This is a genomic window from Methanobrevibacter thaueri (genome assembly GCF_003111625.1).
Classification (GTDB): domain Archaea; phylum Methanobacteriota; class Methanobacteria; order Methanobacteriales; family Methanobacteriaceae; genus Methanocatella; species Methanocatella thaueri.
This window is the reverse complement of record NZ_MZGS01000027.1, coordinates 1-115,343: the sequence shown is the minus strand read 5'-3', so window position 1 is coordinate 115,343 and position 115,343 is coordinate 1. Positions and strand designations below refer to the sequence as shown.

Here is a 115,343-nt window from a genome sequence, read left to right as displayed (position 1 = left end):
AGTAATCCTACCGTAGTTTCTTTATCAGGCGCAAACGAAGGTATCAATTACTTGCCTATTCATTTTAAAATAATTTTCACAAATGATGTTCTGGGTCATTTGGCTGAAGACATCAGATTCTCCAGCGATAAACGTGGAAATTTCAGCATTACTGCAGTAAAAAGCAAGTCTTTTGAATTTGACTATACTCCTAATGGATCCGGTTCCCATAAGATTACCGTAAGGGTCAATTCTCAAGTTTTAACCCACACTATCAACGTTAAAAAAACCAGTGTCTATGGGGAGGATTTAGTCATGGTTTATGGAAGCGATAGTCTTTATTCAGCTGTATTTTTAGACTCTGAAGACAATTGTTTGCCTAACCAAACACCTGTCATCTTTAATGTCGACGGAATTAACCACACTGAGGGAATTCATGAAGACGGCAGGGCATATTTGCATCTCAATTTGGATATAGGCACTCATACTGTTGTGGCATATAATACAGCTACAGGCGAAACATTTAAAAATCAGATAACCGTACTTCCACAAACCAAAATTGCAACTTTCAACATTAACGACACTTATGTGACCAGATTCGCCATTGGAGAGGATGAATATGCCGACACAGGCATTGCCACTTTCACAATTAATGGAATGAATTACACATGCAATGTCACCGAATACGGTTGGGCTTTCTTCAAACTTAATGTTGCACCGGGAAATTATGTTGTCACTGTCAATTATCGCAATATCACAGTTAAGGACAACATTACAGTGCTCAATAAATATTCAAAGGTAGTCAATTATCTAAACGGTACCGGATTCGGTTCGTTAATGCCAATATATAACAATGAATCCTTTATTAATCTAGGAAATATTACATATAGTGTCATTGGTGAAAACACCTATCGTTATGTATACCCTTCCCTTGAATCATTTATATTATATAACGTGACAGTTTCCACCAGCAGCGAACTTACAGAGGTCTTGAGGAAAATGTCAAAAAGTGATTATCATGTTGATGTGACTGTTATAAACCTTAATAAGGGCACCTATAAAATCACTGAGAACTTCTGGAAGGACAGGGAATGGTATTATCTTATCCATCTGTCTCATGGTAGGCTGTTCATAAACGGTAATGGAGCTACAATTGAAGACGGGTATAAGCATAACTTTATTTATGGCAATCCTAATACTGCAATTTCAATTAATAATCTTACTTTAAAGAAATTTATTCGCTGTTTTGTAAACAATGGGGAATTATACTGTGCCAATTCAACATTCATAGAAAATGATCCTAGATATTTTGATACTGTAACTCCTGGTGGGGTGGTTTATAATTTAAACAAGGCAACATTTGACCGTTGTACTTTTTCCAATAATAGGAATTCAGAACCTTTCGTAGGCTGGCAAAGTGAAACCGGAACACAGGGTGGCGTTTTATATGGCGAAACCAATTCATTTACCAGTTTTATAGCCTGCAAATTCTTGTCTGAGCACGATAACATTTATGCATCCAATAAAAGTGCTGTCATTTTCTATGATGAAAACGATGATACTTTCGATTTCCAGATTAGACACAGTTTCTTTAGCGAATATTCATCTGTTTGTTCAAGGAATATCAATAGTTTAAATTCCAATGAATCCACTTTCCTGGTTTATTCCGATGCAAGATCTCTTCTCAATGTCCACAATGACATTAAGGCATTTGCCGATACATCATCAGGATATGTCATTGATTTGGAAAATAAGACATATGCCGTTAATGTAAATGATTTTGAAGAAATGATTAAGCAACGCAAGGAATGGCGTACAAAAATGCTTGATCCTAAAATATATTACATTGCACAGAATGACAAGGCGCTGTTGGACATGGACACCAGAGCCATTCTTGTAAACGGTCATGGTGCAACAATTCAGTTGAATGACAATGCTCAGAATAATGACTATCATTTTGCATATGTTCCTAAACACAGCAGTTTAACTTTAGTAAATTTGACTTTGAAAGGTTTCAACAGCGCTATTTTAAATTTTGGTACTGTTTATATTGTTAACTGCTCATTTGTAGACAATATATATCATACAGTTTTAGATTATGATTATGGTGGAGCTATACAGAATTATGGTGGAATATATTGTCGCAATTCATCATTTATTGGAAATAAGGCTTCAAAAGGATCAGCAATTTATAGTGAGGGCACTTCTGCACAGGTCGTGTTGATTGAATGTACTTTTGAAAACAATAAACTTGTATCTCTAAAATCAAAGTTTGCCCCTGATAAGGGCATTTTACATTTATCTCAAAATTCAATTGCAAAACTGGTTGACTGTACTGGAATTGCCGAATATTATATTGAGAGTGAAGATGAGGGATTGGCTTTATTTAGGGAAAGTTCAGAGGCTGCCGTCTATAATGTCGTTATTGATAGTGTCAGTTCCTTAATGAACCTTGCAAATTTAGTTAGCGACAATGATGAATATGATATTATAAACGTTAGATTTGTAAAGGGCAATTATTCAGTTTTCCCAGATTCCAAACTTTTATTTGAAATGGACTATGGTAAGTTGATTATTAACGGTTCAGGTTCTCGCATATTTGTTGAAAATCCAAAAAACAATGATGAGACCAGATTTTTAACCACAACAATCCGTTCATATGTTATAATAAATGATTTGATAATTGAAGGTTTCAATATTCCAATTCAAAATTCAGGGTATCTGTCAATATCCAATACCCATTTCAATAATAATAAGGTTGACTATACTGTTAAAGATGATTATGGTGGAGCCATTGTTAATGAGGGCACTTTGAAAATTTTCCATTCGTATTTCAATGGCAATTATGCTAAATATGGTGGTGCAATTTACAATAGAGGCAATCTCATGGTTTTAAATTCCACTTTTAGCAAGAATACAGGATATAACAGCAAGAGTGAAGTTGATATCTACACTCATGAAGGAAATATGGAAATCATTTCTATGGGAAGTAAAAATCCTAAGACCATCGAACACTTCCCTATGACACAAATACAGGAAGACATACTTCAATCAGCCATTTATGTCACAACTGCAATTGCTGTGTCAGGGGCAAGTTATACAATATCTACCAACGAGCTTAACCATTTGATTGCTACTGCTGTTGGTGGGGCCATTGGTGGAGCTTTCGGTGCTGTTCATGGTGCAATTTATTCTAATAGTCATCAGGACTACAGTACCTTCTGGACTAAAGTATTTGAGGGTGTTTCAAATGGTATGGAATTCGTTGACCTTGGTGAATATATCGATGACCCATCTTTTGACGATAAAATTGACGTATTTACCAGAGATGGATGGATAAATATTGTAAATAACCTTTTTGATGAATTTACTTCCAGAGTATGGGAATTGCTTTCAGACGCAATCGATGATGAGTTTCTTGCCGGTCCTCCGGATGAGGAAATTAACATAATTTATGTTCCAAAGATACTGTAGGGGTTTTTATGAAGTTTAAAGAAGTTTTTAAGTTGCTTATACTATTATGCTTTGTTGTTTCAATTGCAGGCGTGTCTGCTGTTGACTGCAATGATACGGGCATTGATGATTCTGATTTGTGCTCACAGAACATGATCGATGATACATCAAGTTCAAATATAGACGATTTTAAATTAAAGGATGATAAAGGCAATTTCTCTAATCTTGTAAGTGAAATAGGAAATGCCCGCCCCGGAGACGTAATCAGTTTGGATAATGACTATTATGTGGAAAATGAAACCTCTGGAATTATAATTAATTGCGATAATGTGACCATTGACGGTAGGGGATTCACATTTTATGGCGGTGAAGGTATCAAGGACTTCAGTTTGATTACTGTACATGGGTCCAATGTTGTTCTTCGAGATATTGTGTTCAATTCCTTCAGGTGTGGCGAATCTGGCCATTTGATTGATTGGTATGGAACTCAAGGAAATGTGTCCTCCTGCAGCTTTTACAATAATTTTGCGAATTATGGGGGAGTCATTGACTGGTCAGGTTCATCCGGGCATGTTGAATATTGTGAATTTTTGGATAATTTTGCATTCAACGATGGAGGAGCCATATATGCCATTGGTAACGGATTCAACCTATATATGACATATTTCGATAATAATTCTGCTGAGGTAGGCGGTGCCGTCTATGTGAATGGAAAAAACTATAGAATTGATTATTGTCAATTTATAAATAATTCTGCCAGCAACGGTGGAGCGGTTCATGGCTCTGAAATGGAAGGTATGATTGTTAATTGTTATTTTTACAATAATACTGCTGATATTGGTGGTGCTATTGAATGTATAAGTGACAATAGCCAAATACTGAACAGCACATTTGAAGATAACAATGCCAGTGAAGGTGGTGCCATATACCTTGAAGGTTCAGATGCCATCATATCCAACAATACATTCGTCAATAATGGCGCCAATTTAGGAGGAGCAATTGAAATCTCAAACAATAGGAATTCCACAATCAACGCTTCACGCTTTTATGACAATCATGCTGAAATCGGAGGTGCAATTTGCAGTGATGACGAAAATTGCATTTTAGATTGTCTTTTTGACGGCAACACTGCAAGTTTTGGTGGTGCTATCTATTCAGAAGTAGTAAGTATTGAAGATTCCATTTTTACAAATAATGAAGCTGATTCATACGGAGGAGCCGTATTTATTGGTGAAGTGGGAGAAATTTTCAAATCTGTGTTTAATAATAATTCTGCTGAAATTGCAGGTGCAATATTTTTCGAAGATTTTTTAAACATATCTGATTCTGAATTTGGGGACAATGTTGGAAAATTGTTTTCCTCAAATAATGTTATTTCAGATAGGGGAGTAATCATTTTAAACAATATAACTTCCGATAGCCCGATTTTTTTAAAATCAGTCGAAATTAACTTTGCAGGCATTGAAAACAATGTTTATGGCAGTATGCTGTCTATCAGTTTCAATGTAACAAATCAATCCGGCATATACGCAAACCCTAATGCTACAGTATTGCTTAAGATTAATGGAAATGTTTACTACGCCAATGCAAGCGACGGTAATGCGGTTTTCAAAATTTCCAATTTGGATGCGGGCGAATATAAATATGTTGCGGTTTATAAATGCCCTGATTTTGTCGAATATGAGTTATATGGCAATTTCACTGTTAATCCTTTAAAAGCAAGCATAACCGCCAAGACCGCCAGTTTTGTTATAAATTATGGCGGTAAATATAGCATCACTCTAAAGGATGAAAAAGGCAATTTTGTCCCGTCCCAAACAGTCACTTTCGTTTTGAATGGTAAAACTATAGGTTCTGCTAAAACCAATTCTAAGGGTGTTGCAACCATAAAACTAACTTCAATAGCTTTAAAAACTGCAAAAGCAGGTTCTAAAAAACTTGTTATTAAAGTCAAAGGCAAAAACTGTAAAGTTAGCGATAAGACGGTTAATGTAAAGATCAACAAGGAAAAAGTGAAAATCATTTCCAAAAAGAAATCCTTCAAAAGATCTCAAAAAACCAAAAAGTATGTTGTGACCTTGAAGAACACTAAAGGCAAAGCAATTAAAAAGGCTAAAGTCACTTTAAAAGTCAAAGGTAAAAAATACAAGGCCAAAACCAATTCAAAAGGTAAGGCCACATTTAAAGTAAAGAAATTGACTAAAAAAGGCAAATACAAAGCCACCATTAAATTTTCAGGCAACAAATACTATAAAAAGGCAAGCAAAAAGGTTAAAATCACTGTTAAAAAGTAGATATTAAGTTATCTACTCTTTTTTTAATTTTCATCGCGTTGATGTCGAATCGCATTGAAGATTTAAGCGCGATTTTTTTAAGATAAATTTATAAAAAAATGAATTCATAATTAAAAATATGATAACATTTATAACTGGTAACGAACATAAAGTTAAAGAAGCAGAGAATATTTTCAAGGATTATGACATTAAACTTGAGCATATTGATTTAGGTTACGAAGAGCCTCAGGGAACTCTTGAGGAAGTGGCCATATCAGGCGCAAAATATGCGAGTCGTAAACTTGGAAAACCTGTGATTGTTGAAGATGCTGGTTTATTCATTAAAGCTTTAAATGGATTTCCGGGAACATATTCACATTATGTTCAAGATACTATTGGAAATCAAGGAATTTTAAAGTTATTAACCGATGCTGATGACCGTTATGCCGAATTCAGGTCAGTTATTGGGTACTGTGCCCCCAATTCTGAGCCCAAGATCTTTTTAGGCAAGGTCAAAGGAGAAATCGCAGTTGAAGAAAGAGGGGATTTAGGATTCGCTTTTGATCCATTGTTTTATGTGCCTAGTTTAGGTAAGACATTCGGAGAACTTACAACTGATGAAAAAAACCAATTTTCACATAGAAAAAATTCTTTAGAACAGTTTATCAAATGGTATTCTACTAAAGAGTAAAAATAATTGGGCTTATTTAAGATTTAAAAAATTTAAAGAGGTTTATATTATGGCAAGACCAGAATGGGTAACTTATAGTGACGAAGAAATTGAAGAAATGATTTTAAAATTTAACAAAGAAGGTAAAAGTACCTCCGAAATTGGTATCATCTTAAGAGACCAATACGGAATTCCATCAGTTAAAGATGTGACTGGTGAAAGAATTACCCAAATTTTAAAAAGAAACGGTCAAGCTGGTGAATACCCAGAAGATTTAATGAACTTAATCAGAAGAGCAGTTAACATCAGAGACCACTTAGAAGAAAACCCTAAAGATTTACACTCTAAAAGAGGGTTAACAATCATCGAAGCTAGAATCAGAAGATTAGCATCTTACTACGTAAGTGAAGGTGCATTACCAGAAGGTTGGAGATATAATCCAAGAGAAGCAGCACTCCTTGTTAAATAGGGCTAGCGAAGCCACAAATATGCTTAAGGAGCATATTGAAAAGGATAGTGTTATCAGATTAATTTCTCATAACGACGCTGATGGAATTTCAGCGGCAGCAGTTATAGCTAATGCTCTAAAAGAGGAAGACGTTCAGTTCCACACAACAATAATTCCACGTCTCAAGGAAGATATGGTAAATCAGCTTCGAAGTGAAAAGTATGATTTGTTTATCTTCTCAGACATGGGAAGTCCGTTCATAAAGGAATTCAACACCTACAAGCATGATGTTATAGTTGCTGACCACCACCAGGTCAATGACACAGAAGCTGAGAGTAATGTGGTTCACATTAACCCTCACCTTTTCGGCATTGACGGAAGTAAGGATTTGTGTGGTGCAGGTTCAGCTTACCTGGCTGTTCGTGACTTGGACAAGAAACACTTGGCTCACTTTGCACTCATTGGTGCATTTGGGGATATGCAAGGTCAAGGCGGGTTCACTGGAGTTAACAGTACCATACTTGGCGATGCAATGGAAAGTGGAGTTGTTGAAATTCACGAAGGCTTAAAAATAGTTTCCAAGGCATCAGAACCTATTTTCAAATCCCTTGCTTACACTTTTTCACCACCATTGCCTGGAATCAGTGGAGATTTAGAGGGCGCACAGGAATTTCTGGAAAAGAGAGGCCTGTCCTACGGAATAAAGTTCACAGACCTTGAGGATGAGGAGAAGGATCTCTTGAAGGATGCGCTCATAGAAATAAACCCTGACATTTTCGGGGACTGCTATACAGTTCCTAAGGAAGTTCCGCTATTGCGCGACTTGGAAGAATATTCATACATTCTTGATGCGTGCGGCAAGAACAAGAAACAGGGTTTGGGTTTAAGCATCGCCCTTGGAGAAAAGGATCAGGCATTGGACGCTGCCTTAAGGCTGCAACGCCAATACCGTGACCAAATCGTCAGAGGACTTGAATGGATTAAACGTGAAGGTGCACAGCAATTGAATGCCATCCAATACCTGTACTCAGAAGACAAGGTATTGAAATCCGTGATGGGAACCATTGCAAGCATCGGACTGTCAGTCGAATTGCTGGACAATTCAAAACCTGTCATCGGTCTTTCACGTCTTCACAGAGACATCAAGATTTCAGGAAGAACCACCCGTGAGATGGTTGACCGTGGAGTGAACCTGGGCAAGGCCCTGCAGGACTCCTCAAACAACTTCAACGGTACTGGTGGAGGTCACGACATTGCTGCGGGCGCAATGATTCCATATGAGGCTAAAGACAACTTCTTACATTTAGTGGACGAAATGGTTGAATACCAATTAAATAATGATTAATATGTTTTTGACAAAAAAAGAACAGGAAATGTGTGATGGGGAATACGGGGAAACCATAAGAAAAAGTATGGACATCCTTGTCGCCTTGGGTGACATTTACGGAGCTTCCAAACTGGTTGACATTACCTCAGCACAAGTATCTGGTGTTTCTTATAAGACAATTGGAGATGCTGGTTTAGAATATCTTGAAGATTTGGCTCAAGACGACTCTGGAAAAGCGACAATCAACGCTTCACTAAATCCTCCGGGAACCGACTTGGACAATTGGGAGGAATTGGGATTTCCTGAGTATTTTGCAATCAAGCAAAACAAGATTGTGGACGCATATGCAAATCTTGGAATTGCAAAAACCTGTACTTGCACTCCTTATTTGGTTGGTAATGTTCCAAGATTCAGGGATCATGTTTCATGGTCCGAATCATCTGCTGTTGCTTATGTCAATTCCGTAATTGGAGCTCGTACCAATCGTGAAGGAGGTCCTGCGGCACTTGCAGCGGCCATTGTTGGTAAAACTCCTTTATATGGATTCCATCTGGAGCAAAACAGAAAGGCTAATCTTGTTGTTAATGTGTCTACCGAGTTAAAAGGCGCTGATTTCGGTGCTTTGGGTTACATTATCGGTAAAGCTGTCGGCAGTGGCGTACCATACTTCAAGCTACAGAACACTCCAAACAACAACGATTTAAAGACACTTGGTGCAGCGCTTGCATCCTCAGGTTCAGTGGCTCTCTATCATGTTGAGAACGTAACCCCTGAATTTGACATTGCCGGTGAGGCGGATGTTGAAGACTTGATGTTCATTGGCGAGAAGGAAATCAATGAAACCCGTCAAAAATTAACAACCACCGACAAGACACCTGATTTGATTTGTCTCGGATGTCCTCATGCATCACTTGAGGAAATTAAGCAAGTGGCAACTATCGTTCAAGGAAAAACCATTAAAAATAAATTATGGATTTGCACATCAGTCAGCGTCAAGGCAACAGCTGACAGAATGGGCTACACCCAGATAATCGAAAGCGCAGGCGGAAACGTTGTATGTGACACATGTATGGTTGTGGCTCCTATTGAAGAGATGGGCTTTGAAGTCATCGGTGTGAATTCAGCAAAGGCAGCAAACTATGTTCCGTCAATGTGCGGACTTGATGTTGTCTACAACGATGTAGAAAATCTTATTCAATTCGAATAGTTTTTCTATTATTTCTTTTTTTCAAAAATTAAACTTTAAATTTAATGAAAACTATATTATATTTAGGAATTGTTAGGAAGGCTTTTTTATGAATTATTTAGTTGTTGGTGCAGGAAATGCTAGTAGGCCTGTTGCAAGATTGCTTAATTATTTGGGCCATAGCGTTGTAATAACTGATTTAAAAGATATTTCAGAGTTCAAGATAGAGTTTCAAAGAAGTTTAATTGAAATGGAAAAGGAAGGCGTTAAGTTAGACATGGCCAATAAGGACCCTTCAGTTGAAGGGTTTGAAGCCGTTTACATGCCTCCTACTCTACCTGAAACCGCTCCAATCGCTCAAAAAATCAAGGATTCAGATTTAAAAGTCCTGACTAACGAGGAATTCTCCAAGATGGTTAACGATTTGATTCCTGTTGACATCATAGGCATCACAGGAACCATGGGAAAGACCACAACCACATTTATCACAACAAGCCTGTTCAAGCAGGCCGGATATAACGTATGGTCCTGCTCATCCCTGGTGAATAATTTGGTTTCAGAAGCAATCATTGATGGGATAGTTAAAGGAAAGGCACAGGATTGTGACATAGCTATTTTTGAACTTCCTCATGGAACAATCGGTCTTTTAAACAGACTGAACATTAAGATGGGCCTTTTAACAAATGTTGCTGAGGACCACCTGTCCGAATTCGGCGGTTCACTTGAATTGTACCAGCAACGCAAGCTTGTCCTTGAGGCCATGAGCGAGACATTCATCGCAAACAATTCATGTCGTGACATCATCGCTCCCAAAAGGGGTGATGCCCTGTATTACGCATTGGATGAGGATGTCGATTTCAAGGGCACTGTCGGCGACAAGTCATTGACCATTGAATATGAAGACGATTCCTTCACCACCCCGTTCCACATGATGAGCTACTTTTTCGAAAATTCAGTGGCGGCAAGTGCTGTGGCATTGACTTACGGGGTTAAAAAGGAAGATATTATTGACGCATTAACAGAGTTTAAGGGCTTGCCTGCACACATGGAGGATGTGGGCAACTATAATGGAAGAAAGGTAATCTTAGACTCAGCATTCTTATATGATGGAATGAAAATCACCCTTGACTACTTCAAGGACGAAAGTGTGGTTTTATTCCTTGACCATTTCGACACACTGTCCGTCAGAGACAAGGCGGAGGTTGGTGAACTGGTCAGCAACTATGACATCAAGACAGTAATTGCAAGCGGATTCAATGAGGTGACACAGGAAGTGGAGATGGAAGCGGCTCAGGAAATACTTGACGCCATAACAAATCCGAAAATCGAGAAGGTCGCTGTCGAAAACATTGAAATCGCCGCTGAAGAGACCTTCAAGTACTCCAAGCCTGGAGACATAATACTGCACATGGGTCCTCTTATAGCATACGACAGGCTAACCACAGTCGACAAGATCATGAAAGGGCTTGAAAAGGGGAGCAAAAAATATGAATAAAAATGACACCTTTGGGGTTATTGGAGTTTGCGGAGCAAACGGAAATTTAATAGCAAGGATACTGAAGCAAAGAGGATACAACGTAATAGGAACCGATTTGTCATTTAAAAAAGATTGCCGTTTCGCAAAATCCCTGGAAGGATATGACATAGACGTGTTCTATGGAAAGACTCCTGAAGCGTTCTTTAAAAAATCAGATTACATTATCCCACCGGCAAGCCTGCCAAAGGATTCTGACGTATTGAAAAACTGTGACAAGCCGATTTTAGAATTATATGATATTATTGAAATGATCAAGCCGGAAAAGCCGGTATTTGGAATTACAGGCACAAACGGCAAGACAACCTCAACAACATTGCTTAAAAAGATAGCCTACGACAATGGAATAAAGCCATGCGAACATGACCTTGAAGGCATGCAGGGCAATGCGGAGTTCATCCCAATCCTTCAATCCAGATTGGACGGTGATGTTGGAATATTGGAAGTCGGAACATTCGGCGTTCCCGGAACAGTCGGAAGGGTTGTCAAGAACACTTCCATGACCGGAGGGGTAATCACAAACATCACACCCGACCACCTGAACGACCTTGGAAGCTTCATGGATTATGCTAATGTTAAAGCCGAATTCATTAAGGAACTGGACGGCAAGACACTGATTGTAAACGGTCAGGACCCTACAATCATGGGATTGCTGCGTGAACTGGACTATAAGGGCGAGGTCATAACCTTCGGTGTCGATGAGTTGCCAGATTCAGTCGGAATGAAGGAATGTGTCTGCGGAAGGGAAATCGCCGTTAAGGAAATAATTTCAGGCTGCGGCTACTACTTCTGCCAATGTGGAATAACCACTCCGCAGGTGGACTATATTGCAACAAATGTGGATTTGAAAAACAGAACATTCGACTTGCACACTCCCGATGAGAAACTTACCGTGAAGATGGGCGTGGACGGTCTTCATAATGTTTACAATCTGATAGGTGTCATAATAGCGGCACACAAGTTTCTGGATTTGCCTTATGACAAGATTTTGCCTTCAGTTGCAAGCTTCACCGGCGTGAGCGGAAGAATGGAAGAGGTTGCAAAAGTGAAGGGCAAGGACATCTTTGTCGATTATGCCCATAATCCTGCAGGCGTTGAAACCGTATTGAAGGAATTCAAGAAGCTATTCGGAGACTTTACCACTGTCATTACTGTATCGTCCGAATCAGGCTATCCTGGAGATTTAGGCATATTCAACAGCGTCTTGAAGTTCTCAAAATTCATCGTCCCGGCATCAGTGGCGTCCCACAAGATTGCCATCGAGAAGCTGGAGGACAATCCTAAGCTGAACGACAGGATTTTCCTGAACCATATCAGCGACTTCAAGAAAACCGGAACATTGGGCGCTTCACAAGAGGAAGTTCGTGATGGTCTGATAAAGGCATTAAACTTGGATTGTGAAATGGTGATAGCCATTGGCGAAGCGGCCACCAAATTCAAATCAGTGATTTTTGAATTATAATCCATTTTCTATTTTTATTACTTTTCAAATGCTCTCTCTCAACATATTAATAAGACTTAAGTTTAATATTAAAATATAAAGTTTAAGGGTTTAGAATATGGCAAGCTACATTAATCATCCACTGTTGAAAAAGGATGCAATCGAATCAAGATTATATCAGCAGATTCTTGCGGGGGACGTCTTGAAGAAGGGAAACACCATGGTTGTTGCACCGACCGCTTTAGGTAAGACAATCGTGGCCATCCTTGTGGCTGCCGACAGATTGAATAAGGTAAAAAACTCAAAGGTGCTGGTTTTGGCTCCATCAAAGCCATTGGCAATACAGCATGAGGAAAGCTTTAAGGAATTCATAACCCTTCCCTGCACATCAATAACAGGTGCCGTCAAGACCGATGAGAGAATCAAGAGATGGGAAGAGTCAAGGATAATATCCGCCACTCCACAAACCGTGGAATCAGACTTGCTGAACGGCAGATATGATTTGAGCAACGTTTCCCTAATCGTTTTCGACGAATGCCATCACGGTGTCGGGTCCTATTCATATGTCTATCTGGCATCAAGATATGTTCAGGAATCCAATTTTAACTTAATTTTAGGTTTGACAGCTTCACCAGGTTCCGATAAGTATAAAATCAAGGAAGTGTGCGAAAACCTTTACATCCAAAACATTGTCGTCAAGACAGAGGACGATGTTGACGTGAAGCCATACTTCAACCCTGTTGAAATCGAATGGGTTAAGGTGAAGATGGGCACTGAACTTGCCAAAATCAAGGAATATATTGACAAATCACTGAAGGTAAGGCTCAAGGCCCTAAAGAATATGGGCGTCATCAAGACCGTTTCCGTAAATAAGGTTGATATACTGAAGGCAAGAGGCCGCATTCAAGGAGAGATTGCAAGGTCAACCAATCCGGATAAGGAGCTCTTCCATGCAATTTCCATCTTAACTGCAGTCATCAACATTCAGCATGCCCAGGAGCTGATTGAGACCCAGGGTGTCAATACATTCAACAGGTATGTCGGAAGGCTGCGCAAGAAACAGACCAAGGCCGCCAAGTCACTGATGCTTGATGATAATTTTGGACGAGCGGTCAAGCTGGCCAGAAAGGCCGAAAAGAGTGGTCTGGAACATCCTAAGCTACATGAGATTACTAAAATACTCAAACAGGAATTGGGTGATAATGGCCAAAGCAAGCTGACCACAGAACGTTTTGAAGATAAAAGCGACGAATCAGCATCCAAGATAATAGTCTTCACCCAATATAGGGACACCCTTGACATGATTCATCAAAAGCTCGAGAAGGAAGGAATAAAATCAGCGCAATTCTTTGGTCAGGCCGCTAAAGACGGTAAAAAAGGACTGACCCAAAAGCAACAGAAAGCCATTATCAAGTCATTTAGAATGGGCGAGTATGACGTGCTGTTATCCACAAGCGTTGCTGAAGAGGGCATAGACATCCCTGCCGTTGATTTGGTCGTGTTATATGAGCCTGTTCCTTCAGAAGTGAGAATGATTCAAAGGCGTGGCAGAACTGGTCGTAAAAGGACAGGTCGCGTAAAGGTTTTAATCACTGAAGGAACCCGAGACGAGGCTTATTACTGGTCAAGCATTAGAAAAGAGGACCGCATGAAAAACCAATTGATTGACCCTGTCGTTTTGGAGGAGTTGAATGCCTCAGCCATTGAAAGGATGGAAAATGAAAAGAGGGTCAAGGTTGTTGACAGGCCTAAAAAGGAAAATGACTTTCCGGTAGTCTATGCGGATTCACGTGAGGGAAACTCCAAGGTAATCAGGCATTTGACAGAAATGGAGATCGATGTACAGGTTCGCTCAATGGCCGTTGCCGATTATCAGGTAAGTGACGAGGTGGCTATTGAGAGGAAAACAGCCAAGGACTTCGTGGACTCAATCGTTGACAAGAGACTGTTCAAGCAGGCCAAGGAATTGTCCGAGGAGTTCAAGCATCCTATAATGATTCTTGAGGGGGATGATTTATACACCGGGATGATTAATCCGAATGCAATCAGGGGATCAATGGCTTCCATTGCAATAGACTTTGGCATAAGCATCATTCCAACCAGGAATTCACAGGACACCGCCGCAATGATTAAGAGAATTGCCGTTCGTGAGCAAAACGGTGAAAGGACTCCTATTCAAATCAGAACAGATAAGAAACCTGTCAGTCTAATGGAGCAGCAACTGTTCATTGTCGAGTCCCTGCCTAATATAGGTCCTGTTAATGCAAAGAATCTGCTCTTGCATTTCGGTACCGTAAGCAATATTCTCAATGCCAGTGAAAATGACTTGCAGGAAGTTGAGGGAATAGGTAAAAAAACAGCTAAGGATATCAGGAACGTCTTAGATTCAAAATACCTTTATTTTAAAAAAGAGATTAAGGAAAAGAAACTTCTCTAGAAGTTTTCCTTCATGTACTCATTACTTTTTTTGATGGAATCGTAATCATTTACTTCGAGTATGTAGATGCCATCATATTTTTTGCTTTCTAGATTGTTGACTACACGTTTTAAATCAATAGAGCCTTCACCTAATGGTAGGTGTGCGTCATCATCACCAAAATTATCATGCATATGTACGTGTTTAATGCAATCAAAAATCATGTCGTCTGCGGAATATCCCACATGGTTGGCATGGCCGACATCCAATGTCATGTATAGGTTGTTGTCGGTGAGGAATTCATTCAGCTCATCCATGTTTTCATAAATCATGCTTTCAAATGCGGGCATGTTCTCAAATGTGGTCAAGACACCCAAATCATCACCGTAAGCTCCAAGTTCAATCATGGATGCATTGGCAATTTCAAAAACCTCTTTCCTGAAATACTTGTTTGCCAAAAATGAAATCAGTCCCGGATGAATCACTACAGCCTCGGCATCTATTTTGTTTGCGAGGTCAATAGATGATTTCACCTGCTCGATTGAATTCAGACGGCTTTGATCTTGAGGGCTTGCGATATTTACGTCCATGAATGGTGCATGGATTGTGTATTTTAGGCTGTAACTTTCTAAAGTTTCCGGATTGATATGTTCTGTGGGAAATTGATGAACTATTTCGGCGTAATCAATGCCAAGACCTTCAATGAACTCAAGTGCATTTTCCAAACTGTCATCAATTCCGGCTAATGTTGAAGCTCCGATTTTCATGTTATCACATCTTTTGAACAGCAGTAATCTCCAATCCCATCTCAAGTGCTTCAATGATGAAATCGGATAACTCTATTCCTCTTTTAATCTTGATTTCTCCCTTTTTGGAGGTGGTTGCGGTTAACAGGTAATCGCCATTGATTAAAACATCAAAGTTCTTCCTTCCGTTGTCACGTCCAAGCTGAAGGATCAGCTGCTTGCGGGTGTGAAGTATGTCCACTTCAAATGGGGTCTTGCTTATAGGTTTATCCTCGATTACCTCAACCCCCAGGCTTATTCCAATGCTTTCCTCAATTTCAGCAATTCTCTTGCCGTTCTTGCCGATTATTTTTGGAACGAACTCTTCAGGAATGTATATATTTGCCCTTTCAGGGGAGATTACCTCCACATCGACTTTCGCCTTTTTAGGCAGAATCTTTTTGATTTTCCTTAAAATTTCCTTTTCGGCGATTATTTCCACGGAAGACTTGTGCCTGCCTTCGGATGAGCTTCCGTTTACCAGATTGATGTCCATAACAATGGTCTGCTCACCGTAGGTGTAGATTTCGTTTTTGAGTTCCCCGGTTTCAAAGTCAAGAACCTCAATGACAGGCCTTGCAAGGTCAGCCTCCTTCATTCCGGTCGGAACCTTCACGGTCATCTTGGTTTCATAGACGCTTGTGACCTTACCGTTTTCAATGTAGATGCTTGTATCGACGATTGATGGAATCACTCCAAGCTCCACCCTTGAGGCGATACGCTGGATAGCATCAATTGGGCGTGTCGCATGCACAACACCAATCATTCCGACACCTGCGAGCCTCATGTCTGCAAATATGTTGAAGTCGGTGTTTTTTCGCAATTCGTCATAGATTGTGTAATCCGGCCTTACAAGCAAAAGCACGTCAGCGGTATTTTCCATGCTGCCTTCCAATGGGGCGTATTGTGTAATCTCGTCAGGCAGCTGAAGGTCCCTTGGGGACTCCATTGTCTTGACGACCTTGTTTAGTTTGGTTGAGTAATATTTACCGATTGCCTGCACGAATGTGGATTTTCCCGCTCCGGGAGATCCTGAAATCAGTATTCCCTCAGCGTTTGTCCTGATTCGCTCAAGCAATTTCTTGGATAAGTGGTATTCGTCCAAATCAATGTTTGCCACAGGCCTCACTGCGGTGATTTCCAAGGCTTCGGAAAACGGTGGGTAAGCTATTGAAATACGGTATTCCCTTGACTGAACAACATAGGAACCTTCCTTGTCGGATTCCAGATATGTCTTAGGGTCGCTTTTTGCCTTGTCAAGTATTTCGTCAACTATCTCCTTGAGCTCCCCGTAACTTTGAGTCTTTTCGTTCAGCACATCAAATTGGATATGTCCAGGAATTCCTTTCTTGGCCATCGGAACGACATTTTCCTTCAGATGGATGGACATGGTGTTATCATCGAAGTATTTCTCGATTGACAACGGTTTCAGTTCAAATTCCTGTTTGTAATAGTAAACCGGTATTCCCTGCGCCTTTGCGGTTTCTGCCTGAACCTTGTCATTTGTCAGCAGGGTTCCCATTTCGCTTCTTGCCACGTCACGGATAATGCTGTCTATCTCTCCGCTTTTGGCATACTTGATGTCATAATTTGTTGGGCGATTTCCTTTAAAGCTAATTGCCAATTCGCCCTCATCCTGCATTTCCTGTAACTTTTGAAGTTCCTTAAGACCCTTATGGCCTTCTGAACGGTTGGCATTGGCCTGGTGTTCAAGTTCACAAACGACTGCTTCAGGCACAACGATTTCAGGGTAATCCAAGTCGCTTTCCTCTATGATTTTGCTCACTGCACCTATGATAACAGCGCTTGTGTCTGGTATAATACATTTCATTTTAATACACGTCATCTGGGTTAACAATTCTCTCTAAGATGATTTCCAAGTCATCATCGCTTAAATCATCAATATTAATCTTGTTTTCTGTTTTCAGTTTCCTGAAGAAGCATGATTGGTATCCTTCGTGGCATGCAGCTCCGGTTTGTGTGATCTTTAGGATAATGGCGTCCATGTCACAATCAACAAGGATTTCATGAACCTTCTGGAAGTGGCCTGAGGATTCTCCCTTTAGCCATAGCTTGTTTCTGGAAGTGCTCCAATAATGCGCTTTGCCGGTTTCTATTGTCTTTATTAATGCTTCCTTATTCATGTTGGCAAGCATCAATATTTCATTTGTCTCCTTATCCTGTGCAATGGCGGTAATCACTGGAATTCCATTGATTTCATGTCTAAAATTAATATTCATCTTTATTCCTCTTTTAGGTAGGTAACGATATTCTCGATGTCAACCAGTTCCTGGTCTCCGCTGACCATGTCCTTCACGGTCACTTTTCCTTCCTCAAGGTCCTTTGCGCCTACAATGATTATTTTAGGGACTTTTATATTGTTCGCATAGTTCATAAGCTTCTTGAACTTCTTAGCGTTCAGGTCAACATCTGTCTTTATTCCATTCTGTCTTAATGTCTGTGTGATTTCAAATGCGTCTGTTCTGACGTCCTTTGAGATTGGAGCCACATAAACGTCAAGGTGTGAAGGCAATTCCTCGGTTTCGGTCAGCTCCTCGATTGCGTTCATCAGCCTGTCAAATCCAAGGGCAAAACCGGTTGATTCAACTTCCTGTCCTCCGAACACTTTTACAAGACTGTATGATCCTCCGCCACAGATTTGCTTTTGGGCGCCAAGTTCAGGAACATAAATCTCAAACACAATTCCGGTATAATAGTCAAGGCCTCTTGCAACCCCGAGGTTTAGTGTGTAGTTTTCAACCTGGAAGGCTTCCAAAAGACTAATGAGCTCTTTCAATTCTTCCAGAGCCTCTTTCGGTTCATCATAAGGAGCAATCAATTCTTCAACTTCACTTATTATGGATTTGTCTCCAACAAGGTCGATGAGCTTCAATAAAATCTGATTCAATTCGTCATTGTCGATGACAGGCTCGTCTCCGCTTAGGGATTCGATTAGAAGGTCCTTGTCGCCCTTGTCGATGACCACCATGATTTCCCTTTGGGTTTCGGTGGAGATGTCGAAGTGCCTGAAGAGTCCCCTGATGATTCCCAAGTGGTTGATGTTAACATCGGCGGTGGTGATTCCTAAGGATTGTATTGCGTCTGAACACAATGCTATAACTTCAGCTTCACCTTGAGGGGTTTTGGCACCGATAAGTTCACATCCGAATTGCCAAAACTGTCTGAACCTTCCCTTTTGCGGCCTTTCATATCTGAAACAGCTTCCGTAATAATATAGCTTTATTGGCTTGACTGCTGTTTTTTCAAGCTCATTCAAATATAATCTTGCAACAGGAGCTGTTATTTCAGGCCTTAGAGTCAATTCCCTGTCGGATTTGTCTTTGAAATTATACAGTTGGTCTACAATTTCTTCTCCGGATTTTGTTGTAAATAAACTTAATTCCTCAAATAAGGGTGTTTTGATTTCTTGATAACCGTAACTTTCAAATACTTTTCTCAAGGTACCTTCCGCTTGTTTTCTTTGTCTCATCTCTTCAAATAAAAAATCTCTTGTACCTCTTGGTCTTGTAAATTCCATTTTTGTTCTCCTTATCTTGTGATATATTATAATTAAAATTTGTGTATACAAATTTATATAATGTTTGGTAATCAATTAAATAATATATGAATATTAAAGGTAGTACAAATATTGTAGGTCTGATAGGCCATCCTGTCGAACACAGTTTCTCACCGCCAATGCACAATGCGGCATTTGAGGCTTTGGGAATGGATTACGCTTATGTCGCCTTCGACGTCGACCCTTCAGATTTGAAATCAGCCATTGACGGTGCCAAATCACTGGACATCAAGGGATTCAATGTCACAATCCCACATAAGATTCAGGTGATGGATTATCTGGACGAGATTGATGAGGTCGCTGGTCTGATAGGGGCTGTCAACACAATCGATTTCAAGGAGATGAAAGGGTACAATACCGACGGCATTGGAGCTATCAAGGCGATTGAGGAAGTGACTTCAGTAAAAGATAAGAATGTTGTCATAGCGGGTGCTGGCGGAGCCTCAAGAGCAATATCATTTTATATTGCAAAATATGGTGCCGGATCCTTGACAATATTAAATAGAAACGTTCGGAAGGCCCAAAATCTGGCGGAGGACGTTTTGAATTCTGGTCTGATTGACAGTGTCAAGTCAGGTTCAATTTCCACCATTAACGATTGTCTGATTGATGCGGATATCCTGATAGACACCACTCCTGTGGGAATGCATCCTCACATTAATGACGAGCCGATTGCCCTTGCCGAGGATATGCATGAGGATCTTGTGGTTTTCGATGCGGTATACAATCCGAACGAGACAGTTCTTCTGAAAGAAGCCATTGAGGCCGGCGCAAAACCTATATACGGCATTAAGATGTTGCTCTATCAGGGGGCGGAAAGCTTTGAGATATGGACAGGCAAAAAAGCCCCAATAGACGTAATGGAAGAAGCCTTAAGAAAAACACTCAATTTAGAATGATAATATGGATTTAATGTTTAACATTTCTGGACTGGCGGAAACTGAAAAGGAGTTCACAACATCCAAAAGGGATGTGCTGAAGTATCTGAAACTAATAGGTGTGGATAGCAGATTCATTTCATACACTCCTGAAAAAATCTATATTAACAATTTGAGATTCTCAAAGTTCTCAAGAAAACGTGAAGCTACCTTTAACAAGCAATTTCCTGAAATAAAGGTTGTAAGAAACAAGCTGTTTCAGAAGATATGCGCAAAGTCATCAAAGCATATGGCACTTGAGATAAAGCCTAATTCAAGAATACTGATGCCTGAGGACAATTTCATGATTGAAATATTGATGGAGCCCTACACCAGAAAATATGGTGTGGAATTGGTTCATGATGGCGAGTACGACCTGAAGGTTAACCCAATCATCCTTGACGATGAGGTCAACAATATTTTTGAGTCAATATTTGAGGGTGATGGCCTGAACTTTAGGCGTGATGACAATGAGATTTATCCGTTGGCAAATGTTTCACTGGAATGGATAAACTCATTTTTGGAAATGGATGGTCAAAAAGGATTGGATTGTGAAAACAAAAACGAATTGGCCAATTCCTTTAGCGAATTCCTGGAGGATGTCGCACCGCAATATAAGGAAAATGTAGTGAAGGCATCCGAATACATTGAAAAAAAGTTAGAAGCTGAAAAGTGAAACTTGCTTGTCTGTTTTCTTTTTCTCTTTCTTTTCAGTTTTTTCTTCTTCAATTACTTCTTCTTCAACCGGTTCCTCTTCAACGCTTTCCTCTTTAACTTCACCGATTCCTGGAATTTCAAATGGCAATTCGTCGCCAGTTGAAGGTTCATCAACTTCCGGAATGACATTCATCATTTGATTCTTAAGCTCTTCAGCGCGTCTGTCACGTTCTTCGACTCTCATTTGAGCTCTTTGCTTTTCCATTTTGTCGACTACTTTTTTAGGAATCTTCTTTTTCCTGAAGCGTTTTATTTCCGTTTCATCAAGGTCTAGGAAGTAACTTATCTCCCATGCCAACTCATCATTCTTAAACATTATCTCAAGGTAAGGGAACATTGAGATTGCTATGCTGTGGGATATGTGCATTTTCTCTGACATCTTCTCGGCTATTCCGTCCCTGAGGTTTCTTTTTCCACGGTTGCGGCCCATTGTGGTGAATATTGTTGGGGTCTGGATTTTTGTGAATTTCTTGTAGGTCTCATGCTTGGAGATGCTTACTCCAATTCCCATGAAATCGCTTGCGTATTTCCAGTAACCGTAATTTCTGCTTCTGTTGGTCCTTCCAAAGAATATGTCCGCTTTTGAGATGTAATCGTAAGCCTTTTGGATTTCGTCCTTTTTCTTGTATTCCCTTGGTATGTTCTCGGCGATGTATTCCATTACAAGGGTAGGATCCTCTTCAATCCACATAGCCTCCTTTACGTGTGCTGGGGTTTTGCTTTTCAAGACTCCTGTGATTGCATTGAAGATGTCTGAACGGGTGTCCTTGGTAACCATGCCCTCAACGTCATCCACGTCCAGCACATGGTCCTTGTCGGCAAGTGCCTGCAGTGTGTTGATGGCTGATCTGACGTCCCCTTGGGATTTCACGGCAATTTCCTTCAATGCGGCAGGTTCCACTTCAACCCCTTCGGCTTGGGCAATTTTCCTTAAAAGCGCTGAGATGGAGTTCCATCTTGACTTTTTCATTTTGATTACAGTACATTTAGGTTTTATTGACTGCAGCCTTTTTGAATAGAAATCGTTGGCTATTAGAATCATCGGGTGCTGTGAGTTCTTTATTATCTCACCGATTGCTTTCACCCCTCCACGGTCATTGGTTCCATGGATTCCGTCAACCTCATCCAGAATAATCAGTTTGTATTCGTCGCCGAACAGTGACCTTGAGGATGAGGATTCGCCGATTGTGCTCTTGATTACGTCCTGTGAACGCTTGTCACTGGCGTTCAGCTCAATGGATTCTGAGAATTCCTTGGCTATGATCAGTGCCAGTGTGGTCTTTCCAATTCCCGGTGGACCTACCAAAAGCAATGGGATTTGGGGATTGCCCTGTTTCCATTGGTCTACCCAATCTGTGATTATCTTAATCTCTTTTTTGTTACCAACCACTTGGGATAGTTCCTGCGGTCGGTATTTGTCCGTCCATAACATTTTATACCTTATAAGAATTGGGTTAGGAGAGCTTCAAGCTGTATTCTTGGGTTTGCTCCTTCTCTTATTCTGAAATCGCATTCAGCTATTGCTTCAATTAAATCCATGTAAATGTTCGCATCCATTTTGCCGTCAAGAACCCTTTTAGAAACGTCCTGATAAATTTGGGTAACCATATCTTCGCCGCTGGTTCCCTGAAGCACCATGGTGTCCCTTAAGATGTTACGTGCGCCCATAAAGTCACCAATCAATGCCTTGTTGATCATGTTTCCGATGTCCTGCGGTTTTGCCTTGGACACTACCTCGTAAACTGCATCCTCGGTGATTGCCTCACCTTCTGAAGCTGCGGCCTGCAATACGTTGACCGCCTTTCTCATGTCCCCTTCAGCGAAGTACACGATTGTTTCAAGGCCTTTGTCGTCCGCTTCAAATCCTTCGTTTTCACAGATGAATTGTAAGCGTTCCTTTATTTCCTCCGCCTTTATTGGAGCGAATCTGAATATTGCACATCTTGATTGGATTGGGTCAATGATTTTTGATGAATAGTTACATGAAAGAATAAATGAGGCGGTTTTAGTGTACATTTCCATTTCACGTCTGAGTGCGTGCTGTGCATCCTTGGTCATGTTGTCGACTTCGTCCAGAAATATTATCCTGAATGGGGCGCCGACAGGTTTCAATCTGCAGAAGCTTTTAATGCGGTCTCTTACAGTATCGATTCCTCTTGCATCGGATGCATTCAATTCCAAAAAGTTTTGTCTCCAGTATTCTCCTAAGATGGATTTTACCAGTGCTAAGGCTGTGGTTGTTTTACCGACACCTGCAGGGCCTGTAAACATTAGATTCGGCATGCTTTCTTCGCCTACATATTTTTCTAATCTTGATACGATTTGCTTTTGTCCTACGATGTCTTCTAGTTTCTGTGGTCTGTATTTTTCTACCCATGGTCCGCTCATTTAATCACCATTTTTTTATAGTAACATTTATGTTTTAGGTTGTTAAACTATTTTTTGATATAACTTTTTTAATATATGAAATCAAACTAATATATAATTAAAGTGAGCATTTAAAAAGTAATATTTTCATAGGTGTTAAAAATGAGAGGTACATGGAAACTTAAATTAAGGATGATGTTAACTTCCATTATAATGTTTTCCCTTGTCTATTTCCTTATCATGATTGTAGGATGGTATCTGGGAATAAGCCATTGGCAGTTATACATGGTAATGAGTTTAGTAATTACATTTTTACAGTATTGGTTCGGACCAAGTCTGGTCAAACGTTCAATGAATGTTAGGCCGTTGTCAGAGGCTGAAGCCCCTCACATCCATCAGATGGTTCAGGAACTGGCAGATGAGGCAGGCGTTCCAAAGCCTGAGATAGGCCTTTCCGAAATCAACATTCCAAACGCTTTTGCATATGGAAGATCCAGCAGAAGCGGACATATCGCAATCACCCGTCCGATTTTAGGCTTGCTTGACAGGGATGAGCTAAGGGCAGTAATCGGACATGAGATGGGACACATCAAGCATAATGACATGCTTGTGACTGCTGCCGTAAGTGTAATTCCTATGATTTGCTATTACATCGCACTGTCATTCATGTTTTCCGGAGACAGCAGGAACGGTGGAGGAATCATCATCGGCATCTTGGGTTATGTGTTCTACCTGATTGGCCAATTGCTTGTGCTGTTCATTTCAAGAACTCGCGAATACTATGCAGATGAGGCAAGCGTCGAATTTGGAAACCGCCCTGCCGCTTTGGTATCAGCATTATATAAATTATCCTATGGCGCCGCAAGATGCAATGAGGAAACAATCAACGATTTGAATTCCAACCGTGCATTCTTCGTCAATGACATTAACAACGCAAAGCATGACATCACCGATTTCAGGCAGATAGATTTCGACGGTGACGGAAGAATATCAGATGAGGAGCTAAGAAGACTTGTCAGTGCAGATGTCAAAATCTCCTCAAAAAGCGGAATCATGGAATTGCTGTCCACTCACCCGGATTCATTGAAAAGGGTTAAAAGGTTAGCGGAGCTACAACAATGAAGATGATTTTAGATGAGCGTGGCAAGAAGTATGTCTTAAAGCCAGGTGAGGATTTTCAAAGCGATTTGGGAATCGTCAAGGCCGATGTTTTGGACAATGCCGAGGTCGGTGACAAGGTCAAGAGTCACCTTGACCACACATTCAAAATCATGAAACCGAACATCAATGATTTCATCGACATAATGGATAGGAGATGTTCAATACTGATTCAAAAGGACATCGGACAGGTTTTGGCCCATTCAGGTCTGGGTGCGGGCTGCCGTGTGGTCGATGCCGGAACAGGAGCAGGCGCCATTGCGCTTAACTTCGGAAATGTTGTCGGTCCCGAAGGGGACGTGTACACCTATGAGATTCGTGAGGACTTTGCGGAAGTGGCCCAAAGGAACATTGACAGGTTCGGAATCACAAACATCCATGTCAAAAACAAGAACATCAAGGATGGAATAGATGAGGATAATCTCGATTTGGTCTTTCTGGATTTGCCTAAGCCGTTTGAGATATTTGAGGAGGTCATGGAGTCCTTGAACGTTGGCGGATGGCTTTGCGTCTATGCACCATACATAGACCAGGCAGAAACATCCTACCGCGTTGCCAAAAAGCTTGGATTTTATGACATTGAGATATTTGAGACATTGGAACGTGGCCTGGAGGTCAGGACCCAAGGCGTAAGGCCCAAGACAAGAATGGTTGGCCATAGCGGATATCTGATGTTTGCAAGAAAATTATGATATAGAAAGTTTCATTAATTAAAATCATAAAAAAATATAATCGGAGAGTCGGATGCCACATAAAATTATCAAAAATACATATGATTATTGTACAGAAAACAAATTATTTTTAATTTTTATAATGGTATTTTTATTTTCATGTCATTATATTATCGATTTTTTCGATTCAATTCTAATAGGTCCGACTATATTTTCCATAATAATGATGGGTTATGGATTGCAGGTTACTAGGGACGTAATATATGGAGGTAGCAGATTACCTAAAATAATGCCTAAAAAACTCATTACTTTAGGTTTAAAAGGATTTTTCGTTTTTACCGTTTACACTGCAATTCAGGGTCTTCTTATGTGGTATTGTTCAACTTTCCTAAACTTTCCAGAATTTGAACTTGAAAGTCTGGTTTTTAACTATTATCAAACTTTACATTTGATCAGGGTTCATGATCCGGTCAGTTTCACAATATTTATCGTTTCCGGACTCATAATTCTCTATATTACCACATTCTTCATGGAATTGTCCCTTGCCAGGCTTGCCGATGGCGGAAGGTTTTTCAATTCATTCAATTTTGTCCGCATCAAACGTGCAATTGACATAATCGGTTGGAGAAGCTATGCAATGGGTTATACAAAAATTATAATTTCTATTCTCGTTTTGTCATGGTTAGTGGCTTATCATATTCCATTCACCATCATTGACAGCATTATTGATGCGGTTTTAAGCTTTTTTATATTTGTCATCGAATACATTGGGATAGGCTCAGTATATAAAGTGTATGTCGACAACAAGCCGGGTAATGTAAAAAAAATAGAAGTGGAATAAAGTTAATTATTCCATAAATATAGCTGGTTTGTAAGGCATAGCGTTTTTAGCCTTATTTTGTGGGTCGTATGAGTCATCGGTGTGAATGATAACCTCATTTCCACATTCCTCTTTAATGTAGTCAAGTGCATCGGTTAAGATTTGCTCTTCGTCAATTTTTCCGATGTAGCGGGTTTTGGTTATTTCCTTACCGATTTTTTTAGCCACCATAGCTATTTCCTTTTTGTCATCGTAAATGTTAGCGCCGATAGCCCTTCCCATGATTTGACCAATGTCAGGTTTTCCAACTTCATCAGCTATCTTGTACAGGTCCCATTTCCAGTCAGGGGCAAGGTAGATGTGGATTTTTTCCACTTCGTCTCCAACCATCTGCTTGATGTGGGCAATGTCCTTGATGATGTTTTCAACCAATTCCTCTGATTTTTCAATTTCAGGACTTATTGAAGTCTCATCCGCTTCAGGCCAAGCTGCTTCACTTACAAATCCTTCTCCACCATAAGTGCTCCATAACTCTTCAGAAGTGTGAGGAGTGAATGGTGCTAAAAGCCTGATCCATGCTTCCAATACTGTGGACAGGACGTAAATGATTGCAGGGTCCTGTGAGTCAAGCAAGTGTTTGACCCTGTATAGGTAGTGGTCAACATCCTTCTTGAGCAGGAACAAGGATTCCTGTAAAGCTTGTCTTGTTTGGAAGACCTCTAATGCTTCGGTTGATTTTTTGATGTGCTCGTTGAGCTGGCTCATCATCCATAAGTCGATTGTACGGGTTAATTCAACTTCCTCGATATTGCTTAAATCAAGTTTGGATCCTTTTATTTCTTCGATTCTGGCTGCAAATTCCCTGAACCATTCAAGTCTTCTTTTGGTTCCAAGCACTTCCTTTTCTCTCCAGTCGAAGTCTTGCCATGGTTCTGCTGATGCCATCAGGAAGAGCCTTACAACATCTGCGGTGTAGTCTCTGATTGCATCTCTTAGGAGAATTACATTACCTTTTGATGAGGACATTTTGTTTCCTTCTAAAAGACCCATTCCAAACACTACGGTTCCTTTTGGCCATTTTTCTTTTGGATAGATTGCGCTGTGGGCAAACATTAGGAAACTTAAGTGGTTACCTACAAGGTCTTTTGCAGATAATCTCCAATCCAATGGGTACCAGTAGTTGAATTCATCCTGAATTTCTTTAACTTTTTCTTCAGGAACTGTGATTTCCCCTGAATCCTTATTTAACAATACCTTATCGAAGAACGGTATTGTCAAGTCATCAGGGTTCATGTCACGTAAGTATTTGGCTATTGAATAGTAGGACATGTAGATTGTGGAGTCTGTCAATGGTTCGATAAGCCATTGGTTGTCCCAAGGGAGTCTTGTTCCAAGACCGACCTTTCTGGAACATGCCCAATCGTCTAGCCAGTTAATGTAATAATCAAAGTTGTTTTTAAGCTCTTTTGGAATGATTGTTTCGCCTTCAAGAACTTCCAAGGTTTTTTCGGTCCATTCCTCATCACTGTATTTCATGAACCATTGGTCATCCATTATTTTAACGACACAGTTGTTACCACATCTGCACACTACTGGCCTTTCAGCAAAGTCGTACATGATTGTGGCCATGTTTTCATTGATTAATTTCTCTTTTAACTCTTCACGAGCGAATCTGACTTTCATACCACCGAAATCAGGTATTGATTCAATGATTGTACCTTTACTGTGTTGCTGTTTGTATAGCTCATTGGTAGCTTCGCTTAATTTTTCATCGTTTTGGTCGGTGATGCCCAATCTTTCGATGATGTCTGCTGCAGGAATTTCACCGTATCCCTTAAGTGTACATACTGGAATAGGTTCCACATTTTCTATGATGCCTTCAAGATTGTATTTGGCGATTAACTCATCGTTTTTCTTCAGGTCTTGAAGTGCAATGTAGTCTGCCGGAGCGTCGGCAGGTTCTGAAAATACGACTCCGCTTCCGTAAGATGCACTTACAAAGCTAGCAGGGAAAACTGGTAATTCGTCTCCGGTAAATGGATTTTTAGCCATTTTACCAATTATATCATTAGGATCAATTTCTTCGATAATGTCCAAATCCTTGATTTGATTTGACAAGTTGTAGTGAGCTTCTTTTGTAATTACCCATTTTTCACCGTCAGCGTTAACAAGCACATACTCCACATCAGGGTTTAACCAAATGTTGGTTGCTCCAACGATTGTTTCAGGTCTTAAGGTTGCGGTAACGAGAATTTTATCCTCAATTGGGAATTTTAAAAGGGTCAATTCGTTGACTCCAACTCCTTCACCTTCAAGCAGGTCGTGGTCTCCAACAGGGTTGTCACAGTTAGGACAGTATTTGACAGGATGTTCACCTTTTTGAACCAAACCCTTTTCATGCAAGGTTGTGATTTGCCATTCGATGAATTTTCTGTATGTCGGGTCGATTGTTCTGAATTCCCTTCTCCAATCGATTGAATAACCCATTTCATCCATTACTTCATGGTATTCTGTGGAGAAGTATTTCACGATGTATTCTGGGTCTTCAAGTTTAGGCAAGGTTTCCTTTGGAACTCCGTGAACCCTGTGATACAAATCAAGTGTCCATGGGTCTTTCCTTTGGATCCTGTCCGCAATTCCGATAACAGGAGCACCGGTTACGTGCCATGCCATTGGGAATAAAACATTGTACCCTTCCATTCTTTTGAATCTAGCATAAACGTCTGGCACGGTGTATGTACGTCCGTGTCCGATATGCATTGCTCCACTTGGGTATGGGAAAGCTACTGTTATGAATAGTTTTTCTCTCTCATCTGGGTCTGATTCAAAAAGCTTTGCGTCAGCCCATTTTTTCTGCCATTTCTTTTCGATATTTTCGCTCACTAAATCACCATCATATTTTTTGTGGGTATTCCGGAACTTTACTCTTGTGTTCGCTCCTAATAATCTTATTAATAATCATATTAACATCATCAACTGAAATGTCTAGTTTTTCAGCTATTTCGGTTTCGCCCATATCTTTTTCACTGTAAAGATACAGTATCTTGTCGAGCAAATCATAGCCCATTCCAATTTCATCCTCATCGGTCTGGTTGGTCCAGAGGCCTGCTCTTGGAGGCTTGTCGATGATTTCCTTTTGGACATTCATGTATTCGCTCAATTTAAATACTTCAGTTTTGTATAAGTCTCCAATCGGCTCCATATCACATGCACCGTCTCCATGCTTTGTGAAATAGCCAATTAGGATTTCGCTTCTGTTACCTGTTCCGCTGACAAGGTAATTTTTAGCATTTGCATAATAATAAATGATTGACATTCTGATTCTGGCCTTAAGGTTGCCTATTGCCAGATTGTTTTCTTTAAGTTGGGTCATGGACAGGTATTCATTCAAGATACCGTCAATTGCAATCTCCTTGTATTCCATACCTAATCTCTGTGCAACTTCGATTCCATGAGCACTGTCTTCAGCCGGTGTTGTTGCAGAGGGCATGACAATTCCAAAGACCTTGTCTTTTCCAACCGCTTCACAAGCTAGATGGGCCACTAAAGTGGAATCTATTCCTCCGCTTAAACCGACAACGATTCCGTCGGTTTTGGAGTCGGACACTTTTGATTTGATGAATTCAACGATAGCATCCCTTGTCTTTTCGCAGTTCATTTCTGGAATTTCAAAGATAGTTTCACCAACTTCAAATCATTCATACATAAAATAATATGTATTTATTAATTTATATATTATATCATGGTAGATGTAGAATTACTTTGTGAGAAGTCATTTTCTGGAGCCGACCAGGAAATTGTTGACAAGTTTGTTGAGTTTCAGCAAGCGTTAATCGAGGCAAATGTTGATAAATTAAACGAGATTCTTTTGGATGATTTTATACTCACCCAATCTCCAAACAGGTCCCAAACCAAGGCAGAATTCATCTCTGATGTAAAGGAGGGGACTTTGGATTTTTCAAAATCCGATATTATGGATCCTACAATATTGTTTGATGATGATTCCTCTGCTTCAATGATATCTAAAGTCAGATTAACGGCCAAGGTCAACGGCAGGGAACTGAGATGGATTTCCAATACCGTGGCGAATTTCACAAGAGTCGATGGAATCTGGCATATCGTCGGATGGGACAATTAGTTTAATATTAATTGAACATATAAGTATAATATAGACAACAAAATTTGACATTATTGAACTGAATATTTGAGAGGTAAACTACATTATGAGCTTTAAAGAAAAAAACGAAACAATAAAGGAAAAGGTTAGAAAGGCATTTTCATTATCAGCGGATTCGGCATCACATGAGGAGATTCGTGAACGTCTCCTTGATGGAGGACAGGTAACAGGAACAAACATGTGTGTGCTTGTCTGTGCAATGGTAATTGCTTCTGTCGGACTCAACATGAGTTCAACTGCGGTAATCATAGGTGCAATGCTGATTTCACCTATTATGGGAAGCATACTCGCTTCAGCATATGGAAATGTAAGCGCAGATTATCCTCTATTCACCAACCATATGGTCGGCTTTGGATTGCAGATTGCAATCAGTGTTGCCGCAGCATCAATCTATTTCTTTTTATCTCCTGTAAAGGAGCCAACAGTGGAACTGATTGCAAGAACCGGACCAACATTCTATGACGTGCTCATCGCATTCTTCGGAGGACTTGCTGGAATCATAGGACAAACAAGACTGGACAAGACAAACACTGTTATTCCGGGTGTTGCAATTGCAACAGCTCTTATGCCGCCGTTATGTACCTGCGGATATGCTATTGCAAACGGAAGAGTTGATATGCTACTTGGAGCAGGATATCTGTTTATAATCAATGCGTATTTCATTTTCCTTGCAGCCAGCATAATATTGACTGTTTTGAAAATTCCAAAAGTCAAGGAACTGTCTGAAAAAGAGTGGAGAAGGCACCGTCTCAGGATGGTTCGAAATACTCTCATCGTTGCGATTCCAAGTATAGTTGCGGTCTATTATATGGTTATCTAATTAGACAGAGAGCTATTAAAAAAAGAAGGGGAGGATTTTTCATCTCCCTTTTAATTCCATCTTTACTATTTTTTAAAAAATTAATAATGGTTATTCCCTTTCTTTTTTAAGGGCTTCAATCATATCAATGTTTTTGAGCTGGTTTGCAAGCAACAGGTTAACGATTGCAGAAACGATTATTGTTATCACGAAACTTATTGCTATTGTAGTCAGCGAATAGTCTGTCGGATAATAAAGCTTGTCAGTATTGCTTCTGATGGCCTCCAGCACATAATATCCTGTTGGAATTCCAATTATAAATCCGACTATTGATATTCCCAGATATTGGGTTATGAAGAGTTTTCTCAAGTCACTTAATTGGAATCCTAAAACCTTCAATGTTGCCATATCCCGCTCAACTTCGGTAAATCCTAAAAGGCCCAAGCTGTACAGAACGACAAGCGCCAATATGACTGCAAATATTACCAATATTATGATGAGCAGATTTGCTGTTTGTGAGAGCTTGTCCCAACTGTTTGTCAAGTCCTTATGGGAGTTGTAGCTTCCGACACCATCCAATCCATCTGTTACATTTTTTTCCGTAACGATTTCTGTCGGCTTGAATGAAATGTTGTTCTTTTCAGCACAATCTTTGGTGATTGTAATTCCCTGAACTGAAGGATCACCATAAATTGCATCAACTGTGGAGTTTATCCAAGTCTCATTACCATAGAAGTGCCATTCTATTTTATCGCCAACCTTCAGGCCATATATTTCAGCGGTCTTTTCTGAAATGGATATTCCGTCTTTTGGCAATGTTATCTCATGCCTATTTTTATCGGTTGGCGTGATTAATGGACTTTTGTCGTGAACCGTCAGCACTTGCATCTTTTTAATGCCATTTGCTTTGATTTGGATGTTTTTTGTCATTACTGGAGTGCCGTTAACCTCATCAATTATTGAATCTATCTGTGACTGTGAAACGTTGTCCTGGAGGACAAGCTGTGTCTCATAGTGGTTGATGTCATCATATTTCCAGGTTTTCAGGTCATTGACCCCGTCATGCATACCGAATGCTGAGATGAGAAGCACGGTACAGCCAATGACTCCGACAAGTGCAATGAGAGTTCTTAACTTATGCCTGTTGACGTCCCGGGTGTTCCACCTAAGATTGAATCCCATTTTGTCCCATATCCATGTATTTTCAACAAATCCTATTTTGCTCACTTTAGGGGGCTTTGCCTTCAAAGTTACAGAAGGGGGCTCTCGGATAATGCTTGCAACCGCAAAGTATGAGCATAGCACAGAACCCAAAACGATTAAAAGGGCTACAATGATGAAACTGATATTGAATCCAGGATCCCAGCAAGGCAATGTGTAATATGACTTCATGGTGTCGACAAAAATGTATGGTATCGTTTTGTGACCGATTATTATTCCCAGAACGCTACCGATCAGTGTCAAATAGAAACCGTAGGATAAATAATGCAATATCAATGGTCTGTCCTCAAATCCTATTGCCTTTAAAGTTCCAATCTGTGTTCTTTGCTGGTTAACGATACGTGTCATTGTAGTCAGCAGAATCAGGAGTGCGACAACAACGAAAATGATTGGAAACATCACTGCCAAAACGATATGCTGCTTGATTTCGTCCTGTATTTGGTTGTCGCTGCTGCTGTCTTCCCTAGGCATGAATGATGTGCCGTTTATTATGTCGTCATATCCCTTGTTCTCGAGCATTGCACGTGTTTGATGGTAATAATCCGAAGTATTGGCATTGGAGGTCATTAGCAGCTTGTTGTGTGGCATATTCTCGCCAGGGTATGCCTTATCTGACAGATATCCGAATCCCTGATATTTGAAATCTGAAACAAGACCGTTTTCCGGTTGCTCATAGACGTAATCCGGAGAATATCCAAGTCCACGGATTGTCTTGTTTAATGTGATTCCATTAAATTTTACGGAGATATTGTCCCCAACGGTCAAGTTCTTCGCTTCGGCAAATCTCGCATCCAGCCAAATGCCGTCCGCATCGCTGAAATTGATTTTTTCTCCTTCAACAGGATAGTATCTGGAGATGTTGTTCTTTTCTAAAAAATGCAGCGTTACGGTCGGTTCATCTTCCAAATCGGCAATCGACTTTACAACGAATTGGGTTTCAATGCCTGTTGTCGAACTCAGATTCTTGAAATCATTAACGACACTTTTATTGAAATCGGATCCAAGCACATATGCATCCGCCATGTTTGTTTCGTTATAATAGTTGTTGAGGTTGTCCTGAAGGCCCTGAACCTCTGATCCTATTCCCGCAAAGGCCAGCAATGTAATGAATGACATTAGGAAAATGGCAACGAATTGCATTTTGTGTTCCTTCATGTCGCGTAACATCTTTTTGAATAGCATCAAATCACCAGTTTATAGCATCTACAGATTGAGGATTTTCATTTGTCTCAATGTATTCAACTTCACCGTTCTTGATGTGAATGACCTTGTTTGCAACTTTTGCAAATTCGTTATTGTGTGTTACTATAATGACTGTTGTATTTTCACTTTCACATAGGCTTATCAGAAGTTCAATAATGATTTTACCTGTATGTGAATCCAGTGCCCCTGTAGGCTCGTCACACAAGAGCATTTTTGGTTTTTTAGCTATTGCCCGTGCAATGGATACTCTTTGCTGTTCCCCTCCTGACAGTTCTGACGGAAACTTGTTGACATGCTGTGACAGTCCCACCTGACTTAAAATCTCCTGTCCATCTATGTTTTCATCGACGATGTCATTGAGAACCTCAATGTTTTCGCATGCGGTCAGGTTTGGAATCAGGTTATAGAATTGGAAGATGAAACCTATTTCCTTGGCACGGTAGCGTGTAAGTTCCTTATCTGAAAAGGCGGTGATGTTTTCATTATCAATTATTATTTCGCCGCTTGTAGGCTTGTCAAGACCTCCTAAAAGGTTAAGCAGTGTTGATTTACCACTTCCTGACGGTCCGAGAATCACTACAAGCTCTCCCTGATTGATTGTAAAATCAAGCTTGTTTGCTGCCTTAACTGTTTGAGTTCCCATTTTATATTCTTTTGAAACACTATTAACTTTTATCAATGTATTCATTTTTTAGACCTATTACTTTTTATATTATAATATATTCTTTACATTTAATTTAATCTTATGCCAGACCTCTTTAAGGTCGGGATGAATTTCACAAAAAAAGCAACTAAATGATAGTGATTGGAGTATCCCATTGGAAAATATGCTGAAAACGAGAGTGAAAATGAAAAAATGTAAAGGAATATTCCGGGTTTGAGAGGTTAATCATTCGTTTCGCATTTCCTTCATTTCCTGTTCTAGTCTGTCGACCTTTTCCTTATATTCTTTTAGTTCCTGGGATATTTCAATTATCCTGTCGGTATTCAAGTCGATTATGTCTGTGTTGTCTGAAATTTTCATTGTATTGTCATCGATTGTTTGCTTCAACTCATCATTTATTTCTGCCTCTTCTTTTTTCTCACCTAAAAACATGGTGAACAGCAACATTCCAAGAACGGCTGCAAATGTCATAGGTGCATAAACAGCATTGGCAACAAGGATCCCATCGGGTTTTGGGGTTAAGACGGTTACTATGAACATGTCAAATCCGCTGAACAGAAACATTAAAATTGCAACTTTATATGCTCTTAAAAATTTGCCTCTGTTCCATATGAAAACCAGACTTCCGATGACTCCCGCAAGCACTGTTGAAACGCCGCATGCAAGAGCGGTGGGGCCGCCCAGGAAATATCTCCACACTCCGGATATTATTGCAACGGGTATTCCCAGATATGGTCCTCCAAGCAATGAGGCTATCATCACGACCAGTCCTCGGGCATTGGCGGGAGCTCCATTAACGTTCATTGTGAAATATGATGCAAGGATTCCAAGAACGGAACATATGAGAATCTGCCACAATATTGTTTTGCGAGTAAATTCTCCTTTGACTATGGACCTGAAACTTTTAGATTTGGTGGCGAGGTAGGTTAAAATCAAGACCACTGAAAGCATTCTAAACATCTCTAAAAACGGCGCCCACAGTGATTCTCCATTTGTCGATTTATTGAAATATGAAATTGTGATGCTTAATAAACCCATGATTATCAGGTATGCAATTTCATAAACTGACCCATCCGTTATTTCTTTGAGTTTCGGAAGTCTTGTTGAAATGAAACCCAAGATTATGATTGCCGAAATGATGGTAATTAAATCATGCAAAATTGCAATGTCAAACTCTTTGATGATGACCATATAGGCAAACAAATTGAAATAAAATGCTATGTTGAAGATAAACAGTATTATAAACAGTATTAAAATCTTCTTATTATCTGCTGCATTATTTTTAATTTTTTCATACATGATATCCTAATATAGATAAAATTTTTTAAGTTTACTTATTATATAGTTCTTATTTTTTGTAATAAATATTTATTTGCATTCATGAATTTTTAGGATTCATTTTGTAAAACGTGCTGAAAGTCCAACGATAATAATTTGTCTGATTTTTAATTTTCTTAGCATTTGAAATTCATCCATGATATTACAAATCCATTAATTTCATATGGTCATTCACTATTTTGTGGAAAGTAATTTGCTCAAATTAAAGTAACAAAAGACTTATAATAACTAACTTTATATACTATAAGAAATTAAAGTTACAATTAGTAACTAAAAGTAGTCTGTCTGATTTTCATACACTAACCATTTTTCCGCCGGACAATTCGCAAAATAAACTATTTTTCTCATCAATTATAAATCTTTTTCATGTTCGTGCATGATGAAACAAATGGAATTTCATATACTAACCTAAAAAAACTAAGGTCACTTAAAATCATATAGTAACCATAAAAAACTAATGCAAACTTTAAAGCACAGAATAATCCGATATTTGATTATCATTTTCAAATCTTTATAAAAATGGAAACAATTGAAAACATTCAAAAAGAAAATATTTAATAGGTTTTAATAAAAAAAATTTTCTGAGAAAAAAAATGTAAAAATATAAGGTAAATGTATTTACCCTATTTGATTTTGATTTTAATGGTTTTGCCGCAAGACTTGTAATATGCATTTCCCTTAAAACTGATCTTTGCGGTGAAAGTGCCTTTTTTATTTAGTTTGGTAATTTTAAATGTTGCTTTTCCTTTGGTGTTTGTGGTTGCCTTGTAGGTTTTTCCTTTAACTTTTAAGGTCACTTTTACTTTGCTTAATGCTTTGTTTTTATTGTCTTTTAGAATTATTGAGTATTTTTTGGTTTTCTTTTTAGTTTTGAATGTTGCTTTTTTAGCGGTCAATTTAGGAGTTGCCTTTGAAATGACAATATTGGAATTTGAAGATGATTCAAAATGATTAGCATCTCCATTGTATGTGACAACAACCTTGTAATTTTTTGGAATTAGATCATTTATCAATATTCTAGCTTGACCATTAACAGTTTTAATGTTATGGATGTTTGAATCTATTTTAACACTCACTAAAGCATTATTCAATGCATTATTCCTATAATCTTTTAATGTGACAGTCAAATATTTAGCATCATTATATACTGAACTGACAGTAGGTACTGAAAGTTTTGTATTTATTTTTTTGACTGTGAAATTTGATGTATAGTTAAAATTATTATATATAGAATCTGCCTGAATATTCCAAAAACCTGCGTCAAGTTCATCTGAAACCTTAAGCAATCCTTCACCGCCAATGACATTTATAGTGTATTTGTTCTTGTTAATGACAACAATGACATCATCACATATAGGATTGTTGAAAACTGCACTGATGATAAAAGGCTCGCCATATACAATATCTGCTGTTCTGATTGTTAAAGTAGTGTTAATAGGTATTGGGAGACTGTAATACTGATGCAAACTATCTGTAGTGAAAACACCATAATACTCAGATTTGATATTGCTACAGTTTACAATGCTTCTTTTAACTGCAGTATATGAATCGGTGACTGCAGTGTATGTTGTGTCTTTAAATATGCAATCATTGAAATTAATTCCATCATAGGATATTCTTTCAATTTCAGATTCAGACCAACCTAATTTTAACAGATAACTCTTGATCCTTTCAAAAGAAACATCATTAGCATAACATATTATGGAATCTGCTGTAATGTTTGTAAAATTACAATTATTAAAACTTGCGCATCCATACTGATATAAAGTCAGATATGAGTCATTTCCTTTATAATCTTTAAAAATGCAATTGTCGAATTCATAGAAGTAAGTCCTTAATGCATAATAATCCTGAGTGGTATGTCTGATGTTTAGCTTATCCGGATGGTCATGGAAATCTTTAGAAAAGGTTAACGAGTCAATAATTGTACAATTGATGAATTTGCAACTTCGTGACAAATCGTTACTTCCTCCAACGAATGTTAGATTAACAAAAGTATAGGGGATAGCGTAATTTTTTTCACTAGGCGCTACACCTGCACCGGCCTGTGTAGAAATTCCTTTTAAAATCGTATTTGGGCCCTGCCCAATAAATGTCACGTTTTTCGGAGAATCGAAAATTTTATTGTTATAGGAGTACTCATTATCCGCCAAATAAATATTGGCAGTAGAAGATTGTGGAATTCTAAAAAAACTCAACCATAACTCGTCAGTATTATTTACAGGATTATCTGCACTTTCACCTACAGACAAAAAATCGTTTGAAGAGTTTTTCTCATTTTCAATGCTAATATGGTCCTGTGAATCAGCAAGATTCAAGTCATCATTTGTAATATTTTCAGAAGCATTAACCGTTGTCAAACAACAAACAAATATTAAAAATAATATCAATATCCTTTTCAAATATAACACTTCCTAAAAAAATAAAAAAATTGGAAGTTATTGTTTTAACTTCCTCTATTTTTTAACCTTAATTTTAACGGTTTTTGAAACTGCTTTAAAGTTAGCATTACCAGCAAATTTAACTTTAGCTTTATGAGTTCCCTTTTTAGTTAATTTACTGATTTTAAATATTGCTTTTCCTTTTGTGTTTGTGGTTGCCTTGTAGGTTTTTCCTTTAACTTTTAAGGTCACTTTTACTTTGCTTAATGCTTTGTTTTTATTGTCTTTTAGAATTATTGAGTATTTTTTGGTTTTCTTTTTAGCTTTGAATGTTGCTTTTTTAGCGGTCAATTTAGGAGTTGCCTTAGAAACAACAACCTTAGCAGATGCTGTTGCTGAATTATAATTAGCATCACCATCAAAAGTGATTGTTGCAGGGTATGTTTTAGCAGCTAAATTAGCAGGTATTGTAATTATTGCTTTTCCATTTTTTACAGTGCCGGTTAAAGTTTTACCATTAACTTTAACTGAAATAATGGATCCATCTGCAATATTGGTTGCCTGAACAGTCATTGTTTTAGCATTGGAATTATAAACCATAGCTACATCGGAAGCAGTTAAACCAGTGTTCACTGGTGAAACTGTGAAGTTGGAAGTAGCATTGGATTCCTCATATAATGAGGTTCCTTCAAATACTGCACTAACATTATAATTATTGGCATCCAATTTATCGGAAACATTTAAAGAACCGCTACCATTAACAACATTAACAGAATATTCTTTTTTATTGATTGTTACATAAACAATATCAGTTACAGGAACATCCAATTTAACATTGATTGTGAAATTATTGCCATAAATAATATCTCCAACAGAAACTGTTAAACTTGATGGTAAAATATCGGTAGAATTAATGTAATTGTGATTATCGATAGTAGTTACACCAGGAGTTACAGCATTATCATAGTTACAACCAGTAATTTCAACAACTTCATAAAAATCAGCAGCTGAATCTACAATACCATTGTAAGTACATCCTAAAAAGGAACAGTTATTTAAAACTAATCCATCTTCTTCAAAGTAACATGTACCAGATTGGTTTTCAATGACTTTCCATTCCCAATTAGCTTCATCATAATATAGATTGTCAAAAGAAGGGCGGTAAATTAAGGAATCTACATTAATATTGGTGAAATTACAATTATTAAATGTAACGTTAGCACATTTATACATGGTTATGAAACTGCTTCCAGTTGCATCTTTGAAAACACAATTTTCGAATGTAGTATAACGGGTAAATACAAAACCATTACTATTTTGTCCTGCTTGGTCAGGTTCGTCAGCTAAAGATTTTCCAATTGTGAAATTGCCAATGAAAGTACAATTGATAAAATTACAATTTTTTCCAAAATCAATTGCAATATTTCTTTCTGTATCATATGCAAAATTTAAATTAATGAATGTGATTGTTTTATTAGATGCATCATTTTTAATTGGAGTACTAATTAAATATATGAATGCATTATTTCCTAAAGCAACACAATTTGCATTTACTGAACTAATTGGATAAACTTTTCCAGTATTATATGTACCATCTGCAATATAAATAGTTCCTCCATCTTTAACCATAGTAAAACCATCACTTAATTGATCAAAAGCAGTTTCTGGTGTTTTACCATCATTTAACCAATCTCCATTAACTGAATCTATATAAACAACTTCCATATTGCCGGATAAAGTTTCTTCAGGAACTGCACCCAAAACATCTTCTCCTTGACTAAAAACATTCTGAACCTGATTAGTTAAACTAGAATAAGAAATAGTTTGAACACTGTTCACAAAAGTATTATTAGTGAATATAATATCATTTCCAGTGATATAAACAGTATCATTGTTTCCAGTGTGGTTTATGAACTGATTATTATAAATTGAAATATGTGGAACTCCACCAGTTGCATTTGCATAATTATAAGTTGCTGCTGCAATAGCTTGACCAATTCTAGCATAATTATTTACGAATCTTGAATTATGAACGTCTAAATATCCTCCATTTAATACTGAAATTGCTCCTCCACGACCAAGAGAAGTGGTTGATAAATTATCATATGCTTTACAGAGATTTATATTATTAGTGAAATTACAACTATCAATAGTTATGTTATATGTGGAAACAAAGTTGTAAGCACCTATTGCCCCACCACCATTATTAGTTGTACAATTATTACCTTCAAAAATAGAATTATGAACTTCAAGTATACAATAAGTATATAATGCTCCACCATTCCATCCAGCAACATTATTTTTAAATTTAGAATTTGTAATATATGTTTCAGTATTAGCTACACCATTAATTGCTCCAGCCCATGAATTTGCAGCATTATTTACAAAATTAGAATTATTTACATTTAGAATTCCACGATTATTGATTGCACCTGCATAAGAACGAGCATAATTTCCATTAAAATTAGAATTATTTACAACCATTTGTGCAGTATTTGAACCTGCAGAGTCATAATTAGAAACAACACCTCTACCAGTTGTACAATTAGTAAAATTACATCCAGTAATTTCCATTAAATCGCCATTATTCCATAATACATTATTTGTGTTGGAACTGGCAACAATATTTGTAAAAGTACAGTTTTCAAATTTATTATAACCTTTTAATTTCATAAGATTATTCACAGACATATCTTTAAAATGAACATTTAAAAATATGATAGAAAAACTTGAATCATCATTAATAAATGGGATTAAATTTGAATTACCTCCAGTAATATATGCATTTTCATTACCAATGATAGTTACATCACTTAAAAAATTAATGTCTGAATCTGCATTATATATAGAACCAGTTAAATTAATTTCAAAAGGCCCATTTCCTCTTTCACATATTCTTTCTAATGTTGACCAATCATTAGCATTAACTGCAGTTGCTCGAGTACTTAAATTATCTTCATCTTGATAAGATTGCAAATCACTATTATCAACCGCATCAATAGAAGTATCTACACTTTCTGTGTTTTCATCAATGCCCACAGTATCATTAACATCATCTGTTGCACTGACTGAACCAACACAGAAAACAAGCATTATTAGCAATGCCATAATTATCCATGATTTTTTTATCATAATCATATTGTCCCCCATAATTTTTATTATTTAAATATTTTTATAAAATATTGAACAAATTCAAGTATTAACAAATATTCTAAAAAGTTCAATGATTTTTAAATACAAAATTAAATGAATAATTTCGTATGATGGATGAACCATAACTAATCTAAATATAATTAAAAATTTATCAATTCATCCTAATATATATTATATTTATGACATATATATAATTTATTAAAAATCAATTGTACTTTAATAATTAAACTAAAAAAATAAAATAACTTCAATAATCTTCAATATCTTCTCTTTTTTTATAGCCAATCAACAATAAACATGAGAAAATTGTTGAAAATATTACTTGAATGTAACTGGTTTCATCAGGATTTTTAATTGTTTTTGTAACCTCATATGACTTAGGCTGTGAGGATATTGCATGGCCTGAACTTGATGATGCACCTGCAAGGCTTATGCCTGATTCGCCAGGAATATAATGAGTCGAATTAACGTTTCCATTGTTTACATCAGATTTTGTATAAATCTTATTCACTCCAATATGAAAATTAGATTTTCCTTGATGAATGTCACTGCTTTGACTTGGATGGGGTGTTTTTGGGTTTTTAAGACTGTTTCCATCCGTATTGGAAATCCATGAAAAATCGATGCCATTGTTATCATGTGAAGATCTTTTTAGATAAATTTTTAAATAATCAGGATAATCGTTTTCACTCATGGTTTTTTTGACATGCTTTGAACCATCAGTATTATTTTTAACTGAACCAAAACCTCCACTTATCAATGCTGCCCTATTTCCACCATATTTCCTCGCATTTAAAATATTGTTTGCTATGATTGAGTTTATAACAGGCGAAGTTGCACCTCCCATCAATGCAATGGCCCAATCTCCAGTGGTTTTGACTTTATTGTACTGTATGTTAAATGAATGTGCGCCACGGGTTTGCTGTGAATAACTAATGCCGTAAAGATTATAACCTGTCTTAAACTCATTGACGCTTCTGACATCGATAGTATTGTTTAAAATAAGGTCATGGGAGTCCTGCACTTCGATTCCTGCAACCAATGCCCATGAATGGTCACTTGCAAAGCCTGTGATATTGATGATGTTGCTTATTATACTCAGTTGTGTTTCGCCATAAAAATTCTGTGAATAGATTCCAATGTTGGGTCCGTTTGAATAGCTTTTAATATTGTTGAATGCTATGGAAACATTGCGGGCGGGTCCTGTAATCTGAATTGGATATGCAGTTCCATGGGCTTCCTTTCCACCATTGGTGAATATATTGATGTCGTTGCCATAGACAATGACATTGCTGGACAGATACATGTCCAGGCCGTAGAGATAATTCACATCACCTTTTTTTGTGACGTAATCTGTCTGTCTAATGAGGTTATTTTCGATTATGGCATCATTGCAATTGTAAATCAGTAAGGTATCCAATGTTGGTTCTCCCTCTCTCACTCCATTAACATTCGCATAAATTTTATTATCTGATAACTTTAAATATCTGCAGGTATCTGCAACTATTGCTGCTGCAAAATCCATGCTACTTCCACCATATATTTCAGAGTTCCAGTCAACCGCACGAAGAGGAAGAGAGCAGTTAATGATATTTCCGGATATGGTGGCATTGAATGTTTCAGTTAACAGTATCCCATAATTAAAACCACTTCCATAAGACCTTCCCACATAATTAATTGTATTGTTTATTAAATTGACTCCTTCATTTCCCCAGTCTTCACCATTTGAAAAAATTGCAAAGCCTGTCTTTTCGCAGGGAACATTATAATCAACAATACAGTTATAAACAGTTATATTATCAGATTTGATTAATATTCCAGCATTGTCATTTGTTGAAAATTCCTTATTTAAAACGAAATGGATATTGGTCAGCATTATCCCATCAGCTTTCAGGTTAAAAACAGTATTGTTGAACAGTGCATGTCTGCCGGTAATTTTTGTATTGGCCGAATTGATGGTAACTGTTCCCATGTCCTCAAATTTTCCATCAAAAACTATTATGGATCCACCATATTCTTTTTTCAGGGTATTGGTGCCATCAAAATACATTTTAAAATTTCTTTTGTTGACGATAAAACTATCTGGATTGCTAGCGGAATTTAATTCATCATTTCCGACATCTGGTGATGAAATGACTTCATTTTCATCAAGATCCTCAATATGGTAATTAATAACGTCAGTATCATTTGATAATGCTAGCTCATCTCCACTATCGGAAGCTGAAACCAAGCCGATACTGAATAATATTAACATAACTATTGAAATTAATATTATAATCTTATTAATCTCCATTTTGACTCCCCTATAGTTTTTTTTTGAAAATGCATTATTTGCAAAATCAATATTTTTTTAGAAAGTAAAGTAATATTTAATAATGCTTTTAAAAAGATTAATACAATACTTTTAAAATTTTATTAAATTTATTTTATTATAATAGTAATTTTTGCATTAATCCTATTTAACATTTGACCACATATGGAGAATTAAAATATCTACTTACCAGAAAGTACATATTTAAATTTCATAAGGTTACTCAAAATAAGTATTTGAAAATTCATAAGCCTGCAAAATGTCAAATTCGAAAATCATATACTAACCACTTTTTTAAAACAGATTTTGGCCAAAAAATAAAAATTATCAAACTCGTTAAAAAGAATGATTAACAAATATAATTAAATTTCAAAGCCTTAAAAATCATCATTAATGAAATTAACGAAATATTTAATGATTCATCTGAAATGAGATATTCTTCTCTAAATTTGAAGATTGCAATAATGCTTGAATAAGTAAATTTATATACTATAAGAAATTAAAGTTACAAATAGTAACTAAAAGTTAGTAATTGGAATTTCGATTACTTACCATTTTTCCGTGGACAACTTACAGGATAATATATTTTAATTATCTGTAATAAAGATTATTATATTCTCCATTTCCTAATCCTATTTTAATTTAATTTTATATTTTTATCAATTCTTTTTGCATCTTAAATTTTATATGTGATGTTTTTCTCACTACAATTTTACCAATTGGCTTCAACAAGCCTTAAATAATTTATAACACATATATGTTCTCTTGAAAGGCCTCAAACTATAACACATTTTTGAAAGGAGGTGAATAAACATGAGAATATTTATTATATTCACTGTTTATTTATTAATCAGAGTAGTTTCACCGTATGGCTATTCTGGTGTTCTTTTCATGCGTCTGAATGGAGGTGAAAAAAGTGGGGTTGATTATATTCCTCATTGGATCATATTGGCCGAATATTATGGCACTAATGATTCTGATAAAATATAGGAGATAACGACTCAAATTTTCACCTTCTAAATGGCAATTAAATATAACCAAGTCAATGAGGGGCTTTGAAAACTAATGTTTTCGTGAGGCCTTTTCCTTGAGATAGCCACTATTTAATTGTCTATTTTTTAAAATTAGTTAAGTTTATATATTTTATTTAATAATAGTATTATACAAGAGATTTACTTTTAAGTAAACCTCTATTAAGACGCAAAAAATGTATTATTAATGTCTAATACGGGATATTGTAGAGATTTTTCTCTACAATAGGACATTAATTTGAATTTTTTTTTAAGAACCCGAGTTTTTCAACTAAAAACATCACATACTAAGATAAACTAACTGCATCTGATTATATTGTAATTGTTAGTTAATTTGGTGGATAAAAATATGGACAAAAGTTTAAATGAAATTATGAAGACTAAATGGATGTATTTGAATGAGGATGAACTTAAATTTTATTCATTGGGCATTTTTATAGAATGCATCTGTTTGAGTGTAGTTATTTCAATAATATTAAATTTATTGTTCAAATCTGATTTTATGCTCTGCATGTCAGGGTTTACTATTGTTAGTATCATGTTTACTATTTTAATATATAAACGTGACTTTTTTGATGAAAAATTTGAATTATTTTCTCCTGATTTATTGCAAGGCACTAATCAAGGATTAATCCTATTTTTATTTGTATCATCATTTTTGGTATCTTGGGGCTTTTTTTGCGCGGCTTTAAAATATGGATTATATAATGCCATTGCATTTTCTTTAGCAGTATGTTTTCCGGGAATTTTCCTGCTTTTAAGAAGAAATGTATACTCTAATGAAAACAACAACTCATTTTATGATGGTAATGGTTATCATCCACTTTTTCATTGGGTTTTAGGTATTACTGTAGGTTCTGGGCCTTTGGGTGTCTCTTTAACTAATTTTTTAAAAGACATGTTTGTTAAAGGTTCATTTTTGAATATTGACTTAATTTCGGTTGTATTGGCATTAGTTTTAGAATGCTTTGTTCTTTCCCCAGATGTTGCAAATAAGATTTTACCATTTGAATTAAAAAGAATTGAAGGTATGAAAAAATTTATTTTAATTTCATTAGGTTTAATGATGATATTACTACTTTTTAATATGATAATTTAACATTTATCTATGAATTATTCTTAACAAACTTAATTTTCATGGTTTAAGGATTTAAGAAATAGTATTCGTAATTTCAACAATAAATTATGGTAATTATTTAAAATAAAGTGTTAATATTGAAATTGATGATTGCAATAGTGCTAAAATAACTAACTTTATATACTATAAGAAATTAAAATAACATTTAGTAACAAAATGTTAGAATATTGAAATCCATATTCGCACTAAAAGTAGATAGTCTGATTTTCATATACTAACCGTTTTTCCGTTGGACAATTCGTAAAATACTATTGTTGCCAATAATAATGATGGAGTTGAATTAAAATTTAAATCGGATAAAATCCATTTACTTCTTTTTCATGCTGTAACCAAGTTTTAAGCAGGTCATCTTCTATTGCATATTTTTTCCCTATGTAAGTTACTATTCCTTTATATTTTAGGTTGGTTAGGTATTTGTTGAATGTTGATCTAGACAAATTAGTTTTTTCAAGTAATTCTCCCCATGCTAATGAGTTTTCATCGACTAAAATTTGAACTATATTTTTTTCATTTTCATTTAAGCTACTCCAAACCTTTACTTGCATTATTAAAATTTGATCCATATTTGTATAAAATGTTTTTTTAACTATTTCAGAGGTGTATAATTGAGTACTGTCCATTACATTATAAAAACTATTAATATATAATGGTATTCCTCGCGTACATTTGTAAAATCTTTCAAATCCGTCATCTGTGAATTTTATCTCACTCATTTTTTCTTTGAAATAAGATTGAGTTTCTTGTTTGGTGAATGGATCAATTGTAATCTGTTGTAATCTTCCACCAAATGGTCCGCTTTCACCATTTAGTTCATTTATAACTTCTGAACTTTGTGATATTGATCCGGTGAATATATATGATACATTGTGTTGTGTTTGGTTGAAACTTCGAATTAGCCAGAAAAATTTGTCTAATTTTTTAATTTTTCTTAGCATCTGGAACTCATCTATGATTATTACAAATCCATTGATTTCATCTATGTCATCAACTATTTTTTGTGGAAATTCCATCACAAATTGACTTAGTTTTCTGTAATCGGTTTCTGCTTTTGGAATTGGTATCTTCAATATTTCTGCAATATCCTGAAAGTCATATTTTTTAAGTTTTAAATTATCTATAAGTTCTATGATTTTTGCTTTGTATTTGTTTTTATATTGGTTTAGTTGTATTGATTGATTCATTTCTTTTAATAGTTCAATTAATACGGTTTCTATTGTTAGTTTTCTTTTTTCTAAAGCGTATATTTTTGATATATCAATATATGTGCAGATTATATTTGGTTCAATGTCATGCATTATTTTTTTTAAAAGGTAGGTTTTTCCAACGCCTCTATATCCAGTTAATAGGATTTGCTGAGGTAATGAATAGTTTAAAGAGTTTATTTGGTATTTTAGTTTTTTAATATCTTCTTTTCGGTTGTAGAAATACTTGTCTAAATCATCATGCAAGAACAATGGTTTTGAATTCATTAGAATCACCTGATATTATATTTATTTTTATTAGTATAAAAAATTATACTAGTATAATTAATTAGACTAAATAAATTAGTATAAAAATTTATACTAGTATAATTAATTAAACCAATTGAATTAGTATAAAAAATCATACTAATATGAAATGTTTCTAAAATTAGATAATAATCTATTAAAATCAATATAAATAATTTTTCTTTGATTTGGAGGCAATTTTACCTTTTAAATACAATATTATAAATTAAAAGCAATTTTTATATATTAAAACATTTTTTTGATGAAATTTTTAAGCTAGTTTCATACTTGAGTATCTTTCAACATGATAATTTTAACTTTATTGTGCAAGAATTCTCCGGCTTCTACACGCCGGAGAGGTTCAATTTCTGAAAAATTAGTAGTTATTTGAAAGTTAGTCACTTATTCATGTTATAGGTTACAATGTTAAATTGTAATGTTATATAATGACTAAATTTATATACTATAAGAAATTAAAATAACATTTAGTAAGTAAAAGTAAGTTTATTTAAGGAGGTAATTTATTTGGCATTTAAAGATTATTTCAAGTTCAACAAGGACAAGACAACATTCATTTTCATAGGTGGAAAAGGAGGAGTCGGAAAGACTTCAGTATCCTCTGCCACCGCATTATGGCTGGCCGAACAGGGCAAAAAGACATTGATTGTATCAACCGACCCTGCACACTCATTATCCGATTCACTTGAAGTGCCTATCGGAAGCTATCCTCGTGAAATCAAAACCAACCTTTTCGCTGTCGAAATCGACCCTGATGTTGCAATGGCACAAAAGCAGGCACAACTGGAAGCCCAAAAGGCAGCAAATCCTGATGATGCTGGAGGATTATTCGGAATGGACTTTTTATCAGACCAACTCGACATGGCTTCATCCTCACCGGGTGCAGATGAGGCAGCGGCATTTGAAATGTTCATGGGTGTTATGAATTCAGACGAGTTTGATGTTGTGGTGTTTGATACAGCACCTACCGGACACACCTTAAGGCTATTGTCCTTCCCTGAAGTAATGGACTCCTGGGTAGGAAAAATGATGATGCTCAAGGCAAAATTGGGCTCTGCAACCAATGCGCTTAGAAAGATCATGCCTTTCATGGACGAAATCGATGACCCGCAGACCTCTGAAGATTTGAAAAGGACAAAAGAGCAAATCGACCAGGCAAAAGCAGTGTTGTCCGATCCTGACAGAACCACATTTAAAATGGTCGTAATTCCTGAGGAAATGTCAATCTATGAATCAGAAAGGGCATTGGAAGCTTTAAGCAAATATGACATCACCGTTGACAGTGTCATCGTAAACCAGGTGATGCCTGATATCTGCGACTGTGATTTCTGCCACTCAAGACATAAATTGCAGCAAAAAAGATTGGCCTTGATCGACCAGAAGTTCCCGGACCAGCACATCGCTGAAGTTCCGCTATTCAAGGATGAGGTAAAAGGTCAGGAAAAGCTATTGAACCTTGCACACATCCTATATGATGGTGAGGACAACGATGAGGTTGTTCAAGAGGCAATCCAATTATAAAAAAATAAAAAAAGTTAAAATAATCAATATTTTAACTTCAATCTTCTTTTTTTCCAAGTTCCATAAAGATTTCCACAACTGCCAGTATTCCCAGAATCACTATTGTAATGTCAAAAAACTTGAAAGTAAGCACATTGCAGATAAAGGAAATTACAAAGGCAATCATCAGAATCTTTATTATGAGGGGTTCCTTTTTGAAATTTTCAATCAGGCTATTTAAGTTCATTAGCTTCCCTTCCAACTTTTGTCCCAATATTTTGTAGGCACTGAAAATGGCGTCCATGTGTCTTCACAGAAATATTGGTAGGTTTCCTCGCGTGTTAATTGTTTTGTTTGTCCATGACTAATATACTTTGCATTGTTCCTGTCAAGGCTCAAGTCATCATTGATTTTAACTTCAATATAATCATACCCTCCATTCTTATTTGGAATGTTGTAGACCTTTTTTCCCTGCAGGTATCCTGATCTTGTGAAGGTGTAGGAGTCCATCACTCCGTGCCAGTCCTTTTCATTAACCATTCTGTCACGGTAAGTCACCCCCACGCTCTGGGTGGCGGCCATTATATTGAACAGTCCGAGAAAGGTCGATGCGGTTCCGGACAATGTCTTGCCCAGTAGGGGCTTCAGCCCATAATAGACAAGCATGCTCAATGGGTGTATGTCCTTGAAATGATTTGACAGCAGATATGTTGATGGCGATGCTATCTTAAATGCCTCCCTTATTCCCTGGATGATGTCCTTTGGAATTATTCCAACGCCGCAGCAGTCTTCACTTGTATGGATGCTTGACCCCTTGTAGACGTTATTGTCATGAGCCAGGATAACATTGCCGACTCCGCTTGTAGTGTTTAGGGCTATCGCAGAGTCATTGCCGCCGAACAGGTATATCATTTCCCCCAGTTGGGCAATGCTGTAATTATTGCTTGCCAATGAGTTCAGCACTTTGTCCAGGGAATTTGAAGTGGCGTTCCAATACCTTTTGGCAACCGGTTCAAGCGCATAATCCTCAATGTTCGCCAATCCCATTGAATTGATCATCTTAAAAAGTTCCACATTCTGTTTATTGCCGGTCACTTTCATTCCCATATCTGCATTTAAGATGTGCAGGTATGTGTCCTCAAGGTTTATTCCGCCAAGTATTGTGGCCGTATTGGCCCTTTTCCAGGTCACGCTATACTCTTTTGTGTAATGGTTGGCTATTTCATCCGCCAGCCATGCTGTTTCAAGCCCCGCCAGGAACATCCCATAAACGTTCATTATGCCGAACCTTGATAGATAGGCGGAATTCTTATTCACCCAACTTTCCAGAATGTCCCTGGTGACCTTTTCATTGATGATTGCATAAGCCTGCAGCACTTCAAATCCTAGATTTGCCTTATATTTATCGCTAAGCCCATAGCTTAATGTCTCCGGCTTTTCCAGTTCCTCAATGCCATTTATCACCAATCTTGTTTTAATGTCTTCTCTGGAGAGGTATCCAACTATTGACTTGCCGAAATAGCTGAATGTGACGGGGTCTCCAGTCTTTGCAAATTTTATGGTGTTTGTATTGTTGTTGGTTATCTCGGCATAACTTTTATAATTAAAATCATAGAGGCTTTTGCCGTAATATTTGGCTAAATTGTATTGGAGACCTATTTCATCATAATTATAAGTGTAAAAGTTCACTTTTGCCATTATCTTATTGTTCTGAATGTAGGTAATGGTTTCGCTGCTCTCCAATCCTCTGTCCATGTAAACTCCGAACAATTCCGTGTTTTCGTTGGATGTGCTTCGATATTCGATTTCAGTGTAGTTGACCCCACTTGAAATCAGGATGCCGTCACCTTTAAGGTTGGCTCTGTTGTAATCGCTTTTGACTCCACTTCCATCAAATGGAATTAAATGGGTCCTGTAGCCTATGATTATGGAGTCAACACCGGGAATTTGCGCCTGTGTGAACAGGTATCCTTTTGTTTCGCTCACCTGTATTGTGTAGGCCTCATTTTTTGACATCCTGATTATTCCGTCAATTCCTGTTTTCAAGGCATATGCCGAATTGTGAAAGACATAGGGAGTTGTCACGTTGACATAATTGGGAATTAGCGTAATGTGGCTGAATGGTGTGTGCTTTATTACTTTATTGACAATTATCTGATTGGTGTTTCTTAACCCGTCATATTCGGTTGTGATGCCGTATTTTCCCGCTTCAAAATCGATTGGCACTGATGCCAATCCATTTTTGTCGGTTTTTGGAGTGTATGTGTTTCCATTGGCCTTGATGGTCACCTTTTTATTTGGTGATGCCTTGCCGTAGCTGTTTAGGATTTTAACAGTGAATCTGCTTCCGTCACCATCATTCATGGTAAGGTCGCTTGTCACAATCAGTGATTTGATTGTAATCGTTTTTGTAACGCTTTCGGACGTTTTTGGATTCGCTGATGTTATTGAGTACTTTCCCGGCTTCAGGTCAATGGCCAGTTTGGCGACTCCCTTCTTGTTTGTTTTAACGGAGTATGTCTTGCTTTTCAGCTTGAACTTAACTCCGGTGTTTTTCAGGAGATGGCCCTTCTTGTCATAAAATGTTGAGTAGTAGGATGCGGTGTTCTTGTAGTATTTTGACATGTCACTGCATTTAATGGTGCTTTTGATGGTCACCTTGCTTGTCACGCTCTTTTTGGCATAGATTCCCGAACCCTCATAGGTTGTCACAACACTATATGTTCCGCTTTTAAGATTCAGGCTAATTGAGGCGGTTCCCTTATTGTCTGTCTTTTTGCTGTAGGTTTCGCCGTTTATCGTGATTTTCACCTTGGCGTTTTTCATCGCTTTGCCGTTGTGGTCCTTTAATGTGGCCTTGAATTTGCTTCCGTCCTTATAGTGCATTTTGACATTCGGAGCCTTTAGGCTAACCTTTAATTTGGCCACTTTTTGAGTTGCCTTAATGGTTCCCTCAACCAGTGAGCACCGCAAGTTTGCGGCTCCAAGTTCACTTTCGCTTTCCACGCTTTTCGAAACTGCATCATCAATCTCACAACTCTGCAGCTTTTCATCGTTCAAGTTATCAATGTCCTGATTAGGATCAGGTTGATTTGCATTTTCTAATGTTTCATTATCGCTATCCGCCGCACTTGCAGCCGAAATTAAAAGAAAGAATAGTAGAATGAAACATATGGTGTTTATTTTAATGTTCATAGTATCTACCTTAATCACCAATTTTCATGAAATTGGCAATTAAAGTATCTTATCTAGAACATATAAACTTTAATCTTAAAAATAAATAGTAAAAGTTATTTATATTGAATTTAACACCTAAATATTAAGGTTTAATGACAATAATGCACATGTAGGTGAATTCACTGTCTGCAATATCCTTTAATGTTGCTGAGACAATTCTCTCGTCTGGGTAACTTAGCCTTTCACAGACGGTCACCTCACGGTCGGCCTCAACGCCGTTGTCAAGCAGGAACTGTGCCATGTCCTTGACTTTCCTTGAAGGAAGTGCAATAGTTGTCTTTCCATTGTTGATGACCGGCAGAATGTCCTCGATGTTTTCACGGCCATGGAAGGTCATGACGTTGGCATTGTCCCATTGTATGTGGCACTCGGCCGCCGCAAGCTGCAGTGAACTGATTCCCGGAATGACTTCAATGTTTTCCTCCGGAAAATCGTTTTCGTCCGAAAGCCTCAGGACAGTGTTCAGCACACCTGAAAAGCCAGGGTCTCCGGTAGATAAAATTGAAACGGTGTTTCCCTCAACCGCAAGTTTGACGCCCTCCTCCAGTTTGTCGAGCAGATCCTTGACGTTGAATGCAATCTTGTTTTGAACGTCATCGAAGAGGTCGATTGCACGTGTGCTTCCGACTGTATAGTCACTCATTTTAACAGTGTCAATAGCTTTTTTAGTCAAATACTCGCTTGCTCCAGGGCCAATTCCAACAATATAAATTTTACCAGTCATTTCAATCATCAATTTCCAATGTCTTCTTAAAATTATCCTTTAGGGCGGCACGGGTTTCTTTTGAATATTTGGTTTCGTCATTTAAGGTAAACATTGCCAGCTCATAGATAATCCTGTTCATAGATTGTCCGTATTCGGTCAAGTAATACTCGGTGGAAAGGGGATTGTCATCGAGAACCTTCTTTTCGATTAGGCCGTTTTCCTCCAGTTCCTTAAGGCAGCTTGACAGCACCTTATTGCTCAACTTAGGCTTATCCTCCTTGAATTCCCTGAAATGTTTCTTTCCAAAAAACATGTCCCGAATAATCTGAATGCACCATTTCTTGTTGAAAAGGTTCAGGGTCCTGTCGACCGGACAAACTATTTTATCGGTGTCCATAATTTTAAATTGATTTATTAATTATTTAAATGGTTACTAAAAAGTTACAAAAATCATTTAAATGGATTGGGATTATATTATTATTAACGATTCATGGAGAGATTGAAATTAACAGCACTGAACAATTGGATTTTTTAATTAAATATTTGATTGGTGAGCGTGGTGATGAAATCAATGTTCCCGAGGATTATTTCTCTAAAAGGGCATTGCTTCGTTCATTGATGAATGTAAGGCCACCTTTGGAAATATCTGAAGAATTTTTAAAGGTTCAGGATGAATTTTTAACCGCCGAAACCTTAAGCAAAGACCTGACTTCAGTGAAGGACATAATGGAGGTTAAAGGCAGGATAATGCTTTGGCAGGGTGATATCGTAACCCTGAAAGCCGATGCGATAGTCAATGCGGCAAATTCCAAATTGCTTGGCTGCTTTATCCCCCAACACAATTGCATTGACAACATAATTCACTCCTCCGCAGGCGTGCAGTTAAGGGATGAGTGCAACCGCATAATGGAAATGCAGGGCGAGGACGAGGAGGTAGGAAAAGCCAAAATCACCTCCGCCTACAATCTGCCTTCCAGGCATGTGATCCACACTGTCGGCCCCGCAATACCTCAGGGCATGAAGCCGTCCGATAAGGATAAGGAGGACTTGGCCAGTTGCTACAGGTCATGTCTGGAAATAGCTGATGCCCATAACCTGGAGTCAATTGCCTTCTGCGGCATTTCAACAGGGGTGTTCAATTTCCCGCAGGAGCTGGCGGCCGAAATTGCAATAAAGACAGTTGAGGAGTATTTGGATTCAACCGAAACTTCACTTAAGCATGTGATTTTCGATGTATTCGGTGATGAGAGTTACAGGATTTATAAAGATTTGTTATTTGGTGAGTAGATGGAACGTTTTGTGCAAAGACTGGATAAGGCCAAAGAGGCCATTGATGAAGCTGATTATGTAATCATTGGAGCGGGAGCTGGACTGTCAACCGCTGCAGGAATCGATTACGGTGGAGATAGACATGAGAGGTATTTCAAGGATTTCATTGAAAAGTATGGATTCACGGACATGTATACCTCATCATTCTACAGGTTTGAGACACCCGAGGAGCAGTGGGCCTATTGGGCAAGGCATATTTTTGCAAACAGATATGATGTCGGAAAAACCGATGTGTATACAAAACTGTTAAGGCTGGTTGCAGACAAGGAGTATTTTGTCATAACAACCAATGTGGACCATCAGTTTTGGCTAAATGGATTTGGGGACGAAAGGATTTTTGCAACCCAGGGTGATTACGGACTCCTGCAGTGCAGCAAGGCTTGTCACGATAAGCTGTATGAAAATGAGGAATTGGTCAGTGAGCTTCTGGAAAACACCTCCGACTGCAAGGTACCAAGTGAACTGGTTCCATATTGTCCTGTTTGCGGTGAGGAAATGGACGTTAACCTGAGAAAGGACAATTTCTTTGTTGAGGATGCCAAATGGCATGAGATGAGCGATAAGTATTATGATTTCCTGAATGACATTGATGGGAAGTTTGTGTTCCTTGAAATCGGCGTCGGATTCAACACCCCCACCATCATAAGGTTTCCTTTCGAACAGATGACCTACAATAATGATGATGCGACATTGATAAGACTTAACCTGGATTATCCACAGGCCATTGAAGAGAATAAGGATAAGACAATTAGCTTTGATGAGGATGTTGAGGAAATTCTTGATTACTGGCTATCAAGAATCTAGATTTTCAATTTCTTTTTTTAGGAATCTGTAGATTGATTCCGAACCGATCAAATCTCCGGGATCCTCCCATTCGCTAGGGTATAGGATAAACGGTTTGCTTTGGTTACCTCCAAGGCCGCCATGGGAACCAATTAACTCCTCGAAGGCACAGACCTCATCTTTTTCTGAGTCATAAAAGCTGTTCACCATGATGTCCGGCATGTTCCTGAATGAGTTTTCACGTCTGAGGTGGTGTGCGGCATGCTCTCCAAATCCCTCAAGAGGATTTTCACCGACCACCTTGTCGGTGTCCAGGTAGTAAATGCCCTTTTTGCCGATTGCCATGCCTCCATTCATCATTGAGTCAATCAAAATAAAGCCGACTCCGGGGTGGTTTATGAGGCCTGGAATCAGGTCAGGGAATAGCATGACTATCTCCTCGTAGGTCAGGCGCTGTTTCCATTGTGTCAGGTAAATCAGGGCCAGATTTCCGGAACCCAAAACAACCAATTCCGAATCACGGGCCTTTTTGGTGCTGTGCTCGATGCTTTCGTGTCCGGTAATGTATTCGAGGCTGTTGGAATATCTTTCCCGCAATTTCTGGTACTGTTCGTTTTCAAAGATTATGGCAGGCTTTCTTTCCTGAATCTCATTTCTTAAATTATGGATGCGCCCTTCCTCATCGAACAGATCGTCACGGATTGTTTCAACATGGTCCTTGATTGTCTGCAATTGTCTGCTTTCCGGAAGCAATGCGTCCCTAAAGTGGTCAATGTTATATGCGCTCTGATAAATTTTCAAATCATCGGGAAGCAGCCTTCTCACGTAATTTCCCAATGTCATTCCGTATCTCTGCTTGAATGTGGCGCCGTTACTTTGCCCGTGGTCTGACAATATGAGCAATTTATAGTCCCTGTCTGCCAATTCAATCGCTGATTCCAGTCTTGAAAACTGGGCGTCAATCTGTTTTAAAACGCCCCAGACGTCGTCATCCTCAACCCCTGAGTGGTGTGCTATTTCGTCATAACCCATGAATGTGGCATAGGCTGTGTCTATTTCGCCCCTGAAGATTTCACTTGCCAGAATCTCTGTTGTAGCCTCCCTTAAAACGACATTCGCCCCCGCACGGATTGCGGCATAAACGATAGTTCTTCTGAGTCTGGGCCGTATGTTTTTCAATCTATGCATTATTTGTGACTTCAGTTCAAGCAATATGTCCCATAGGAACAGTACGAATATTCTTTGAAAGTTATAGGACTCCAGAAATACCGTATGCAGTGTCTTGTTGTAGATTCTGGTGATTGAATGCAGTCTTGAGGAGGTGAGGGCGGACAGCTGGCTGTCTCCTGAAAACATATTTGCAATGCTTATTCCATTGACAAGCAAACCTTCACCGTTACTTATTCTCTCTTCAATTTCAGGTGCCTGGCTTAATTTTCCTGAAACCATCAGCTTATTGTTGTTTTCCTTTTCTATCCATCTGTAGGCCACAATGTCCCTGTTGTTTCCATGCAATATTCCTGCCTGACTTGATCCGGTCTGTGAGGAGAGGTCTGTTTCCCATTGCTTTAATGTATGGGTTTTCTCATCAATCCAACTTTTAAGATTAGGCATAAATCCCTTGTCAATTGCTTTTTTAAGGGTGTTTATTGACAGACCATCAATTTCAAGCATTATGACTCCGGGATATTTTTTCTTGTAAGGTGTTTTCCTTTCAAGAGCATATTTTAAAATGGTTTTAATATAATTGTCATAGTAACTTGTGTTTGTAATGTTGGTCGCAAATGTGGTGAATATCGCTATGACGATGGGGACCTGCCAAAACCCATAGAAACCGACATGAACTCCCGGAATGAAATATGTGGCTATGTAGAACATCAATGAGTTTAAGAAAATGGCGCCGATTCCGAATGTTAAAATAATATATTTCATCAGGAAACGCCTGAAAATCGGCCATAATATGGCATTTGTAACGGTAAACGCTATAATAATTAACAACACGTTATAAAAAGGCCCTACAGTAAAGTCAGCACTTATATAGTCAACTATAATAATTGCCATCATGTTTGATAGGACAAGTAAAAGTGTGGTAATCACTGTTTTTAACGAGGAGATAATTGCGTTTTTATATCTCATTCTATCTTTATTCTTTTTTTATTTCCATTCTTCAAGGTTATAATTGTTATTTCGGGTTTGCAGTTAATGCGTATTCTGAAGGAATTGGTGCCGAGACCTTTGCTGGTATACTGATTCATTCTGCCAATCTTATAATAGCCGATGGGGTATTTGGTGGAGTTAGGGCCTCTAAGAGGTGTGGTTTCTAGTTTAGGGATAACGAATTGCCCTCCATGTGAATGCCCTGAGATTTCCAAATCAATCTTGCCGGTTTTGGATGATTCCTCTGCGAAATCCGGCTCGTGCACGAGCAATACTGTTGGATTGTCATCATCCAGCTTGGCCAACACAGCATCAAGATTGTCAGCGCAGACAGTGCAGCTATCGACTCCGGCGAGGTTCAATTTGCTCTCGCCTTTGCTCAGTACGCAAACGTCATTGCTCAAATCGGTGATGTCGGAGTCCCTGAAAATTTCCCTTATGGTGTCCGCACCCATCCAGTGGTCGTGATTGCCTAAAACCCCGAATTTGCCGTCATTTGATTTCAGTTTTTTAAATGAGTCCTTTAGGCAGTCTTCATAACCGTCAATGATATAGGAAATGTAATCCCCCGTCAATGTGGCCACATCATAGTTCAATGTATTGACATAGTCAATCAGCTCATCCAAATATTCTGGTGTGACCCATTGGCCCAAATGAATGTCTGTTAGGTTCAAAATCCTGTAATTGTGGAAATCCCATCCGAGGTTGTCCAATTCGATATCAATTTCAACCACATCAATTTTTTCCTTGCGGAACTTCTTTTCGGGCAAGGAATTATTCATTGATTCCTGAATTTCCTGGCGAATTCTCATTGCCTGTGGGACTTCATCGTTATGTTCTTTCATACTAATTATAACTATGATTTATGAAACTATTTATAATTTTAACAACATATATTAAGAGTGATTATTATGCTTCAAATTGCAGTTTGTGGAAAACCAAATGTAGGAAAATCATCCTTTTTCAACTCAGCAACAGCATCTACCGTTGAAATGGCAAATTACCCATTCACAACAATCGATGCCAACAAGGCGGTTGCTCATGTTATTAAGGATTGCCCATGTAAGGAATTAGGTGTTACATGCAATCCTCACAATTCAATATGTATTGATGGAAAAAGGTTACTTCCAATTGAATTAATTGACGTTGCAGGACTGGTTCCTGGAGCTCATGAAGGAAAAGGATTAGGTAATAAGTTTTTAGATGAATTAATGCAAGCTAAAGTGTTCATACATGTTATTGATGCCTCAGGTTCAACTGACATTGAAGGAAACCCTGTTGACCCTGGAAGCCACGACCCGTTGGAGGACGTGGAATTTTTGGAAAATGAGATTGTAATGTGGATGTATGGAATTTTATCAAGAAACTGGGTAAGGCTTGTAAGAAAGATCGGTGCCGAACATTTAGATGTTGCAAAGGTGCTTTATGACCAATTGTCCGGTACAGGAATAGCCGTTGAGGATATCATTGAAGCCAAAAGAACAATCGAACCTGATTTCAATAAGTGGGAAGAGGAAGACCTGATTGAACTTACCCGCAACATCCTAAAAATTGCCAAACCGATGATGATTATTGCAAACAAGGCTGATTTGCCAACTTCTAAAGCTAATATTGAAAGAATCAAGGAAAAATATCCAAATGTCATTGCAACTTCAGCGGAATCTGAAATAGCTCTTGTAAGGGCCGCTGAGGCAGGATTGATTTCATATGTTTCAGGAGATGACCACTTCGAAATATTGAAGGCCGATGACTTAAATCCAAATCAGCTGAAAGCTCTTGAATACATTCAGACTAATATTTTGGACGTTTATGGAAGCACTGGTGTTCAGGATGCATTGAACTACGGAATTTTCGAGTTGCTTGACAGGATTGTCGTATACCCTGTTCAGGACGAGCACAAGTACACTGACCAAAAGGGCAATGTTCTGCCTGACGGATTTTTAGTTAAACAGGGTTCAACCCCTCGTGAATTGGCATACATCGTCCACACTGACATAGGGGACAAGTTCATGCATGCAGTTGACGCAAGGTCAAACATGCGCGTAGCCAGTGATTATGAACTTAAGGACGGGGACATCATAAGTATCGTAACCAGAAATTAAATTTCCCCACTTTTTTTATTTTTTTTGATTTTCATGGAGCTGACTAAAGATTTGAATCCCGATGAATTCGGGGAATATTATTTTTTAAAGGAGGAATTGAAGGATTTCTGCCGAAAGGAAGGTCTTAAAGTCAGCGGAAGCAAGGGGGAGTTGGAGGAAAGGATAATCCATTACTTAAGCACTGGCGATGAATTGATCAAACCCAAAACTGCACAGTCCCATAGCCAGGAATCCTCTGAGATTTCCTTGGATTCCAGATTGGGAGAAAATTTCGGATGCAGCGAGGATAAAAGGGAATTCTTTGAAAGGGAAATAGGCAAGGGTTTTAAGTTCAAGGTCAAGTTTCAAAAATGGCTGAAGTCCAATCCCAACAGGACTTACCGTGATGCCATTGAAGTATATCATGAGATTCAAAATTCAGGCGAAAAGACAAGAATAGATAAGCAGTTTCAGTATAACCAATACATTAGGGATTTCTTCGAAAACAATGATGGCAGGTCATTGGATGATGCAATCAAATGTTGGAAGTTTAAAAAGAGCCTTAAAGGGCATAATCGTTATGAAGAAAGTGATTTGGAGATATTAAAATGAAAAAAGTCAAAATTACAGTCATGAGAAAAGTAAGGCATGATGATTTAATCGAGAAATACGAGAATCCTCTTGAACATGAATGTGACGTTGAGGAGGGGGACGTTTTCATCGCAAACGGTTGGGTAAAACCGGACAATTTCTGCGACAGTGCCTGGGAGAGCGTTTCACCATTTGTCATGGCATTGGCCAATGGCGCAAGCGATTTTTATGACGGCTGGATGAAGAATAAAAAATCAGCAATGATTTCATGCAATGACGGCTTCAGACCGGTCAGTTTTCTTTTAGAAACAATGGATGAGGATGCCGATTAAGTTGGATGCCGTGGCTAGATTAATCGATTTTTTCAGAAATGAAACCGTATTTTCCATATCGTTAATCCTAGCTATCATATCCTGTTTTTTCGTCACTCCAAATATCACCTATCTGGATTACATTAACTGGGACACAATCATATTGCTTTTTGTAATCATGGTCATTGTGGAGATTCTTAAGAATCTATCAGTTTTCGAGATGGTGGTTCGCAAGCTATTGACCAGAATAGGAAATGCTCGCCAGCTTGTTTTCTTTTTAGTTTTCACATGCTTTTTCACATCCATATTCATAACCAACGATGTTTCTTTAATCATATTCGTGCCGTTTGCCCTCTTGGCCCTGAAAAAGGTCAATAGAATTGACCTGGCAATATTCACCGTTTCCCTGCAGACCATTGCCGCCAATATTGGCTGTATGGTTCTTCCTATAGGAGCGCCACACAATATTGTCATGTACACTGTATCTAAAATCCCGTTCGAATCATTTTTCCTCCTGCTTTTACCATATGTGCTTGTATCAGCGATATTTTTAGTCGTATCGTCTTTGTTCGTTCATCCGGATAAGATTACATTGCCACACATGGGTGAGGTAAGGTTTAATGGCGAAAATTTCCTTAGAAGAGTTTTCCTTGGTGTCGATTATTATTTGCTTTTGACATTCATCGCCCTTTTTATTTTAATAGGCAATCTGCAGAACATTGATTTTTTCACACGGATATTTGAGAGATGGATCATTGGAAATGAGGTCATGTGGGGGATTCTCGCATCTCAGGTAATTTCAAATGTGCCTGCGGCAATGTTGCTCAGCGGTTTCAGCACCAATTATGAGGCTATTATTGTGGGAATCAATATTGGTGGTTTGGGTACGCTTATAGCATCAATGGCGAATCTTATATCTTTCAAGATTCTTGTTCGTGAATATAATGAATTCAAAATCAGGTATCTGGTCGTATTCACGGTTTTAAATGTTATATTATTGGCTATTCTAATTGGTGTTTATATGCTTTGCTAATCTCTAAAATTTACAAAAAATTAATATTAATTTTTTTCCAAGGATTAACATTATCAAAGTGAAATACTAAAATTATTAGTGAGGCATGTTCATGAGTTCAATTGGATTGTATGATGATTTTTCGCAGGTGATTTCAAATGAGGAAAGCATTGATTGCGGTTCCGTTTTGGAAATCCTGAAGGAATACTCCGGAACCATTTCAGTATTTGACCTGATGGCCGTCAATGCTGAGATGATTGAGGAAAGCAAGTATGTTCAGGAAAACTATAAGCATAAAAGCCATGCCGTTTATGTCAAATACTTTTTGGGCCGCATCAAGGATGTCCACAGTGACAATAACACCTATGATCATGAAATCGACAAGGAGGAGTTCATAGATGCGGTGGCCACACTGAAATCATATCATGTCAATGAATCAATGACATCCAAAACAAAATTTCCATTAATTTATGGAATAATCTCAATTTACACCACTTTCATTTTGCAGGAACCGATACACCCTGTTGGAACACCATTTCCGGGATCCTTAAAGGTTGAAGAAAAAGATGGCGTGTTTTATTGTCCTGTAAAGGATGCAAATCTCGAGTCACCAAATGCAGTCTGCAAAATGTGCATTGCCGAGCAATTAGAATTCTAATTTTATTATTCAAAGGTTAAGCTAGGTTGGTTTTTCTTTTGGTAAGCATACCAGGTACTGTTTTCAATTAAAAATTCATGAGCCAGGGATAAAATCAAATCTTCGTTTTCCTCTCCGCCATTCTGAACAATCTTGTTTTCGGCTTTTTCATACAGCATGGCCATCCTTCTGTGGTCCTCGATGGTAAGGGACAGGGACATTTTCCCATAATAACTTCCGGTAAACAGGGTTGCTGCAGACATTGTACCAAGTATGATTTTCAAAATCGCACGAATCATTTCAGTCTGGGAATAGGAAAGCATTATTCCCCAGTCATTCAATGTTTTCAAGACCGGAGCCAGCAGATTGTAGTGTATCTCTCCAGGCGTTGCAAAAACGTAAATCTCAAACAGCAACGCTATAATGTAAGTGGCAAGTGTTATATAAAGCACTCTACGGGAAATGCGCTTGTCCCTTTGTTTTTGGATTGTTGTCCTATTAAGCGCCTTTTGATGATATTTCATCTGATCCCTGATCCAGCAATTTATAATATGTCTTTTTTCATTTGTATTCACCGGGGGTACTGTTTTCAACACTTCTCTAATCCATGGAACATCCTTCTTAACGAACCATGGCATGATGTCTCCCACATTCTTGTCTATGCCCGCTTTTGAAAGGAAGTACTGGACACGAAGTGATTCTGCCAGCAGTCTGTACTGCAGGTATTTCCTATGGCATTCAGTGCGCTCTGCTAATTTGTTAATGTAGAATATAATCAGAATGACCATTATACAGCCAAAAATAAGCCAGTGCAATTCCGCTTCATCATATAGAAGGAAGAAAATAGCAACAAGGGTTCCAAAAAATGACAATAGCCATAGGTTGCGCTGATGCTTCTTGGCGTTTTCCACACTTAAAACATCCGCCGCCCCATATAATTCATCAATTGGCTTTAATGTAGGGTCGGTTATTCCCTTTTCAATATGGGTAAGTGGAATCTCGCACTTTTCCATGTCCTCGTAGAATTCGTCTGTCTGATTCATATTCACACATTGATGTTTTTTTAAATATACTTTGAATTTTTCTATACATATATGTATTTGCAATAGTCTTATAAATTTTAAAAAAATAATAGTTATATAGAATTTGATTTAAGTGAAATTTATGGCCAATAAAAATGTTGAATTGATGAGAGGGGAACCCGAAATTGCCGTTCGAAAACTTGCGATTCCAATCATGATATCAATGCTTTTAACTGCATCCTACAATATTGTCGACGGTATATGGGTTGCAGGACTTGGACAGGCAGCTATTGCTGGAATTGGTTTTGTGACACCGATATTCATGATTCTAAACGGTTTCAGTGTAGGACTTGGAAACGGTGCCACAAGCAGCATCAGCCGTGCGGTTGGTGCAAGAAACCATGAGGGCGCAAGCAAATCGGCAACACACTCTCTATTCATATTTTTAATAGCATCCGTAGCATTGACTTTGATTCTACTTGTCATACAGGAACCGTTACTCAAAACCTATGGTGCAAGTGGACAATCATTAGTTGAGGCAATGAAGTATGGAACTCCACTATTTTTGGGTTTATTTGCGTTCATGTTTGCCAACGGCGGAAGCGGAATTCTCCGTGGGGAAGGAGACATGAAAAGGGCAATGTACGCCATGATAGTGTCAGTCGTTTTAAATTTCATCCTGGATCCGCTTTTTATTTATGTATTGGGTCTAGGTTCAGCAGGAGCATCCCTTGCAACAATCGTAAGTTCAGTAGGTTCTGCAAGCGTCATAATGTACTGGATCTTAATCAAGAAGGACACTTATGTCGATGTAAACCTTAAGGGGTTCCAGTTTGAACATGCAATTGCCCGAGACATCTTGAAGGTGGGAATACCGGCATCCCTGGACATGTTCATGATGTCACTTGCAATGAGCTTCTATCTGATGTTCATCTCATCCATCGGAGGAGAGTATGGTATTGCCGCATTCACTTCAGGCCAAAGGCTATATCTCTTTGGAATAATGCCTCTCACAGCTATCGGTAGTGCGGTTGCGGCCGTTAGCGGAAGCGCCTTTGGAGCCAGAAACTGGGAATATCTCTCAAGGACCCACGCTTTCGGTACCAAGTTTGCAACATTGGTTGCACTTGCTATAATGCTTATTTTAGTAATTTTCGCACCACAATTGGCCTTGATTTTCGCATACACTCCAGACACTGCGCCACTAATCCCAGAAATCACTAACTTCTTAAGAATAGCTTCATTCGGATTATTGCTGGTCGGTATTGGAATGCCTTCAAGCTTTTTCTATCAGGGAATCGGCCGTGGAACAACAAGCCTTGCCTGGACAATCATAAGAGAGCTGATTTTCACAGTAAGTTTCACTTACCTCTTTGGAATCGTCTTTAATTGGGGTTTGACTGGTATTTGGATAGGTCTTGCAGTCGGTAGGATAATCGCATCCATTCTAAACTACACATATGCCAGATACACAATAAGAAAGTTAAAGCCGGTTATGGAGGGGCAGTCCGACCAATAATCTTGGGTGATATCATCAAATCCTATTTTGAATGCGGAGCCTGCATTTTGAGGCAAGTGAAGGAAGTCATTGATTTGTCATGTGATGATGAGACTTTGAAGTTTGAATTAATGCAAAACTGCATCAAGCACATGGCGGAGAACTTTGGTAAAGATTCACAGCCCAACAAGTTAGCGACAGAAGTGAACCAGTACATTAAAAAGCAAACCAATTGTGCAGATGCATATTTCAATCAAAAGGAAATGAGCAATGAAATTGCCTTGTCCTTAATGCCAAAGGTAAATAATATTCTAAAAAGCAATGACAGTTTAGAGACTTATGTTAAAGTGGCTATTGTGGGTAATATACTTGATTTTGGAGTTTATAACATCAATACTGATTTTAAAAAATTAATTGAGGATAATCTGAACAGGAATCTTGTCATTAATGACATTGAGGAATTTGAAAAGGCTTTGAATTCTCATGATGAGGTTCTCTACCTGGTCGATAACGCCGGTGAAATAGTTTTCGACAGGTTATTGATTGAAAAGATAATGGAATATGGTGTTGATGTGGTGGTGGTTGTTAAAAGTGGCCCTATCGTAAACGATGCATGCCTGAAGGAAGCCATTGATGTGGGTTTGGATGAAATTGCAGAAATCATCACTGTCGGAAGCGATTCCGGCGGAATCGTAAAGGAGATGATTTCAAGGGACTTCAAAAGGAGATTCCAAGAAAGCAATTTCATAGTGTCCAAAGGAATGGCAAACTACGAAGGCTTGACTGAAATGAATTTGAAGGGCAAGGATGTTTTTTCACTGCTTTGCTCTAAATGCAAGCCTATTTCTAAAAATCTTGATGTTGATGTCGAATCCTTTGTTTTAAAGAAATTATGATTTTCCAGCCATTCACTCATCAAGCAAATCTGCCACTTTATTTGCAATGAAAACGCAGCAGTCAACACATGGAGACTTGTCCTTTCCATGGTCAGTTATCTTGTCGCAGCGCACGGTTCCATATTCCTCTTTGAATGTGTTGAAAATCTCTTTGGCATTGGCCTTGATAACTGCAGGTTCATCATTAAGAATTCCGTTTGCCATCAATGCGCCGGTCACTGCACCGCAGGTTCCTTCATCGAATGTTCCGCCCATTCCACCTGCAAATCCGCAGGCCAGTTTTGTCATCTGTTCTGTTGTTATGTCCGCTTCTGCAGTCTCACAAAGTCCCATAAGGGTTGATTCGGAGCAGCTTTTTGTTTCCCTGTGTTTTCTGATTTTCTCTTCTAGAATTTGTTTGTCAAGTTTCATAATAATATCTCCCCTTAAATAATTATATTAACTAAGAATTTAAAATATTTACTTATTAAATTAATAGGTGATAAAAATTATACATCCAAGACCAAGTCCAATTGCGGCCACTCTTTACACGTTAAGGGATATGAATGTAGATGTCATTGTCATGCATGGCCCTACAGGCTGCTGCTTTAGAACAGCCAGACTTTTAGAAGGTGATGGGGTTCGAGTAGTAACTACAGGAATGTCCGAAAACGATTTCATATTGGGTGCGGGCGAAAAATTAGTTGAAACCTTAACGGAAGCTTATGATTTGTTTAAACCAAAACTGATGGGTATTGCTGGTACCTGTGCCAGCATGATTATAGGTGAGGATTTAAAGGAAGCTATTGCAACTGCAGATTTGCCGTGCACAGTCATTCCGGTTGAATCACATGGAGGATCCGGTGAAGGAGACAATACCGTTGGGGCAATCATGGTATTGGATGCCGCTGTGGAATGTGGTGTTATTACAAGAGAAGAGGCAGACAGACAAATTGAAATGCTTGAAAAGGCAACTGAAGTTGAAAAAACCCGTGGAATGGCACAGGGAAAATACATCAAGCCAAACTTCGGCGATTCAAAGGAATCAGTTGCAAAGACCGTTGTAAAGGCATTGAAGGATGATAAGAAAGTGGCCTTTGTTCTCAACGTTAAAAAGGAAACATCATATCTATTCGCAGACATCATTAATTTCGATTATAAGGAAATAAATCCTGACAATAAACCTATTTTCGTAGCCAATTTGGATGAGAATATCGGTTTGCCAAGAATAAGGCAACATGCGGTGAATATCAAGAGCCAATTGGATATCGAGCCTGAATTCATCACAGGAGGTCTCGATGAATATCCGATAACAGCCAACAATGCAGCCGAATATTTGAAGGACAAGGATTTGGACATGATTGTCGTGTTCGGTGTTCCACATGCATTTCCGATTGAGGACTTTGATGTGGAATCCGTTGCAGTGACAGATGGGCCACGTCTTGTTGAACCGCTCAGGGACTTGGGCTACACTCATGTTGTTGCAGAGCTTGATGCACACTCAAAAACACTTGGTACCGATGAAATAGTATTTTCAGACTTTGGCGGTATGATCAGATCAGCTATTGGATGGTTGGACTAATGATAACGATTATTGATTACAAAAGCGGAAACTTGAAAAGCATATCAAACGGATTCAAAAAGATAGGTGCCGATTTTCAGATAACTGACGATAAGGAAACAATCGCCAACAGCGATTACCTTGTTTTGCCTGGTGTCGGAGCATTTGGAAGCGCAATGGAAAATCTGGAACCCTTCAAGGACGTAATATTTGAGCATGTAGATGATGATAAACCCTTTTTGGGCGTTTGTCTTGGCCAGCAGGTGCTGATGACCTCAAGTGAGGAATCACCTGGTGTAAAAGGACTCGATTTATTCAAGGGGCATGTGGAAAAATTGCCGGAAGGCGTTAAAATACCTCACATGGGATGGAATAGGTTGAATGTCACCAATGATTCACCAATCTTGGAAGGAATAGATGGCGAATACTTTTATTTTGTTCACTCTTATCATGTAATTCCCGATGATGATGAAATCATCGCAGGAACTTGTGAATATGGAAACAGTGTTGTGGCAAGCTTAAGTCAAAACAATTTGTTCTCAACACAGTTCCACCCAGAAAAAAGCAGTAAGGCAGGATTAAAAATCTTAAAAAATTTCACTAACTTGGAGATATAGACAATGGATATCGAAGGATTTGTAAGGGCTAGAATTGACGATTACTCATATGAAGATTTAGCAGATATTTTAGCAGTTCGTATTAGAGAGTATAAAAACATTTCACAAGACAATTCAGTTGAAATGGCAAAGGCTGTAATTGATGAGGTTTCAACAACTTTAAAATTGCAGGAAAGCGATGATGAATTTTTAAAGGAAATAGCTAATGTAAATAAGGCTGATGTATTGATGGGCGAGATGGGAGTGGGTTCCCGTGGAGCCGGAGACTTTTTTGTCCACAGGAAAATCGCTGAAATCGTATCATCAACCAATACTGCCTCATTGGTCAATCCGTCAGAACAGGACGACGGTGGAGTGGTTAAGGCACCAGTCAAAAATGATGAGGTTTACATAACAACCGCAGTTGACGGAATTCATTCAAGATTAAGTGAATATCCATTTTTAGGTGGTTTTCACGTTACAAGAGCAACATTAAGGGACGTTTGTGTTATGGGTGCAGACCCAGTCGCTATCTTAAGTGACGTCCACCTTGCAGACGACGGGGATGTTGCAAAGATATTCGACTTTACAGCAGGTGTTGCTGCAGTTTCAGAGCTAGTTGACGTTCCTATTGTGGCCGGAAGTACCTTGCGTGTCGGTGGAGACATGGTTTTGGGAGACAGGTTCGTTTCAGCCGTTGGAAGCGTGGGAGTTTCACCATATCCTCCAACAGCAAGAAAAGGAGCGACCGAAGGCGATGTAATCCTTTTGACTGAAGGTTCAGGAGGAGGAACAATAACAACTACAGCACTGTACAACGGTTTCTTTGATGTTGTGTGGGATACAATGAACGTAAACTTCGTTCAGGCTTCACATGCGCTTTTTGAATCAGATCTCGTGAAGGATGTCCATGCGATGACTGACGTAACCAATGGCGGACTTAGAGGCGATGCCCATGAGATATCAAACACAACCGGTGTGGGCCTTGAGTTTTATGAAAAGGAAATCAGGGACATGGTTGCTCCGAATGTTTTAAACATGCTTGAGACATTAAACATCGATCCATTGGGAGTTTCAACCGATTCATTGATGCTTATTGTGCCTCCAGAAATCGTCGGTGATATCAAAAAGGCTGTCGGCAAATATGATGTTGTAATATCTGAAATAGGTGAGGTCAACAATTCAGGAGAACCTATTCTGGTCAAGGAAGACGGTTCAAATGAAAAGCTGGTCCCATTGTTCAGGGAAGCGGCATATACCAAAATCAAAAAACTGGTTGGAGATACAACCCCTGAAGACTTTGAAGAGATGAAGGAAAAGGTTCAAAAGGCTTCAGATGCTGCAATTGCCAAAAAGGATAAGGTCATAGACTATATCCGATCAAACTAGTTTCAATTCTTAAGGTGCGATTTTACACAAAATCATGCAATCGCACTTCACTATTTTTTATTTAATCTAACGTTCAATTTTAATCCATGTTAGACAATAAGGGTTCATTTTATTTGATTGATGCAATACTTGCAGTGGTTTTGCTTTTAATTGTTTTTTTGGCCATTAACACCACAGTAACAATGCCTACACATGAATATTCCTATGAATCAAGAGATATTCGAACGGCACAGGATGTAATGGAGCTTTTAAGCGGTAGGATAGATTTCCAGGATAAGAGTTTCATCAGTGAAATCTCAGGCATTCTAAAGGAGGGCGAAAACTCAAAGGAATCCGTAAGGGAGGTTTCTAAAATTTCAAGGGACAGGTTAGATTCCTATGATCTTGAAAACTATAGGTTAGTTGAAAGCAACGTTTTGAATGATGAGGTGCTGGCATCAAAGGGAAAATATGATGATGCGGAAAATGTTTCTGTAGCCACAAGGACCTATGGGGATTATTCATTCACATTATCAACATGGTAATTATTAAATACTATAAAAATCTTAAAGATAATTGTTATCTTATTTTGTCGGCCCTGGTGGTGTAGTTTGGATAACACATGGGACTGCGGATCCCATTCCCCGGGTTCAAATCCCGGCCAGGGCATTATAATTTCCGTGATATTATGTTAAATGCTAATACTTATGTAACTTCTCAAAAGGGTATTGGTGGAACAATTAGAAACCAATATGAAGATTTTTACGTTGAAGAAATTCCTGAAGTCATTCCATCCGGTGAGGGTCCAAACGTTTACATCTGGATTGAAAAGCTTGGAAGGACCACACTTGATGTTGTCCTGGACATTTCAAGAGACCTGCACATCTCAAGAAAAAGGATGGGCTTTGCCGGAATGAAGGACAAGAAGGCCTTGACCAGACAGTGGATTTGCATTTCCAATATGGATTCAGAGAAGCAGATGCAGCAGGTCAAGGATTTGGACATTTATAAAACTGATTTTTTAAAGGTAGTCAGAGGCCGCAAAAAGCTTAGGATGGGTCAGCTTAAGGGAAATAAATTCAAAATCTTAATTAGGGATTTGGATGATATTGAAGAGTCAGCCAACATCGCAAATGAGGTTCTAAAGGAATTGCAAACCACAGGAGTTCCCAACTACTTCGGTTGGCAGAGATTCGGCAAGCCTAGAACCAACACTCATCTGGTCGGAGAGGCATTGATTGAAAATGACCTTGAAAAGGCTGTCGGAAGGTACATCGGAAACCCATCAGAAGAGGAGCATGAGGAAAACCAGAAGGCAAGACAGGCATATGATGACGGTAACCTTGAGGAATCCCTGAACTTGATGGGCAAGGGAATGAGATACGAAAAGATGATGATTCGCGAATTGATTAAGGATTCAAAGAAAGGCGAATTGACTGAAAAATCATATAAGAATGCGTTATATGCTCTTCCAAAGCCATTGCAGAGAATGTTTGTTCATGCATATCAGTCTTACCTATTCAATGAGGCCGTAAGCAACAGGGTTGCAATGGGAATAGACAAGTATATTCCTGGTGACATCATAATTGATAATGAGGAACACATTGTTTATGAAAAGACTCCGGAAGAGTATCAGGAACTGATGGACAGCTTCGAAGCCAACCCGACATGTCCGTTATATGGAACAAAGGTCCCATTTGCAGGCGGAGCCGTTGGGGAAATGGAAGAGAATGTATTGAAGAAATATAATTTGGAGAAAAGCGACTTTGAAGTTCCAAAAATGCCTCGTTTAGGAAGCCATGGTCTCAGACGTTCCATGAGATTCCAGGTGTGGGATGCCAGTGCACAGGCAACAGACGAGGGAGTCCTATGTGAGTTTTCAATAAACAAGGGTTCTTATGCTACGGCTGTTTTAAGAGAAATCATGAAGGTAGATGTGATTTAGATGGTTATTTGTCCAGATTGCGGTAAGGAAGTTCCAAACGACAAATTCTGCAAGAACTGCGGAGCTTATCTTCCAAAAGTTGAGGAAATCAGCACTGAAAGTGCCCCAGTGGAGCATAATCCGACTCCTGAAAGTGAAGAGGTTAAATCTGGAGTTAATTATTGTCGTAATTGCGGTTTCAAGCTGGAAGGTGATTTCAAGTTCTGTCCAAATTGCGGCCATAATCTGAAAGCTACCGTGAAATCTCGAAATGTGAGTATCGATAAGGAGAAAAGCACCCTGGTTGCAGTTGTCTTAAGCGTTTTGTTGCCTGGCATGGGTCACATGTATTTGGGTCTGGACAATACCGGTGCAATTTTATTAATAGCATATATTGTATCATTGATTTTAATTTTACTTGTCATTGGATTGGCATTGGCATTGATAGTATGGATTTGGGCATTGGTTGATACAATAAACTCTGCAAATGCCTTGAATCGTGGAGAAGAAGTTGAAGATAAGTTATTTTAACAAGTGATGATTATGATTGAATGTAGAAATATTGCCAAAGGAAAAGGAAAAGGTGAATTGATTGTTTCATCAGAGCCGATTAGCTTTTTAGGTGGAGTGAATCCGGACACCGGTGAAATAATCGACCCGAATCATGAACTGAAAGGGGAAATCATCAAGGATAAGGTACTCTTCATCCCTGGAGGAAAGGGCTCTACCGTAGGATCCTATGTGATTTTCCAGATGATGAAAAACAAAACCGCTCCTAGCGCCATAATCTGTCTAAGCGCAGAGCCTATTATTGCAACAGGAGCAATAATGTCAGACATTCCATTGGTCGATTCACCTGAAGACATCAAGGATTTGAAAACAGGAACCCTTGTCGAGGTCGATGGAACTAATGGTACAATAGAAATATTGTAGTGATAATATGCAAACTCTAATTGAAAATGTAAACATCGTAAATCCGTTTGAAGAGATAAAAACCAGGCAAAACGTTTTGATTGAAGATAATCTAATCAAGGAAATATCTTCAACTAAGATTAAGGCGGACAATGTCATCGACGGTGAGGACAATTATCTGCTTTCTGGTTTCATTGATTGCCATACCCACATTTTTGCAAAGGGATTCCATAAGGAAGAGAATATGGCAAATCCATTGGGGCTTCATTTTTACAATGCGGTGCCTCATTCTCTGCAGACAATCAATGCGGGTGTTACAACAATTAGAGATTGTGGATCTGCTGATTTGAGCTTCAAATTGGCACAACAACGTAAATTATTCACCGCTCCAAAAATTCACCTGTCAATCACTCCACTAGTAATGACAGGAGGACATTTCGATTTGCTTCTGCCTTCCGGCTGGGACATGGAGATAATCTATCCCGGTTTTCCAAAGGGAAGATGCGATGGCATAGAGGAGGTTCTTAAAAAGACCCGTGAAGTAAAAAGGGCGGGCGCTGATTTTATTAAGGTTATGGCAAGCGGAGGAGTATTGACAACCAACACTTCACCGGAATTTGCCCAATTCAACAAAAAAGAGTTAAAGACAATTGTCTGTGAAGCAAAGGCTAATGACATGAAGGTATCGGCCCACTGTCACAGCTTGAAAGGAATGAACAATTGTATCGATGCTGGTTTTTCTTCAATTGAACATGGAACATTCATTGATAAGAAGACCGCTAAAAGAATGGTTGAAAATGATGTAAGTTTAGTTCCGACACTTCTTGTTCATCAATTCTTATATAAAAATGGCTTCCCTGCATGGGACAGCTATGCAGACGAAAAGACAGAAAAACTTAAGGAAATAGTCAAAGTCCACAAGGAAAACATCCAAGTAGCTTACGAACAAGGTGTTAACATATTGATGGGAACAGACAGTGGAGTAATTCCACACGGACACAATCTGGAGGAATTGGTCCATTTGACAGATATTGGAATGTCAGCCGATGAGGCTATTGCAGCAGGAACCGTTAAGGCGGCCGAATTTTTAGGATTTAATAATTTGGGTCTTGTCAGGGAAAATTATGTTGCAGATTTAGTTCTGGTCAATTCCAATCCGCTGGAAGATGTTTCCATATTGAGCAACAATGAAAATATCTTAAAAGTAGTTCAGGATGGTTGTGTAGTTAAATGAAATTAATGATTGATGATGAAAAGTGTATCGCCTGCGGACAGTGTAAGGCAGTCTGCATTCGTGACAATATTGAAATAGATGAAGTGGCTTATGAGACCGGAAGCAACTGTTTTGAATGTGGCCATTGCATGGCTATTTGCCCGACAGGTGCTGTAACCCTTAAAATATTCAAGGGTCGTGAAGACAGGATTGAGGAGTACAGTTCAAAGGAACTTCCAATTGACTACAGGGACTTACTGCAATTCTTAAAGCAGAGAAGGTCAATGAGATGGTTTAAAAGGAAAAAAATCGATAAGGACACATTCAACAAATTGCTTGAGGGTGCCTATTATTCCCCTTCAGCCCAAAATGAGCAGGATGTGGAGTTCGTCGTTTTGGACAGGAGACTGAATGATTTCATGAAGCATGTTTATGAAATAATCAAGGTTGAAGAGAATGAGTTTTTCAGAATCAAGGAGTTCGGCGATTACTTAAGGGACAATTCCACAAAGAAATATCATCCTCTATTGTGGCAGGGCCATCAGCTGATTTTGACATTCTCAACAGACAAGACAAGTGCGGTCATAGCAAACACACGCATGGAATTGCTGGCATATACTTTGGGGCTTGGAGGATTCTATTCTCTCTTTATTCTAAAGGCAGATGAGATAGACCATGACAGGCTAATGGAATTCTTCCCAGGAATTGACAAGAGCAAGCATATGTACTCAGCATTCATTATAGGCTATCCCAAAAAGACTTTCAGGAGAACAATACCTCACAAGGAAATTAAGGTTAACTACATGTAAAATTTTTAGTAATGCCTAAACTTTATAATACATAAAACACAAATAATCTTATAAAAGGGAACGGTCGTGATAAGATGGTAAAGCATAAGCATATGGATTTGCCGATTGAAGGAATGCACTGCGCATCCTGTGTTCTAAGCGTTAACAAAACATTTGGAAAAATAGAAGGAGTAGAGGATGTCGACGCCGATTTGGCATCAAATAAGCTGCACATCACAGTCGACACCAAAAAGATTTCCTATGAAGAGATGGAAAGGCTGGTCAAAAATCTGGGTTTTGAACTCCACAGCGATGAAATGACCATAAGGATTCAGGGAATGCACTGCGCTTCATGCACAATGAATGTGGAAAATTTCCTGATACGTCTGGATGGCATTTTTGATGTGAAGGCGGATTTGACTTCCCAAACCGCAAAAATAAGATATGATTCATCAAAAGTGACCCTGGATGAAATAGAAGAGGTAATCGTTTCCTTGGGATTTGAGCTCCTTGGCGTTGAGGGTCAAACCGAAATTGATGAAGAGGCAATATATCAACAGGACCTGAAGGAAAAGCGCAACAGGATTATTGTCGGTTTATTTTTCTCAGTTATTTTAATGATTCTAATGTTCAGCGGATGGGATCCGCTAATGGGCATTGTACACTCAATCAACCATGCGACAGGATTGCATATCTCCTCAATGGGACTGCTTTCCCTAATTGTAAGTATCGCTCCATTCTTATATGTATCCTTGCCGATTTTAAAGGCAGGAATCAATGGTCTGATGCATAAAAACCTTAACATGGATGTAATGTACTCCATGGGTATTCTGGTTGCATATATATCAAGCATCTTTGGAACATTCGGCATTGTATTGGACCACACATTCATGTTTTATGACTCAGCTGTGATGCTTCCTTCATTCTTGATGATCGGAAGGTATCTTGAGGCAAGGGCCAAAAAACGCACATCAGATTCCATACGCGAACTGATAGGCCTTCAGCCGACAGTCGCAACAGCCATTGAGGTTGATGAGAATGGCGAAATCATCTCACAAAAGGAGGTTTCCATTGCAGATATTGTATTGGATGACTTGCTTTTGGTAAAACCTGGTGAAAAGATTCCGGTTGACGGGGACGTTGTCGGAGGAGAATCCTATGTCGATGAGTCAATGATTAATGGGGAACCGATTCCTAAAGTCAAAAAGGACGGTGAAGAGGTCTTTGCTGGAACCATCAATCAGGACGGAGTTCTCCAAATCAAAGCCAAAAAGATTGGAAAGGAAACCGTCTTGTCAAACATCATTCGTTTGGTTGAAAAGGCGCAATCTTCAAGGCCTCCGGTTCAAAAGTTCGCAAACACTATCGTATCATACTTCATTCCGGTAATCCTGACCATAGCTATTGTCGTGTTCCTGATATGGTATCTATTGCTTGGAGCATCGTTACTGTTCTCATTGACATGCCTGATTTCAATATTGGTGGTTGCATGTCCATGCGCTCTGGGTTTGGCCACTCCAACAGCGGTTACAGTCGGTGTCGGAAGGGCAGCGGAATATGGAATTCTGATTAAGAACGGTGACACATTGGAGAATGCTGGTCAAATTGATGTGGCAGCATTCGACAAGACAGGTACAATCACTGAAGGAAAACCTGAAGTCGATGACATATTGCCGTATGAGGGAAGCGATGAGGATTTAATCAGGCTTGCCGCAAGCGTTGAGCAGAATTCAACCCACCCTATCGCCAAGGCCATAGTGAACAGGGCAAAGGAACTGAACCTTGATTTAGCTCAAACATCCGAATTTGAAAACGTTACAGGTAAGGGATTGAAGGCTGAAATTAATTCCAAAGAGGTTCTTGCTGGCAACTTGGCTTTAATGGAAAGTTATGATGTTCAGGTCTCACAAGAAGCCATTGACAAGTATCATGAACTTGAAAAGCTGTCAAAGACCATTATCTTTTTGGCACAAGACAAGACAGTTAAAGGAATTTTAAGCCTGTCCGATAAAATCAAGGCCAATTCCAAAAGGGCAATCGATGAACTGCATAACATGGGCGTCGAGACATACATGCTGACAGGGGATAATGAGTCCACAGCCTTGAATGTTGCCCGTGAGGTAGGAATAGACAATGTGGAGGCCCAGGTCCTTCCTGAAAACAAACTTGACATTGTCAAAAAGACTCAGGCAAATAACACCAAAAAGGTATTGTTTGTTGGAGACGGAATCAACGACGCACCTGCATTGACACAGGCGGATATCGGTGTTGCAATGGGTAACGGTACCGATATTGCAATGGAAAGCGGGGACATTGTTGTCATGGAAGGCGATTTGGAAAACGTGGTTGCAGCCGTTCAATTTTCTAAAAAGGTGATGCGCAGAATCAAGGAAAACATTTTCTGGGCATTTGCATACAACACAATACTGATTCCGATTGCTGCTGGAGTATTGTATCCAACATTCGGAATAACCTTTGAACCTGCCCTTGCCGGTCTTGCAATGGCATTGAGTTCAGTAACGGTCATATCACTTTCACTGATGCTTAAGAGATATGTTCCTGAAATAAAAAGAGTTAAAAATTAATTGGTTAAACCAATTAATTCTATTTTTTAATTTTAAAACCAGCTTTCGGATTCTTCTAGAAGCTCGTCGATGATTGTTGGTATTGATCCGGTGTATGTGTGAGGATCCATTATTTTGTCAACATCCTCTTGGGTCAGATATTTTTGAACTTCTTCGTCTTCTAAAATCAATTCGCCGAGCAATAGTTTTTCTTTGTTTGCCTTAATTGCGTTTTTCCTTACGATTCCATATGCGGTTTGTTTTCCCATGCCTGCACGGGTAAGTTCAGCCATCAATCTTTCAGCCATGATTAAACCGTTGGTCAAGTTAAGGTTTCTTTCGATGTTTTCATCGTAGAATACGAGGTTATTCATTAATTTGATTGTAAGGTTCAAGATGTAATCGGTTAGGATGCAGCTTTCAGGGAACATTATCCTTTCACAGGAGGAGTTGGTCAAGTCTCTTTCGTGCCAGAGAGGATTGTTGTCCAATGCGGCATTAACGAATGATTTGACTATTCTTGCAACTCCACAGATTCTTTCTGCGGTAATTGGATTCATCTTATGTGGCATTGTACTGCTTCCGACTTGTTTTTCAGGGTCGAAAAATTCTCCAACTTCCATAAGTTCGGTCCTTTGAAGGCTCCTGATTTCAAGTGCAATCTTATCGAGGGTACTTGCGATGTTTGCCAAAACGCTGATGAATTCAACGTGGTTGTCTCTTTGAACTACCTGATTTGTAATTCTGGCTGCAGGCAATCCTAGGATTTCAGCTACGGTTTTGTGGATTTCCCAACCTTGTTCGCCTAATGCGGCAGTTGTTCCAACAGCCCCGTCCATCATTCCAACACAGACGTTTGCTCTTGCATTTTCTAGTCTTACGTATTGTCTGTGCAGTTCATCTGCCCATATTCCGAATTTCATTCCATATGTGGTTGGAAGTGCGTGCTGTCCGTGTGTACGTCCGATACATACTTTCATTTTATGTTCACGTGTCAAGTCAAGCATTATTTTTGTTAATCTTTCCAGCTTTTCCTCAAGCACGTCAATGGAGTCACGAATGAGTAATGAGTTTGAACTGTCTACGATGTCATTGGATGTTGCTCCAAAGTGGACATATTCTCCTGCACCGTTTTCACATACTTCTGTAATTGATTTTGATAAAGCAGCGATATCGTGATTGGTTTCTGCTTCAATTTCTTTCATTCTTTCTAATTTAACATACTCAGTGTTAGCCTTAGCCGCAATTTCATCAGCAACTTCCTGAGGGATTATTCCGAGTTTTCCTTCAGCTTGAGCCAATGCGGATTCCACATCTAACATTCTTTGCAATTTATTTTCTTCTTCCCAGATCTTTTTCATTTCTGGAGTACCATACCTAAATTCTATAGGGTGTATAGCCATTTTTTACCAACTCTCAAATATTGTTATCTTAATAGTATATTTGTTCTATAAAGTATTATATTTTAAGAAACATTTATATTCTTTTATTTAAAAATTTAATATTGCACTATTATATAATAGGTGATTATTTGGAAACTAAAATTAGACAGTTTCGCCAAGAGAAAGGCATAACTCAACAGGAGTTAGCGGACTTGGTTGGCGTAACTCGTCAGACAATAAACGCTTTAGAGAATGCACGCTATAACCCTTCCTTATTATTGGCCTATAACATTACTAAGATATTGGGTAAACCAGCAATTGAAGATGTGTTCATCTTTGATGAATAAATTTTAAAATAAGTATATTACATTGTATTGGTTCATTAAATAGATTGTAGTATATTTATATTATTTTTTTGATAAAATGTCTTTATTTAACGAAAAACTTAAGGTTATTCCTCTAAAGGAAGTATTGTCTATTTTTATCCTTTTATTTTTAGTACAATATTTTTTAAATACTTTAAATATTGTTCAATTGGATTCAATTTGGATATACATTTTATTAATTTTTTACATAATTTTTAAACTTGATTTCACTTTTCCAGATAAGGACGATTATTTGGAGGTCTTATCGGCAGATGTTCTCAAGCAGGTCGTCCTATTGGTCATCCTAAATGTATTCATATCCTATGGTTTTTTATACTTGTCACATGCCCTTTTAAACCTTGTTCCCTCTTTGAATTTTTTATTCGGTTCAAGCACCGCTTCAAATTCAATCATGACCCTGAGTCTGGTGGCAACCATCATTGTTTCTCCAGTGGCCGAGGAGCTGATTTTCAGAGGGATCTTTTTGAATAGGCTTCAAGTGATTATCCCACCGCTTTTTGCCGTCTTGGTCTCCTCACTGCTTTTTGCTTCACTCCATAGCTATGGAAGCATCATCTCAGCATTTATCTTTGCAATCTGCATGGCCATCCTGTATCTGAAGACAGAAAACATCCTGATTCCAATCTTTGCGCACTTCCTGAATAATCTGCTGGCCGAGATTATCGTTCGTGCTGATGTCAATAGTCTCCTATTCACAAATGATGTTGTCATTGGGGCAATGTCAATATTGGCTGTCATATCTTTTGTTTTACTTTTCAAATCCATAATTCTTGAATTGAATAGTATTAAATAATAATAAATTACAATACTTTTAACATGGATTTAAAAAAAATCGGTATTCTACTTATATTTATAGGGATTGTTTTCACAATTGTATTCATTGGCAATCAGCAGATATTCGTTCCCGCATTGACTATCACTGTTTTGGGATTCTTCTTGACTGTTGTGGGATTTGTCATCGATATCAGAAAGCAGAAAATCATCAATGACCAGCTGGAAGAGGATATCGGAACAATTCTTCAGCCCCTAATCACCAAATATTCCAATCTGAACAAGGAGTATAGGGCTAATTTTGAGGGCGAGGAATATGCCGAAAAAAGAATGCAATTAAATAAGGATTTGGAAAGGGAAATCACTGAAAAACTACCTTATTTGGAAAGCAGGGAAATCAAAAAAATCGTCATTCAATTCAGCAAGGAACAGGACAAGATGAATTGAATTTTTTTTCAAAATTTATCATAATGTACATTTTGTTACAACAAGGTTTTAAATAGTACATTATACAAAGTATATCCTGTGATTGAAAATGTTTTCCCCAAGTTTAGAAGAAGTTAAAGAAATAGCAGAAAATAAGGAATATAAAAGAATCCCAATATCCTATGAATTGTTTTCAGATATTGCGACTCCAATTGAAGTGTTGAGAATTTTAAAATGCATAAGCAAGCATGCATACATGTTGGAGAGTGTAGAGGATTCACAGAAATGGGGAAGATATACATTTTTAGGTTTCAATCCGCTATTGGAATTCACATGTCAGAACGGCATTGTCAAAATCAGGGGCGATGCTGATTTTGAAGGGCTGAACGACGATGAGATAACAATCGAAACGGACAACCCAAGTGAAATAATAAAAGATTTGATTTCAAAAAACAAATCTCCGAAATTGAATTACTTACCACCTTTTACTGGGGGTTTTGTGGGGTATTTTGCGTACGATTACATAAAATACTCTGAGCCCTCACTAAATCTTGATGCTGAAAACCAGGACCAGTTCAAGGACATTGACCTGATGCTGTTTGATAAGGTCATCGCATTCGACAATTTCAAACAGAAGATCATACTCATCACAAACATGAAGACGGATGATGTGGAAGGGAATTATGAAAGGGCATGCGACGATTTAATGGAAATGGCAGATTTAATAAAACATGGCAAAAAAATAGAAATAGAGCCATTAAAGTTAAAGTCAGATTTCAAGCCCGCATTTTCACGTGAAAGATTCTGCAATATGGTTGATAAGGCCAAAAGCTATATTAATGAAGGGGATATTTTCCAGGTTGTGCTTTCAAACAGGATAGAGGCCGAGATTGAAGGCAGTCTCTTTGACACATACAGGGTATTGAGAACAACCAATCCCTCCCCATACATGTTTTACTTTTCAAGCAATGACATAGAGATTGCAGGGGCATCCCCCGAAACTCTGGTTAAGCTAACTGGCAACCAGCTTTACACATTCCCGTTGGCAGGAACAAGGCCTCGTGGCAAAACCGAAGAGGAGGATTTAAGGCTAGAAGAAGATCTCTTGTCCGATGAAAAGGAGCTGGCCGAACATAACATGCTGGTTGATTTGGGACGAAATGACATCGGAAGAATAGCCGAAATCGGATCAGTCCATGTTGACAAGTACATGTCAATTGAGAGATTTTCACATGTGATGCACATAGGATCCACAGTCAGCGGTCAACTGAGAAGCGATTTGCACCCGTTATCGGCAATCGATTCAATCCTGCCTGCAGGAACATTATCAGGGGCTCCAAAAATAAGGGCCTGTGAAATAATCAACGAACTTGAAGACAATAAAAGAGGAATTTACGGCGGTGCAATAGGATATGTCGATTTAAGTGGCAATATCGACACCTGCATATCAATCAGAATAGCTTTTGCACGCAATAATAAGGTGTTCATCCGCTCAGGAGCGGGCATTGTTGCCGATAGCGTTCCGGATAAGGAATTTGAGGAATGCTTGAACAAGGCGGCAGCAGTCATTAACGCCTTGAAAATTGCAGACGGAGGGTTAGAATGATTCTTTTAATCGACAATTACGATAGTTTTTCATATAACTTGTTCCAATTGATTGGAAAAATAAATCCGGATATTCAGGTTTCAAGAAATGATAAAATCACAATTGAAGAGATAAGCGACCTGAATCCGGAATGCATTATCCTGTCTCCGGGACCTGGAAAGCCGGAAAATGCGGGAATATGCATTGATATAGTCAAGGAATTCCATGACAGGATACCGATTTTGGGAGTTTGTTTGGGCCATCAGGCAATATGTGCGGCTTTCGGCGGTGAGATTTCACATGCCAAAAGGCTGATGCATGGAAAGTCTTCAGACATTTCCCTGGATTATGACTTTATTTTCAAGGGCCTTCCAAGCGAAATCAATGTGGGAAGATATCATTCCCTGAGCCTTGTGGAGGACACCCTTCCGGATGAGCTGGAAATCATTTCAAAGGCAAGGGACGACAGGGAAATCATGGCGGTCAAGCATAAGGATTATAACGTTTACGGATTGCAATTCCATCCGGAATCAATTTTAACACCTGATGGATTGACAATAATGGAAAATTTTTTGGAAAAGGTTAACAGAGGGATTTTATGATTAAGGAAGCAATATTGAAAGTATATAAACATCAAGATTTAACTTATGAGGAAGCATATCAGACAATGGATGAAATCATGAGTGGTGAAGCTAGTGAGGTTCAGATGAGCGCTTACCTGACTGCCATGTCCATGAAAGGTGAGACAATCGATGAGATTACCGCCTCTGCCGAAGCGATGAGGGCACACTGTGTAAGGCTACTTAACGATAAGGAAGTGCTTGAAATCGTCGGAACCGGAGGGGACGAATCAAATACATTCAACATATCCACAACCTCCTCAATTGTCATATCTTCTGCAGGGGTGCCTGTTGCAAAGCACGGTAACCGTTCCGCTTCAAGCAAATGCGGTGCTGCAGACGTTCTTGAGGAATTGGGGGTAAACATCTACATCGAACCTGAAAAGAGTCTGGAATGCCTGAAGGAAATAAACCTATGCTTCCTGTTTGCCCAGAACTATCACCTGTCAATGAAATATGTCGCAAACGTCAGAAAGGAGCTTTCAATCAGAACAATATTCAATATTTTGGGGCCATTGACAAATCCTGCCGGTGCGACAATGCAGGTTTTGGGAGTTTATGAAAAAGAATTAGTAGAACCTTTAATCAATGTATTAAATAACCTAGGTGTCAAATCCGCATTGTCCGTCTATGGTATGGACGGCATGGACGAGTTTTCCGTAAGCGACAAGACATTCGTTAGCGAACTTAAAAACGGCAGAACAAGGATTTATGAAGTCCTGCCTGAGGATTTCGGATTCGAATTGGCATCTAAAAGTGATCTTGTTGGTGGAGATGCAAAAGAAAACGCCCAAATCACCTTGGATATATTGAAAGGTGAAAAAGGCCCAAAAAGAAATGCTGTTTTATTGAATTCCGCAGCAGGTTTGTATGTGGCTGGGGAAGTGGATTCCCTAGAGGAAGGGGTCAAGATGGCTGAGGAACTCATAGATTCCGGTCGTGCATTGAATCAACTTGAGAAATTTATTGAATTTACAAATAGATGATTATTATGTTGGATGAGATTGTTGAAAAGACCAAGGAAAGAGTGGAAATTGCAAAGGGAATTATATCACTTGACGATTTGAAAAATGAAGTATCATTGATGGAAATCACAGACGATTTTCCATTCAAGAAGGCATTGAGCGGTGATGACATTGCAATCATTGCCGAAGTCAAAAAGGCATCCCCATCCAAAGGCCTGATTGCCGAGGATTTTGATTATTTGAAGATTGCAAAGGATTATGAGGAAGCTGGTGCTTCTGCAATTTCAGTCTTGACAGAACCATATTTTTTCATGGGCTCCGATGACTACTTGAAAGAGATTGCCGAAAATGTCAGCATCCCTGTTTTAAGAAAGGACTTCATTGTTGACGAGTATATGATATGGGAGGCCAAGGCATTGGGGGCTTCAGCAATCCTGTTGATTGTTTCCATCCTGGATGTCGTCCAACTGAAAAAGTATCTGGACCTTGCCCATGATTTGGGCCTTTCCGCCATTGTGGAAACCCATGACGGGGATGAAATCATGCGTGCATTAACCGTCGGCGCTGAAATCATCGGTGTCAACAATCGAAATCTCAATGATTTTACTGTGGATATTGATAATAGTATCAATCTACGTAGATGTGTTAGTGGAGATGTTATATTTATTTCAGAAAGTGGTATTAAAACAAAGGAAGATGTCACCAGATTAAAAGAAAATGATGTTGATGCAGTTTTAATAGGCGAAACTTTAATGAAAAGCGATGATAAGAAGGCTATGATTTCGGAGTTGAAGAATGGTTAAAATCAAAATCTGCGGACTTAAGAGATTGGAGGATATTGAAATAGTCAATAAGTACAGGCCCGATTACATGGGTTTTGTGTTTGCAGATACCAAAAGAAAGGTTTCACATGAGCTTGCAAGACAATTGAAGGACAAACTCGACCCCGAGATAATATCTGTCGGCGTTTTTGTGGATGCGCCAAAAGAGGAAATAACAGAATTGTTTGAAAACGGAACAATTGAAATGGCACAGCTTCACGGACTGGAAAGTGAAGACTACATTAAAGATTTAAAAGCGATGACCGATAACAAATTAATAGTGATTAAAGCCATCGAAATGTCACAAGACACAGATTTGCTGAAATACGATTCATCCAATGCTGATTATTTATTGCTTGACAGCGGCAAGGGCAGTGGAAAAACCTTTGACTGGCGGCTGATAAGAAAAGATTTGAAAAAGGATTTTTTCCTTGCAGGCGGACTCAATAAGGACAACATCACACAGGCAATTGAGGAATTTGAACCCTATGCCGTGGACTTGAGTTCAAGCCTTGAAGTTAACGGATTTAAGAATGAAGATAAAATAAAAGAGATAATGGAGATAATAAATGAGTAAGGGAAGATATGGAGAATATGGTGGTCAATACATATCTGAAACGTTGATGAATGAGCTGATCTATCTGGAAGAGCAGTACAATCATTATATGAACGATCCGGATTTTGTAGAGGAATTGAACACCTTGCTTAAGGAATATGCCGGAAGGCCATCATTGTTATACTACGCAAAAAGAATGACAGAAGACCTTGGTGGGGCAAAAATCTATTTAAAACGTGAAGATTTGAACCACACTGGAGCCCACAAGATTAACAACGTTCTAGGGCAGGTATTGCTTGCCAAGAAGATGGGAAAGACTCGAGTCATTGCCGAAACAGGTGCCGGCCAGCATGGAGTGGCAACCGCAACCGCAGCGGCACTGCTTGACATGGAATGTGAAGTGTTCATGGGTGAAGTCGATACAAAAAGACAGGCCCTGAACGTTTACAGGATGGAACTCCTGGGCGCAAAGGTTCATTCGGTCAAGTCAGGCACAAAGACACTTAAGGATGCAGTAAATGACGCATTCCGTGATTGGATTGCAAGGGTTCACGACACCAATTATGTAATAGGCTCAACAATGGGACCTCATCCGTTCCCAATGATTGTCCGTGATTTCCAGGCCGTAATCAGTGCTGAAGCCAAAGAACAATTCCTGGAAAAAGAGGGAAAGCTTCCTGATGCAGTGATTGCCTGTGTTGGTGGAGGAAGCAATGCAATGGGAGCGTTCTATAATTTTATTGAAGATGAAGATGTCAAGCTAATTGGATGTGAAGCCGGAGGAAAAGGAGTTGACACCCCATACAATGCTGCTGCATTGACAAAGGGCAAAATAGGAATATTCCATGGAATGAAATCAATATTCAACCAGGGGGATTACGGTCAAATCGCTCCGGTCTATTCAGTCTCCGCAGGTCTTGACTATCCCGGAGTCGGGCCTGAGCATGCTTATTTACGGGACATAGGCAGAGCTGAATATGTTCCAGTCACCGATGAAGAGGCAGTTGAAGCGTTCGAATACCTCTCAAGAATGGAAGGAATCATTCCAGCCATTGAAAGTGCACATGCAGTCGCCTATGCAATGAAACTGGCTCCGGAAATGAGTGAGGATGAAACAATAATGATTTGCCTGTCCGGAAGGGGAGACAAGGACGTAAGGTCAATTGCCGAATACAGAGGAGTTGAGTTAAATGAGTAAAATAGCCAATGCATTTGAAAACGGAACAGCATTCATAGGCTTTTTGACAGCGGGAGATCCGACAATCGATAAAACTGTCGAGTATATCCTGGCAATGGTCGATGCAGGCTGTGACCTGGTGGAAATCGGAATTCCATTTTCAGACCCTATGGCTGAAGGGGTTGTAATCCAGGATGCTAACGTTAGGGCGCTAAAGCACAACACCACAACCGATGATGTATTTGACATTGTTCGCCGTGTTCGTGAAAAGACTGATGTTCCATTGGTATTCTTAACATACATCAATCCAGTATTCTTTTATGGTTATGAAAAATTCTTTAAAAAATGTGCTGAGCTAGGAATTGATGGAATAATCTCACCTGACCTGCCATATGAGGAAAAGGGTGAAATTTCACAAATCGCCAAATCCAACGGCGTTGATGTGATATCATTGATTGCTCCAACTTCCAGTGAAAGAATCAAGATGATTGCCGGCGATGCAAGCGGTTTCATTTATGTTGTGTCATCATTGGGCGTGACCGGAATGAGGTCTGAGATTAAAACGGATTTGAATGCGATTTTAGCGGACATTCGCGAGGTCACAGATTTGCCGTTGGCGGTCGGCTTTGGAATCAACACTCCTGAACAGGCCCGTGAAATCGGTAAGATTGCCGATGGCGTCATTGTTGGAAGTGCGATTGTCAAAATCATTGAGCAGCATGGTGAGGATGCAACTGACGCCCTTAAGGAATATGTTTCAAGCATGAAAAAGGCTTCCAATGAATAATGTTATAAAATCATAAACATTATAATATAGAAAAAATATATATAACTATATTATTTTACAAGAGGATTATTTATGTTTAAAGCTGAATTAAGTGATTCTAGTATACTAAAAACCAGTTTTGATGCTATTTCATCCATTGTGGATGAGGTACAAATTCAAACTGACAGTGAAGGCATGAGATTAGATGCCTTAGACCGTAGTCACATAACTTTCGTACATTTAGAGCTTAAAGCAAGCTTATTTGATGAATATATTTGTGATGTTCCTGAAAAGATCAACATTGATACTGACGAATTCATGAGAGTTCTTAAACGTGCAAAATCTCAAGACAGAGTGTTAATGTCTGTGGATGAAGGTAATTTCATCATTACCTTTGAAGGAGATGCAACAAGAACCTTTAAGATAAGATTAATTGATATTGAGTACGATAACCCTACTCCACCTCAAATTAGTCATCCAACCACATTCAAAGTACGTTTCTCCATCTTGAAAGACTGTATCAACGATATTGACATATTTTCAGACAAGATTGCATTGCAGGTCGATGAAGATTACTTCATTGCATCCGCTGACGGTGAATTCGGTGATGCAAGCATCAAATATCTTCACGGTGAAAATATTCAATCACACGAAAAAGCTTTATTCTCTTTAGATAAGATTAGAGAAATGCTTAAAGCAGATAAATTTTCAGAGGAAGCTGAAATTAGTTTAGGTACCGACATGCCATTAAGCTTAACACTTAACATGGTGACCGGTGACGGTAAGCTAAGTTTCTTACTTGCTCCTAGATTAGAACAAGATGATTAATTTCATTTGTTCATCTTTTTTTTATTTTAAAGTTAATTTTTAGAGATGGTATTAAGTGGATCAGTTTTATCAAACCTTGCGCAAAGTTCAGAAAAAAGAACGTAATAACGGTACATTGACTCGTGTAGAGGAGACTTTTTACAGTGACATACATGAGTTTATGGATGGCTTGAAACAGGAGGCAATCAACGATCCATTTTCTAAAGCGCCAGCGTTACTTAAGGAAGCCCAAATCATTGCCACCGAGATTTGCCAAAGAAGGGAAACCAAGATTGCAAATTCTGCAGTCCTCAACATTCACAGGTCATATCATCTGTTCACAGGCAAGCCGAAATTCGATTTGGTCGATACCACCCCTTTAAACTTAACCCCTGAGGAAGAGAAGTTTTACTATTCCCTGATTGACACCTTGAAAAGTCATAGGGACAACATTTCACTTGAAAAGCTATCCGACGATGATGAAGGCGAAATCAAGGTTAAGCCAATAATAAAACCTAAGGAAACTCAAACCAACACACTGACCCCTAAACCTGTTGAAAAACCGAAGGAAGAAATCGTCAAGCCAAAGCCTGCAGTTAAGGAAGAGAAACCGGCCATAAAACCGCCGGAGGAAAAGCCTAAACCTGTTGCAAACATTGAAGACAATCCCAATGCCCTGGATGAGCAGGACGAATTTTATGATTTCGAGTCTCAAAAGGTGGCTAAAGATACAGAGCTTGTCACAATGCTTGTTTTTGATGAGGTGGGCGCTATTGTTGGCGTTGATGAGAAAGTCTACGGTCCGTTCAGACCGCAGGACATAGTGACCCTGCCTTTGGTGAATGCGAAAATATTTTTCAAAAATAGAAAAGGCCGTCAGGTTAAAATATAGCCAATTTTCCATTACCTTTAAATAACTTGATAAATATATATACTAATCGTATCTATTTGTGATAGTAAAAAATTATATTTTATATAATTTGGATTTCTGCTGTGTGTAGACTTGATGCGTTACAATACAGTTTTGATCTCTACTTTTTCGTGATATAAATGGAGTTTAGATAAATTCATGGATAGGTTTACAATGATTTATTAATTTACGGTGAGAAAATGAAAATACCAAAAGAAAAAAGAACATACTGTCCACACTGTAAAAGACATACAGTACATGAAGTTCACACTGCTAAAAGAAGAAAAGCTAGTGAATTAACATGGGGACAAAGACAATTCAGACGTGTAACTGCTGGTTACAGAGGTTACCCAAGGCCTTTACCTGCTGGAAACAAACCTGTTAAGAAATTAGACTTAAGACTTAAATGTAAAGAATGTGGAAAATCTCACATCAAACAATCTTTCAGAACAGGAAAACCTGAATTTGTAGCTAAATAAGGTGATTAACATGGTTAGTAAAGGTAGAGGAAACTTTTTAAAAGTTAAATGTTTAGATTGTGATAACGAACAAGTAATTTTTGATCGTGCAGCATCCGACGTTAAATGTATCATCTGTGGTAAAACACTCGTTAAATCTCGTGGTGCTAAAGCTAAAATTACTGCACACATCGAAAAAGTTTTAAACTAAATCTTTTAGTTTTTAACTTATTTTTTTACTATTTTTTATAATTTTTATTTGATGTTGGTGAGAATATGGTAAGAAAAAGTCAAGAATGGCCTGATGAAGGAGAACTTATTGTCGGTACAGTTTACAAAGTTCTTAATTATGGGGCTTTTGCTAAATTAGAAGAATATCAGGGCAAAGAAGCTTTTATTCATATTTCTGAGGTATCTTCTGGTTGGGTTAAAAATATCAGAGACCATGTAAGGGAAAACCAAAAAATCGTTTGTCGTGTTCTCAGAGTAAACCCTAAGAAAGGGCATGTCGATGCTTCCTTGAAAAGAATCCGTGAAGACCAAAGAACTAAAAAAATCCAACATTGGAAAATTGAACAAAAAGCTGAAAAATTCTTAGAATTATCTGCTAAATCTTTAGACAAGAACTTGGATGAGGCTTATGACGAAGTCGGTTACGAGCTTATGGACATCTTCGGTGATGTCTATGGCGCTTTTGAAACCGCTTCTGATGAAGGTGCTGAATCCTTGACTGAAGAGGGAATCCCACAGGATTGGGCTGATGCCATTACTGAAGTGGCTAAAAAGAACATCACTCCTCCTGAAGTTCACATTAGCGGTTATGTGGACATTGAAACATTTGTGCCTGACGGCGTGGATGTCATTGTTTCCGCTTTGAAGGCTGCTGAAGACAATGGGGACGAGGAAGAGGAAATCAGGGTCCAATGTGTCGGTGCACCAAGATACAGAATCACAGTCAAATCTACAGATTACATATTGGCGGAAAAAACTCTTAAAGCAGCAGCTGAAAGATGTATTGCAGTTGTTGAGGAATCCGGTGGAAACGGTTCATTCTTAAGAGAGTTAGATAATTAGATTCTTATGAATATGAAAATGAACAAATGTCCTGAATGTGGAATATATACTTTAAAGGATGCTTGCCCAAAATGCGGTGGGCAACTTAAAGTAATTTATCCTCCAAAATTTTCCATTGAGGATAAATATGGTAAATACAGGCGTATATTGAAAAAAGAAGCCATGAATAAGGAGTAATTCCAATGAATACTACTGAAATAACTGTTTTAGAAGAAATTGAATTAGACAATCCTATTTTCATAGAAGCATTGCCAGGTCTTGGACATGTTGGTAAATTGGCTGCCGATCACATGATTGATGAATTGGGCGCCACCAAATTTGCGGAAATCTATTCCCCAACATTCCCGCCTCAAGTCCTAGTGAAAGAGGAAGGAATAATCGATAACATGCTCAATGAGCTATATTATTTAAAGGATGTTGGTGAAGACAATTTGGATTTGATTCTTCTTGTCGGTAACACTCAAGCGTTATCCCCTGAAGGACAGTACCTGACATGCAAAGAGATTCTGGAATTCGTCAACCAGTTCGATATTGATAGGATTTACACATTAGGTGGTATGGTCACTTCTCCACAGCCGGTTGAAAATCCAAAAGTTTTCGGAGCCGCAACCTGTGAAGAGAACATTGAATTACTGAAAGAAGCGGAAGTTGAAATCAGATCCAACGACGGAGGAATTGTCGGAGCTTCCGGATTATTCTTGGGTTTGGGAATTCGTCAAGGAATTCAAGGAACCTGCCTTATGGGCGAAACTCCAGGATATTTCATTGACGCTGAAGCCGCCGAAGCTCTCCTGCTTAAGTTATCATTATTGCTTAACTTTGAAATCAATACCGATAAGCTTGATGAAAGAGCTGAGGAAACCAGACAAATGATTGCTAAGGCTCAGCAAATGGAACAGGATTTAATTAATAAAGCTAATGCTGGAAATGCCGACGATTTAAGATATATTGGATAAATCCAATATATTATTTTTTACTTTTTTTTATGAACATAATAGTCATTCCCGACGCCTCGATGATTGTCATTCCGTTGATTGAAAGGAATGGACACACTTATTTATCCCCTTCGAATTTTTCCAGATATGACAATATGGATATCTGTGAGGGAAATCTGACTTTTGATAACTTAATTACAAAATACTCATCCAGTGAATTGCCTTCAGGTGTCAAGTCAAGGCTATACTTATTTTCCAATGTCATTGACAGGGCAGATGCCGCAATCATAATTGGCAAGCGTCCACGGGAGTACGAGAGGATGTACGATTCCCTAAACGACTTGATTCTATTCGGGAGCAATGCATGCAACAATGCCCGCAGCCTGATGGTGAAGATTGTTGATGACCTGAATATCCCAACCTTGAAGTTGGCATATCCGACAACTCAGGAAGAGCTGATCAATCTTATAGGGCGGACAAAGCATTTTCTAAGGCACCTTGAATCAAGCAATGATGATGACTTGAATGTGGATTTGACTCCTAAAAGGGACAGGCATCCTGCATCTGACGTTAAGAAAATATTGGATAATTTAATATAATCCCAACACTAACAGTTAATCATGTTAGTGAATGCGGACTTTCATCTTCACAGTTGCTTTTCGGCGGCCTCATCAAAGGACATGGTGATTAGGAACATGGCTCCTAAGGCCAAACTGAAGGGGCTCGGACTTTTAGGAACAGGCGATGCACTCCATCCTGGATGGCTGGACATCATCGAGGAGACCACAAGCTATTCAGGCGATGGAATCTACACCTTCGATGACATGGATTTCATTTTGACAACGGAAGTTGAGGGAAAAAACAGGATTCACCACGTAATCATCATTCCCGATATGGATATCGCACGTGAGCTGTCAGACAAGTTGCCTTCAAACAACAAAGGCGTCGACGGCAGGCCAAAAACCAATTATGGAGGTGTTGAGCTTCTTGAATTGGCCCATGACCATGATTGCCTGATAGGTCCCGCACATGCATTCACCCCATGGACCGGAATGTACAAGTCATTCGACAGCATTTACGATTGCTATGGCAAGAAACCGGATTTCGTTGAGCTGGGGTTGTCTGCAGATACCGATATGGCAGACACGGTCAGTGAACTCAAGGACTTTCCCTTTCTCACAAATTCAGACGCACACTCCCCATGGCCACATAGGCTTGGACGTGAGTTTAATCAAATGGAGCTTGAAGATATTTCATACTCATCAATAAAAAAGGCAATAAAACACAGGGATATCAAGGCAAATTACGGCATGGTGCCGAACCTTGGAAAGTACCACATGACCGCATGCACCAAATGTTACAAACTGATAGATCCGTTGGTTGCAAAGGATATGAAAATGAAATGCGACTGCGGCGGAAGGATTAAGAAGGGTGTGGACTTCAGAATTTCCGAGATTGCTGACTATGATGAACCAAAACATCCAAGTTTCAGACCGAAATATGTCCATCTGATGCCGTTGGCCGAGATAATCGCTTCGGTTTATGATAAGGGGGTCACAACAAAGACCGTTCAGGGGCTATGGCAGAAATTGATTGACAGTTTCAAAACTGAAATAGACGTTTTGATAAATGTTGACTTGAAGGACATTGGCCATGTTGATTCGGAGATTGCTTCAGCAATCGAATCGTTTAGGAACAACACCCTTGAAATCGTACCTGGTGGCGGTGGCCAGTATGGCAAGATACTGTTCAAAAAAGAAGTGAAAAAGCCTAAATTGGTTACTTTAGACAATTTTTAAAAAAGCGGACTTGGAGGGATTTGAACCCTCGATCTTAAGATTAGGAGTCTTACGCCCTTCCAGACTAGGCTACAAGCCCGAATATAATATAATCATATTGTATGAAAATATTCTAAAAAAAGGATTTGTGAGAACGGACCCGCCGGGATTTGAACCCGGGGTCTTCGGATTAGAAGTCCGACGCCCTATCCAGCTAGGCTACGGGCCCTCACATACAACAATAATAATTTTATTTTTTGTATTATATATATTTATCTATTTTTTAAAAAAATAAAAGAAAGGATTAAATTAATCCTCAAACTCTTTCTGTCATACCGGTTGCATCATTTACTCCGATACTGTCAACTGCATTACCGTTAGCATCATAGATTGTGAATATCCAGTATCCATTTGAGTAATATCCACTACCGGCATAGCAACCTTCTTCTGCTATTGCGTCACTTGCGATAGCTTTTGCAGTGGAGTAGGATAATTGGGTTGAACCTGAACTTGAGCTTCCGCTTCCGCTTGAACTGGATCCTGAGCTTGAGCTTCCACTAGAACTTGAGGTTCCACTTGAGCTTCCACTTGAACTGGATCCTGAACTGCCTGATCCGGAACCTGCGCTACCTCCTGAACTGGTAGTTGTTGCAGGAGTGTTGGATCCGTTGGTTACAGCAGTATTATTTCCAAGTCCATTATCAGAAGGGTTATTTGCACCCATACTGGATAAGTCGGAGAATATTGGGTTGTTGGTATTGGTCAAACCGTATGCGGCGACGGCAGCAGCAATACATAATACAATAATGATTGAAATAATGATATTTGCTTTATCCAATTTTTTGCCTCCTATTAATTATAATAATATAAATAAGTTTTTAATGATTTATATATATTTCGATTTGTTTTTTTCACAATCACTTATTAATAATAAAAAATATATATACTTAACGTTAGTTTCTAATTTAAATTGAGGTGACATATTTGAAAGATAGAGTAGTTATATCTCCTACAACTCGTCAAGAAGGCCATGCCGAACTCGTCATGGAAGTTGATGATGAAGGGATAGTTACAAAAGGTATGTATTTTAGTATAACTCCTGTAAGGGGTTTAGAAAAGATGGTTCTTAACAAAGCACCTGAAACCGCTCCTGTTTTATGTCAAAGGATCTGTGGAGTTTGTCCAATTCCACACACTTTAGCATCCGCAGAAGCTATGGACATGGCATTAGGAATCGAAATTCCTAAAGCTGGTAAATTGTTAAGAAAAGCTGTCGCAGCAGCACACGGTATTAACAGTGCAGCAATTCACCACTTCTTAGTTGCACCGGATGTTGTCCCTGAAGACAAATTCGTAGCAGCAGTAGACAGTGTAAGTGAAGTCAGAAAAACCGTACAATATGTTGTTGACATGATTGCTGGTGAAGGTATTCACCCATCTGATATCAGAGTTGGTGGTATGGCAAGAAACATTACTCCATTCACCAAAGAAAGATTAATCGAAAGAATGACTGCATTAAAACCAAAACTTGAAGAACACGTTGAATTCATTAAAAACTGTGTACTTGAAGCTGGTTTACCTAAAGATTTAGGTGTAGTTAACCAACCATTAATGGCAACCGATGCAACTTACGGTACCAACGAATTTGACATGGACAAATTCTCTGAAGTTTTACCTGAAGCTTGGTATGATGACCCTGAAATCGGTAAAAGAGGTTGTTCTGTAATTCCTTTATGGGAAGGTCAAAACGTTGAAACCGGTCCAAGAGCAAGAATGGAAAAATTCGCAGGTTTCAAAGACAAAGGTGTAATCGCACAACACGTTGCACGTGCAGATGAAATGATTAAAAACTACAATGCTTGTTTAGAAGCATTAGATGCAATTGATCCTGCAGCACCTGCAAATGTATCTTACGATAAAAGAGGAACTGGTGAACTTGGATTTGGTGTCATCGAAGGTCCTAGAGGAACTGACGTACACATGGCACAAGTCAAAGAAGGTAAAACCCAATTCTACTCTGCAATTGTACCAACTACTTGGAACATTCCAACAATGGGTCCTGCTACAGAAGGATTCTCTCATGAGTTTGGTCCACATGTAATCAGAGCTTACGACCCATGTTTATCATGTGCTACTCACGTAATGGTAGTTGACGACGAAGATAAATCCATTCTCAAAAATGAAATGGTGAGAATCTAAGTTGGAGGATTAATAAATGCCTTATGATTCGGAGATAATTGTTATAGGCTGTGGAAATGTACTATTCAAAGACGATGGATTCGGTCCAGTCGTAATTAATATTCTACAAAAATACGCAAAGGATGAAAACGACTATTACGATCCGGCAGTTACTGCATATGTTGAGGACGAATTCGATAAAGAGGTTCTAGCCGATATTCAAGGAAAATTTGAAGGCATACAATTGCCTGAAGGTGTTCAATTCATTGACGGTGGAACCGCAGCTCCAGTTAACTTCTTCCCACTTTACGAAGACTATGACTGGAAAAAGTTAATTGTTATTGATGTAGTGGAATTCGATGCAGAGCCTGGAACCGTAGAGACATTTGATCCTACTATAATGAAAATAGGAAAATACGACAACCCTCATGGAATGACAGTGGAGGAACCACTTCAAAAAATTGCCGAAAAATGTGAGGTTGTTGTGGTTGGCTGTAAACCGGCTGAAATTCCAACTCCGGATGTTGATTTGGGTTTAACAGAACCTGTTGTAAAGGCAATTCCTAAAACTATTGATCTTATTTTAAATGAAATCGGGGTAAAATAATGTTTGATAAATTAAAAAGAGCTTTTGGCGGTTCTAAAGAAGAAGTCGCACCAAAAGTAGAAGAAAAAGTTGAAGCTGCTGCTGAAGCACCAGTTGAAGCTGCACCTGAAGCAGCTCCTGAAGCAGCTCCTGCAAAACCACGTATCGGTTACATACACTTAAGTGGTTGTACTGGTGATGCAATGTCCTTAACTGAAAATTACGACATTTTATCTACAGTCTTAACCGATTTGGTTGACATTGTCTACGGACAAACTTTAGTTGATAAATGGATTCACGGTACTTACGCTGAAGAAATGCCAGAAATGGACTTATGTTTAATTGAAGGATCTGTTTGTTTACAAGACGAACACAGTTTACACGAAATCCAAGAAGCAAGGAAAAAATCCGGATTAATTTGTGCATTCGGTTCCTGTGCTATGACCGGTTGTTTCACCACCTTCGCACGTGGAGGTCAACAAGCACAACCTAAACACGAATCCTTTGTACCTGTTAGTTCCTTAGTAAAAGTAGATTTAGCACTTCCTGGTTGTCCTGTAGCTCCTGAAATGATTGCTAAAGCAGTTGTAGCTTTATGCAACGGAGACTTAGAATACTTACAACCAGCTATGGATAAAGCTGCTTGCAACACTGGATGTGGCTGTGACGTATTAACTAATGTAATCCGTAATGGATTATGTACTGGATGTGGAACATGTGCTCTAGCTTGTCCTACAAGAGCTATGGGCTTTAGCGAAGGTAGACCTAGCTGTGATAGAGACAGATGTATTAAATGTGGAACTTGTTATGCAATGTGTCCAAGAGCATGGTTACCTATAAAAAGAATTAAAGAGGAAACAGGATTATAGGAGGATTGAACATGCCATTAGGTACTTATAAAGAAGCATTATCTGCAAGATCTACTGAAAGTAAAATTACTGATGTATCACAAGACGGAGGAATTGTTTCAGCATTATTATGTTACGCACTCGATGAAGGAATCCTCGAAGGTGCAGTTGTTGCTGGAACTCCTGATGACGATTGGAGACCTGTCCCTACTGTTGTAACCTCATCTGATGAAGTTATCGCAGCAGCAGGTACTAAATACTCAATGTCCCCAACCTTATCTGCTTTAAAAGAAGCAACCCGTCAATACGGACTTGAAAAAGTTGGTGTAGTTGCAACTCCATGTCAAGTACAAGGTTTAAGAAAAGCACAAGCTTATCCATTAGCAAGATTCATTACCGATAAAATCAAATTAATCATCGGTATCTACTGTATGGAAAACTTCCCTATGGCTTCTCTTGACACCTTTGCTGTTTCCAAATTAGGATTTGACAGCTTACAAGACGCAACCAAAATGGACATTGGTAAAGGTAAATTCTGGTTAACCAAAGATGGTGAAGACTCTGGTTTAGCTATCAAAGAAACCCACGGATACGAACAAGCTGGATGTAACATCTGTATGGACTATGTTGCTGAATGGGCTGACGTATCAACCGGTTCAGTTGGTTCTCCTGACGGATGGTCCACTGTTTTAACCAGAACTGACGACGGTGAAAGCATCTTTAAAGCTGCTGTTGACGCTGGTTTAATTGAAACAAAACCAATGGACGAAGTCAAACCTGGTCTTCCTTTACTTGAAAAATTAGCTAAAGGTAAGAAAGACAAAAACGGTAAAGAACGTGAAAACAGAGCTAAATTAGGATTACCACTTCCTGTGGAATACTAATTACTCTTTTTTCTTTTTTTCTTTTTTTCTATTTTTTTTAAATTAAACTTATATATTCTCAAGTCCAATATATAATACATATTGGATGTGAAAATAATGAAGTTAAGTAAAATATTTCTTTTTATTGTAATAATTTCAGTTATCTTATCAATCACTTCCGTTTCTGCAATCGACGATTCAAACGATGACTTATTCGTCGAGGACAATGCCGATGATATAAGCGTCGATGAGGAAGTCCTTTCATCAGATGGAACTGATGAGGCATTGGGCAGTTCAGATAGCCAATCATCAGAGATTCTGGAAGTCGAAACCAATGAGCCTCCTCAAACTATTAAGATGGGCAAGGTGACAAAACGTTATAATGGCGGAATTCAGTATCAGGCAACCTTTTATGATGCCGATGGAAATCCCCTAGCAAATCAGGAAGTCTATTTTGAAGTGGATGATAAGGATGACTATTCCGCAAAAACCGACGCCAACGGCGTTGCATTGCTGACTATTGCAATCAAGAATGGGGACCACAAGATTGCTGCAATATCCCTCGATCCGCTTTGCGTTAACTATGACAACATCAAGGTTTTCAATGTTCTGAGCGGAAATAAAAATCTTAAGATGTATTATGACGGCGGAAACACTTACAGCGTACGAGTATATGGCGATGACGGGAAGCCTGTAGGTGCGGGCCAAAAGGTAACATTCTACCTTGAAAACAAGAAATACACAAGAAGCACTGACAAGAACGGTTATGCCAAATTCAAAATAACCGCCAAACCAGGATATTATCAAATAGGCGCTTCATATAAGGATTATGCAGTTCTGAACACCGTTTTGGTCAAGCCGGTTTTAAAACAGTTAACAACTTTTAAAAACAAGGTAGTTAAACCAAAAATCAAGTTCAAGGTCAAATTCTTAGGTAAAAACAAGAAAAACAAAAAAATCAAAGTCAAATTCAACAAAAAAACATATAAGGCAAAAACAAACAAGAAAGGAATTGCAACCTTCAAACTCAAGACACCTAAAAAGGTGGGATCCTATAAGGTTGTAGTTTCATACAAGAAATGCAAAATAAGCGCCACATATGCCAAATATTATGCATAATGAAGAGAAAAACTCTCTTCATTTTTTTTAAATTTTAAATGGTTGTAACTGTACAGCCCTCTTTTTCCACGATGACTGTATGTTCCTTCTGGCTTACAAAGCAATCCTTTTTCTCTCTCAATGGAGCATATGGATAGATCGCCATTGCATCTGCCAATTGCTTAAGCGCAATGTTTCCTTTCCTTTCACCGAATTCACTGGTTATCCATCTGCCTGAAAACGGAACATATGCATGGTTGTGCTGTATGTATTTCAACACCCTTTGGGTTGTCTTCATTCTAAATGGCTTGTTTGCCATATATGAGTAGATGTAATGTCCTGGAGCGTCATTTACAATTCCCTCACCATTGGTTGCGAAAGGCTCTATTGCGATGGCCTGACCCTCATCCAGTATAAATCCGTCATGATTGTCATAGTTAGGGATTGAAATACCTGCATGCAGGTTATTTTGCTCCAGACTGTGTCCGGTCAAGTTGAAAATAGGATTTAAGTGATATTCTGATATTGCCTCATGGACTGCAGCGCCTATCTTTGAGACTTCCACTCCTGCCCTGGCGGTTGCGATGGCGGCTTCAAGGCCTGCGGCGGATGCCTCAACAATCTCCTCATGCAGGTTTATCTCATCCTGGGTATAGTTTTCACTCATGTCCCCATCGGCAATTACTGTAACTGCAGTATCGGCTATATAGCCATCAATCATAGCACCCAAGTCTAGTTTCACCATGTCTCCGGCATGAATAACTGTTTCATCGCCTGCAGGGGAGGTATAATGTGCGGCCACTTCGTTTAATGATACGTTACATGGAAAAGCAATCTCCGCACCAGCTTTTAGGATTTCACTTTCCACATATTCGACCAAGTCAATGACTAAAGTTCCGTCTTTAATCATTTTAGAAGCTTCGCCACGGATTTTAGAAGCAAGTTTTCCAGATTGTATATAAGATTCTATCATAAATTTTTACCTTCTGTTATTATAATTAAATATTTAATTGATAAAGTTTATATAATATTTTATAATTATCTATAAATATATTACTTGGAGGTTAAAAAATGGATATCCCTACAATACCTGATCAAATGTTTTTATTAATAATTTTGGTTATTGTTGCTATTGTATTGATTATCATTGTTGCACAATGGAGAAGTGTTGCAAAATCAAAAAATGAAATCATATTGCTCGAAAAGGAAATCGAGCTTAAGAAAATGTCCATGGTCGAAAAAGATATTGAATCTAAAAGATTGATGGATAATCCTATTCCATTACCACAAGAGCAACAAGACAGTCTTTCAGCTATCAGGCAATCAACAACCGAAGCTAGAAGCCGTGTTGGTTATCTTCACTCTGAAATCAATGAAAGATTAGCAAGACTTGAAGCTGAAACTGAACAGAAAAAGTTAGAAAAAATGCTTATGGAAATTGAAAAGAAAGAAGCAAAACTCAGAAAAATGGATAAATAGGTGGTAATATGGATGCTACAGAAGCAATTGCTGTAATTATTTTAATAGTTGCTATTATAGTTCTAGTCTATTATTATTTATTAAACAGTCCTGAAACAATGGATAAGTTACGCCAGTACGTTCCGACCAGTGGAGATGCACATATGGAGGAAGTTCTAGGTGGCAGTCCTGCAGAGTTGACTGAGGCAGCACCTAAAGATAAGGATTCCGAGTCCGTCACTAAAAGAATCAAAGTCAAGTTAAGTGACATTGACATGTCTGGAATCAGCACCGATTCATTCTCTAACAAGATTGACGCATTTTTGGATGCCAAAAGTGATGAGTTAATCAAGGATTGGTCTTTAGCTACTACCGAAGATTTGGAAAATCTCCAGTCTAAATTTTCTGAAACTACAAGCAACGTTGACAGTTTGGAAAAAGACTACATGGAATTCAAAAAATCATCTCAGGAATTCCAGGAAGCTACTCAAGAAAAATTAAATGATTTAGATAAGAGAATAGAATCATTAGAAAATAAATAACTTTATTTTCTTTGATTTTTCCCTTTTATAGAAAACTTTAAATACTATCTTTACTATAATTAGTATTAGTTATTACTGTTTTTCTTATAGCAGGGTGGGGTAGTCTGGTGAACCCGCGGGGCTCATAACCCCGAGATCCCTAGTTCAAATCTAGGCCCTGCTACATTTTCATTAAATTATCTATTTTTCATGGCAAGTTAAAGACAGCTGCTGGTTATTATAACTAAGGAAACTCCGCACATCGATACAAGACTATGACGTTGAAAGACGTATGCTGAGAAGCATGACTCTGGAGCAGAAACGACACGGCTTTTAATGGTAGACGATGATATTTGATTGAGGACATTAAAAGAAACGGTGAAACGGCCATTCCATAGGATGCAAGAACAAAGATGCCGATAATCGCTTGTGTAGGCAAGGTAGTTCGCTAAGATGAATGCTGTGTAAACAGAATGTGGGTTACTCTTAACATGCCATGAAAAATTGATTTCTACTTATTTCTACAATTTTTTCATTGGATAATTTTTAATATTTGTAACTTCATAATTAATAGTGAGGTTATTAAATGGATTGGGTATCTTTAAATATTTTTGGATTCGCTTATGAAATAGTCATTTTTCTTGTATTGGTGCTTATTGGAACATTTGTTTTTAAAAAGGTAATTAGCAGTTCCGAAACGTTATCAAACTTTGGTGAAGTGCTTCCGGAAGATGAAATACATACTTTAAGACAGGTATTTTACCTTATAATGATGGCGTTGGCATTTATCAATATATTATATTCTTTAATATCCTCAGAGGGTTTAATCTATTTTGCAATTTTTGACATTGCCTTATCATTATTCTTAGCTATAACCCTGGATAAAAGTTCTTGGAAGGGAAAAATCATACTTCTGCTGCTTGTTCCTTTTGATTCCTTAAACTTTATGCTTTATGATCATCTGTTATTTAATTTAATTGATGTTATTCATGTAGCTGTTTTCATATACTTCATTAAAGTATATTATGACAAGTTCAGGCAATACACAGAATCCCACGGTTTGAGCGTAACCATAGTAATATTATTTGCACTAATATTCATTAGTTTTATCATAACTCAGATAGTTGAAGGTGTAAATCCTTTAGACTCCCTTGTAATGGTGTCAAATGCATTTACAAGTAATGGGTATGCTGTTTTAGGCACTTCCATGCCGGGAAAATTAAATGCAATAGTTCTGGTTTGGGGAGGTTATATCCTTTCAGGTGTCGGTACCGCAACATTGACTGCGGCCATCCTAATCAAACATTTCAATCACAGGTTCGATGAGATGGAGGAGCTAATCAGAAATAATGCTGGTTCCAGTCAAAGTGATGATGAAAACTCATAGATTGTTTTAAAAAAAGAATAAAGGGGATTATTAGTTAAATAATCCACTAATGAAATCAGTTGCACCATTCGCATCAGTGCTGTTTAAGACATCTGACACTTCGGTTTGATAGTTGTTTATGTCTCCTTGCACGTTTTGTATTTGCTCAATACTGTCTGCAAGGTTTTCGATATCGCTGTTTGTTATATTTATGTTGTAGTTTATTGTGTAGTTGTTGATGATGTTCACGATGGTTTGATGATCAGTGACGTTATTTGTTTCCACTTCTTCTTTCACGTCATCAACCAGTTTGGATAACTCATCAGCGTCCACATCTGAGTTTTTAACGATTTCCGCTTGGGTGTAAATTTCATTGTTTGCAGCTTCTTTCACTGTATCCGGAATTTCCACATCTGTCACTACCTCATAGGAGTTCATGATTCCTGTTAATGCAGATTCTCCGGTTGCTGTTACCGGACTTGTTACATAAACGTGTCCTGCGGTTATTCCTGCTGATTTTAATGCAGATATATACATATCACCGGTTATGGTGGTGATCTTTGATTTATCAACACTAACCTCAAGGTTATCATTGTCATTCAAGTCCACCAATGCGGATGAGTATATTTGATTTGATGAGTAGGTTTTGCCTGTAATTGTACTTGCAATCTTGTTTACCTCATCTGCAGTGATTATTTTTGATTCGACAGTGTTTAAGTCAACGCCTGCCTGTTTTATGAAAAAGTCATCTACAATATTTTTATAATTTGCATTGTGGTGAGTTGTTTCACCATAGGTTATAACGACTTGTGTGTCACTTGTAGCAAATCCTATTGGAATGAGCATTCCAATAATTACCATTGCCAAAATAATAATGGTTTTACGCATATTATCACCTCTAATAATATTGGTAAATTTTATTTAGTCATTTAAGTATATAAATGTATCTTCTTTGTGTATACTGTATTTTATCAAATTATTCAATTGTTTTAGTTTAGTTAATTTTATATGTTTTCAAATCAAATTTATACGTATAGTAAATATATTTTGCTATGTGTTTGTTATAATAAATTTGAAAGGAGGTGAAAATACGGTAAAGTTAGATAAAAAGTTAGTATTCGCATTAATTCTTTCAATATTGCTTCTGTTCTCTGTAAACAGTGCATTTGCAGCGGACAATGAAACAATATCTGATGTGGTGAGTGCTCCTAGTGAGTTAGAAGAAATAACGCAAGAACAGGTAGTTACAGAAGTGGAATCTTCTCAATCAGATGAGGGAATGCTTGAAGCAGGCAATAATGTAATTAATGTTCACGTTTACGACTCTTATAACGAAACTGGCAAAACATGGAGCGAAGACGGATTCAAGTTAGCGGGAGCTACCGTTAAGTTATACTCAAACAATACTTTGATTTCAACAAAGACAACTAACTCAAACGGTATTGCAACATTTACAGGTCTGGATTCTTCAAAATATTATCTGGAACTCACATATTCGACTTACAATCCAATCAAGTTGGATGTTAACCTGACCGGCAAAAGCGGTGTCACTCTGGATATCAATGATGTGATGTTCATTCCGGACATGCTTTTGCTTGTGGATTATGCTTCCCACAACGAAAAGGTTGACGTATTGATGAACATGTCCAAGCGTGTTGCATACATCAGTACAACTAATTTCGATGAATCAAGAGCATGGCTGGCCGAATATGCCAATTATATCCACATTGACATGTTTGCTGAAAACTCAGCATACAACAAGTTCACCGCATCATATTTGAAGCAACTGTTAGCTGTTTCTCCAGCTAATGCAAAATATAGGGTTGCATACACATTCGGTACATACACCCAACAGATAATGAATGCGACCGGAATACATATCATTGGGGCAAGCGCTCAAAACAATACATATGACACAGTTGAAAACACCTACATCGGATCATATTTCCAGGCTGAAGATATCCAGGACTCCGACGTGCTGTTGACCAACATGAGAAATTATTTCGATTATGTATGTTATCTCATAGAGCCTTCAAAATATTCCAATCCGACATTGACTGATGCCGGAATCCCATTGATGAGCCCTGAATGTGGTTTTTACCATCCTGACCTTGGAATGTACACTCTCGTGCCTGAGCCAAGCTTAATCCATCAGTGGATTACAGCCAATCCGGGATATTCCAAAACACAGGACGGCAGTTTGAACTGGATGAAGGAAGAATATGAATATTGGGTTGAACACACACTAAATCCACAGGATCTGTTCAACAGATTTGAAAACGACTTCAAGAACAAGTTTAATCCGGATAAGAAATTGATAGCTATCGCTACTTACTATTGTGGTGGAGATGTTGTAGATTCTTTGATTAGAAGCTATGCAGCAAGCGGTAGGCCTGCTTTTAATGTCTTTAAGACAAGTACCACCCCTTCCATGTCTTCTATATTAAATAGAATTACAAGTTCCTCAAAAATTGGAATCTCTACAATTACTTCATTATATAGTTGGTCTTTAAGTTATGCAAACGGTTCTGCCGAACCTGATTTATCCGATATAGACATTGCTGTTCTTAAAGGGGTCAACGAAATATCTGAATACAGCTACAACAGTGAATTGGGTCCTCAAGTCGAATGGACATACGCCGTTACCTACCCAAGTTTCGAAGGGGTTTACGGTCCTGTAATCCTATCCTATGTCGACGGTGAGGGTAAGACCCATGTCATCCAGTCCGGTGTGGACAAGATGGTCAAGCTGAGCTGCGGATGGGCAGACTTAAAGGATTTGGACAATTCCGATAAGACAATTGCAATCGTATTGTACAACTATCCGCCGGGTAAGGCCGAAATTGGGGCATCATACTTAAACGTAACCCAATCAACCTATGACTTGATTGTAAAGTTATATGAACAAGGCTACGATACAGGTGGGGACATCAGGCAAATCATGACCGCACGCGAACTCGAGGACATCATCTTCAAGATGGGTAACAAGGGTTCATGGGCTTACGGTTTGCTAAGACAATATGTTGAGGACAACTACGATGCATTGGTTGAACACCATCAGCTCATATCCACAAGGGACTTCCGTCAACTGATCAGGGACATTCCTCAAAACCTCATTAAGAACATGACTGATTACTGGGGTTCAGGTTTGGGTCCGTCAATGGTATACAACGGAACCGATGAGCAGTACATGGTCGTCCCGGGAATATGGTTCGGTAAGGTATTCATTACATTCCAGCCAAGTAGAGGTTGGGAAGAGCTTAAGACAGTGGAAAATTACCACGACTTGACACTTCCTCCAACACAATACTACGTTTCATTCTATAAATGGCTGGACAAGACCGCAAAGGTAAATGCAATAGTCAACATGGGAACTCACGGTACCCTCGAATGGCTGCCTGGAACAAATCTTGGTGCTGTTGAAGGGGACTGGACTTTTGAGTTGACATTAAACCCAACATTGTATCCATATATTGTATCAAACCCTGGGGAAGCTATGGTTGCAAGAGACAGGATTGCGGCATTGCTGATCACTCACATGACTCCTGCAATGGTCACTTCCGGATTATATGGTAATTATACAGTTTTAAATAACTACATCAATTACTATAAGGACCAAGTAAACCTTAACGTAACCTCAAATGCAGAGGAATATAAGGCTAAAATACTCAAATTGGCTCCTACATTAGGTTTCAGAAACTTCACAGGTGAAAATGAAACCTTCCAGCAATGGATAGATGACTTGCACTTGTACCTTGAAGCAATGGAGGATGATTTCATCACTTACGGTCTGCACACTCTCGGTAAGATCCTGACCGGCGATGAACTTGTTGAGGAAGTTATTACAATCACAACTTCACAAACCAAAATCTACAATCAAATCATGGAATTCCTATACCCTGAATTTGCGGGAAAAACATTCTATGGTGATGTTCAAGGCAATTTGAACTACCTTGTTGAGGCAGCTGCAATCAAACAGTTCCTGATGGATTATGTTAGGGATTTGGTAAACGGTTCATCAATCGATGAGTTGGCCGTAAAATATGAGATTCCTATTGGTTCAGCATTATATAACTCAACACGCTATGCAGAGCAAGTGATTATCAATATTCAGAACAACAATGAATGGAATGCAATCTTCACAGCTTTGGAAGGCGGATATGTGAAATCCGGTTTGTTTGCCGATCCTTCATATGGGGATTCAATCCCGACAGGTTATGACGGATATGCATCCGACCCGACAAGAATGCCTTCCGAGTCAGCTTACGAGTCTGCAGTCAAGATCGTTGACTTGTTGCTCAGTGAATATTACGAAAAACATGGCTCCTGGCCTGAATTGACTTCATTGATCCTATGGGGAACAGAAATTTCAAGAACTGAAGGAATTGGTGTTGCGGAATTCCTATACTTCCTTGGTTGTAAGCCGGTATGGCTGGACAACGGTAAGGTTGTTGGAGTGCAAATGCTCCCATTAAAGGACTTGACCGTGAAATTGTCCAACGGAAGCGTTGTAAACAGGCCAAGAATTGACGTATTTGCAAGTATCGTTACAAGCAATAAGGATTGGTTGACCTGGATGCTGACCGCCACAAAACTTGCGGCATTCGCACCTGGGGAAAATGAAACCAACAACTATGTGATTAAGCATTACAACGAGAATCCTTCACTTGACAGGTTATTCGGTCTTCCGGGTAATGTATTGGAAGGAACAGGTATGTCAACTCTCATTCCGAACACAGCGGACTGGGACATCAACACAGTAAATGAGTTTGCAATGGACGTTTATCTTTCCAGGGTGTCATACTCATGGACTATTGACGACCAAGGCAATTTGGTAATCACCAATCAAAAGGAAAACTTCAAATATCTGCTTAACAAGACAGACTTGATTACTCAAAACTTCGACAGTACATGGAGACTCTTCGATTCAGACGATTACTACGACTGGTTTGGAGGATTGTACAATGCGGCAAGCGTATTGAAAGATCAATCCGGTCAATCAAGACCAGACACTTCATTTGTAGACATCAGAAGCAAGAACAATTATGTCTCAAGAACATATGAAGAGGAAATCGAATTTGAAATCAGATCAATGCTCCTGAACCCTAAATATTACATGCCTCTTGTCACTGGTGGAGGTACTGGAATGAACTCCTATGCATCAAGAATCCAGAACATGTTCGGTGGTTTGACTGTAGCAAACGACAAGCTCGGCACTGAAGTGGGTAATCAGCTGGCCAACGAATTGTTGGGCATGAACCAATACATTGACGGCGCAACAACTTCAGCGGGATATCAGACATCCCTTGCATGGATGATGTATTTGGCAGACCAAGGAACCTGGCAAACTGATATGAAGACTTTCAAGGATTTGGCTAACGAATATATAAATCAAGTGAAACAGTACGGTGTTGCATGTTGTCACCACACATGTAAAAACCTGGCATTCAACGCCAAAATCATCCAAATGAGTTCTTTGACTCCTGCTGAAAAACAAGAGTTTGCAGAAATCCTGGCACAGGCTACCAATACTGACCCATTATATCAAATGCCTGAAGACGACACAAGCTCCAATCAAGAGGGAGGAGGATCTCCTAATGGTGCTGAAAACGGAGGCAATGATAATTCAAATGCGCAGGAATTGGTAAACGGAACATCCAATGAGAAAACAAGTAGTGAAAGTGGTGGAAAGACTGCTGTTGGTGCTGACGCTTCACAAAGCGGAGATGCAAAATCAGCCAGTGAATCACAAACTTCACAAAGTTCCTCATCCGATGGTGCAGGAGACTCAGGTGCTAAAGCATATGAGCTGTCCGATAAGTCAGCTGCAAAATCAGCTAGTGCCACCGAGTCAAACATGCCAATATTTGTTGTTATTGCGGTTATTGTATTGATTGCAATATTCCTCCTTGGATATTGGAGAGATGATGATGAAGATTATGATGATTATTAATTAATCATCAACTTTTTTTTATTTTTTTGAATTTTAGAAATTTTTAAATATACTTTATCTCCAAACATAATAATAGTATAGATTATTTATGTAAGAGAGGTATATTATGATTAAAAAAATTAATTTTATATTAGTTTTATTATTACTTTTAGTATCTATCGGTGCTGTAAGTGCTGCTGATGATTTAAATGATACTATTGCAAGTGATGATGGAGCTATTTTAGAGGATGTCCCATCGGAAGATGTTGTGGCTTCTAATGGGGAGGATATTGTATCTACTAATTCTCACAATGTCACTAAATCAAATTATTATAATTATTTTGATGCATCTACAGGTGAATTAAAGGATTCTTCTGCAAGTGAAGGAGATACAATTAATCTTGAAGGCGATTTTTCAAATTTAAAGTTTGTTTTTAAAAAATCAATAAATGTTGTTGGAAAAGAGGATGTCAGATTATCCAATTGTATGTTTACATTTTCTGATGGAGCTTCCGGAAGCTCTATTTCAAAATTGAACATTTTTAATACTAAAGAAACAACATATGGTATTTTTTTAAATGGTGTAAGCAACTGTATTATTCGGGACTGTTTTATTAACAATACCGGAGCTTCATCTTATGCAGTTTGTATTGCAAATAGTGCTAATTACAATAATGTCACTAACAACAATTTAAATGCATATGGAATTACTTACGGTCATGGAACTCGTTCAACTCCTCCATTGCTTGTTAGTGGAGCTCATTACAATTATATAGCAAATAATCAAATCGGTTGTGATGATGCAAATGCAGTTTACTTATCAAGCTACTCTGGAGGTCCTTTAAAAGGAGGAGATTCTAATTTTAATTTGATTTACAATAACACTATAAAATATCACGTTCTTCCTACTTCCTGGAGTTATGGAGTTCAATTAATGGGTTCAAATAATACTGTTGACTCTAATAGAATCATTGGAGCTTATAGGGGAGTATCTTCACAGGGTTCAGGTAACAGAATCATTAATAATTGGATAATTAATATGACTGGTGCCGATTATAATCACCCTACAATTGAGGTAGGTGGAGATATTGGAATTGTGGGAGGTACTTACTCAACTATTGTCAACAATACAATTTTAAATTCAAAAATATTGGCAAGTGGTGCGGGAATTTCAGTACTGGACCATTCTACTGTAGAAAACAATCATGTTCAAGTAATATACAGAGGAACAGGTATACATCCTCAAGGTTCTGATATACTAATTAAAAACAATAAGATTTCAACTCTTTCAGGGGCAGGAATTTTATATAACTCTCATTCTTATAACCTAACTGTCATTGGCAATAATATTACAAGCCAATCTGGTGTCGGTGTTTTAATTCAAAAATTAAGTTCAAAAAGAATGCCTGGAAACCTCACTATCGTAAATAACTATATATTCACTGGAAATACCTATGCTATTGATGCAAGGGACGCTGATGCCAATTCAAATAATGTAATAGGTCCGAATACTATTCCAAAAAATGGAGGTAATGTTACGGATCCTAATGGGGAATATGACCCTTCAAGGCCGGTTTACAATTTTAATGGAACAACCTACACAGTAACTCCTTCTAACCTATACACTGATTTCTTAGAGGAAAATGGAGCATTCAAACCGAATATTACAGATGGAGATATATTAAATTTTGAAGGCGAATTCCACAATGAAATGATTATTGTAAATAAAGCGCTTAAAATAAGTGGCCAAAATGCAATATTCTACAACACTACTTTCCAGTTATCTTCTGATAGTGTATGGCTCGAGAATTTGGTAATCAGAAACAATGAGTCTGGCAGAATAAATTGCTGGGGCGTAGTTGCCTACAGAGTATTTGGAGCAACAATTAAAAACTGTGATATTGAGGTTACCGATCCAAATGCCGCATATGCGATTTATGTTGTCGAATCAAGTAATGTTGACGTATTAAACAACAAACTATATTCCAGTGGTAATTATTTAACTTACACATTGCTCGCTCACACAGTTGAGGATTGTAATTTTGTCAATAACACTATTAAAACTGTCGGTACTGGTGTAGTATATGCTCTTTCTGGTGGTGAAACCTGTATTGATGGTAATTGCTTGGAGGGTAATTGTTTAGATGGTAACTGTTTGGATGGTAATTGCTTGGATGGTAATTGTTTAGATGGTAATTGTTTAGATGGTAATTCTTTGAATGGAAGTTGTCTTGACGGCAGTTGCTTTGATGGAAATCATTATGTCACCGGAATTTTTAGAACCTATGGAATTTTAATGATTTATGCTTCCGGAAACAATGTTATCGGAAATAGGGTTAATGTAACTTCTAAATTAAATAGAACAGTTGGCACCAATCAATCCACAAACTCCCTTGTTGGCATTGACTTGTATTATAATTGTCATGATAACACTTTCTCATCAAATAATGTCTATGTATACGGTAATGATAATTATATCTATGGAATGGGAGTCTTAGGTTATACTGAAGGGCATAACGCTCCTGAAGGTCAAGGTGCAACAAATACCAGGTTTATCAACAATCAAATCCTATTGGAAGGAACATACTTTGTTGAAGGATTTGTGATTGGTCAGGAATCTACAGATACAATAATTACTTCAAATGTTGTTAATATGCAATCTGATTGCGTAGCTTATGGTATTAATTTGGAAAAGCCACAAAATTCCAATATCACTAAAAATATTTTCAAATTAAATTCCGATGTGGTATATGGAATTGAAGCTTTCAATTCAAACAATAATAAAATCAACGAAAACAATTTTGAAATCAATGCAAAACTAGCTTATGGATTTGCAATTGGCAATTCTGTTAATAATGACATTGTTAAAAACAAAATAATAGCTAATGGAACCGGTGAAGACATTTCCTTTAACAACCATGATGTTATTCCTGAAGGAAATGCAGGAATCTATCTTGATTCCAATTCAACTGATAATAACATCATTAATAATGAAATTACCTCTAAAAAAGGTTATGCAATACTTCTAGATGAAGATGCAATCAATAATGTAATTGAAGACAATTATTTGGATTCAGAATTAGGAATAGGTGATGAAGGAGTAAATGATGCTTCAAGTAATGTTGTAAAAAATAATTATAAGTATTTAGTGAATGGTGAACTCCAAAACATCAAAATTAACTATTTGGAAGATGGAACATTTGTTTTCACAACTGCTGATAATGCTTTGGAAGGAGCAACAGTTAAATTTATAGATTTGGACGGCAATGTTGTTGGTGAGGCTATCATAACAAATGGTGAAGCAAAATTCGAATATGGTTTTGTCGACTACACTCCTGCATCATATACATTTTCAGCATTAGTAAATAAAAAATACTTTAGATTAACCGAATTCACTGCTCTTCTAAAGGTTGAAAATGGAGACTTGGATGTAGTTTTATACAATACGACCGGCGCAATGCATAGGAATGCTGAATTTAAAGCAGTAATTAAGAACATTTTAGGCATTGGCGTTGAGGGAATAACTGTTGAATTCTACATCAATGATGAGGGTTATGAAAATTATGTTGGTAGGGCCATTAGTGATGGCAATGGTATAGCTTCTCTCATTGGAGAAATACCTGAAATATATGATGATTATCCAATAATCACTGCAAAAATCATTGATCCGGATTATTTCAAATCAACTTCTGTAAATGCTAATTTAACTGCTTATAAATTAGTAGGCACAAAACTCACAGTCAATAAAAATGTTTATCCTGGCGGTGTTTTAGCCATTTTGAAAGATGCAAAAGATAATTTGTTATCTAATAAGTTGGTTTCAGTGAAAATTGGTTCAAAAACTTTTGATCTTTCAACCAATTCCAAAGGGGAAATAATCCTTCCGGTTATTTCTAAAGGCAGTTATTCAGTTTCCGTTTCATTTGCAGGCGATTCACAATATTATGATTCTAAAAATACTACAAAAATAACTGTTTTACCATCAATTGTTGAAAGCAAAAGTTACAGTGTCTATTATGGAAACACAATAAACTATAAAGTGCGCGTAAAAGGACCAGATGGAAAGTATGGCTCTGGAAATGTCGTAATCATTAAAGTCAATGGTCAAACTTACAAAGTCCAGACTGATAAAAACGGTTATGCTACAAAATCCCTTAAACTAAAAGCCGGAACTTACACAATCACTGCAGAATATAATGGGGATAAGGTTTCAAACAAGCTAACTTTCAAACCTACATTGACTGCAAAAAATATTGCTGCGAAAAAAGCCAAAAAAATCAAATTTTCAGTAAAAGTGGTTGATAAGAATGGCAAAGCAGTGAAAAATAAAAAAGTTACTTTTAAAATCAAAGGTAAAAAATACACTGCTAAAACAAATAAAAAAGGCATAGCCACTGCATCCATTAAGAATTTGAAAGCAGGTAAATATTCTATAAGTTCAAGTTATGGCGGATGCACTATTAAGAATACAATCAAAATCAAAAAGTAAAGGTTTTTAACCTTTATTTTACTTTTTTTTTAATTTTATTTGAATAACTTTTAAATATATTTAAATTTATATTATTAAGTGTAGTCAATTTACAAATATTTTTCATTTAAAATCAAGACTATATTTTAATTTAATAATTATTAAATGAGGTGGAACTATTAAGAAAAATAGTTTGATTATTTCATTAATCCTGCTTTGTTTGGTGATGTTGTCTTTAGGCGTTGCTTTTGCAGCCGATGAGGATGTTACTCTGAATGAAGCGGATGATGGAATAGCTGTAGATGAAGATGTTCTAAGCGTTGAGGATGATACTGATACGCTTAGTGCGAGTGATGAAACTGCTATTGAAGCTGACGATTCCTCAAATGTCGTTGGTGAGAGTAGCACTGTAACCAAGGATACATTTTTCGATTACTTTGACAGTTCAGGGGCGTTGACATCCGATGCTGACGAATTGATTTTTGAAGGTAACTTCACTGATTTGGAAATTAGTCAGATCATGATTGCAGGCGACCATCCGGTTAAATTCACCGGTAATGGCGCTACTTTTAATAATGTTCAATTCTGGATTGCACAAAATGGAGTAACTATTAATGGATTCAATCTTTTAACAGACAATACAAATCAACATAATAGCTTAATATATATTGGTGCTGATACTTATTTGGAAAACATAATTTTGTCAGGCAATAATTTGACTTTCATTGGGCCTGAAGGTGAAGAAGCATATGCAATTTATGCAGGTTTTGATGAAAATATGGGAAATTGTCAAATTTACGAATTGCAAATTATAGGTAACAATATTACTTATGTGGGAAATACTGATGGTGCAAAAGAAAATATAAATAATGCTATTCGTGTAGTTGGTGATGAGGAATGGTATGAACCATCTGAGGACATTACAGTTCAGGGAAATACTTTCAATATTGAATTGCCTTCAGTAAGAATCCCTCGTGGTTATTATAATGGTCCTGAACCTGTTTCTGAGGGAATTGTATTCTATTACTGTGAGGATGTAAAGTTCATCGACAATAGAATCAATCTAAAATATAATAATGTATCTGGTTCTTCAGACACAATAAATGTCATTTCTGCTCATGGTGATATGGAATATGCAATTTCAGATTCCAATGTTATCATCAAAGGAAATGAAATTAATGCTTTGGGACATTCTTACATTTATGGAGTGTTTATTTCCTCTGAAGGACTTGAAATTTCAGACAATACTTTCAACCTATCTTCAGATGCTTATTATGCTGCAGGTATCAATATTGAAGGACCTTCAAGTGACGGTTCAGTGTATAATAACACAATATCTCTTAAAGTGCCTACTACATCTGAAAATCCATATTCCGTCGGCGCAGCATATGGTATTTATTCAGAGCAAAATTTCGGCCATATTACAAATGTCACTTATAAAGAGAATACAATTGACTTAAACGGTTATTTGGCTTGTGGTATGGAAATAAGACATACTGATGCAAAGATAATTAACAACTCAATCACCTCTAATGGTAATTACACTTATGGTATTGCAGGTTCATTTTTACCGGATGGTAATAATGCAGTTGTGGATGGCAATGAAATTTATTCCTTAGGTTCAAATGTCGGTACTGCATTCACTGGTGATCCAATATTGGATACTAATTCAATGGGAATTGCTGTTTTAGGTAATTGTATAGTTAAAAATAATAAAATTTATTCTACTAGTGTAGGTATTTATGCTACAGAGGATACAGTCAGAAGCAATATCGATTTAGAAAACAACACTATTGTTGTAGAGGCTAACAGCGGCAAAGTTGATAATCATGCTATTGTTGCTGAAAAAATTAACAATTTATTTATTTTTAATAACAATGTAACATTCAAGGGTATGGTTGATAACCAATTCGAAATCGATGGCTATGACGAGTGGGGTTATCCTATTTATGATACCAGCAAGAACACTCGCACCTATGGTGTTTTCGTTAAAAATAGTAATGTTAAGATTTTTGATAATAATTTTGATATTGCCATTCCTACCTTTGCTGTAAACTGGGGCGCTACCCGTGAATCTTTCAGTGAAGGTGTTGTTTTAGCAGGTTGTGATGATGCGGTATTAAGCAACAATAATATTACAATAAGTACTAATGGTGGTAATAGCTGGGATACTATTTACGGTATTGATATTTTGAATTCCGCTAATCCAACCATTGTGGTTAACGATATAGTTCTTAATGGTGCAGGTTATTCCTATGGTATCATTATCAATGATGAACTTTTCAAAATATATGCTAATAACATTACTGTAACCTCTGACGAATATGCCTGTGGCATTGATGTTGAAGGTGCAGCTAAAGGTGAGATTGAGAACAATATTGTCACTGCTACTGCAACCAATTCCGCTTATCCGATTTACACTGGTATGGTAGCAGGTCAGGACGTAGTGGTTTCCATCAATAACAATGAAATTAAAGGTGAAGCTTACTATGTTGTTGGTTTAGAGATTGCTGCTTCAGAAGCTGATATTTATGAAAATGTTATTTATGTAGATGGTAATCATACTATTGGTATTGGAACTAAAGTTTCCCAGGTTGAAATAAAGGACAATATTGTTAATGCTTTTGCTTCAAATGTGGGAGATAATCCTGTTTGGGATAATATGAAAACTGATAACTGTGGTATTAAAGTAATTAGTGGTAATGCAACCATAACTAATAATAAAATCGCTTCTAATGCCATAGGCATCAATGCTGATTCAACAAATGATATTGTGAAAATTACAGATAATGATATTGTAGTTAATGCTAATAGTGGTAAAGTTAATAATTATGCTATTGTTGCTGAAGAAGTTGACTTAACTATTATTAATAACAATGTAACATTCAATGGTATGGTTGATAACCAATTCGTAATCATTGGCTATGATGATTGGGGTTACCCAATTTATGACTCATCCAATAATACCAGATCATATGCTGTTTTCGTTAAAAATAGTGATCTTGTAATTAGGGATAATGATTTTGACATTGCTATTCCTACCTTTGCTGTTAACTGGGGCGCTACCCGTGAATCTTTCAGTGAAGGTATTGTTATAGTGGGTTGTGATGATGCGATATTAAACCACAATAATATTACTATAAGCACTAATGGAGGCACTAGCTGGGATACTATTTACGGTATTGATATTTTGAATTCAGCTAATGCAAAAGTTGTTTCTAACGATATACTTGTTAAGGGTGCAGGTTATACCTATGCTATCATTATTAATGATGAGTATTTCGTTATTTCAGACAACAATATTGCTGTAACTTCTGATGAATATGCATGTGGTATTGATGTTGAAGGCGCTGCTGAGGGAATAATCGTTTCAAATAATATAGGCGCTACTGCTACTAATTCTGCTTACCCGATTTACTCTGGAATGAATTACATGCCGGTCACTATTACTATTCAAAAGAATAACATAACTGGTGAAGCTTATTATGTTGTAGGTGTTGAAGTAGGAGGAACCGAAGCAGAAATAATTGAAAATGATATTAAAGTAAGCGGTAATCATACTATGGGTATTGGTGCTTATATTGATGAAATAACCATTGACAACAACAATATTACTTCCAATGCTTCAAAAGTAGGCGATAAACCTGTTTGGGATCAAATGGGAATCGTTGATACTGGAGTTGTAATCAAAAAAGGTAACTTCACTATTAATGACAATGTCATTTATACCACTGGTGATTATGCAGCTGTTTTAGGTGACAATAATGGTACTATTACCAATAACAAAATGACAAGTAACGAAGGTGAAGGTGATATGACCATTATCGGATTAGGTAATATAACTTCATCTGGAAACACAGGTGTTCCTACTGATAAACTCAAAGTTGTTATCGCTGCTAGCGGTTTTGCCAAAGTTTATGGTACTGATGATTTCTTTAAAGTTAAACTTTTAGATGAATACGGTCGTCAATTGTTTAATAAAACAGTTATGGTTTCAGTTGGTGGTCAAACATTCATTAACGTTACTGATGAATTCGGTGATGCTGTATTTAACATTAATGTAGTTCCTGAAGAATATGTTGCTTTGATTAAATTTGATGGGGATGCTGACTACTCTTATAAATCTATTTATAAGGCATTCGTCATTGAGAAAGCACCATCAGTTATTACCGCTCCAGACAAATCACTTTTAGTAACTGCCACTAAATCTGGTGTAAATTACCAAATTGTCTTAAAAGACAACTCAGGTAACGTTTTAGCAAATCAAAAAGTAACTATCAACGGTAAAGAATATACCACTGATGATAAAGGTGTAGTTAATTACAAAATCACTGCTTCCAAAGCTGGAACTCAAAAGTTAACAGTTAATTTCACTGGTGACGCATATTATGCTGCATCCACCAAGACTGCAACTATCAAAATCAACAAGGAAGCAACCAAATTAACTGCTAAAAAGAAAACTTTCAAAGCTAAAGTCAAAACCAAAAAATATGCGGTTACCTTAAAAGACAGTAAAGGCAAAGCAATCAAAAAAGCTAAAGTTACCTTAAAAGTTAAAGGTAAAACCTACAAAGCAACCACCAACGCTAAAGGTAAAGCTACCTTTAAAGTTAAAAACTTAAAGAAAAAAGGCAAATACACTGCCAAAGTTAACTTTGCTGGAAACGGCCTTTACAATAAAGTTGCAAAATCAGTTAAAATTACTGTTAAAAAATAGAGATTTTTAATCTCTATTACTTTTTTTATTTTTTCATATAGATTACCCAATTCACATAACCTGTTTTTAAAATACCCCTTGATTATATTGAAGATAATCTTTACCATTAATATAGAGTCTATAATAAAATAGTGTTTACTTGCACTTTCTTTTCATTATTCGCATAGTGGGGGTGTCCGCTATTTCTCCTTTGAATTTTTTCTTAATTTAATTTTTGAAATCTATGATTTTGCCATTTTCAATTATGTAATTATCAGTCCATTTGTCAAATATGTTTATATTTATGGGTTGTTTTAGTTTTTCTTTCTTAATTTCATTTAATATTTTGTTTAGAGTTTTGTTATTGATGTGTTTGTGTATTTTTTTGATGTTGTGTGTTATTGTTGTTCGTGTCATTTCGTTATTTGCTTTTTTTATTCCTTTTGTTTTTATTCCTCTAAAATTACGTGATTCAAGTAAAATTGCGAATCCTCCTTCTGCGTATGGTCCTCTGCCTGCATATGCGTTTTGTCCGTATTCAGTGTAGTATTCATTTTTTATTTTATCTAAAATGGGGTCAAATTTCT

The 115,343-nt window shown here is 38.1% G+C and carries 96 protein-coding genes, 4 tRNA genes and 1 other RNA gene (1 of these 101 running past the window's edge); 71 read left to right on the top strand and 30 right to left on the bottom strand.

The window, feature by feature from the left end:
* From MBBTH_RS08865 to MBBTH_RS08825, 9 genes are all read left to right on the top strand, one after another.
* Positions 1 to 3,453, top strand: the 3' portion of a protein-coding gene (locus MBBTH_RS08865) for a right-handed parallel beta-helix repeat-containing protein (RefSeq protein WP_165814055.1). The gene continues 1,869 nt to the left of window position 1, outside the view; 3,453 of the gene's 5,322 nt are visible here — the last part of the coding sequence; its start codon lies off the left edge, out of view; the stop codon is at positions 3,451 to 3,453.
* An 8-nt stretch (positions 3,454 to 3,461) separates the two neighbouring features.
* Complete coding sequence (locus MBBTH_RS08860) at positions 3,462 to 5,726, top strand: Ig-like domain-containing protein (RefSeq protein WP_116592686.1); 2,265 nt, start codon at positions 3,462 to 3,464, stop codon at positions 5,724 to 5,726.
* Positions 5,727 to 5,844: 118 nt separating this feature from the next.
* On the top strand, positions 5,845 to 6,396 hold the full coding sequence (locus MBBTH_RS08855; protein ID WP_116592685.1) for an XTP/dITP diphosphatase: 552 nt from the start codon (positions 5,845 to 5,847) through the stop codon (positions 6,394 to 6,396).
* Positions 6,397 to 6,445: 49 nt separating this feature from the next.
* The gene (locus MBBTH_RS08850; protein WP_116592684.1) at positions 6,446 to 6,844 is read left to right on the top strand and encodes a 30S ribosomal protein S15; all 399 of its coding nucleotides are present in this window, start codon (positions 6,446 to 6,448) and stop codon (positions 6,842 to 6,844) included.
* Complete coding sequence (locus MBBTH_RS08845; protein ID WP_116592683.1) at positions 6,834 to 8,168, top strand: single-stranded-DNA-specific exonuclease RecJ; 1,335 nt, start codon at positions 6,834 to 6,836, stop codon at positions 8,166 to 8,168. The genes MBBTH_RS08850 and MBBTH_RS08845 overlap by 11 nt, the downstream gene beginning before the upstream one ends.
* A 1-nt stretch (position 8,169) precedes the next feature.
* Positions 8,170 to 9,357: an aconitase X catalytic domain-containing protein gene (locus MBBTH_RS08840; RefSeq protein ID WP_279305949.1), complete on the top strand. Its 1,188-nt coding sequence runs from the start codon at positions 8,170 to 8,172 to the stop codon at positions 9,355 to 9,357.
* An 88-nt stretch (positions 9,358 to 9,445) separates the two neighbouring features.
* The gene (locus MBBTH_RS08835; RefSeq protein WP_116592681.1) at positions 9,446 to 10,831 is read left to right on the top strand and encodes a Mur ligase family protein; all 1,386 of its coding nucleotides are present in this window, start codon (positions 9,446 to 9,448) and stop codon (positions 10,829 to 10,831) included.
* Positions 10,824 to 12,332: a Mur ligase family protein gene (locus MBBTH_RS08830; protein WP_116592680.1), complete on the top strand. Its 1,509-nt coding sequence runs from the start codon at positions 10,824 to 10,826 to the stop codon at positions 12,330 to 12,332. The genes MBBTH_RS08835 and MBBTH_RS08830 overlap by 8 nt, the downstream gene beginning before the upstream one ends.
* A gap of 97 nt (positions 12,333 to 12,429) precedes the next feature.
* Positions 12,430 to 14,748, top strand: coding sequence for a DEAD/DEAH box helicase (locus MBBTH_RS08825; RefSeq protein ID WP_116592679.1), 2,319 nt, complete (start codon positions 12,430 to 12,432; stop codon positions 14,746 to 14,748).
* On the opposite strand, the gene MBBTH_RS08820 is transcribed toward MBBTH_RS08825, so the two are convergent.
* The 4 genes from MBBTH_RS08820 to hisS are packed head-to-tail and all read right to left on the bottom strand — an operon-like array spanning position 14,745 to position 19,050.
* A complete protein-coding gene (locus tag MBBTH_RS08820) occupies positions 14,745 to 15,494 on the bottom strand; it encodes a sugar phosphate isomerase/epimerase family protein (protein ID WP_116592678.1) in 750 nt (249 codons plus the stop codon). The genes MBBTH_RS08825 and MBBTH_RS08820 overlap by 4 nt on opposite strands.
* 4 nt (positions 15,495 to 15,498) lie before the next feature.
* Positions 15,499 to 17,343 (bottom strand): PINc/VapC family ATPase, encoded by a 1,845-nt coding sequence (locus MBBTH_RS08815; RefSeq protein ID WP_116592677.1) that lies wholly within the window; start codon positions 17,341 to 17,343, stop codon positions 15,499 to 15,501.
* Position 17,344: 1 nt separating this feature from the next.
* On the bottom strand, positions 17,345 to 17,752 hold the full coding sequence (gene hisI, locus MBBTH_RS08810) for a phosphoribosyl-AMP cyclohydrolase (RefSeq protein ID WP_116592676.1): 408 nt from the start codon (positions 17,750 to 17,752) through the stop codon (positions 17,345 to 17,347).
* Positions 17,753 to 17,754: 2 nt separating this feature from the next.
* The gene (gene hisS / locus MBBTH_RS08805) at positions 17,755 to 19,050 is read right to left on the bottom strand and encodes a histidine--tRNA ligase (protein ID WP_116592675.1); all 1,296 of its coding nucleotides are present in this window, start codon (positions 19,048 to 19,050) and stop codon (positions 17,755 to 17,757) included.
* 86 nt (positions 19,051 to 19,136) lie between these two features.
* Between hisS and MBBTH_RS08800 the strand changes: the two genes are divergently transcribed.
* Positions 19,137 to 19,988 (top strand): shikimate dehydrogenase, encoded by an 852-nt coding sequence (locus MBBTH_RS08800; protein WP_116592674.1) that lies wholly within the window; start codon positions 19,137 to 19,139, stop codon positions 19,986 to 19,988.
* Positions 19,989 to 19,992: 4 nt separating this feature from the next.
* Complete coding sequence (locus MBBTH_RS08795; RefSeq protein ID WP_243409789.1) at positions 19,993 to 20,682, top strand: ATPase; 690 nt, start codon at positions 19,993 to 19,995, stop codon at positions 20,680 to 20,682.
* Here the strand turns inward: MBBTH_RS08795 and MBBTH_RS08790 are convergent.
* Positions 20,665 to 22,155, bottom strand: a complete 1,491-nt coding sequence (locus MBBTH_RS08790) for a replication factor C large subunit (protein WP_116592673.1) — start codon at positions 22,153 to 22,155, stop codon at positions 20,665 to 20,667. The genes MBBTH_RS08795 and MBBTH_RS08790 overlap by 18 nt on opposite strands.
* Positions 22,156 to 22,163: 8 nt before the next feature.
* Positions 22,164 to 23,111, bottom strand: a complete 948-nt coding sequence (locus tag MBBTH_RS08785) for a replication factor C small subunit (RefSeq protein WP_116592672.1) — start codon at positions 23,109 to 23,111, stop codon at positions 22,164 to 22,166.
* Positions 23,112 to 23,252: 141 nt separating this feature from the next.
* Between MBBTH_RS08785 and MBBTH_RS08780 the strand changes: the two genes are divergently transcribed.
* The 3 genes from MBBTH_RS08780 to MBBTH_RS08770 are packed head-to-tail and all read left to right on the top strand — an operon-like array spanning position 23,253 to position 25,760.
* Positions 23,253 to 24,212 (top strand): zinc metalloprotease HtpX, encoded by a 960-nt coding sequence (locus MBBTH_RS08780; RefSeq protein WP_116592671.1) that lies wholly within the window; start codon positions 23,253 to 23,255, stop codon positions 24,210 to 24,212.
* Positions 24,209 to 24,940, top strand: a complete 732-nt coding sequence (locus MBBTH_RS08775; RefSeq protein ID WP_116592670.1) for a tRNA (adenine-N1)-methyltransferase — start codon at positions 24,209 to 24,211, stop codon at positions 24,938 to 24,940. The genes MBBTH_RS08780 and MBBTH_RS08775 overlap by 4 nt, the downstream gene beginning before the upstream one ends.
* Before the next feature lie 52 nt (positions 24,941 to 24,992).
* The gene (locus tag MBBTH_RS08770; protein ID WP_116592669.1) at positions 24,993 to 25,760 is read left to right on the top strand and encodes a DUF4013 domain-containing protein; all 768 of its coding nucleotides are present in this window, start codon (positions 24,993 to 24,995) and stop codon (positions 25,758 to 25,760) included.
* Between the two features lie 6 nt (positions 25,761 to 25,766).
* Here MBBTH_RS08770 and leuS read toward each other — a convergent pair whose 3' ends face one another.
* Together leuS and MBBTH_RS08760 are read right to left on the bottom strand one after the other, a co-directional pair.
* On the bottom strand, positions 25,767 to 28,622 hold the full coding sequence (leuS, locus tag MBBTH_RS08765; RefSeq protein WP_116592668.1) for a leucine--tRNA ligase: 2,856 nt from the start codon (positions 28,620 to 28,622) through the stop codon (positions 25,767 to 25,769).
* 10 nt (positions 28,623 to 28,632) lie between these two features.
* The gene (locus tag MBBTH_RS08760; protein WP_243409787.1) at positions 28,633 to 29,397 is read right to left on the bottom strand and encodes an NAD+ synthase; all 765 of its coding nucleotides are present in this window, start codon (positions 29,395 to 29,397) and stop codon (positions 28,633 to 28,635) included.
* An 84-nt stretch (positions 29,398 to 29,481) separates the two neighbouring features.
* On the opposite strand from MBBTH_RS08760, the gene MBBTH_RS08755 reads away from it, so the two are divergent.
* Both MBBTH_RS08755 and MBBTH_RS08750 read left to right on the top strand, forming a co-directional pair.
* Positions 29,482 to 29,877, top strand: coding sequence for a nuclear transport factor 2 family protein (locus tag MBBTH_RS08755; RefSeq protein WP_116592666.1), 396 nt, complete (start codon positions 29,482 to 29,484; stop codon positions 29,875 to 29,877).
* An 85-nt stretch (positions 29,878 to 29,962) separates the two neighbouring features.
* Positions 29,963 to 30,736, top strand: a complete 774-nt coding sequence (locus MBBTH_RS08750; RefSeq protein ID WP_116592665.1) for a DUF389 domain-containing protein — start codon at positions 29,963 to 29,965, stop codon at positions 30,734 to 30,736.
* A 90-nt stretch (positions 30,737 to 30,826) separates the two neighbouring features.
* Here MBBTH_RS08750 and MBBTH_RS08745 read toward each other — a convergent pair whose 3' ends face one another.
* The 6 genes from MBBTH_RS08745 to MBBTH_RS08720 form a co-directional block, all read right to left on the bottom strand.
* Positions 30,827 to 33,118: an ABC transporter permease gene (locus MBBTH_RS08745; protein ID WP_116592664.1), complete on the bottom strand. Its 2,292-nt coding sequence runs from the start codon at positions 33,116 to 33,118 to the stop codon at positions 30,827 to 30,829.
* Positions 33,119 to 33,122: 4 nt separating this feature from the next.
* Positions 33,123 to 33,827 carry an ABC transporter ATP-binding protein gene (locus MBBTH_RS08740; RefSeq protein WP_116592663.1) on the bottom strand — a complete coding sequence of 235 codons (705 nt, stop codon included), beginning with the start codon at positions 33,825 to 33,827 and terminating at the stop codon, positions 33,123 to 33,125.
* A gap of 201 nt (positions 33,828 to 34,028) precedes the next feature.
* Complete coding sequence (locus MBBTH_RS08735) at positions 34,029 to 35,102, bottom strand: LytS/YhcK type 5TM receptor domain-containing protein (protein WP_243409786.1); 1,074 nt, start codon at positions 35,100 to 35,102, stop codon at positions 34,029 to 34,031.
* Between the two features lie 662 nt (positions 35,103 to 35,764).
* Positions 35,765 to 37,501: a peptidase associated/transthyretin-like domain-containing protein gene (locus tag MBBTH_RS08730; RefSeq protein ID WP_133241951.1), complete on the bottom strand. Its 1,737-nt coding sequence runs from the start codon at positions 37,499 to 37,501 to the stop codon at positions 35,765 to 35,767.
* Between the two features lie 96 nt (positions 37,502 to 37,597).
* Positions 37,598 to 40,660, bottom strand: coding sequence for an Ig-like domain-containing protein (locus MBBTH_RS08725; RefSeq protein WP_116592661.1), 3,063 nt, complete (start codon positions 40,658 to 40,660; stop codon positions 37,598 to 37,600).
* A 262-nt stretch (positions 40,661 to 40,922) separates the two neighbouring features.
* Positions 40,923 to 42,968: a hypothetical protein gene (locus MBBTH_RS08720; protein WP_116592660.1), complete on the bottom strand. Its 2,046-nt coding sequence runs from the start codon at positions 42,966 to 42,968 to the stop codon at positions 40,923 to 40,925.
* Between the two features lie 831 nt (positions 42,969 to 43,799).
* On the opposite strand from MBBTH_RS08720, the gene MBBTH_RS10915 reads away from it, so the two are divergent.
* Both MBBTH_RS10915 and MBBTH_RS08715 read left to right on the top strand, forming a co-directional pair.
* The gene (locus MBBTH_RS10915; RefSeq protein WP_165814053.1) at positions 43,800 to 43,976 is read left to right on the top strand and encodes a hypothetical protein; all 177 of its coding nucleotides are present in this window, start codon (positions 43,800 to 43,802) and stop codon (positions 43,974 to 43,976) included.
* Positions 43,977 to 44,366: 390 nt separating this feature from the next.
* The gene (locus tag MBBTH_RS08715; protein ID WP_116592659.1) at positions 44,367 to 45,116 is read left to right on the top strand and encodes a hypothetical protein; all 750 of its coding nucleotides are present in this window, start codon (positions 44,367 to 44,369) and stop codon (positions 45,114 to 45,116) included.
* 326 nt (positions 45,117 to 45,442) lie between these two features.
* Here MBBTH_RS08715 and MBBTH_RS08710 read toward each other — a convergent pair whose 3' ends face one another.
* Positions 45,443 to 46,624 carry an AAA family ATPase gene (locus MBBTH_RS08710; RefSeq protein WP_116592658.1) on the bottom strand — a complete coding sequence of 394 codons (1,182 nt, stop codon included), beginning with the start codon at positions 46,622 to 46,624 and terminating at the stop codon, positions 45,443 to 45,445.
* A gap of 543 nt (positions 46,625 to 47,167) precedes the next feature.
* Here MBBTH_RS08710 and MBBTH_RS08705 point away from each other — a divergent pair.
* Complete coding sequence (locus tag MBBTH_RS08705) at positions 47,168 to 48,181, top strand: ArsA family ATPase (protein WP_116592657.1); 1,014 nt, start codon at positions 47,168 to 47,170, stop codon at positions 48,179 to 48,181.
* Between the two features lie 37 nt (positions 48,182 to 48,218).
* On the opposite strand, the gene MBBTH_RS08700 is transcribed toward MBBTH_RS08705, so the two are convergent.
* From MBBTH_RS08700 to MBBTH_RS08685, 4 genes are all read right to left on the bottom strand, one after another.
* Positions 48,219 to 48,407 carry a hypothetical protein gene (locus MBBTH_RS08700; protein ID WP_116592656.1) on the bottom strand — a complete coding sequence of 63 codons (189 nt, stop codon included), beginning with the start codon at positions 48,405 to 48,407 and terminating at the stop codon, positions 48,219 to 48,221.
* Entirely contained in the window at positions 48,407 to 51,355 is a 2,949-nt protein-coding gene (locus MBBTH_RS08695; RefSeq protein WP_116592655.1) for a collagen binding domain-containing protein, read from the bottom strand. Before MBBTH_RS08695 ends, MBBTH_RS08700 begins: the two co-directional genes overlap by 1 nt.
* 124 nt (positions 51,356 to 51,479) lie before the next feature.
* Positions 51,480 to 52,121 carry a cobalt-precorrin-7 (C(5))-methyltransferase gene (locus MBBTH_RS08690; protein WP_116592698.1) on the bottom strand — a complete coding sequence of 214 codons (642 nt, stop codon included), beginning with the start codon at positions 52,119 to 52,121 and terminating at the stop codon, positions 51,480 to 51,482.
* A 1-nt stretch (position 52,122) separates the two neighbouring features.
* Complete coding sequence (locus MBBTH_RS08685; protein WP_116592654.1) at positions 52,123 to 52,500, bottom strand: winged helix-turn-helix transcriptional regulator; 378 nt, start codon at positions 52,498 to 52,500, stop codon at positions 52,123 to 52,125.
* A gap of 29 nt (positions 52,501 to 52,529) precedes the next feature.
* Here MBBTH_RS08685 and MBBTH_RS08680 point away from each other — a divergent pair, with 29 nt between their 5' ends.
* The gene (locus MBBTH_RS08680; protein ID WP_279305948.1) at positions 52,530 to 53,390 is read left to right on the top strand and encodes a protein-ADP-ribose hydrolase; all 861 of its coding nucleotides are present in this window, start codon (positions 52,530 to 52,532) and stop codon (positions 53,388 to 53,390) included.
* The gene (locus MBBTH_RS08675) at positions 53,391 to 54,236 is read left to right on the top strand and encodes an SIR2 family NAD-dependent protein deacylase (protein WP_116592653.1); all 846 of its coding nucleotides are present in this window, start codon (positions 53,391 to 53,393) and stop codon (positions 54,234 to 54,236) included. It begins immediately after the preceding gene.
* Here MBBTH_RS08675 and MBBTH_RS08670 read toward each other — a convergent pair.
* Positions 54,225 to 56,351, bottom strand: coding sequence for a phage holin family protein (locus tag MBBTH_RS08670; protein WP_116592652.1), 2,127 nt, complete (start codon positions 56,349 to 56,351; stop codon positions 54,225 to 54,227). The two genes, MBBTH_RS08675 and MBBTH_RS08670, sit on opposite strands and share 12 nt — an antisense overlap.
* Positions 56,348 to 57,217 (bottom strand): metallophosphoesterase, encoded by an 870-nt coding sequence (locus tag MBBTH_RS08665; RefSeq protein WP_116592651.1) that lies wholly within the window; start codon positions 57,215 to 57,217, stop codon positions 56,348 to 56,350. Before MBBTH_RS08665 ends, MBBTH_RS08670 begins: the two co-directional genes overlap by 4 nt.
* 66 nt (positions 57,218 to 57,283) lie before the next feature.
* On the opposite strand from MBBTH_RS08665, the gene MBBTH_RS08660 reads away from it, so the two are divergent.
* The 5 genes from MBBTH_RS08660 (at position 57,284) to MBBTH_RS08640 (ending at position 61,025) form a co-directional block, all read left to right on the top strand.
* Positions 57,284 to 58,474 carry a redox-regulated ATPase YchF gene (locus tag MBBTH_RS08660; protein WP_116592650.1) on the top strand — a complete coding sequence of 397 codons (1,191 nt, stop codon included), beginning with the start codon at positions 57,284 to 57,286 and terminating at the stop codon, positions 58,472 to 58,474.
* A 33-nt stretch (positions 58,475 to 58,507) separates the two neighbouring features.
* Positions 58,508 to 59,065, top strand: a complete 558-nt coding sequence (locus tag MBBTH_RS08655; protein ID WP_116592649.1) for a DUF6434 domain-containing protein — start codon at positions 58,508 to 58,510, stop codon at positions 59,063 to 59,065.
* Positions 59,062 to 59,376 carry a TIGR04076 family protein gene (locus tag MBBTH_RS08650; RefSeq protein WP_116592648.1) on the top strand — a complete coding sequence of 105 codons (315 nt, stop codon included), beginning with the start codon at positions 59,062 to 59,064 and terminating at the stop codon, positions 59,374 to 59,376. The genes MBBTH_RS08655 and MBBTH_RS08650 overlap by 4 nt, the downstream gene beginning before the upstream one ends.
* On the top strand, positions 59,366 to 60,388 hold the full coding sequence (locus MBBTH_RS08645; protein WP_165814052.1) for an SLC13 family permease: 1,023 nt from the start codon (positions 59,366 to 59,368) through the stop codon (positions 60,386 to 60,388). Before MBBTH_RS08650 ends, MBBTH_RS08645 begins: the two co-directional genes overlap by 11 nt.
* Before the next feature lie 91 nt (positions 60,389 to 60,479).
* Entirely contained in the window at positions 60,480 to 61,025 is a 546-nt protein-coding gene (locus tag MBBTH_RS08640; protein WP_116592646.1) for a DUF2115 domain-containing protein, read from the top strand.
* A 5-nt stretch (positions 61,026 to 61,030) separates the two neighbouring features.
* Here MBBTH_RS08640 and MBBTH_RS08635 read toward each other — a convergent pair whose 3' ends face one another.
* On the bottom strand, positions 61,031 to 62,047 hold the full coding sequence (locus MBBTH_RS08635; RefSeq protein WP_116592645.1) for a hypothetical protein: 1,017 nt from the start codon (positions 62,045 to 62,047) through the stop codon (positions 61,031 to 61,033).
* Between the two features lie 121 nt (positions 62,048 to 62,168).
* On the opposite strand from MBBTH_RS08635, the gene MBBTH_RS08630 reads away from it, so the two are divergent.
* A complete protein-coding gene (locus tag MBBTH_RS08630) occupies positions 62,169 to 63,545 on the top strand; it encodes an MATE family efflux transporter (RefSeq protein ID WP_116592644.1) in 1,377 nt (458 codons plus the stop codon).
* Between the two features lie 2 nt (positions 63,546 to 63,547).
* Complete coding sequence (locus tag MBBTH_RS08625) at positions 63,548 to 64,420, top strand: damage-control phosphatase ARMT1 family protein (protein ID WP_243409785.1); 873 nt, start codon at positions 63,548 to 63,550, stop codon at positions 64,418 to 64,420.
* Between the two features lie 12 nt (positions 64,421 to 64,432).
* On the opposite strand, the gene MBBTH_RS08620 is transcribed toward MBBTH_RS08625, so the two are convergent.
* The gene (locus tag MBBTH_RS08620; protein WP_116592643.1) at positions 64,433 to 64,831 is read right to left on the bottom strand and encodes a C-GCAxxG-C-C family protein; all 399 of its coding nucleotides are present in this window, start codon (positions 64,829 to 64,831) and stop codon (positions 64,433 to 64,435) included.
* A 79-nt stretch (positions 64,832 to 64,910) separates the two neighbouring features.
* Between MBBTH_RS08620 and cfbD the strand changes: the two genes are divergently transcribed.
* The 11 genes from cfbD (at position 64,911) to MBBTH_RS08565 (ending at position 75,346) form a co-directional block, all read left to right on the top strand.
* Positions 64,911 to 65,981, top strand: a complete 1,071-nt coding sequence (gene cfbD, locus MBBTH_RS08615) for a Ni-sirohydrochlorin a,c-diamide reductive cyclase catalytic subunit (RefSeq protein WP_116592695.1) — start codon at positions 64,911 to 64,913, stop codon at positions 65,979 to 65,981.
* On the top strand, positions 65,981 to 66,577 hold the full coding sequence (gene hisH, locus MBBTH_RS08610) for an imidazole glycerol phosphate synthase subunit HisH (RefSeq protein WP_116592642.1): 597 nt from the start codon (positions 65,981 to 65,983) through the stop codon (positions 66,575 to 66,577). Before cfbD ends, hisH begins: the two co-directional genes overlap by 1 nt.
* Before the next feature lie 3 nt (positions 66,578 to 66,580).
* Positions 66,581 to 67,945 carry an AIR synthase-related protein gene (locus MBBTH_RS08605; RefSeq protein WP_116592641.1) on the top strand — a complete coding sequence of 455 codons (1,365 nt, stop codon included), beginning with the start codon at positions 66,581 to 66,583 and terminating at the stop codon, positions 67,943 to 67,945.
* 86 nt (positions 67,946 to 68,031) lie between these two features.
* A complete protein-coding gene (locus MBBTH_RS08600) occupies positions 68,032 to 68,469 on the top strand; it encodes a hypothetical protein (protein ID WP_116592640.1) in 438 nt (145 codons plus the stop codon).
* Between the two features lie 50 nt (positions 68,470 to 68,519).
* Positions 68,520 to 68,593, top strand: a tRNA-Arg gene (locus tag MBBTH_RS08595).
* Positions 68,594 to 68,612: 19 nt separating this feature from the next.
* Complete coding sequence (gene truD / locus MBBTH_RS08590; protein WP_116592639.1) at positions 68,613 to 69,869, top strand: tRNA pseudouridine(13) synthase TruD; 1,257 nt, start codon at positions 68,613 to 68,615, stop codon at positions 69,867 to 69,869.
* Entirely contained in the window at positions 69,870 to 70,379 is a 510-nt protein-coding gene (locus MBBTH_RS08585; RefSeq protein ID WP_116592638.1) for a double zinc ribbon domain-containing protein, read from the top strand. It abuts the gene before it with no gap.
* A 12-nt stretch (positions 70,380 to 70,391) separates the two neighbouring features.
* Positions 70,392 to 70,781, top strand: a complete 390-nt coding sequence (locus tag MBBTH_RS08580; protein WP_116592637.1) for a DUF126 domain-containing protein — start codon at positions 70,392 to 70,394, stop codon at positions 70,779 to 70,781.
* Between the two features lie 7 nt (positions 70,782 to 70,788).
* Positions 70,789 to 71,994, top strand: a complete 1,206-nt coding sequence (locus MBBTH_RS08575; RefSeq protein WP_116592636.1) for a metal-dependent hydrolase family protein — start codon at positions 70,789 to 70,791, stop codon at positions 71,992 to 71,994.
* A complete protein-coding gene (locus MBBTH_RS08570; RefSeq protein WP_116592635.1) occupies positions 71,991 to 72,782 on the top strand; it encodes a nitroreductase family protein in 792 nt (263 codons plus the stop codon). Before MBBTH_RS08575 ends, MBBTH_RS08570 begins: the two co-directional genes overlap by 4 nt.
* 74 nt (positions 72,783 to 72,856) lie before the next feature.
* Positions 72,857 to 75,346 (top strand): heavy metal translocating P-type ATPase, encoded by a 2,490-nt coding sequence (locus tag MBBTH_RS08565; protein ID WP_116592634.1) that lies wholly within the window; start codon positions 72,857 to 72,859, stop codon positions 75,344 to 75,346.
* Positions 75,347 to 75,378: 32 nt separating this feature from the next.
* On the opposite strand, the gene purB is transcribed toward MBBTH_RS08565, so the two are convergent.
* Entirely contained in the window at positions 75,379 to 76,728 is a 1,350-nt protein-coding gene (purB, locus tag MBBTH_RS08560) for an adenylosuccinate lyase (RefSeq protein WP_116592633.1), read from the bottom strand.
* Between the two features lie 128 nt (positions 76,729 to 76,856).
* On the opposite strand from purB, the gene MBBTH_RS08555 reads away from it, so the two are divergent.
* From MBBTH_RS08555 to MBBTH_RS08465, 19 genes are all read left to right on the top strand, one after another.
* The gene (locus MBBTH_RS08555; RefSeq protein ID WP_116592632.1) at positions 76,857 to 77,054 is read left to right on the top strand and encodes a helix-turn-helix transcriptional regulator; all 198 of its coding nucleotides are present in this window, start codon (positions 76,857 to 76,859) and stop codon (positions 77,052 to 77,054) included.
* Positions 77,055 to 77,325: 271 nt separating this feature from the next.
* Positions 77,326 to 77,886 (top strand): CPBP family intramembrane glutamic endopeptidase, encoded by a 561-nt coding sequence (locus MBBTH_RS08550; protein ID WP_165814051.1) that lies wholly within the window; start codon positions 77,326 to 77,328, stop codon positions 77,884 to 77,886.
* A 23-nt stretch (positions 77,887 to 77,909) separates the two neighbouring features.
* On the top strand, positions 77,910 to 78,311 hold the full coding sequence (locus tag MBBTH_RS08545; protein ID WP_116592630.1) for a hypothetical protein: 402 nt from the start codon (positions 77,910 to 77,912) through the stop codon (positions 78,309 to 78,311).
* Positions 78,312 to 78,399: 88 nt separating this feature from the next.
* Entirely contained in the window at positions 78,400 to 79,896 is a 1,497-nt protein-coding gene (gene trpE / locus MBBTH_RS08540) for an anthranilate synthase component I (RefSeq protein ID WP_116592629.1), read from the top strand.
* Positions 79,893 to 80,477, top strand: a complete 585-nt coding sequence (locus MBBTH_RS08535) for an anthranilate synthase component II (protein WP_116592628.1) — start codon at positions 79,893 to 79,895, stop codon at positions 80,475 to 80,477. Before trpE ends, MBBTH_RS08535 begins: the two co-directional genes overlap by 4 nt.
* Entirely contained in the window at positions 80,474 to 81,481 is a 1,008-nt protein-coding gene (trpD, locus tag MBBTH_RS08530; RefSeq protein ID WP_116592627.1) for an anthranilate phosphoribosyltransferase, read from the top strand. Before MBBTH_RS08535 ends, trpD begins: the two co-directional genes overlap by 4 nt.
* A gap of 5 nt (positions 81,482 to 81,486) precedes the next feature.
* Positions 81,487 to 82,263, top strand: a complete 777-nt coding sequence (gene trpC, locus MBBTH_RS08525; protein WP_116592626.1) for an indole-3-glycerol phosphate synthase TrpC — start codon at positions 81,487 to 81,489, stop codon at positions 82,261 to 82,263.
* Complete coding sequence (locus tag MBBTH_RS11095; protein ID WP_116592625.1) at positions 82,256 to 82,858, top strand: phosphoribosylanthranilate isomerase; 603 nt, start codon at positions 82,256 to 82,258, stop codon at positions 82,856 to 82,858. The genes trpC and MBBTH_RS11095 overlap by 8 nt, the downstream gene beginning before the upstream one ends.
* Positions 82,851 to 84,035, top strand: coding sequence for a tryptophan synthase subunit beta (trpB, locus tag MBBTH_RS08515; RefSeq protein ID WP_116592624.1), 1,185 nt, complete (start codon positions 82,851 to 82,853; stop codon positions 84,033 to 84,035). Before MBBTH_RS11095 ends, trpB begins: the two co-directional genes overlap by 8 nt.
* Positions 84,028 to 84,801: a tryptophan synthase subunit alpha gene (trpA, locus tag MBBTH_RS08510; RefSeq protein ID WP_116592623.1), complete on the top strand. Its 774-nt coding sequence runs from the start codon at positions 84,028 to 84,030 to the stop codon at positions 84,799 to 84,801. Before trpB ends, trpA begins: the two co-directional genes overlap by 8 nt.
* A gap of 72 nt (positions 84,802 to 84,873) precedes the next feature.
* Entirely contained in the window at positions 84,874 to 85,608 is a 735-nt protein-coding gene (gene pcn / locus MBBTH_RS08505; protein WP_116592622.1) for a proliferating cell nuclear antigen (pcna), read from the top strand.
* Positions 85,609 to 85,663: 55 nt separating this feature from the next.
* On the top strand, positions 85,664 to 86,479 hold the full coding sequence (locus MBBTH_RS08500; RefSeq protein ID WP_116592621.1) for a DNA replication complex subunit Gins51: 816 nt from the start codon (positions 85,664 to 85,666) through the stop codon (positions 86,477 to 86,479).
* Between the two features lie 218 nt (positions 86,480 to 86,697).
* Positions 86,698 to 86,976, top strand: a complete 279-nt coding sequence (locus MBBTH_RS08495) for a 50S ribosomal protein L44e (protein ID WP_116592620.1) — start codon at positions 86,698 to 86,700, stop codon at positions 86,974 to 86,976.
* A gap of 10 nt (positions 86,977 to 86,986) precedes the next feature.
* Complete coding sequence (locus MBBTH_RS08490) at positions 86,987 to 87,166, top strand: 30S ribosomal protein S27e (RefSeq protein WP_067044971.1); 180 nt, start codon at positions 86,987 to 86,989, stop codon at positions 87,164 to 87,166.
* A gap of 65 nt (positions 87,167 to 87,231) precedes the next feature.
* Positions 87,232 to 88,029 (top strand): translation initiation factor IF-2 subunit alpha, encoded by a 798-nt coding sequence (locus MBBTH_RS08485; RefSeq protein WP_116592619.1) that lies wholly within the window; start codon positions 87,232 to 87,234, stop codon positions 88,027 to 88,029.
* A gap of 6 nt (positions 88,030 to 88,035) precedes the next feature.
* A complete protein-coding gene (locus MBBTH_RS08480; RefSeq protein ID WP_116592618.1) occupies positions 88,036 to 88,206 on the top strand; it encodes an RNA-protein complex protein Nop10 in 171 nt (56 codons plus the stop codon).
* 5 nt (positions 88,207 to 88,211) lie between these two features.
* Positions 88,212 to 88,985 (top strand): proteasome assembly chaperone family protein, encoded by a 774-nt coding sequence (locus tag MBBTH_RS08475; RefSeq protein ID WP_116592617.1) that lies wholly within the window; start codon positions 88,212 to 88,214, stop codon positions 88,983 to 88,985.
* 29 nt (positions 88,986 to 89,014) lie between these two features.
* Positions 89,015 to 89,563, top strand: a complete 549-nt coding sequence (locus tag MBBTH_RS08470) for a DUF2112 family protein (protein ID WP_116592616.1) — start codon at positions 89,015 to 89,017, stop codon at positions 89,561 to 89,563.
* Between the two features lie 21 nt (positions 89,564 to 89,584).
* Positions 89,585 to 90,763 carry a TIGR00375 family protein gene (locus tag MBBTH_RS08465; protein WP_116592615.1) on the top strand — a complete coding sequence of 393 codons (1,179 nt, stop codon included), beginning with the start codon at positions 89,585 to 89,587 and terminating at the stop codon, positions 90,761 to 90,763.
* Between the two features lie 5 nt (positions 90,764 to 90,768).
* On the opposite strand, the gene MBBTH_RS08460 is transcribed toward MBBTH_RS08465, so the two are convergent.
* From MBBTH_RS08460 to MBBTH_RS08450, 3 genes are all read right to left on the bottom strand, one after another.
* Positions 90,769 to 90,842: transfer RNA gene (locus tag MBBTH_RS08460), tRNA-Arg, on the bottom strand.
* Positions 90,843 to 90,897: 55 nt separating this feature from the next.
* A tRNA-Arg gene (locus MBBTH_RS08455) sits at positions 90,898 to 90,971 on the bottom strand.
* A gap of 87 nt (positions 90,972 to 91,058) precedes the next feature.
* Positions 91,059 to 91,580, bottom strand: a complete 522-nt coding sequence (locus MBBTH_RS08450) for an endoglucanase (RefSeq protein WP_116592614.1) — start codon at positions 91,578 to 91,580, stop codon at positions 91,059 to 91,061.
* 146 nt (positions 91,581 to 91,726) lie between these two features.
* Here MBBTH_RS08450 and frhA point away from each other — a divergent pair, with 146 nt between their 5' ends.
* The 5 genes from frhA (at position 91,727) to MBBTH_RS08425 (ending at position 96,336) form a co-directional block, all read left to right on the top strand.
* Positions 91,727 to 92,941, top strand: coding sequence for a coenzyme F420 hydrogenase subunit alpha (gene frhA / locus MBBTH_RS08445; RefSeq protein WP_116592613.1), 1,215 nt, complete (start codon positions 91,727 to 91,729; stop codon positions 92,939 to 92,941).
* Between the two features lie 16 nt (positions 92,942 to 92,957).
* Positions 92,958 to 93,527 carry a hydrogenase maturation protease gene (locus MBBTH_RS08440; protein WP_116592612.1) on the top strand — a complete coding sequence of 190 codons (570 nt, stop codon included), beginning with the start codon at positions 92,958 to 92,960 and terminating at the stop codon, positions 93,525 to 93,527.
* On the top strand, positions 93,527 to 94,375 hold the full coding sequence (gene frhG / locus MBBTH_RS08435) for a coenzyme F420 hydrogenase subunit gamma (protein ID WP_116592611.1): 849 nt from the start codon (positions 93,527 to 93,529) through the stop codon (positions 94,373 to 94,375). Before MBBTH_RS08440 ends, frhG begins: the two co-directional genes overlap by 1 nt.
* An 11-nt stretch (positions 94,376 to 94,386) precedes the next feature.
* Complete coding sequence (gene frhB, locus MBBTH_RS08430; protein ID WP_116592610.1) at positions 94,387 to 95,238, top strand: coenzyme F420 hydrogenase subunit beta; 852 nt, start codon at positions 94,387 to 94,389, stop codon at positions 95,236 to 95,238.
* 96 nt (positions 95,239 to 95,334) lie between these two features.
* On the top strand, positions 95,335 to 96,336 hold the full coding sequence (locus MBBTH_RS08425) for a hypothetical protein (RefSeq protein WP_116592609.1): 1,002 nt from the start codon (positions 95,335 to 95,337) through the stop codon (positions 96,334 to 96,336).
* A 34-nt stretch (positions 96,337 to 96,370) separates the two neighbouring features.
* Here the strand turns inward: MBBTH_RS08425 and map are convergent, their stop codons facing one another.
* Positions 96,371 to 97,288 (bottom strand): type II methionyl aminopeptidase, encoded by a 918-nt coding sequence (map, locus tag MBBTH_RS08420; RefSeq protein ID WP_116592608.1) that lies wholly within the window; start codon positions 97,286 to 97,288, stop codon positions 96,371 to 96,373.
* A 98-nt stretch (positions 97,289 to 97,386) separates the two neighbouring features.
* Between map and MBBTH_RS08415 the strand changes: the two genes are divergently transcribed.
* The 5 genes from MBBTH_RS08415 (at position 97,387) to MBBTH_RS08395 (ending at position 99,681) form a co-directional block, all read left to right on the top strand.
* On the top strand, positions 97,387 to 97,794 hold the full coding sequence (locus MBBTH_RS08415) for a hypothetical protein (protein ID WP_116592607.1): 408 nt from the start codon (positions 97,387 to 97,389) through the stop codon (positions 97,792 to 97,794).
* Positions 97,795 to 97,802: 8 nt separating this feature from the next.
* The gene (locus tag MBBTH_RS08410; RefSeq protein ID WP_116592606.1) at positions 97,803 to 98,315 is read left to right on the top strand and encodes a hypothetical protein; all 513 of its coding nucleotides are present in this window, start codon (positions 97,803 to 97,805) and stop codon (positions 98,313 to 98,315) included.
* Between the two features lie 88 nt (positions 98,316 to 98,403).
* A tRNA-Met gene (locus MBBTH_RS08405) sits at positions 98,404 to 98,478 on the top strand.
* A gap of 29 nt (positions 98,479 to 98,507) precedes the next feature.
* Positions 98,508 to 98,789: RNase P RNA component (gene rnpB / locus MBBTH_RS08400), an RNA gene on the top strand.
* Between the two features lie 91 nt (positions 98,790 to 98,880).
* Positions 98,881 to 99,681 (top strand): hypothetical protein, encoded by an 801-nt coding sequence (locus MBBTH_RS08395; RefSeq protein ID WP_116592605.1) that lies wholly within the window; start codon positions 98,881 to 98,883, stop codon positions 99,679 to 99,681.
* A 30-nt stretch (positions 99,682 to 99,711) separates the two neighbouring features.
* Here MBBTH_RS08395 and MBBTH_RS08390 read toward each other — a convergent pair whose 3' ends face one another.
* Positions 99,712 to 100,548, bottom strand: a complete 837-nt coding sequence (locus MBBTH_RS08390) for a DUF1002 domain-containing protein (RefSeq protein ID WP_116592604.1) — start codon at positions 100,546 to 100,548, stop codon at positions 99,712 to 99,714.
* Positions 100,549 to 100,786: 238 nt separating this feature from the next.
* Here MBBTH_RS08390 and MBBTH_RS08385 point away from each other — a divergent pair, with 238 nt between their 5' ends.
* From MBBTH_RS08385 to MBBTH_RS08375, 3 genes are all read left to right on the top strand, one after another.
* Entirely contained in the window at positions 100,787 to 105,613 is a 4,827-nt protein-coding gene (locus MBBTH_RS08385; RefSeq protein ID WP_116592694.1) for a cobaltochelatase subunit CobN, read from the top strand.
* A 106-nt stretch (positions 105,614 to 105,719) separates the two neighbouring features.
* Complete coding sequence (locus MBBTH_RS08380) at positions 105,720 to 110,081, top strand: right-handed parallel beta-helix repeat-containing protein (RefSeq protein WP_116592603.1); 4,362 nt, start codon at positions 105,720 to 105,722, stop codon at positions 110,079 to 110,081.
* A 205-nt stretch (positions 110,082 to 110,286) separates the two neighbouring features.
* Positions 110,287 to 114,777, top strand: coding sequence for a hypothetical protein (locus MBBTH_RS08375; protein WP_165814050.1), 4,491 nt, complete (start codon positions 110,287 to 110,289; stop codon positions 114,775 to 114,777).
* A gap of 207 nt (positions 114,778 to 114,984) precedes the next feature.
* Here MBBTH_RS08375 and MBBTH_RS08370 read toward each other — a convergent pair.
* On the bottom strand, positions 114,985 to 115,343 hold a 359-nt coding region (locus tag MBBTH_RS08370; RefSeq protein ID WP_207773359.1), incomplete at its 5' end, for a transposase.

What these genes read in the sequence shown, in the direction of transcription:
- MBBTH_RS08755 (WP_116592666.1), top strand. Translation starts at nt 29,482, where the DNA reads ATGGTAGATGTAGAATTACTTTGTGAGAAGTCATTTTCTGGAGCCGAC.
- MBBTH_RS08380 (WP_116592603.1), top strand. Translation starts at nt 105,720, where the DNA reads ATGATTAAAAAAATTAATTTTATATTAGTTTTATTATTACTTTTAGTA.
- MBBTH_RS08775 (WP_116592670.1), top strand. Translation starts at nt 24,209, where the DNA reads ATGAAGATGATTTTAGATGAGCGTGGCAAGAAGTATGTCTTAAAGCCA.
- MBBTH_RS08490 (WP_067044971.1), top strand. Translation starts at nt 86,987, where the DNA reads ATGGTTAGTAAAGGTAGAGGAAACTTTTTAAAAGTTAAATGTTTAGAT.
- MBBTH_RS08735 (WP_243409786.1), bottom strand. Translation starts at nt 35,102, where the DNA reads ATGTATGAAAAAATTAAAAATAATGCAGCAGATAATAAGAAGATTTTA.
- MBBTH_RS08485 (WP_116592619.1), top strand. Translation starts at nt 87,232, where the DNA reads ATGGTAAGAAAAAGTCAAGAATGGCCTGATGAAGGAGAACTTATTGTC.
- MBBTH_RS08640 (WP_116592646.1), top strand. Translation starts at nt 60,480, where the DNA reads ATGAGTTCAATTGGATTGTATGATGATTTTTCGCAGGTGATTTCAAAT.
- hisS (WP_116592675.1), bottom strand. Translation starts at nt 19,050, where the DNA reads ATGGAATTTACAAGACCAAGAGGTACAAGAGATTTTTTATTTGAAGAG.
- MBBTH_RS08785 (WP_116592672.1), bottom strand. Translation starts at nt 23,111, where the DNA reads ATGAGCGGACCATGGGTAGAAAAATACAGACCACAGAAACTAGAAGAC.
- purB (WP_116592633.1), bottom strand. Translation starts at nt 76,728, where the DNA reads ATGGCTATACACCCTATAGAATTTAGGTATGGTACTCCAGAAATGAAA.
- MBBTH_RS08835 (WP_116592681.1), top strand. Translation starts at nt 9,446, where the DNA reads ATGAATTATTTAGTTGTTGGTGCAGGAAATGCTAGTAGGCCTGTTGCA.
- trpE (WP_116592629.1), top strand. Translation starts at nt 78,400, where the DNA reads ATGTTTTCCCCAAGTTTAGAAGAAGTTAAAGAAATAGCAGAAAATAAG.
- MBBTH_RS08415 (WP_116592607.1), top strand. Translation starts at nt 97,387, where the DNA reads ATGGATATCCCTACAATACCTGATCAAATGTTTTTATTAATAATTTTG.
- hisH (WP_116592642.1), top strand. Translation starts at nt 65,981, where the DNA reads ATGATAACGATTATTGATTACAAAAGCGGAAACTTGAAAAGCATATCA.
- MBBTH_RS08740 (WP_116592663.1), bottom strand. Translation starts at nt 33,827, where the DNA reads ATGAATACATTGATAAAAGTTAATAGTGTTTCAAAAGAATATAAAATG.
- frhG (WP_116592611.1), top strand. Translation starts at nt 93,527, where the DNA reads ATGTTTGATAAATTAAAAAGAGCTTTTGGCGGTTCTAAAGAAGAAGTC.
- MBBTH_RS08425 (WP_116592609.1), top strand. Translation starts at nt 95,335, where the DNA reads ATGAAGTTAAGTAAAATATTTCTTTTTATTGTAATAATTTCAGTTATC.
- MBBTH_RS08830 (WP_116592680.1), top strand. Translation starts at nt 10,824, where the DNA reads ATGAATAAAAATGACACCTTTGGGGTTATTGGAGTTTGCGGAGCAAAC.
- MBBTH_RS08620 (WP_116592643.1), bottom strand. Translation starts at nt 64,831, where the DNA reads ATGAAACTTGACAAACAAATTCTAGAAGAGAAAATCAGAAAACACAGG.
- MBBTH_RS08630 (WP_116592644.1), top strand. Translation starts at nt 62,169, where the DNA reads ATGGCCAATAAAAATGTTGAATTGATGAGAGGGGAACCCGAAATTGCC.
- MBBTH_RS08495 (WP_116592620.1), top strand. Translation starts at nt 86,698, where the DNA reads ATGAAAATACCAAAAGAAAAAAGAACATACTGTCCACACTGTAAAAGA.
- MBBTH_RS08670 (WP_116592652.1), bottom strand. Translation starts at nt 56,351, where the DNA reads ATGAGATATAAAAACGCAATTATCTCCTCGTTAAAAACAGTGATTACC.
- MBBTH_RS08720 (WP_116592660.1), bottom strand. Translation starts at nt 42,968, where the DNA reads ATGGAGATTAATAAGATTATAATATTAATTTCAATAGTTATGTTAATA.
- MBBTH_RS08790 (WP_116592673.1), bottom strand. Translation starts at nt 22,155, where the DNA reads ATGTTATGGACGGACAAATACCGACCGCAGGAACTATCCCAAGTGGTT.
- MBBTH_RS08565 (WP_116592634.1), top strand. Translation starts at nt 72,857, where the DNA reads ATGGTAAAGCATAAGCATATGGATTTGCCGATTGAAGGAATGCACTGC.
- MBBTH_RS08850 (WP_116592684.1), top strand. Translation starts at nt 6,446, where the DNA reads ATGGCAAGACCAGAATGGGTAACTTATAGTGACGAAGAAATTGAAGAA.
- MBBTH_RS08745 (WP_116592664.1), bottom strand. Translation starts at nt 33,118, where the DNA reads ATGCTATTCAAAAAGATGTTACGCGACATGAAGGAACACAAAATGCAA.
- MBBTH_RS08375 (WP_165814050.1), top strand. Translation starts at nt 110,287, where the DNA reads ATGTTGTCTTTAGGCGTTGCTTTTGCAGCCGATGAGGATGTTACTCTG.
- MBBTH_RS08800 (WP_116592674.1), top strand. Translation starts at nt 19,137, where the DNA reads ATGAATATTAAAGGTAGTACAAATATTGTAGGTCTGATAGGCCATCCT.
- MBBTH_RS08470 (WP_116592616.1), top strand. Translation starts at nt 89,015, where the DNA reads ATGAACATAATAGTCATTCCCGACGCCTCGATGATTGTCATTCCGTTG.
- MBBTH_RS08475 (WP_116592617.1), top strand. Translation starts at nt 88,212, where the DNA reads ATGAATACTACTGAAATAACTGTTTTAGAAGAAATTGAATTAGACAAT.
- MBBTH_RS08780 (WP_116592671.1), top strand. Translation starts at nt 23,253, where the DNA reads ATGAGAGGTACATGGAAACTTAAATTAAGGATGATGTTAACTTCCATT.
- trpA (WP_116592623.1), top strand. Translation starts at nt 84,028, where the DNA reads ATGAGTAAAATAGCCAATGCATTTGAAAACGGAACAGCATTCATAGGC.
- MBBTH_RS10915 (WP_165814053.1), top strand. Translation starts at nt 43,800, where the DNA reads ATGAGAATATTTATTATATTCACTGTTTATTTATTAATCAGAGTAGTT.
- MBBTH_RS08825 (WP_116592679.1), top strand. Translation starts at nt 12,430, where the DNA reads ATGGCAAGCTACATTAATCATCCACTGTTGAAAAAGGATGCAATCGAA.
- MBBTH_RS08855 (WP_116592685.1), top strand. Translation starts at nt 5,845, where the DNA reads ATGATAACATTTATAACTGGTAACGAACATAAAGTTAAAGAAGCAGAG.
- truD (WP_116592639.1), top strand. Translation starts at nt 68,613, where the DNA reads ATGTTAAATGCTAATACTTATGTAACTTCTCAAAAGGGTATTGGTGGA.
- MBBTH_RS08645 (WP_165814052.1), top strand. Translation starts at nt 59,366, where the DNA reads ATGCCGATTAAGTTGGATGCCGTGGCTAGATTAATCGATTTTTTCAGA.
- map (WP_116592608.1), bottom strand. Translation starts at nt 97,288, where the DNA reads ATGATAGAATCTTATATACAATCTGGAAAACTTGCTTCTAAAATCCGT.
- MBBTH_RS08570 (WP_116592635.1), top strand. Translation starts at nt 71,991, where the DNA reads ATGAAATTAATGATTGATGATGAAAAGTGTATCGCCTGCGGACAGTGT.
- MBBTH_RS11095 (WP_116592625.1), top strand. Translation starts at nt 82,256, where the DNA reads ATGGTTAAAATCAAAATCTGCGGACTTAAGAGATTGGAGGATATTGAA.
- MBBTH_RS08700 (WP_116592656.1), bottom strand. Translation starts at nt 48,407, where the DNA reads ATGAACTTAAATAGCCTGATTGAAAATTTCAAAAAGGAACCCCTCATA.
- MBBTH_RS08715 (WP_116592659.1), top strand. Translation starts at nt 44,367, where the DNA reads ATGGACAAAAGTTTAAATGAAATTATGAAGACTAAATGGATGTATTTG.
- MBBTH_RS08395 (WP_116592605.1), top strand. Translation starts at nt 98,881, where the DNA reads ATGGATTGGGTATCTTTAAATATTTTTGGATTCGCTTATGAAATAGTC.
- MBBTH_RS08480 (WP_116592618.1), top strand. Translation starts at nt 88,036, where the DNA reads ATGAATATGAAAATGAACAAATGTCCTGAATGTGGAATATATACTTTA.
- MBBTH_RS08655 (WP_116592649.1), top strand. Translation starts at nt 58,508, where the DNA reads ATGGAGCTGACTAAAGATTTGAATCCCGATGAATTCGGGGAATATTAT.
- trpD (WP_116592627.1), top strand. Translation starts at nt 80,474, where the DNA reads ATGATTAAGGAAGCAATATTGAAAGTATATAAACATCAAGATTTAACT.
- MBBTH_RS08390 (WP_116592604.1), bottom strand. Translation starts at nt 100,548, where the DNA reads ATGCGTAAAACCATTATTATTTTGGCAATGGTAATTATTGGAATGCTC.
- MBBTH_RS08580 (WP_116592637.1), top strand. Translation starts at nt 70,392, where the DNA reads ATGATTGAATGTAGAAATATTGCCAAAGGAAAAGGAAAAGGTGAATTG.
- MBBTH_RS08710 (WP_116592658.1), bottom strand. Translation starts at nt 46,624, where the DNA reads ATGAATTCAAAACCATTGTTCTTGCATGATGATTTAGACAAGTATTTC.
- MBBTH_RS08665 (WP_116592651.1), bottom strand. Translation starts at nt 57,217, where the DNA reads ATGAAAGAACATAACGATGAAGTCCCACAGGCAATGAGAATTCGCCAG.
- MBBTH_RS08660 (WP_116592650.1), top strand. Translation starts at nt 57,284, where the DNA reads ATGCTTCAAATTGCAGTTTGTGGAAAACCAAATGTAGGAAAATCATCC.
- MBBTH_RS08675 (WP_116592653.1), top strand. Translation starts at nt 53,391, where the DNA reads ATGGAACGTTTTGTGCAAAGACTGGATAAGGCCAAAGAGGCCATTGAT.
- MBBTH_RS08770 (WP_116592669.1), top strand. Translation starts at nt 24,993, where the DNA reads ATGCCACATAAAATTATCAAAAATACATATGATTATTGTACAGAAAAC.
- trpC (WP_116592626.1), top strand. Translation starts at nt 81,487, where the DNA reads ATGTTGGATGAGATTGTTGAAAAGACCAAGGAAAGAGTGGAAATTGCA.
- MBBTH_RS08650 (WP_116592648.1), top strand. Translation starts at nt 59,062, where the DNA reads ATGAAAAAAGTCAAAATTACAGTCATGAGAAAAGTAAGGCATGATGAT.
- MBBTH_RS08465 (WP_116592615.1), top strand. Translation starts at nt 89,585, where the DNA reads ATGTTAGTGAATGCGGACTTTCATCTTCACAGTTGCTTTTCGGCGGCC.
- MBBTH_RS08840 (WP_279305949.1), top strand. Translation starts at nt 8,170, where the DNA reads ATGTTTTTGACAAAAAAAGAACAGGAAATGTGTGATGGGGAATACGGG.
- trpB (WP_116592624.1), top strand. Translation starts at nt 82,851, where the DNA reads ATGAGTAAGGGAAGATATGGAGAATATGGTGGTCAATACATATCTGAA.
- hisI (WP_116592676.1), bottom strand. Translation starts at nt 17,752, where the DNA reads ATGAATATTAATTTTAGACATGAAATCAATGGAATTCCAGTGATTACC.
- MBBTH_RS08680 (WP_279305948.1), top strand. Translation starts at nt 52,530, where the DNA reads ATGGTTACTAAAAAGTTACAAAAATCATTTAAATGGATTGGGATTATA.
- MBBTH_RS08690 (WP_116592698.1), bottom strand. Translation starts at nt 52,121, where the DNA reads ATGACTGGTAAAATTTATATTGTTGGAATTGGCCCTGGAGCAAGCGAG.
- MBBTH_RS08440 (WP_116592612.1), top strand. Translation starts at nt 92,958, where the DNA reads ATGCCTTATGATTCGGAGATAATTGTTATAGGCTGTGGAAATGTACTA.
- MBBTH_RS08635 (WP_116592645.1), bottom strand. Translation starts at nt 62,047, where the DNA reads ATGAATCAGACAGACGAATTCTACGAGGACATGGAAAAGTGCGAGATT.
- MBBTH_RS08535 (WP_116592628.1), top strand. Translation starts at nt 79,893, where the DNA reads ATGATTCTTTTAATCGACAATTACGATAGTTTTTCATATAACTTGTTC.
- MBBTH_RS08685 (WP_116592654.1), bottom strand. Translation starts at nt 52,500, where the DNA reads ATGGACACCGATAAAATAGTTTGTCCGGTCGACAGGACCCTGAACCTT.
- MBBTH_RS08750 (WP_116592665.1), top strand. Translation starts at nt 29,963, where the DNA reads ATGAGCTTTAAAGAAAAAAACGAAACAATAAAGGAAAAGGTTAGAAAG.
- MBBTH_RS08695 (WP_116592655.1), bottom strand. Translation starts at nt 51,355, where the DNA reads ATGAACATTAAAATAAACACCATATGTTTCATTCTACTATTCTTTCTT.
- MBBTH_RS08815 (WP_116592677.1), bottom strand. Translation starts at nt 17,343, where the DNA reads ATGAAATGTATTATACCAGACACAAGCGCTGTTATCATAGGTGCAGTG.
- MBBTH_RS08760 (WP_243409787.1), bottom strand. Translation starts at nt 29,397, where the DNA reads ATGAACTGCGAAAAGACAAGGGATGCTATCGTTGAATTCATCAAATCA.
- MBBTH_RS08725 (WP_116592661.1), bottom strand. Translation starts at nt 40,660, where the DNA reads ATGATTATGATAAAAAAATCATGGATAATTATGGCATTGCTAATAATG.
- pcn (WP_116592622.1), top strand. Translation starts at nt 84,874, where the DNA reads ATGTTTAAAGCTGAATTAAGTGATTCTAGTATACTAAAAACCAGTTTT.
- MBBTH_RS08410 (WP_116592606.1), top strand. Translation starts at nt 97,803, where the DNA reads ATGGATGCTACAGAAGCAATTGCTGTAATTATTTTAATAGTTGCTATT.
- frhB (WP_116592610.1), top strand. Translation starts at nt 94,387, where the DNA reads ATGCCATTAGGTACTTATAAAGAAGCATTATCTGCAAGATCTACTGAA.
- MBBTH_RS08820 (WP_116592678.1), bottom strand. Translation starts at nt 15,494, where the DNA reads ATGAAAATCGGAGCTTCAACATTAGCCGGAATTGATGACAGTTTGGAA.
- MBBTH_RS08575 (WP_116592636.1), top strand. Translation starts at nt 70,789, where the DNA reads ATGCAAACTCTAATTGAAAATGTAAACATCGTAAATCCGTTTGAAGAG.
- MBBTH_RS08585 (WP_116592638.1), top strand. Translation starts at nt 69,870, where the DNA reads ATGGTTATTTGTCCAGATTGCGGTAAGGAAGTTCCAAACGACAAATTC.
- MBBTH_RS08600 (WP_116592640.1), top strand. Translation starts at nt 68,032, where the DNA reads ATGTTAGACAATAAGGGTTCATTTTATTTGATTGATGCAATACTTGCA.
- MBBTH_RS08860 (WP_116592686.1), top strand. Translation starts at nt 3,462, where the DNA reads ATGAAGTTTAAAGAAGTTTTTAAGTTGCTTATACTATTATGCTTTGTT.
- MBBTH_RS08795 (WP_243409789.1), top strand. Translation starts at nt 19,993, where the DNA reads ATGGATTTAATGTTTAACATTTCTGGACTGGCGGAAACTGAAAAGGAG.
- MBBTH_RS08605 (WP_116592641.1), top strand. Translation starts at nt 66,581, where the DNA reads ATGGATATCGAAGGATTTGTAAGGGCTAGAATTGACGATTACTCATAT.
- MBBTH_RS08545 (WP_116592630.1), top strand. Translation starts at nt 77,910, where the DNA reads ATGGATTTAAAAAAAATCGGTATTCTACTTATATTTATAGGGATTGTT.